This window comes from Deltaproteobacteria bacterium (assembly GCA_017302835.1).
GTDB lineage: Bacteria > Bdellovibrionota > Bdellovibrionia > Bdellovibrionales > Bdellovibrionaceae > UBA2316.
On record JAFLCC010000006.1, the window covers coordinates 1 to 115,343 of the forward strand.

Here is a 115,343-nt window from a genome sequence, read left to right on the forward strand (position 1 = left end):
TTGCATAAATTCAGTTACCTTTTCTAGATCGTTTTGATCTTGTTTGTTTTTAGCTAAACAAAAGGGTAACTGAGTTTTCCACATTCTCGCTATCCGAGATGTGTCAGATCAGATCTAAACTTCTACAAAGACAAACCTCTTCACTATGCCGTTCATTACAAAAAGCCCGATGGCTCGCCATACCCGATGGAAGAGTGTCCGATCGACAATGCGCAGGCAGAACTAAAGCCTTTGCAGAACCAAGAAGAAATCTTTACTGATAAATATGGAAGGCTCTTCCCTGTTTCATATTCAGTTGCGCCACTTGAGAGCAACGGTGAAGTCGTCGGATCGGTGCTCGAATTCCGTGATATTTCAGAGCAGAAAAAAATCGAGAACGATCTTGAAAAAGCACGCGTCGAAGCTGAACGCGCCAATGAACTTAAATCCGCATTCCTTGCAAATATGTCCCATGAAATTCGGACACCGCTCGGCGCGATGATGGGTTTTGCAGACCTACTTCGCGATCCAGAACTAGTTCCAGCTGAAAGAGCAAACTACCTTGATGTGATCACTCGAAACGGCGAAAACCTCGCAATCATTATTAACGACATTCTTGACCTTTCAAAAGTTGAAGCTGGGCACTTAACGCTCGAATTTGCCGATGTTTATCCGGCGAAGATTGCAGAAGAAGTCGTCACGCTACTTAGCATGAAAGCAAAAGAGAAAAACTTGATACTTGAATATACCTCTGGCGAAGATTCGCCAAAGAAAATTGTGACTGATCCATTCAGGGTGCGACAAATCTTAGTGAACCTCGTTGGCAATGCGATTAAATTTACTCAAGCCGGTTCTGTTAAAATCCGCTGCTATGGATGCAAGACAAAAAACGGTCGAAATGCAGTTTGCTACGAAATTGAGGATACAGGAATTGGCATACCTGAATCACAAAAAGAGAAGGTCTTTGAGGTATTTGTGCAGGCAGACGGTTCAATGACCAGACGCTTTGGTGGAACTGGCCTTGGCTTAGCTCTTTCAAAAAGACTGGCGAATGAAATGGGTGGCGACGTTTCGATTGTAGAAGCCCAAGAAGGTGTTGGCAGTACATTTAAAGTTGTGATTGAGGACAAGCCAAAAAAGAGAAGCCTTGTTGAAGGGAATCAACAAATAATTCCGCACGAGCAAGTGGTAAGAGATCAAGCGCTTAAAGGTCTTCATATCTTGGTTGTCGATGATGCTCCAGATAACCAATTGTACCTTTGGCTCTTTTTGAGGAAGCACGGAGCTATCGTTGAGTCTGCCGAAAATGGCTTGCTCGGATACAAATTTGCGCTCACTGATAAATTTGATCTTGTGTTGATGGATATACAGATGCCAGTGATGGATGGGTACACAGCTACGGAAAAACTTCGTGAGCAGGGGTACAGAAAGCCCATCATAGCTCTTTCGGCGCATGCTATGTCAGAGGTTCGGAAGAAGGCATTGAACGTCGGTTATACCGACTATCTTACTAAGCCAATCAACGTTAACGAGCTTATTGGTAAGATTGTTAGGTATACTTCCCATAAAGAAAATACGTAGAACTCAAGAAAATCATTTCAGAAGTTGGTGAGACTCTGAAAATCATGAAGCCCCTAAAGCCCCCAAAAAATTAAATAATAATGGATCTTAGTTTTGATTCGTTGGTCTTGGAACCCCGGGAAGGTTCTACACCGGAGAAATTGGCGTCCCCTACGAGATTCGAACTCGTGTCTGCTCCGTGAAAGGGTAGAGCAGGGGAAGATAAAAACTCACTTAAAATCATATAGATAAGACCTATTTTTGAAATACTTTGGTTGCTAGATTTAGCGCTATAATTAGCAGCAGTGAGCAGTAGTTACCATTTTCTGTACATAAAAAAAATTGGATTAAAATAATATCAATTTAATAGAAATTTTAAAATTAGAAGGAGAAATTAAAAATGGAAGTTTCAAAATTTATTGTCGGTGTTTTAACCATTGCATTAACACTTTTCTTTTTGGGAAAATTAACTCCCGGAATTTTATTTATGGCACAAAAAGCCAGCCAAGGATTTAGTGATAACGAAAGTTTTAAGTTGGGAAAGTTTAACCGTAGTTTGCAGAAGTGAGGGAAGTTTTTTTTGGTTTAAGAATTTAATTTGTTACTGAAGTTTCAAGTTCAGTTTATAGTTAATTAATTCTCTAAATAAGATCAGCTAGGCTTTGTTTGCCTTTACGTTGAAAGTATTTTTTTATAGTTGACTCGTCCCAATCGGGATCAATGAAACAAGTTTTATTATTTGTTAATTCTTCAAAATCGATAATTTCTTCGGAAGGACACAATCCAAAAGCTATTTCATCATATCGAAATGTAAAGTCTCCCACGTGCCTCCATTCTCTTTCCCAACGATAATCAGTGCTGCCGCCTTTCGCTGTATGCAGCTTTGGACCAAAGGATTCGTAAAGTGGTAAAAGCGGCTTACAGGTTTGTCTATTTACAGGATTCCCTTGAATATTAATTGCACTGACAATCGCTTTACTATTGGAATCAAAATAAATGACTGGATGACCTTCCTTTGATTGTACAAAAAGCTGAGAGAAGGCTAATCCGTATTTTTGATATTTATTTACTTTTTGGGTTACATTTTGTGTTGCCGTATAAAATGATTTAATTTCACTTAAAGGAGTTTCGGAAAAACAAACCGCCTTTAGCCATCCTATCGGCATATTACCTCGCGGTTTATAGCACATCGGAATTTCATATTTGAAATGACCAAAAGGCGCAAGTGCAGAAACTTTTGACCCACTTAAAATATCAATAAGTGATTTTTTAGCTGTAACGAACTTTGTTTTAGGAAAGTCGAAGTGACCTGGAACAGGCGCAAAAGGAATGTAGTCTTCATAACTGCCATTCTTAGTTAAATGGATTAAGAAGTTAGACATATCTGCTTTACTTTTTGTTATTGCTGAGGCACCTGACTTAATATTCATTTTAACCTTTGAAATGGTTGAATACGGCATGAATATCGCATATAAATTTGGTCATGTTAAGTCGTAAATTACTATATAATTTTATTTTAGAAGATGCTCATCAGCTAAGTCTACAAGATATCTTGGTTGAAGCACAATTATCTGCAGAACGCAGAGCTGAAATGATGGGTTGGGAAGGTGTCGAACTTGTTTACACCTCGGTAATTCCTACAAAAAATGGTGATTTGACAAGTTATTCTTTTGAAATATGGGGATCAGCAGAGTCTTTAATTCCAGCCTCAGATCAACAGAAAAATGATATCACTATTTCAACAAATCGGCAGGTAGCTAAAGATATAGAAATTTAGCAGTTAATTTCTTTTAATTGCGTGTCAAAAATTAATAGCAATGTGAAAATGCAAAAATTAATACAATTTATGACCCAATTGAAATTAGTTGTATCGCTATCGTTTTAGATTCCAAAAACTGGCACTTTAAGTTGTATTTAGATTTTGAACACTAAATATATTAAATTTACAAAAAGCATAACCTGACTTTTAAATTGTCCACGATTAATGATAGATTGAATCCGGGTCTAAGACTGTTTTATTAAACAAAGGCTTAAATTTAAATGAATAAAATAATTGAGTTTAAAACAAAAAATAATCAAATTTTTGAAATGATAACTGTTGAAAGAAATTTGATTGAAAATTATCTCAATGAAATTGCGCAGTTTAGGATTAAATATTTTAAAAGCTACCCCTATTTGTATGTTGGGAATTTGGAATACGAAAAAGAATATATTAATGGATATGCTAATAATTCAAAATCACTCTTAATACTAGCACTTTATAACGGTAAAATCATAGGTGTATCAACAGCACTACCATTAAATAGTAATGCTGACATTTTAGGTGAAGCGCCGGTCTTGTTTGCAAAAAAGGGTCTAAATATTAATGAATACTTCTATTATGGCGAAATCATAGTTAAAACAGAATTCCAAGGCATTGGTATTGCTGCAAAAATATATGATATGCAAGAATCCTATGCTAAAGCTGAAGGATTTAAAAAAATAATATTAGCAACTGTAAATAGACGTCCAAATGACCCAAGAAAACCTTCAGACTACTTTAATACTGATATTGTGTGGAACAAACTGGGGTTTAAGAAATGTAATATTCAAATTAACTACAACTGGCCTACAATAACTGAAAATGGCTCAATAAAAGATATTAATAATCCAATGGATTTTTGGACTAAGGAAATAAAATAAATATGTTAAAAAAAATAATTTTATTTTCATTTGTATATCTTATGTCACTTGCTTCTCAGAATATCAAACTACTTAATTGGTGGGATTTTATTGCCCCTAATGTTGTAAATGATATCAAAAAAAACAAGAACAATTTATTGCTTACAACTTACAAATCGAACGATGTTGCAATTTCTAAAATAATTACCTCTTCACACAATCTTGATATAGCAATACTTTCTAATCAAGTAATTCCGTCTTTAATTGAGGCAAATTTAATTCATAAAAACATTTTTAAAAATAAATATAATTTCGCAAAAATGTATTCTTTCTTATCTTCATTTAATGAAAGTTGCATCCCTTATTCTTGGAGCACAACATTGTTTATTTCAAACCGAGCAGAGAAAGTTAAAATCAAGCAGCTTACAGATTTTAATACTGACTCCTTTTCTTCAATAAATTTAGCAGTTATTGATGATAAAATGGAATTTTTAGCAAGACTGGTGGGGGATAATATTAAAACATGCCCCAAGCAACCTAATAATGTTATGGGATGTTCCCTTGATTATATTACCAAAATTCCTTTAAAAGTGAGCTCAAATAAATTTACTTCTTCAATTGCAGATATATTAAGTTTAAAAAATTCAGTTGTCTTTGGTTGGAGTGGTGAAGGTGCAGGGCTATTAAAAAATCATAATAGTATTGAATTTGTTATGCCACAAGGCTTACCAGTTATTGGTTATGATAGTATTTGTATTATTAAAAATAAGAACTCAAGAAAAAAGCAAGCAGATTTGGTTAAATTCGCAATTGAGCTTTCAAGTGAAAAAAATGCTCTAGAAAATTCAAAATATATGCAATATTTCTCGCCCTACAAAAATAATTTCGAAGTTTTGCATCCAAAAACAAAAGAACTATTAATTGATATTTTAAGAAAAATTGAAATTGAAACCCCTATCATTATTAGCGCACCCAATAGATCTAACCATGAAGTAATAAACTCCTGGTGGAAGAAAATTCGTTATGTCAAAAAATAATACAAGCTTAAGAAGTGAAGCAATTTTTATTCTACTTCTTGTAGGGCTTATACCTTTTTTGGTAATTTTTGGATTATCTCTATTTGCATTTTTTAGATTGAATTCGCAGATTCAATCATATAAAATTCAAGAATTAAATCAAGCGCAATTCACAATTTCCTCTCAGCTCAGACAAGTTGACCAGTTAATTGAAATTTTCTCTCAGAGTCAGGAAATTGCTAGTTTGCTTCATTCACCCGAGAGTTTAAGATCTTATTCAGAAAATTTATTTGATGAGAAAATTTCAATACAGCTTAAAAATTCAAACTTGATAAAAAATATTAAAGTTTTTGATGCTAAAATATCTGATTCTTTATATGTTTTCAGTGAAGATTCAAGCTTAAATGAAATTCCAGAGTCTCTTTTGAATGACAATAACAAAAGTTCAGTGTTAATTGATGAAAAGAGTAATTTAATAATTATAAAAAAAATGATTTTGTTTGATGATCAATATCAACTTGGTCCGAGTGCAAAAAAACGTGGGGAAATTTATACTTTCATTTCAATTGAGGAAATAGCTAAACCAATTCCGAATCTAAAATTTATAACATATATTCCTTCAGATTATAATCCAAACTTTATTAAGCTAAAAATATTTGAGTCTGAAAAATCATATTTTATATTCATTATTTCAATGACTGTAGTCATTATTTTTTTTGTAATAATACTAGCCTTGGGTAGCTTAAGAATTCATAAAAAAATGATATTGCCCATAATTAATCTTACAAACTATGTACGCGAAAGACATTGTCTATCTGATTATAAGAAAGAAGAAAATGAAATTGATGAACTAAAATCAACATTTAATTTATATTTGAAATTTATCGAAGAATCTAATTATAAATTATTACAGAATTCTAAAGATGCCGCAAAGGCAGAACAAGCTCGTCAAGTGGCGCATGACATTCGTTCACCTCTTTCAGCCTTGAGTTTAATATCCAGTCAATTATCTATTTTGCCGGAAGATACAAGAATCATTATTCAAAATGCAATTAGTAGAATAAATGATATTGCTAATAATTTATTAAATAAAGGTACTAATACAAATGATTCTGAAAGCCAGATCTTAAACTATTCTCAGCAAGATCAATTTTCTAAATACTTATTGTCACCATTAATCGACAGTATCGTTTCTGAAAAAAGAATTCAATATCGCGAGAACAGCAATATTTCAATTTCAGCAATGATTGATCAAAGTTATGGAATATTTGCGAATGCCAACTCTGTCGAGCTGAAGCGGGCCATATCCAATTTAGTTAATAATTCCGTTGAAGCTTTTCCAAATAATTCAGGCAGTGTAGTTATCTCAATTACTAAAAACGAAACCCATGCTTTAATTTCCATAGTTGATAATGGAATTGGTATTCCCGACCACATTCTTGATAAAATAGGTACCTTTGGGTTTTCTTTTGGCAAAGACAGCAGTACTAGTGGAAATGGTTTGGGAGTTTACCATGCAAAAAAAATGACAGAGGATTCTGGTGGAATATTTAAAATTCAATCCTCGGTTGATTCGGGAACTACAATCGTTCTTTCTTTCCCTCTTGCTCCGCCTCCAGTATGGTTTGTCGAAAGGCTTTTTTTAAAACCCAATTTCCAAATCATTTCCCTAGATGATGACATCACAATCCATCAAATATGGAGAGGTAGATTTAGTTCTTTTAATATTTCAGGCCACAACATTAATCATTTAATTTTTACTTCAGGGACAGATTTTAAAAGACATTTTGCTACAATCAATAATTCTGAAACTAATATGCAATTGTTTTTAATTGACTATGAATTGCTAAATCAAAACCAAACTGGATTAGATATAATCGAGGAACTAAATATTGCCCCTCATTCCATCCTAGTTACTTCAAGATTCGAGGAAAGCAAATTACTTGATAGATGTAATAAGTTAGATATCAAACTTATTCCTAAGGCTATGGCTGGCTATGTTCCTATTGAGATCAAATCACTTCCTATTCTATATGATTGGGTACTGATAGATGATGACATCTTAATACATCAAACATGGAGTTTTGCTTCTAAGGAAGCCAAAAAAGACTTCCTTTCATTTTTTGCAGAGTCTGATTTCATGGATGCATGTGATAATATCGATAAATCATCAAGCATTTACGTTGATGCCAATCTTGGAAATGGCAAAAAGGGCGAGGATCTTGCGAAGAAGTTACATACGATTGGATTTGTGAATATATTTATTGCCACAGGAAATGATCCTGAAGATGTAAAAGTAGGAGCCTTCATTAAAGGTATTATTGGAAAGCATCCGCCAACGTTAGTTTAATAGATTTAACAAATTCGATCTTATTCAGCATTAATTGGAAACATCGATTTTCCGTGAATTTTGGATCCGCTTGTTTTCTTCAATTAGTCGCTTAAACCGGATGTCAGGATCCATTTTGGGGCCAACCAAAGGATTAAGTATATTTGTCCTATCTCAGTAAAGCGGACCGATTTAGAGGGGTGTAAATCTCACTAATTCGGACCGGTCAATTGCTTAAACAATAAACGCCCATGATCGTCCAAATTTTAATAAGTTCTTCAAGTGTTACTTTAACAAAAACATTGGAGGTTTTATGATCAAAAAATTAGGGGAGAAAATCAGGTTGGGAAGAAAAATTATAGAGCAACTTATTACAGGGAAATCGGCAAATGAAATTTCAAAAAAATTTAATAAAAGTAAAGAGAGTATTTTAGTAATCCGAGATAAAGCGATTGAGTACAATTACCTTGAAGAAATTATACCTGGAGAAGAGAAATACAAAGTAGGAATGTACATCAACAATCCTCTCCAAATTTTGGTATTTAGTAAATTGTAGAATTGAGGAAATTCTTTTGCCGCTACCTTCGGCAATTCCGCAAATGACATTGACCACGCCTTTTCAAACCACTGACGAGCTTCGTCCCATTCTGAACCTTCACCCCAACCCGTATGGATCAATTGAACATCAGTGAAAGTATCTCTTTTTGCAAACGTCACCATGACGTTGGTGAATGGTCGGCGTGTATTCATAAATTGGTTGTATTGCTGAGGCCCCTTCCATTCGAAGTTGATGAATGAGCCGTCTTGTACAGCCAGAACTTTACAGCCAATGGTGCTATCATTTTCTCGGTCATCGGGTTTCCAAAATAATTCGTACTTGCCGCCAACAGTCGGCTCAACGTCCGCTGCTGCCGTTAGCCAAGATTCGAGGTATTTGTTTTGAGTAAAAAGTTGGAACGCCTCTGTTGGAGTGCATTTGAGGCTCACTTTTTGATTTATTATTTTATCCATATATAACTCCTTCGGTTAGTTCCCTATCCGTGGGAGTTTGAGCAGGATCAAAAGTTCAACAAAATTGTAATTGGCGTTCACAGGCAAATTTATATCGTACTTGGTTGCTTAGAGGCAATGTAATTAATGTCAATTTAATCAGGGCCTTGATGGCGGCTTAAAGCTGCTCATACCTGCGGTATTTGTACCCGAATTGTACCCAGAATGTACCCGCAATTTGTACCCAGCTTCGGGTACAAATTCATCCGCATCTAATCTTTCCTGCTCTTAATGGTTTTGATTTTCCTTTTTTCTGGCAAGTAATTCTCAGAAGAAGAGATTGGGCGGCCTAATTCTTTCTCAGTGTCTTTTCTAGCTTTACCAGCAACAGACCCACCACGGCTTGCAACTTTTTTGATTTTTTCAAAGGTATCTGGTTTTTCTTGCTATGCGAGTTCAGTGGTCACTCGTTCACCTAGCATTGTGAAAAGCAGTTCTAGATCATTCATGTAATCTCTTAAATTTTCTCACTTTAGACCTTTGAGCTGTTTATATTGACTGGGTGTCATTCAAAAAGTGGCTCTTGAGATTTCTGAAGTTAAAATCGCAAAATCTTTTGAGGCACTGATACCACGATCCTTCCACTCGTCGATTAAGTTTTGCCGAATGGCAATACCGCGAAGCCTTTTGTCAATCCAATCTTTCGGGTAACCCTTTTGTTCGTAGAGACTTTTCATCCGTTCTTGTGCCAACTCGGGATTTTCAATCTCGTCAAGGCGCTCGCTGCCAACTTGAGCCAGCCAACGCTTAAAGGGCTCTGCTTTGGGGGAGGGGATGGATTGAATGATACGAAGAATTGTGTCTGTCGCAGCACAATCAGTTTCATATTTTTTACCATCTGTGGATTCTAAGCTTCAGTTGTACGATTTTTTCGTACAACTCATAAAAGCCTTCTTTATCAGCTAGTTGTGACTTTAAGTCAGACCAGTATCGCCTTGGATTAGTGATTTCAGTTAGTTCGGCTACTATATCAATTACTGAAAAATACCACTTTTTTTCTGACTCAATCCATTTTGATCTAACCTGTTTTTTTTCAAAGAGTTTAATGTTGCTCATACAAAAATCCTATTTTGGTTCTGATTCGCAGATTGAGCTATCGGGAGTTCCACTGACATAGATATTTAAAACGTCTAGAACAGTAAATGGCTGGATGTATTTTTGAATATCAAATGCCCCAGCAAACAACAAACTAAACGGAACAGCTTCGTTATTTGGGAAAACTATTTTATCATATCTCTTGGGCCAGTCTGTGAGTGAGGCATAACTAACTTTAGGATCAGTTGTATTTAAGGTTTTCCAGGTTCCTGAAACTTTTATTCCAACAATATGGTGCCCACCTTCAGCCCATCGATCCATTACTTTTCCAGCTCGACCTTTACAGGCACTTTTAAATCCATTTTCACTCATTAGAAATACAAATTTCATGGAATCTGGCGAATAACCTGCGACAAGGGCCAATTCAATAAATGCTTTAGCAAAGTCGTCGCAGCCAAATATAATATTTTTTTCGATTATATGTTTACTAGAGCGACAAAATGGAAGGTCTTGGGGGAATTTATCACCACAAATTGAGACTCCATACTTAGCTTCTTCGAAGTGCCCTTCGTAATATTTTTCTTTGTAACGAGAGAAATCAGAACTCATTTGATCTTGGAGTTTGTTTTTTTGTTCTTCGACATATTCAGGTTTGCAGCTTTTGCAAAGGTTGGAATCATAAAAAACATATCGGAGCATGGTTGGGTTTATTCGACTTTGTTTTAAACGAGCAAATACCTGGTCAACTATAGTTTGAACTTCTTGATCTGAGGTAAATTCTTTTGCTTGTAAAAATTGGGCGAACAGAAAAGAAATGGCAGCGACTAATATCTTTAACTTCATAATGCTCCCTTGGGTTCGAATCCCCTTAGGCAGAAAAGGATGTCATTGAACTCGATAATCTCACATTATTATTTGATTTATTAAAATTGTAAAGAGTAAAACAAAATTGGCGTCCCCTACGAGATTCGAACTCGTGTCTGCTCCGTGAAAGGGAGCCGTCCTAGGCCTCTAGACGAAGGGGACCTTTGATCATCTAAAAGAAAGTCTAGAATAAAATTTCCTTTAGAAATCGAGTGGCATTTTGAGTTTCTGAAGAAAAATGGTGGCTCGCGATGGATTCGAACCATCGACCCCTTCATTAAAAGTGAAGTGCTCTACCAGCTGAGCTAGCGAACCATTGTGGGTCAGAAACACAAGAGGTCACAATTTGATTTAAAAGAACTTTTTAGTCAATAAGATTTTTTTAAAATGATGATTTTTTAAAAAAAATTTTGTTGCTTACGTATTAAACAAAGGTTTAACCCAAAGAGTTTGTTCTCTGCCTGGGCCGACAGAAATCACATCGATGGGTGAGCTTAAATTATTCGAAATAAAATCAATATAGCTTGTAGCATTTCGAGGCAAATCTTTAAGCTGAGTCACTTTTGAAATGTCTTCTTTCCAGCCTGGTAGATACTCGATAACGGGTTCAGCTTGCTCTAATTCATAGGGAGATGGTGGTAATTCCGTGATCGTTTCGTCACCTAATTTGTAAGCGGTGCATACTCCAATTCTATCGTGGCCAGATAAAATATCCAATTTCATCAAAGCCGTATTAGTGATTCCATTAACTCGGATGGCATATCGAAGGGCCACAAGATCTAACCACCCGCATCTTCTGGCGCGACCAGTGGTCGAACCAAATTCATGACCATCCGTTTGGATTTTTTGCCCAACTTCATTTTTTAATTCTGTAGGAAAAGGGCCCGAGCCCACTCGCGTGGTGTAAGCTTTAAAAACACCAATGACATTTTTGATTTGCGTTGGTCCAATACCTGCGCCAATGCATGCAGATCCAGAGATTGTTGAAGAAGAGGTCACAAAGGGGTAGGTACCATGTAAAATATCTAGCATGGTGCCTTGGGCTCCTTCAAAAAGGACTCGTTTGTTACTTTTCAACATTTTATTTACCATCAATGAGGTATCTTTTAGACGGTAGGGCTTTAAGTCTTCAGCAACTTGTAGTAACAGGGAGTAGAGTTCAGCAGCATTAAACTCAGTGCCTTGATATAAATTTTTAATTAGGAAATTTTTCTCTTTTAATACAAACTCTAACTTATCTAATAGAGTTTTTGGATTGTAAAGATCACCAAATAAAATGGCTCGTCTTGCAGCTCGGTCCTCATAGGCAGGACCTATTCCTTTACCTGTGGTGCCGATTTTATCATCAGAAAGAGCGGTTTCGCGGGATTGGTCTAGGGCTTTGTGGTAGGGAAGCAGGACTGTGGATAAATCTGAAATTGCCAATTGTTTTGGATTTTGCAGAAAGCCATTGCTCTTGAGTTTATTAATTTCATCTCGTAAGCCAAAAACATCAATAACAACTCCAGCCGTGATCACACATTGTGTTTCTGGTCTTAGGATCCCGGAGGGAATTAAATGCAATACGGTTTTAGTTCCTTTGACGACAAGGGTGTGGCCGGCATTAGCGCCACCCTGGTACCTCACGACCATGTCAGCGTTTTCAGAGAAGACGTCGATTAATTTACCTTTTCCTTCATCACCCCATTGAGCTCCAATAACAACAATTCCTGACATTTGATTTCCTTTTTTAAGAAAGAAAATTAATAGTATAAATCCAAAAATTAATCACTAAGTTTCTCGGGTTAATCAAATCTAAAATGAGAAGCTCCGTGCCATGGTGCTTTTGGAGGCAAGGTATCTTGGGTGGAGCCATCAATAAAAAACTGAAGGATCTTATGAGTAGCTTCCTGAGAGGCTTTAAAAAAGGCTTCTTCCGTAAAGGCTCCAATATGAGGAGTTAATAAAACATCAGTATAGTTTAATAACTTAGAGGATCGACTAAGAGGTTCCTTTTCAAAAACGTCAAGAGCAAGTCCCTTGATTATTTTTTTATCAAGAGCCCAAATGAGAGCCTCCTCATCAATCACGCTGCCCCTTGAAGTATTTATCAAAATCACTTCGCGATGAATGGACTGAAATTGATTTTTACCAAGCATTTTATAAGTTTCCTGAGTCTTGGGAACATGAAAACTGATAACATCAGAGAGCTTAAGCAATTCTTCAAAACTGACTCGGCGGGCACCATTGGAGGAAAAAACATCATCAGATAAAAAAGGATCATAGGAAATAACATTCATTTTAAAAGCCTGAGCCAGTTCACTCACTCTGGATCCAATTCTTCCAAGGCCAACGATTCCCCAGGTTTTTTGAGAGAGTTCAATGCCTAGGTGATTTTCTTGTCGCCAAGAGCCTTCTTTTAACGAACGATGAGCGCTATTTATTTTTTGAGCACAGCTTAAAAGCAAGCCCAGAGTTAGTTGGGCCGTGGATTCGCGGTTAGCATTGGGAGTGTGCATGACCGTAATACCCCATTTTTGGGTGGCGTCGAGATCGATATGATCAAAACCGCTAGTCGCCGTAATAATCACTTGAAGGTTCTTTGCTTTCTTTAGTATTTCTTCATTGATGGGCGTTGTTGATCGAATGAGAAGTCCATGTGTTTGGCCTAACAAATCTGAAGAAAATAAAGAATGTGGTTCCACTTTGTGTAGTTTTATCTGGGGTTGTCTTTCTAGGAACAAAAGACTTTCTAAAGAAAATCGATCGGTCACCACTATTTTTTTTTGACCCATTTTCTAATTTTCCTTTAACCATTGATTTAGTTTGTTGGAATATAATTTTTGATCGAAGGGAGCCTTATAATGGTGCTTAGAGAGGACTTCGTAAAGGGCCTCTGACAAATTCAGCAACTCATGATCTTGGATGTATCCCATATGACCAATACGCAGAATTTTTCCTTTAGCTTGATCTTGACCACCCATGACCGTGATTTGAAAGTCTTTCTCAAGTTCGGCTCGGACTAGTTGTCCATCAATCCCCGGCGGTAAGCACATGGCGGTGAGGGAGGGTGAAGGTGTTTGGGCATAGGATTTGAGACCAAGGAGTTGAATCATATATAAAGTAAATTCAGAACGTCTTTTGTTCTCATTAAACTGAGTTGTCAGACCCTTCTTCTCGATTTCTGTTAAAACAAAATTGAGGGCTTTGATCAGGCTGACATTGGAGCTAAAAAAAGTCTCACCGGTTTCATTGGCTTTTTTTTCTTTGCGAATATCAAAATAAAATCTAGGAATTTTAGCTGTATCAAATCGTTTTTGTGCTTTCTTTGAAAAAGCAATAAAGCTCATGCCCGTGGGAAGCATAAAAGCTTTTTGAGAGCCTCCCACGAGGCCATCAATATGCCACTCATCTAGGGGAAGGGGTAAGGCCCCCAATGCCGTGATGCCATCAACCAATAGAAGGGTGTCAGGATGCTCAGAAATGAGTTCCCCCAAACCTTGAATTGGATGCAAAACACCGGTAGAAGTTTCACAAGCCTGAGTCAGAACCGCCGCATATTTTTTTTGTGATAATTTTTCTTTTATGGAAGAGGTACGGAAAGCTTCTCCCCACGGAATAAGAAGTTCATCTGTTTTCAAGCCAAAGGAACTGGCCATTTGAGACCAGCGTTCACCAAATTTTCCAGAAACAATACATAAAACAGAATCTCCGGGAGACAAGGTATTTACAAGAAGAGCTTCCATTCCACCTGAGCCTGTAGAAGTGAGGAGGTAGGTCGGTTCTTGAGTTTGGAAAATGAATTTCATTTTTTTAAGAACTTGCGCTAGAATTTTATCAAATTCAGGAGTTCTGTGGTGTATCATTGGCTCGGAAAGAATCTTTCGAACTTCAGGATGAAGGTTTACAGGGCCTGGTGCCATCAGTGAGTAATCAAATTTTTTCATAGTTAGTTTCTGCTTGATATTGAAAGTTTATTAAGATTATCTTAGGCCAATGAGAGCTCAACTTCAACTTTGTCTTTGTCTATTGCTTTTCTTAACGGGCTGTGGCTATAAGGTGGGACAAAAATTCAGATCCCTTCCCGGCGGGTATCAAAAAATTTCCATCCCAGTCATAAAAAATAAATCCTTTGAGCCAGGGGCTGAGGCTATCTTTATTCAGGCCTTAAAAGAAGAGTTTTTGCGATCTACAGTTTTAAAAGTGGTTTCTGACTCAGAGGCACAGGTTCGGTTAGAAGGGGAGATTGAATCAATAAGAAATATCCCCTCAGAATCGGGAAAAAAAGCCGAAGAAAACACCAATGCCAATAGCACAAATTACTTACCACGGGGAACCGTATTGGCAACCTCCTATGATCTGACGATGGTTATTAATTTGAGATTAAAAAAGATTTCAAACCAAAAGATTTTATGGGAATCTCAATATACCTCAACTAGAACCTATAAAGCTTCTCAGGTCACCATTGCAGGAGTAAACTCTGTGAACCCCATTTATAATCAATCAGCAAAAAAAATGATTTTGGAAGTTCTTTCTTATGATTTGAGCAATCAAATTCATAATAATTTAACCGAGAATTTTTAATGGATCCTATCGTCTTTCAAAAGTTTTATTCTGAGGTTACCGATAAAAAATTTAGAAACTTTTATTTTCTTTACGGAGATGAAGAGTATTTAATCGAAAGATCTTATAAATATCTCAGTGACTCTTTGCTGCCATTGGAGTGTAGGGATTTCAATTTTCATGTCTATTACCCTGAAGAGGTCAAAGCTGAAAATATTTTAGATACCTATGAAATGTATCCCATGATGTCTGCACGAAGAGTGATGGTTTTTAAAAATGTGGGATTGTTCGGTGACACCCAAAATAGTGTCTTGCAAGAAATATTTGCGAAGCCAAATGAACTAGTCACAGCGATTTTTCTTGGCCCCTTTCTCGACAAAAAGAAAAAAGTATTTAAAATTTTAAATACTCAGGCCGAAGCTATTGAGTTTAAAAAACCCTACGACAACCAAGTTCCCTACTGGATAAAACATTTAGGAACGGAATTAGGATTGGAAATAGATCAGGAGGCTATCCATCAAATTCATGAATTCATGGGTGGCGATCTTCGAAATATTGCTAACGAGCTAGCTAAAATTAAAGACTTTGTTTTTCCGAAAAATCAAGTTTCCCTCAAAAACATTCTCGAACTTCTGACGATGTCGTCACAGGATAATAGTTTTTTGATGGTTGAAAAGTGGATTAACGGTGACGAAGCGACGAGACTCAAAATAACGGAAATGGTTATCGATAGCGGAGAAAGTGAGTTGGGATTTCTTCAGCTATTGGCGCGTCATTTAAGAATTCTCAATCAGATTAAGAGAGGGCAACAGTCTCAACTCAGCAAAGATCAACTGAGTAAAAAGAATGGGATTCCCATTTTTTTTGTTGATAAGTATGTCCTTCAGTCACGACATTGGTCTGACTCTAGCATTTCCAAAGTCCTGTCATCTTTGGCAAAGGTAGAGTTAGATTTAAAGAAGAACCCATCTCTTAAAAAGGCCATTTTAAATTTTTTTAGTTTCTTTTAGTTTTTTTCTATTTTGTCGATAAGAGTGACATGAATAACGCACAGGCCATTGAAGATCTCAGACGGTACCCAAGAAAGGAATTTACTCGCAAGGTAGGAATTTTGTTTGCCGGAGATTACCGAGTGGTTCAAGGTATAGAACTTTCCGAAGGAGGGCTTTCGTTTTCTTCTGAATTGGTATATTCAGTGAACAGAGAATGTGTGGTCACTTTTAAAATCCCCGCAGGTCCTTTTATCAGCCTTCGCGCTTTCACAAAACATATGAAGAAAATCGACGGTAAAATCGTTGTTGGGATTTCTTTTGTTATGGTGCCATTTTCAAACAGGAGACAAATCAGAAACTTTGTTGCAGACAGAAACAAAAAAAAATAAGAGTTTTTAGTTTAAAACCCTTATTTTTATTATATAGATACAAAATGAAACTTAAAAAAGTTTAGCTTTTTAATTAATATAACTATTTTGCAGTGAGAGCTTGATGGGCTTTAACGGATAGGCGGCTGATTTTTCTTGAAACAGTTTGTTTTTTGAAAGCTCCCTTGGTGACAGCCCTGGTTGCTTCACTCACAAAAGATTTCAATAATTCAGGAATTGTTTTTGTGTCTTTTTGAACGAGTGCTTTTAAAATTTTCTTTTCAGCAGTTCTTACACGGCTTTTTCTTGATGAATTGATAGCCGTTTTCTTAACAGTCTGTCTTGCTCTTTTTTCTGCAGATTTGTGAGTAGCCAATATAGCCTCCATTTAATACTTACAATTTAATACTTAAACAATATATTTGCAATTAAGCTAAAGACAATTAACATAATCACAAGGGACACGCAACTTTAAAATAGTGATTTTATTAAGGACATTTAAAATTGAATTCAGATGAAAAAAATGAAAAGAATCAAGTAGTTAAAAAAGCTCTCTCTATGGCCGCTGGAACCCTCTCAAGTCGTGTTTTGGGATTATTGAGGGAAACCTTGTTAACGGCCTATTTCAATCGAACGGTTACAGACGCGTGGACCGTGGCGTTTAGACTTCCGAATATTTTCAGAAGGCTTTTAGGAGAGGGATCCCTATCCGTGAGCTTTATTCCTGTCTTTGTGGATTGTCTCTATGGCCAAAAAAATGAAGTTAAAGCTAAAAATTTAGTTAATTCCCTCTATACCCTGCTCCTTTTAATTTTGTCTTGTTTGACGATTTTGGGAATTGTTTTTTCTAAAGAAATATTGATGGTTCTTTTGGATCAGAACTATGTTCAACAGGTGGATAAATTTCATATCACCTTGCTTATGTCGCAGGTGATGTTCGGATTTATTTTTTTAATGAGCTCCTATGCCTATTTTATGGGTATTTTAAATGCCTTTGGAAAATTTGGCTTAGCTGCCATGGCGCCCACCTTATTTAATATTTCCATGATTATCTCTACTCTTATTCCCGATAGGTATTTTCGATTTCACGGCGAGGGCCTAGCTTGGGGAGTGATTGTTGGTGGTTTTTTTCAGGCTGGTGTTCTGGTACCCAGCTTGATAAAAAAAGGGTATTTTCCAAAGCTTTTATTTGATTTTAAAAATAAAGAAATGCTTTTTGTTTTGCGAAATATGGTACCAGGTCTTTTTGGGATGGGATTGCTGCAGATCTCATTAATTGTGAATCAAAGGTTTGCAAGTTCCCTGGAAGAGGGCGTTATCACCTATATCTATTTAGCAGATAGACTTTTAGAGTTACCCTTGTCCTTAATTTCGGTGAGTTTGGGAACCGCCCTCTTGCCGACACTGGCGAAATTTTGGGCGGAAAAAAATAAAGAAATGATGACATCGACTTCAGAATTTTATTTGCGTTTGAATTTATATGTCGTTTTACCTGCAGCGACGGGTTTGTATTTTTTAAGTTATCCCATTATCGAAGTCTTATTTAAACGTGGAGAGTTCAGAGCTCATGATGTTCAAGTTACCTCGGAAGTATTAAGAATTTGGGCACTGATCATGATTCCTTCAAGTTGTGTTAAAATCATAGCACCTGCTTATTTTGCGGTAAAAAATACCTGGTTCCCAGCTTTTTCAAGCTTATTGGCATTAATAGCTCATATTATTTTGGCGCCATTAATGATGAAGGCCTGGGGATTGAGGGGCTTAAACCTCTCATCCTTGGTAAGTAACAGCTTAAATTTTTTGATTCTGTTTGTTTATTTTAAATTCTTCATTGTTAGTTTGCCACTAAACAATATTTTTAAATCTATTTTTAAAACTCTGATTATTTGTTTTATTTTGGCAGGAGTGAGCCAAAGTTATTTTATTTTTAAGGAGCTTCAACTCGTTTCAGTATCATTTGTGAATTCACTTTTCTCCCTTTCTCTCACGCTGATTCTTTGTGGTTTGACGATCGTCTTAATGAGTCATGTTTTAAAAATGGAAGAGTACGAATCAACATTCAAAAAAGTCTTAAAGCGTATTTGAGGAGTCATTGGCTTAACCCCTCTGCTATTCTTTCACCTCAGCCATATTTTTGTAGGTATCGTAAATCTTTTGCTGTTTATCGATTTCTTTATTCCATCGGGTGATTTCGCCCTCATAGCCACGTTTTTTATTTTTCCATTCTGAATCTTGAGTGGTGATGACTTTAAGCTTTTCTGACACTTGTTTTTCTTGGTCTTTAATAGCGTCTTGACGGGTCGTCCAAATTTTCTTTTCCTCTTGGATTTGAACGAGTTGAATTTCATATTCTTTAATGTTTTGTTCACGTTTTTTTTGATTTTCTTTGATTTTTAAAATCAGGTCTTCTAATTCTTTGCTCTTTTTTTCTTCCTGGGAAATTTTATTTTTTTCGTCAAGAATGAGCTTATTTAATTCTTTTTCATTTAAGTCTACTTTCTTAACTGAAGTTTGATTTTCCTTTAGTTGTGTAGAGACGGATTTTTTTTGGTCATCCACTTCTTTTTTTGCCTTTGCCACTTCTTGAATATTTTTTTCAACCAGAGTCAGATTCTTCTTATAGTCTTCTAAGTTTAATTTGGAGTTTTCAATATTGGATTTAAGTTTTAACAAAGTGGCTTCGGAGTTTGTTTTTGCTTCTGTCGCGGAACTGTTTAATGCCTGCAACCCATTTGAAATGGAATAGGTTATAGGGTAGGTCAGAAGTCCTATTAAAATAAACATGGTGTACATAAAATCTCCTATTCTTGATCTTTAGGGCAAACATTTTGAAGTGATGATCTAAAATGACCAATTTCATCTTCCCAAATTTCTCCCCTAAAATTCCATTTTACATTTTTGTCTTTTTCTTTTTGGATCTGGTTTAAGGCTAACTCTTTAGTCTTTTCATCAGTAGATTTAGTGTCTTGACTGACGCTTTGAAAACGCAAATGTTCTCCTGCCCCAGAATAAATTTCGTATTGTAGCAATTCATTTTGGTCTAAAAGTTCTTTAAGGTCTGCTTTGAGTTGAACCAATCGGTTTTTTAAAGCGACACCTGCCTTTTCTCTGGCAAGAGTTTTTTCTTTATCAATGCGTATAAAGGCAGTATCTCTGACATTTTTAACGATATCTCTAGCAGCTTTTAAGCCTTGTTGTTGGTATTTAAAACTAAGTAGTTTTTTTTGAATCGAGGTCTCTTGCTCTTTAAGGCTTGAATGATTTTTCTTAGGATCTAAAAGGCTCGTTCGGACCGTCGTCAATTCTTTGCTTAAATCGGATTGCTTTTGCAGAAGTTCTTTCTCTCTTTGAATCAGCTTGAGGGAGATTTGGTTGTAAGCAGAGATTTCATCTTCAAAGTTGTTAATTTCTTTTTGAATCACCACAAAGCTGGGATGACGGGCAAGTTCTAAAATAAAGGAACGGGGGAGGGTGTCGACCTCTTTGAGTTCTGGATTTCTAAGCCAGGTTTTTATGGTCGCATAATAGTCAGAACTTTTAGACTTATTTTGGGAATATTGTTCTATTCGTCCATAATAGGGTGCATATTTTTTTCCAAGGGCATTTAAAACTTGTAAGCCATCTCCAAATTGACAGAGATTTAAATAACTAATAGTTCTAACGACATAAGATTCCGGGTTGTAAGCATTTTTAAAAAAATCAGTATGTAAGGAAAACATATTTCCGGCTGCGCCGACATAGTCCTTTGTTAAAATCTGTGTCCAAGCCTGCTCAACCATGGCTTGAAGCCAAAGGGGATGATCTTTGTCGACTTTTAAATATAAATCAGAGGCTTCTTTGTAGAGTTGCTTTTGGAAATAAATTCGAGCTAGGGTTAGGTTGGCAAGTGTACGAAGAGAGCCTATCGTATTTTTACTTTTTAATAGCTCATCCATGGTGTCTTTTGCTTCATCAACTTTACCTTGACGATAAAAAGACAGGGCGTTGATAAATTTGGATTCTTCAAAATAGGGTGATTTGATGTTGATCATCAAAAGCGCATCTTCCACTTGGCCAAGTTGTCCCTTTTCAAGGTAGTACTTGGCTCTGTAGAAATTGTAAGAATCACGAGATTGGACATCGAATTCTTCTTTGACAACCAGTGGGTCTATTCTTTCAACATCTCCAATTTCAAATATCGAGATGTGTTTGGTCAATTGATCGATAGCAAGAGTTTTTAATTCTTTGTTTTTGGCGTGAGTGGCCACCTTTAGCATGGCTTCCTTAAACTCTGTTGTGAGCTTTAACTCTTTGGCAGCTAATCCAAAATAATAAGTCGCTTCAAAACTAAATTCTTTATCTTTTAACAAATCAGCAAATTGAGAAAAAGCCATCTCATAATTTTTAATAAGTTCAAAATAAATATGACCTTCAAGTAATTTATATTCTTGATTTTTAAAGATGATAAGTTCTTTTGTTTCAACCTGCGAATCATTTAACTTGGGTTGATAAGTCTCTTTTAAGGGCTCCACATTGGGTATTTGGGAAATATTTTTATTACTCGACAAAACTTTAAATGGTAAAATCAAACCAAGAACATTGGCTTTTTTATCAGCCTCCAGCACTTTAGGCGAAAGCAGGCGATTTACCGAGTTCTGCTTCTGGGGCTTTTCAGGGATAGTCAAAGGAGTGGATAAAAAGGCTAACTCAACCTCCTCGCCAATATCAAGACGGGGAATTTCTTTATTTATTTGAAAGTCATAAGAGGGCACTTTTGACTGTTTCATCTTTAATTTTTTAGAAGGGGAGCGTCCCAAAGAAGTTTTATTAAACTGGGAAAATCCCTGTCGCGAAAAAAGAAAAGTGATGAGAATCAAATTATAAATTAAAATTGATTTTGTGGTTTTCATAGATCCCCTATTTCCAATAAGTAATTCCAAATTGAAAGGCGGTATCATTTGTCATTTTCCCACCAATATCAGCTATGTTTGTAGAGTCGATACGCTCTTCATTCGTATAACGATTAATCAGATCAATTCTTAAGGCCCAATGCTCAGACAAAAAGAATTGTTGCATGATTGAAAATAGGTAATGAGGACTAGACTTACTTTCTTTAGCGATTTTATCGATTCCAGAACCTGCGGTGCAACCGGCAGCGAGAGTGCAGGAGTTTTGCTCATAGGTTGTTTGTCCAAATCCTAAACCCACACCCATGTCGAAATAAATAATTTTTTTATCCATAAGACTCATTTTGGCGTAGATGGGAACAAAATAGGCTGTTACAGAGTTGGACGATTTAAAGGTATTATGATTGGGAAGAACTCCATATCGATTTCGGAAATAGTCGACAGTATCATTCATTTTAAAATTTGCGGACAAGGTGCTGACTTCAATTCCCCAACGTTCATTTAAAAAATATCCAAAATTAAGCCCTTGGAGTGAGCCCACAGAGTTGGGATCATTAAAGGGGAGAGCATAGTTTCCAGAAAGAAAAAATCTTTTTTCCTTCTGGAAAGTTCGATTTTGAATGACAGAAAAGTCATCGTCCTTGGCAGACCAATATTTTTGCTCTAATTTTTGGATATCTAGTTTATCTGAGTCCGCCGTTTCTATTTTGGGCGCCTCTGCTTTTGGTGTTTCGGTGGACTTTGTTTGTGCGTTGATAGGGCCTGTCGATAGAAATAAAAAAAGAGATAACAAAATCAATAAAAGATTTTGAGGTTTCTCTGCTGTCTTCATGTTGCCTCCATAAAAAGATGTTAATTCGTGCTCTTAAAAAGGAAAGGATAGGTTACAATAACCTTGGTCCCTCCTTTAGGAACAGGAAATTTCCAACCAGCAATTTTTGTCAGCATACATCCCTCAACATTACTGTTTTTTAAAGTCGAATCATTTATAGCTTGTGTTTCTACCTTACCTGTTCCACTGATGGTAAACTTAACAGATACTTTACCAAATAAATCTTTATTGGCCGATAATTGTCTTTCGTAACAATACAAGATCTGTCCCAATTGACTTTTAATATAAGTGGCGATTTCTTCTCGATCCAGGCCACCTACAATTTCGGATTCATCTTCAATAAGCCCAACGCCCCCTTGGCCCACTTTGCCTCCATGGAGTTGACTTATTCCAGAGACAGAGTTCCCTCCACCAAGGCCTTTCGTAGATATTTTAACTCCTTTGGAGTTATTATCAGAGGACCAGTCTCCACTGCTTTTATCTATGTTTCCTAAGGATGCTAAGGCCCTGCCAGACTCTCCGGATCCAGCAGTTACTCCTGAAGAGATAATAATATTTTTTGATTTTTGTCCCTGGGCTGAAACCTTAGATAACAAGCTAGAAATTCTGCCAGTATTAACATTTTTAAGCATTCCGGCAACTTTGGAAATACCTTTGTCAGAGGGAAGATTTTCGTTAGTCGCCGCCGTTTTAACTGATTTGGGTGCCGACTCCAATTTAGGTTCAGCGATTTTTTCCACCTTCGGTTTTTCGGCTTTAGGCTTCTCATTCTTTACAAAGATCTGAGTCGGTGAGGAGCGCTTCGTTGAGCTTGGTAGGTATTTGTGATTTCGAGGCAGGGATAAAACGCCCGCACCAAAAATGAAACAGAAAAGAATAAGTATCAAGGCGCTTTTCCTTGATTCTTTTTCAATCAGGGTATCTAATTTGAAATGCCCAAATTCACGATAGCTTGCAGATGATATTGTTTTTTGCTTAATGGTGTAAGTTTCGAATTTTAGCGTGTGCCAATCTGGTGAGTAAATGGATTCAAATCCATTAGAATTTTTAAAAGATTCTGGATAGAATTTTTTTCTCTGGGGTAAAAGCTTAATTTCAATGAGGCGGTCATTTAAATAGACTTGAAAAACTTGAAAATTAGACTTGGAATCTGCTGTCGTGGTGGGAAATTGAAATTCGTTCAGAGAAACATTTTTTTCAACGACTTTTAAAAGAAGCTTGCAATTTTCTCTATGAATTGTCTGTTCGCCTTCAACAGCCAGAGTGGGATAAATATTTTTGTTAAAATTATTAATATTAAAGTCGACAAATTTCCAATTATTTTCAGCAAACTCAAAAACGCATTCCCATAAAGAAACAGTTGGATCGATCGATAACAGATCCGCCGTTCTAGAAGATCCGAAAGTAAAATAGCCTTTTCCTGGCTTTAGTTTCCAAACTTTGGTGTGACCACTGGGTAAATGTTGTTCAACAATTAAAATTTTCATTTTTATCTCACATAGAAGCTTGCTTCTCTGATTTTTTTATCCATATTTTTTTGGACATCAATAAGAGGCATAAACTTAATCCCTTTTTTCTGAACGAGAAAAGCTCCATCAGGGTTTCTGACCGTTCCCTTGATACTCATTTCAGCGAAGTTGACTTCTTGAACCTTGCGAACCACTCGTTTTTTTGATTGGCCAAATAGATCACTCGAAAAAGTGAACAAGATGGAAATAGCTAAATAAAATTTTACTCCAACAAGAGAATATTGTTTATTCATAATGTCCTTCCATAAACCTTTAAAGTAGAAATAGGACTATTGCTTTCCTTGTTTAAGATATTCTACCTTCTTGGCTATCCATGACTTCATATCGGTAGAACTCGACTCTTTATGAGCTAATTCGTAAAATTTTATTGAGGATTCTGAAGATTTTTTGTACATATCGTGAATTCTGGCGACAGAAAGATAATAGAATTCCTTATTTTTCCAGTCTTTTGTCGATAAAGAGCTCAATATCTTTTCTGCATTTTCATAATCTCCTTGATGGGCAAAGGAGTCAGAGCAAATTGGCAGAAGGTATTCAAGAAGACTTTTTGAATTCAGTAGGTTTTTAAAAGTGAGAATGAATTTGCAATTTTCTGTAGTTGAAAAATAATTCATATTTTTGTAATCACGGAAGAGTTGAAAAAACTGAAAGTCTAGAGAGTTGGATTTAAGAAAGGCTGAAGACGACCCCTCTTTTTCTTCCCAACGGGGTTCACTCGAAGGATGATTTAAGTTTCTGAAAAGGGAATAGTTATAAATATTTAAATTGTCTTTATCATTGGTTCGTAATTTTTCAATTATCCAGGAAGTTTTTAATGGTTTGTTTTCGGTTTCACTGAAAAGGGAAAGGGCATAGAGTCCTTGGTTACGAGTCGTTGAGTTATTTAGTAAGATCTTTATGGCAGGTAGGGATATGTTTTGCTCTTTGCTGCTGTTTAATGGGTTTTTATTTGGAGGCCAAGTATCAAAAAAAAGAGGTTGAAAATTATGAATCAATTTTTTTTGCAAATTAACAGGAGGGATATCTTTTTCAGTCAGCCCGCTCCAAGTTGAAGTGGGGGAACTGAAGCCCTCTCGGATTTGTGAGAGTTCTTTTAAATAATCCATCCGTTTTTGCGTCAAGGGAGAGATGAGCTTGGCTAACTCTTTTTTTAACTCTAATTGGTCGTTAGCAGATAGTGATAACGGTGGTGTTAACTCATTTAGACTTTGAATGTAGTTATTGAGGCAGCGATCAATACCTTCAAGGGATTTTATCAATAAGTTTTTATCTGTAGTCATTTTGCTCACACTTAAATAGGCGGTTTGGGCTTTATCAAGTCTTTCTGTTTTAAGTTGAATGATCAGGCCTAACTTTTCTTCGTTGCTGGTTTTGACGCTCTGATTGAAAAGTTCTTTTTCAAATATTAAACCCTGTAAATACCTTGCCATGGCTCTATGGGATGATTCGGTTTCACGTTTGAGGATTTTTAAAGTTAAATCATAACATTCTGGATACTTTTTTTCATCGTAGAGAGTTTGCGCCTTTTTGGTTAATTGAGCTGTCGCAAACGGCTCCACATTTTGTTCCAAAATAATTTTATCAATCTTATCAATTTCAGTTTTGTCATCTGCAGGATTGAGAGAGTTTTTAATTTTTAAAAATATTTCAGGTCTGTTCTCTTTTGATGTGGACAAAAGCAATTGATTATATAATTTTCTGGCTTGGGCATTTTTATTTTCGATGATCAAAAGATCCGCCGCATTTTGAAGATGGTTTTGTTTTTTATTGGGATCTTGAGTGCTTAAATCAATTAAGAGCTCAGAGGCTTTTTCAAGAGAACCGATCTCTATTAACGAGGCAATAATTTCTTTTTCTAAATCCATTTTTTTATCGTATTTTGGAAAATAACTTAAAAACTCAATTCCTTTTTCTGTCGCATCAACAAAATATTGTTCCTTAAAAAAAATTGTCAGGGAATCTAAAAAGGCTTTTTTCCCTAATTCTGAAGCTGGATGAGATTTAAAATAACTATATAATCTATAAGCTGCGGAAATCTTGTCGCCTTGCTTGTTCTCTTCTTGTATTTCAAAAAAATGAGATTCTTCATTAATCTTCAATAATAACTTCTTTCGCTGCAAATCCGGTGTAGCATCAGCATAAACTTTCGATAAGGTTTTGACCTCTGAATATTTTTTTTCAATATTTTTTATGTCCAGAATAAGGTCTTCTGATTTGTTTTTGATTTCAAGATTATTTTTATTTTGAGATAAAGGAATGAGTGTTTTTAAAGATTCCTCAAAATTTTTTTCTTCATAGAAAATGACAGCTAATTTAAATCCCACAGAGTTAGCATATTCACCCTGAGGGAATAATTTAAGATACCGTTGAACCAGCTCCTTGCGCTGAGCTAACTTCAGATCTGATTTAGTTTTTTCTAAACTTTTTTCTTTGGAGAAAAGGGCACTATAAGTAGCCTCATGCTGAACCGCTTTATCTTTGGTTTTAAGAGCTACGATGTTGAAGTTTTCCGAGGCATCTTCAAAATCTTCATTTTGAAAGAGCAATTCAGCTAAGGCCATCCGTGTTTTAAGATCTGGTTCTTCATAGTTTTCATTCGCTAGAACCAGTCTGAGGATTTTTTCGGTTAAGGTTGAAAACTCCTTATGAGTTTTATTTTTTTGCCAAATCTCCCACCATTTTCTTGCGATTTCTAGAGAGTTTTTTCGGAACTCAGTATGACAAGAGATTTTAATCTCTTCTTCTGTTTGATGGGCTCTCCAAGAGGAACCAACTTGACATAGATTGGCAGCTTTAGAAAAATGTTCAATAACCAGATCTCTTTTTTTGAGAGTCTCATAGGTGTCTGCAAGTATTAAATGACATTTGACTATAAATTCATTTTTCTCTTCTTTTTCGATAAATTCAGTTAAAAAGATTTGAATGTCTTTTGGTTTAGAATAGGCATTGTAAAGGTTGGCCATTTCATACATGGCTTGGCCTAACTCTCCATCGGAAGTCACTTTCTTAAATTGGGAGTATAACTCATTAGCCTGATAGGTTTCACCTATAAATAAAACCAAATCTCTTAAGGCTTCTTTCCTTAAGTAATAGCCCTTTTTATTAATAGCTTCGTCAGTTGCCGGGTTTTTGCTAATCACCGCTTTTAATTTTAAAATGGCTTGATCTGATTTTTTTAAATTGTAGTAGGTCCAGGCCAACTTATAGATTCCATAGGAAAAAACTTTGGAGTCTGGATAATTTTCAATTTTTTGAAAATAGATTTGTGCTTGTGAGAAATTTCCTTGCTCGTAAAGAAGCTCTCCTAACGCGAGCAAGGTATCCGTGATTAATTTAGAATTTGGATATTTTTCAATAAGTCTTTTGTAATTATTTTCTGAAAGTTTTTTTTGATTTAGTTGTTGTAGAGCAAAGGCTGAATTAAATAAAACAGAATCAAATTCCTCAAATGACGGGAAATTATTGATGATTTGATTGTAAATACTTAAAGCTTTCTTTATCGCCTCAAAGCCTTTTTCTTCGGGAAGGGGAAAAGAGCTTAATGTTTTGTTTTTAGTATCTCTTTGTAAGTCAAAGAATCTTCCAGATTTCGATTTTCTCATATAGAGTTCGGCTAATCGATTTAAATAATCAGCTTCTTGGGGGGTGCCTTTTTTTTTCTTCAGAATATTTTGTAGGGCTTCGATGGCTTTGGTCTCGGTTCTTGAAATTAAAACTTCTGATTTTAAATTTTTATTTTCACTCTCTTGGTCATTTTGTTCGGTGTGCAATTCAGGAATGAGTCCTCGTTCATCCTTTTTTTGATTCTGCGCTAGCGCCATCGATAGAATTAAATGAAGTGAAATAAATATTTTAATTGAAGTCCACATTTTTTTAAACCCTCATTGGTTTTTACTCGTTGTAATTAATTTTATTTGAGGGAATCCAGCCATGGACGCTGTGTACATTACTTTTTTTAAAGCGGAATAGGGTAAGTCCCTTTCAACTAAAAGTAAAAGCTTTCCTTCTTTAATAGTTTTATCTGTTGTTTCTTTCATTAATTTGTCAAGATAAGAAAAAAGTGGCTTGATAAAGTTAGGGTCTTTTGATTCTTTATCCTTATCTTCAAAGTCTTTATCTTTTAAGTTGGCAATGACTTCATTCCCAGTTTTTAGTGCCTGCAGTGATAAAGTCAATTGGTGGCCTTGAGTGAGAACAGCTTCTGATTTTGAAGAGGGAAGTCTTAAATCTTTAGGAGCCTCTATTTGAACTTCAGACGTATTATAGGTTTGCAATAAAAAAACTAACATCACGGTAAACATATCGGTCAATGAAGTGATGTTTATTGAGAACGATGATTTTCTTTTGGTATCAAAATGAAATCGTTGCCTTCTTGTCATCGCAGCCTCTTGCTTTGGTTCTAGTTAAAAACATTTCCAAATACTATTTCTGGAAACATGAAATCCGTTTTAATCTGGTTACCCGTTTTGGTGTCAAGAAAAGTAAACTCAATGTTATCTTTAGCTTTTCTGGATTCATCCATTATCTTGACAATTTCAGAGTAAGGAATGTTTTCATCTGGAGAAAGCACCAGTTTAAAAATTTCGGGATAAGTCTTTTTAACTGCAATGAGCTTTTCATTATATTTGCTTAAATCCAATTCTTTATTTACAGCGGGGACAGAGTAGCTTTCCACTTTATCTTTATTAACAATTTGAATATCTATATTATTCTCCTTACTCAAACTGACATTTATATGAACAGGATTCTCTTTATTGTTTTCTTGATTTTGGATGGCTTCTTTAACGACTTGAGGAAGATCTGTATCAATTTGGGTTAATTGTAAAAAGGAAGAGGTGATGATCAACACGGGTACGAGCTTCATGATGATCGCCAGCAGGGGAGCTAAATCCAACTCGAAGTCTTCATAATGAGTTTTGTATTTTTTAGCTGCCATAATATAAATTTACCTTTTTATGAAACTTTCACATTGGATCCAGGGGGCACTGGCGTGTCTGGAAATACATTTTGTCTTGTGAGTTGTGGAAGGTGCGACGAAGTTAAAAGTTCTGTTAATTTGCCGCATTTTTCAGTGGTTTCCTCAATGAGTTGATTTTGTCTACCCGTCAATATTGAAAAAAACACCATTGCAGGGATGGCGACAACCAGACCGAGCAGCGTGGTATTCAGAGATTCCGCAATCCCTCGTGATAAGAGCTGTTGCTTCATTGCCGCATCGGCATTGGCAACGGCTTTAAAGGAAGTGATTAATCCTGAAATCGTTCCCAAGAGTCCGATCATAGTGGCGACATTGGCTAACATACTTAGGTAATGAAGACGTTTGGTGTACATTGGAATGATTTCACTCATGGCATTATCATGGGCTTGAAAAATAGTTTCATCATCGCGATCTGCTTTTTCAAGAATCGTTTTAAATGCTTTTGCAAGGGGTTTTCTTTCCAACTGGGAACTAAGAACCAAAGCTTCATCTAGCTTTTTGGCAATAATTAAATTCTGAGTCCTTTGTGTAAACTCTTTTACATCCATGCCAAAATCGAAATACAGGGATTTGATCCGATCCGAAATAAAATAAACAGAAACAAATCCAGTGATAATAATGATGCCGCCCCAAACTCCAGACTCTCTTAAAAATTCCAATACGCTACTGAACATCTCCTGTTCCCTCCTCATTGACTTCCTGATACAACGTTACCAAATGCTTCAATTGCGCTTCTCCCCACTCTTGAATTTGTAAAAACTTAACAGCGTAGTGAATGCCAGATTTTACATTTAATCGTTGTCTACTAAAATTCTTTCGGACGATTTGAACAGAAACATTAAAAGATTTTGGATTTTGTTCACATTCTTTAAAATGCAGCATGAGCTTTTGTCCAGGAAGGAGAAGTGGATTATTTAAAAGCACCAAGCTTCCATTGACGCTGATAGAGGTGGTATATCCATCAAAAAAATAGTCTTCATTATGACAAAAGACCGGTATTTGCACATCGGCACGGTGTGAGCCACGGGAATGAAAGGCCAGGCTTAAGGGATCTTGGGTTTTGATAAGTAGAGACAATCTATCTTTAGAAAACTCTGGAACTTCACCCAGTGGCATCCATCCTTCCAGATGGGATGACCAGATGTAATTATAATCAAACAGTTCACCATTTTGGATCATTCCCAAAACGCTCATGTATTCAAAAGGGCCAAATTTATTTTCACCACGTAAAATGAACCATTTGGATTCTTGTTTTTTTAAGGCCTGTACTAGTTTCTGATTCATAAGTTCGGTCTCCTTATTTCACATTAACGGGATCAAAAGCGATACTGATTTGGCTGTCGGCAGAGGGAATACTTTTGCCATGGAAGTTAATGGTTAAATTGCTTGCGTCGTAGGTCCATCCATTGCTTGAATCATTTAAGATCGTGTTTCCGTCGACGATCACCTTGATAGTTGCGGGGTCAGGTTCTCTATCCAGTTTAAATGACGAGCTTAGGGTTAAAACCATATCTGAAATGAGTTGAAGCGAGCCACCAAAGTCATCACAAAGCGAGGCTTTAGCTCCACCTGTTTGATCGGCAATTTCCATATATCTTTTTCCTATTTTTCTGCCGGCAAAACCCGTGAGTAATTGGGTTTTGCAAGCCTCATCAAGTATGGAAATGGTATTGACAGCATAGTTGCGGACACCGGGAGTTGAGTTGGTTAGAGTGTCGAGGTAACTCACGTAATCAGAGACTTTATGAATCCGACTGTCTGTTAAGTACCCGTTGTTAGGAAGTGTTTCAAGCAAAGGTGTAAGAGCCGAGTGAGAAAAATCATCTTCATCGCTCACAATGATAATGGCTAAAAAGGAATCAGATCTTAAAAAGCCTGAATTGAGAGGATTTTGTAATGTTGTTTTTAGACTCAAAAAAGCTCGTTCATCACCGTAGCCTTGTATTCCTTGCAGGGCATTCAAGTTAAACACGGAAGTGAGATTAGAAATGCTTCTATCTAAAACAGAAATTCCACTATGCTTGGATGGAGTAGCATCTTTCCCCGGCCCATCTCTGAGAACGGAACATTTTTTATCAAAAGCTGGACAGTAAAAATTTTTATAAGAACCGACTGTGTCTAGGGCATCCAAATAGGCATCAGTTGTAGTGAATGCCATGTGAAAATCATAATTCAACGTTTGAAACTTTTGAATAAAGGAATTAAAATTTTCAATAAGGTTTTGTTGAGATGATTGCATGCTTCCAGAATTATCAATCACCCAAAGAATATCAATTTTTCGCGGTTGAAAGGAAGATGATTGTTGAAAGGTCGTTTGTTCTGTTAACAAGGAAAAAGAATCATTTGTCTTTTGGCATGCTAAATGGATTGTCGCTACAAAAAAAATTCCAACTAGTTTGATTTTATTTACTTTATTTAAGGTCATCTTGACCTCCTTATTTGTATAGCTTAGTACAGAAAAAACAAATAACCAGCGGGAGTTTTATCTATTTGATAAGATGAAGGAATTCAAAATAAATACTAAAATGATACGTAGCTAACTTGTTGAAATAACTTGATATTAAAAAAAACAAGCGATTATAATAAAAAAAAGTGAAGCATTGGTTTACATTTTTTAATAATTTTTCTGGCAAAAACATAGATGGGTGTTTGAAACTTGAACAAAAACTTAAAATTAAATAAATTAAATAAGTTAAACAAATTGAAATGAAAAAAAAGGAGAATTATGAATAGTCAAAAAAAGCATCTTGTGTTGGGGTTGTTAGGAGTATTTGTTTTAACAACTGGTTGCTCTTCGATGGAAGAAAATAAAAATACAACTAAAGGCGCTGGTATTGGTGCCGTTGCTGGTGCTGTTCTTGGGGGTGTTATTGGGCATCAAACAGGAAAGCGAAATGAAGGGGCGTTGATTGGAGCGGCATTGGGGGCAACTATTGGTGGAGTTGCAGGAAAGAGGATGGACAAACAGGCCAAGGAACTAGAAAAAATAGCAGAAACTAAAAGAACGGAGCAAGGTTTGGTCTCTAAACTTAAGAGTGATATTTTATTTGATACGGGGAAATCAGATTTAAAACCTGAAGCTAAAAAAAATCTAAAGGAGATGGCCGAAATTATGAAAAAGTATCCTGAAAATATACTAACGATTAAAGGCTATACGGATAGTACAGGCTCTATGAAAACAAACGAAGAGCATTCTGCCAAGAGGGCTCAAGCCGTCAAAATGGAGCTGGTCACTTCTGGATTATCTTCTGAATTGGTAGGAACCAAAGGAATGGGACCTTTGAACCCCGTGGCTGATAACAAAACGACGGATGGACGAAAGCAAAATCGAAGAGTTGAAATTGAAGTTACCGTCGATCAGTCTAAAATTCCTGCAGAAGAAAAGAAATAATCACTTCATGTTTCAATAGTTATGGAATTACTTTCTAGCTTAGTCGCGTTTAAAAAATCAAGTGGGCCTATAGCTCTTGCTATAGGCAACTTTGATGGGGTGCATTTGGGGCATCAACGAATTATAGAAGAAATCGTGAAAAATCCCGATCTGAAATCAGTGGTGATGAGTTTTGAGCCTCATCCTATTATCTTTTTAAATCCACAGTTATCTTTTAAAAAACTATTTCCTTTGTCTGATCAAGAACAAGTTTTTACAAAGATGAAGGTTCAATACTTTGTTCGTCTAAAATTTAACGCCGAATTGGCAGAGATGACCTATAAGGAGTTTTTAAGTTTGATACACTCCCATTTGGATATTAAAAAAATAGTTGTAGGGTATGATTTTAGATTTGGAAAAAACAAAGAGGGTACCATAGATAAATTAAGTCAATGGTGTCAAAAAAATAATATTGAATTTAAGAAGATCGAAGAAGTGAAAATGGGAGCTGTCACGATTTCAACCTCAGATATCAAGCGGAGACTCATCAGCCATGATTTGAAAGAAGTAAATAAAATGCTGGGAAGAAATTATTATTTGTCCGGAGTCGTTGTTCGTGGTGATCAAAGAGGTCGCCTCCTTGGTTTTCCAACGGCTAATATGCTCATTGAGGAGGACTTGCAGGTTCCTGCCTTAGGTGTTTATGTAACTCAGGTGACTCTCGGGCAAAAAAATTATTTAGGGGTTACTAATATTGGAAAAACGCCTACCTTTAAAAATGATGAAAGAATAAAAATAGAAACTCATATTTTAGATTTTAATCAAGATATCTACGATCAAACCATCGCAATTGAATTTTTAAGATTTCTTAGAGATGAAAAGAAATTTAGTTCCATTGATGAAATAAAATTTCAAATAGCAAAAGATATTGAAGAGTCTCAGAAATGAAAAAACTGGGTTGTTATTCTGACGGGTATAACCTTTTTCCTGGACTTCATATTATCGAGAGGTATTTTCTTGAAAAAGAATCTCCCTTGGCGGTAAGCCATCTGACCTTACAAGAATTAACTCAAATGTTGACCCATCCCAGTCCAGACTGTCACTATGTCCGTTGCTCTGCAAATTACAGTCGCCAGTTATTAAATACTTTATCCATCCAACCAGAAAATGTCAGTTTTTTGGGAATTTTTGATTGTCTCATTTACGAGGGGAACCAGTGGCTTCCTAGACTTAATTATTTTTCTTATTTGAGGGCTTTATTTGTAAAAAAATTTAAATATCACAAAATTAATAATGCTGTGGCCTTGATTTGTAAAGCCAATGAGTTGCCAGCGCTGATTTCTTTTGTTGTTGGTCTAGGTCATCAGCAAATATTAATTTTCAATGAGAGTGGAACCTTGGATGATTTCTCTCATGTTCTAAAACACAGTATAGGTACGGATCTTAAGATTTATAAATATTCAGATTTGACACAGGTAAATATAAATACGAATTTGATGATTAATACCATTGATCTAGAAAGTCATACCAATCTTTTAGGAGATTTGGCTTATTTTAACTTTATGGTTCAAGGTGGAGTGGTGATGGATTTATATTCAAGCACACCAGTGAACCCATTTTTATTTGAAGCTGAGAAAGCCGATTTGTCTACTATGAATCGAAGGGAAGTCGTTTCCTATTATGATTATGGCACTTTACTTAAGTTGGGTTTGATCAGTTCCTTTGAGAGGGAAAAATATTTTCAGCTGTACAGTGAAATTGCGACTATTGACTAGTAACAAATCACAGCGAATCTTTTACAATATTTATCTATGAGTGAAATGCTATGAGTGAAATTAAACCATGGGATAAAAAGGTTTGTGATATTTTGTATAAGCAGGGTCTTCTTAAGCCTGAACAATACGAAAAATCCTTTGAAGAGAAAAAAAAATCTAATTCATCATTGATTCAAATTTGCGTGAATATGGGGGCTATTGATGAACCTCAAATTCAAAAAGCCCTTGAAAAGTATTATCAAATTCAAGGAGTTAATTTAGCGCAGTTTCAAATTGATTCGACGGTTATAGATATTCTACCTAAGGAAATTTGTGCTAAACACAATATTATTCCGGTACAAAAAATTTCAGATAATCAAAATAAGTTATCTACCCTGGTGGTTGCCTTCTCTGATCCCAGTCAGTTGCTGGTCAAGGAAGATATTAGAATCATTTCAAAGGCAAAAGTCGTTCAGCCCATTTTAGCGAGCCCTATAGCGATTCAGCAAGCTATTGAAAAATATTACGGAGTCAGTGTTGATAGAGTTTTGGATAATTTGGATTCAGACGATGTCATGGATGTTAATGAGTCTGATAATAAAGTCGTTGAAACTGTTGACAATATCACTGATAAGGATTCACCTGTTGTGAAGTTTGTGAATGCCATTTTGAATGAAGCCATTAAGAAAAGAGCTAGTGATATTCATTTTGAACCCTATGAAAAAGTATACCGGGTTAGATATCGTATTGATGGAATATTAATTGAATCTAAAGCTCCACCGAAAGAGTGGTCACCATCTATTGCGGCTCGAATTAAGATCTTATCTCGATTAGACATTGCCGAGAAAAGACGGCCTCAAGATGGTCGTCTTAAAGTAAGAACAAGGGACTCAGACATGGATTTTCGTGTAAGTATGATGCCCATGTTGTGGGGGGAGAAAATCGTTCTGCGGTTATTAGATAAGTCAAATTTACAACTGGATATGACTAAATTAGGTTTCGAGGAAGATGATTTAAAGCTCTTTAAGTCATGTATTAACTTACCACAGGGCATGGTTTTAATTACCGGACCTACGGGGTCAGGAAAAACGACCACCATTTACTCGGCGTTGTCTGAGTTAAATAAAATAGATGTGAATATTTCGACAGCAGAAGATCCTGTTGAATTTAATTTGGAAGGCATCAATCAGGTCCAAATGAATCCAGATATCGATTTGAATTTTTCTAGCGCCTTAAGATCGTTTTTGCGTCAAGACCCCGATATTATAATGGTGGGTGAGATACGGGACTTAGAAACTGCAGAAATTTCATTCAAAGCAGCTTCTACAGGCCATTTGGTTGTTTCTACTTTGCATACAAATGATGCCGCTTCAACGATTATCAGGTTGACTGAAATTGGGATTCAATCCTATGTCATCACCTCAACGATTAATTTAATTGTGGCTCAAAGATTGGTTGGAAAGATTTGTGAAAATTGTAAAGTTCCAGTGGAGGTGACGGCGCAAACGCTCATCAATCTTGGGATAGCTCAAAATGAAGTGAGCGAGTACAAAATATTTAAAGGGAAAGGTTGCAATACTTGCAATGGGACCGGAGTTAAAGGCAGGTTGGCTATTTATGAATTGTTGCCTATGACTGAAAAAATAAAAGACGCCATTTTAAAAGGTGCCAATCAAGCCCAAATCAGATTTTTGGCAAGAGAACTAGGATTGAAAACACTCAGACGGAGTGCTTTAATGAAATTAAAAAAAGGCATTTGTTCTATCGATGAAGTTATTAATTCTTCAATTAAGGATACTTAATGATTTCAGCAACAGAGCCATTTAATATTCCGCCTGTACTGCTTGAGAGTTTAAAGAGATCTCATGGAATCGTCTTATTTTGTGGGAACAGAAACTCTGGTTATGAAAAAACATTCAAAGTAATCTCAGACAAAATTAAATCCTTGTACCCAAGCTCAGTAGGAACCATTGTTTTAAAGGATAATGCCAATTATAAAGATCCATTTTGGAATTCAATTTCCTATGATGACTTAATTTTACGACCATTAAATGAAAAAAGTAGGAATTCTGATTTCTTTATTTTTGAGAACATCGCAAAACCTATTGAGTTTGAAGCGGCCCTTGAGATTGCTGAAGATGGCAGATACGTCTTTATGCATTGTTCGTGTTTAAGTATTTCCAGCGCTTTACATCGAGTTTTTGGTTTTTACCAAGGGACGCAAAAAAAACACTATCTGTATCGGTTTTTAAATGAAGCCTTTTTGTTTTATTCTCAAGTTGAGATTCTCGATGAGAGTCATCTTTCAAATATGGCTGGAGAAATTATTTTGCTAACTTCAGAATTGAAGAAGAACTTACTGGAAAAGGGAATTTTCTCTTTTGAGGAAAGTTTAAAATTATTGAATCAGGAATCTGGAGTTGTGACTTTAAATCAAAGTATTTTACAGCTTATTATAAGAAGAAAAATATCAATTCAAAAAGGATTTGAAACGTCTCGTGATCCATCAGAGTTAGATTTTTTATTAAAAAAGGTAGGGATATAAATGGCAAAGTTTTCATATCAAGCAAAAAATGCCAGTGGGCAATTAACAGCTGGAGAGATTGAAGGATTTAATGAAACCGAAGTCAGAACAAAACTTCGTCAAATGAATATAAATGTGGTTCAAATTTCGGCCAAGGCTGGAGTTGGTCAATCTTTTGGATCAAGTTTTGGCAAGAATGCAAAAGTTAAAGTCAAAGATTTACAAATATTTACGAGACAGTTTGCTACTTTGATAAATGCAGGTATCCCCGTTGTTGATGCCTTGAAAGTATTGTCGGATGGACAAAGACCAGGAGTCTTAAAAGAAGGAGTCATTAAAGTTAAGAAAAGTATTGAGTCTGGGAGGAAATTGTCAGATTCCATGGCTCAAATTCCAAATGTTTTTGATAAATTTTATTCAAATATGATTCACGCAGGAGAAGAAGCTGGTATCCTAGATAACATTTTGGGAAGACTTGCTACCTATATGGAAAAAAACGAGAAAATCAAGTCTCAGGTCAAGGGAGCTTTGGCATATCCTACCGTTATCGTTATTGTGGCAATCATTGTTATCGCCTGTATTTTGGTATTTATTATACCTAAATTTACAAGCTTTTTCTTGTCGGCGGGTAAACAACCTCCGTGGTTAACAATGATGGTTGTTAACGTATCCGACAGTATGATTAAATACTGGTATCTTCTTTTAGGAACATTCATATTAGGACCTTATTTTTTCAAACAGTGGATTAACACGCCAGCAGGCAGAGTGGCCTTTGAATCTTTTCTGTTTAGAGCTCCCTTATTTGGTGATTTGGTTCAAAAAGGTTCTATCGCCAGAGTGACCCGTACCTTATCAACCCTTTTATCTTCCGGTGTGGGCTTGATAGATGCCATTGAAATAGCTGGTAGAACCGCTGGAAATATTGTTATCGAAAAAGCACTCATTAAGTGTAAGGATGCCGTGATGCAAGGGAAGCCTTTTGCTTTTCCCCTTTCGAAAGATAAGGTTTTTCCAGATATGGTGGTGCAGATGATTAGCGTCGGAGAACAGTCTGGAACTCTGGATACCATGTTATCTAAGATTGCTGATTTTTATGATGACGAAGTCGAAACTGCAGTGAAAGCTCTTTCTTCCCTGGTTGAGCCATTATTGATGGTCATTCTTGGAGGTATTATTGCTGTTTTAGTTGTGGCAATGTATTTACCAATTTTCTCGATGGCGGGCAATGTTGGGGCGGAATGATGGAAGAAAGTTCAACTAAATACAGAGTTGAATCAGTCCGTGTTCTTATTTATTTTGTTTGTCTTGTCGTTCTCTTATTTTCTTTTTTCTTGCAAAGTCCATTTATTTCTTGGGACTTACTGGGTCCCTCTTTTATTTCCCTGGGTTTAGGTTTCATCCTTCACTTGGTCCTCTTTTTGAGAATAGATAAATGGAAGGAAGATTCTTTATGGATTTTTATTTCCTTTATTTTTGATTCGATTATCTTGTCTTATTTTATTTATAAATCAGGGTCCTATCAAAGTCTCTTCTTGTTTTTCCAGATTATACATATTGTATTGTCCAGTTTTTTATTCAAAGGAAAAGGGGCTTTAGCTCTGGCCTTATTGGCGAGTATCTTGTTTAGTTGCGTTCAACTCATGGGGCCTGATTTTAAAAGCTTATCATTTTTGATAGTTTTGGGAATTAATAATTTATCTTTTTTTGCTGTTGCTAGCTTGTCAGGGTACTTATCTGAAAGACTTTTAACTGCAGAAAAGACAGTGCAAGAAAAACAAGTCCAAATAAAATCACTCGAAGAACTTAATGAACTGATTATCGAAAAATCTCCTGTGGGAATGATTACTTTTGATAATTTATTTAATATTTATCAAATGAATCTTAGAGCCTTGTCGATGTTTCCTTTTGTAAAAACAGAAGATAAAATTACGGATTTCCTACTCCCTTTAAAAGAATTTTGGAACGATATTTTAAATATAGAATTAAATCAGGAATGGATAAAAGAGTTTACATTAGCAAAAGAAGCGGACTATCAGTTTTTCAGAGTGATTATTACTAAAATTTCAAAGAGCAACTCTCTTTTTTTGCTCTTAATAGAAGACTTTACAAAAATCAAAAAATTGGAATTTAATTTAAAACAAAGCGAGAAGTTAGCAGCCGTTGGCGGCCTTGCGGCGGGAGTGGCTCATGAGATTCGCAATCCCTTAGCTGGCATTAGTGGGAGTATTGAACTGCTATCTCAAACAACTAATAACGATGATGATAAGAAACTAATGAAAATTATTTTAAGAGAAATTGACAGATTGAATAATCTTATTACGGAATTTTTGGATTATGCTAAACCAGAAAAACCACCAGAGGACCCTTGTGATTTAGTATTTATTCTCAAAGAAGTCCTTGAAAATATAAAAAATAATTCGAAGTTAAATCAGAGTGTCGTTTTAAAGATAAATCTTCCTCCCAATGCAATGGTGAAGGGTTATAAAGATAAACTCAAACAAGCTTTTTTAAATATTATCATTAATGCTTATCAAGCCATGGAGAAAAAACAAGAAGCATTCTTAGAGATTTCGCTGATTCAGTCTAGTGATCGATGGAATCTTTTAATTAAAGACTCAGGAGATGGGATGAAGAAGGAAACTTTAAAGAGACTTTTCGAGCCTTTCTACACCACAAAGTCTAAGGGTACCGGCCTTGGTCTAGCTGTAGCCTACAAAATATTTGAATCACACCAAGCTCTTGTTTTTGTAAGAAGTGAGCTAGGTCAAGGAACTGAGTTTGAATTTAATTTTCCTTGCTTAGGATCTTAGAACTATAGAAAATATTTTTAAGGGGAATTTTCAAAATGAAAGCAAAAATATTAGTTGTTGATGATGAAGAGTCAATTCGCGAGTTTTTGGAAATCATGCTAAAAAAAGAGGGATACGAAATCACCCTGGCTGAGGATGGTCAAAAAGCGAAAGAATTGGTTCAAAAAAAATCATTTGATTTGATTATATCTGATTTGCAAATGCCAAATATGACAGGGATCGAGCTATTAAAGTACATGCGGCAAAATTATCCAGAAGTGTTGTTTATGATGATCACGGCCTTTGGGACCACAGAAACAGCTGTGGAAGCTATGAAAATGGGTGCTTATGATTATCTAACAAAGCCGTTTAAAATTGATGAAGTAAGAATAAATATCGCAAATGCTTTAAAAAGTAAGAATTTAGAATTTGAAAATAGATCCTTGAAAAAAGAGTTAAATAAAGAGTTTTCTTTTCAAAATATTATTGGAAATTCACCAGCGATGCATCATGTTTTTGATCTGATTAAGAGGGTTTCTCAAGCTCCTACTAATATTTTAATTACGGGGGAATCTGGAACGGGCAAGGAGGTCATTGCCAAGGCAATACATTATAATGGTCCTTTAAAAGACAAGCCCTTTGTAACGATCAACTGTGGTGCGATTCCAGAAAACCTAATGGAATCAGAAATGTTTGGTCATAAAAAGGGATCCTTTACCGGTGCCATTGCGGATAAACAGGGATTGTTTGAAGTGGCTGACGGTGGGACCTTGTTTTTAGATGAAGTTGGAGAGTTACCTTTATCCATTCAAGTGAAAATGTTAAGAGCCTTGCAAGAACGAATTGTCAGACGAGTTGGTTCTACAGAGGATACCAAGGTGGACGTCAGAATCATTGCTGCAACAAATAGAAATCTGGAAGACATGGTTCAAAAAGGAACTTTTAGACAGGATTTATATTATCGTTTAAACGTGATCCATATAAAAACGCCAGCTCTCAGAGAAAGAAAAGAAGATATCCCCACCTTGGCCTTTCATTTCTTGAAAAAATTTAACGACAAGTTACATAAAAACATCAACTCAATTAGTGATGATGCCATGGAGATGATGAAAAAGTATGATTATCCAGGGAATGTCAGAGAGTTAGAAAACATGATAGAAAGAACAGTGGCTCTAGAAGCAGGGGCAACAGTTTTGCCAGAAAGCTTACCTCCTTTAGTCATGACATCATCAGGAAGAAAAATGGCCTCTTCTAATGAAATAGAGGTCACTGACGATGGTTTAGAGCTAGACAAAATTATAGGCCAAATTGAAAAGGAATTGATCATTAAAGCCATTCATCAAGCTGGTGGAGTTAAAAAAAGAGCCGCAAAGCTTTTAAAAATCACTTTTCGTTCTATGAGATACCGTATCGAAAAATACAATTTAGGAACTGTCAATGACGATGAACTGGCAGAGGAATAAGACTCGATAAGGCCTGTGAAAATGACACTCTTAGTGTTTTAGCTGATTTTCTAAAACACTATTTTCAATGAGATGAAAATAGGCCTTGATAACAAGGTTGAGAGTGGGAATATCAAGACTTTGAATATAGGCAATTTTTTGGAAATAATTTTTTCGTGCAATCAACTCGGTGAGAATGTCTTGAACCTTCTTCATTTTTTCAACTTCGTAAAAATCTTTATTGTCTTTATCATTTTTTAAGGCATCAGCGATGACTCTATGGTCAAAAAGTAAATGAATTCCTATTGCTGCTTGAGATAAAATGGCTTCCATATTTCGTAAACATTGTTCTTGAGACAAGTTCGCCTCCTTGCGATACCTAGTTGAACTTTTACTCTGTTTATATGCTGAAGTTTTTTATAGGTAATTTCAATGAATAATTTTTGCAAATGACAATTCTAGTCATTTGCAGTGAATTGGAGTAAATATTGAATCTGATGTTTAAATCAGAGATCGTAAAGAGATGAAGAAAAGTAAAAATAGAAGCAAAAAAAAAATTCAAGAGTTGTATGTCATCGATGAAGAAAAAAAATTAGTTTTTGATTCTGAGGAAAAAGTTTTTGTTTTTTTTGAAGAGCCCATTGAGCGTATTGAAGCCATTTATCAAGAAATTAGAAAAAGAGAAGATTTTACAGATGATGAACAAATTCCTATGGAGTCTTATTTAGAAAGTACACTTTCTGAACCCGATGAGATTTGGTTGTGGAGCCGTTTTTTTGAAAAGGTTCCGCTGCATGTTTTTATTAAAAACTTTATTAAAGACAGTTTGGTTTTTGACTATGTGGCCATTGTTTTTTTATCTAGTAAAGAAAGAAATCCCACTTTTGTGCTGTCTCATTTTCCAACAAAGCATAAAGAAACAGCAGATGCTTTTCGCCAGGAAGAACTTATTTTTAGCAAAGATATGGAAGTCAAATTTTATGCGGGTCTTGAAGGGGACTCGTTATCTGAAAACGATGAGTTCTCTTTTGGACTTATCAATTCGATGATGAGGATCCGGTCTGAAAAAGATATTCCCATTAAGGAATTCAAAAACTTTTTACAATTAAGAGAAGAAACCATTGAAAATCCTGATGAGATTTGGAAAAAGGTGGATCACGAAGGTCACATTTTAGTTACCTTTATTAAGGAAAATCCAGATGCTGAAATGGGGGCTCCCTACTATATCGTGGTTACTTTGGAAGAGGAGAACTCAGAAGTTCACACCCTTCTTTTTTCCTTCCCCACGAATGATGAAAATCTAGTCGATAGGTACCGGCAGGGTGAAAATCTACATGCTGAAGAGGTTTTTCAAGAGTCATCTCACTAGGGTCTTATTCCGCTTTATAGATGATATTACAAAATTCATTCGCTTTTGTTTGAAAAGTTGAATTGGTCCAGCCTTGATTTATATAGCTCTTGAAGGGGTGCAGGTCTTTAAGTTTTTGATGGCGTGCGGAGCCATCTTTTTCAGCAGCATAGAGTTCTGGATTAGCATCAAAAACGGGTATGAGTGTGGCCAAGTCACTTAATTGTGTATTGTCTGATTGTTTAAAATATTTGGTAGATAAAACATCGTATTCAGCATCATAGTCTTCAAGTTCAATTACCAAGCGTACCTTTTTGAAGAACTGTTCTGGTGTGGAGGCTCCTACTTGTTGTGCTTCGTTTTGTAAATCGGCCCAATAAAGTACTTGTTTGTTTTCTGATAAGAGGGCGCCCGTCGAGATACTAAATATATGAAAATACATTCGTGATGAACCCCAAATTTGTGACCCGCTTGAATTCATCATCCATTTATGAAACTCAATATAATTTTGGCTTTGTGAAAAATAAGTGGGAATTTTAATAACCTTTAAATTAATTCTATTATTTGCGATGACTTCACCTGATGTATAGATAGAAGTGGCAACACCCACTTGATCATTTGATCCCTGATTGCATTTGGCTAGGGGCCTATTCACATTATTTTGGTTTGTATTGACAGTGCCAGTGTCCAGACGACTTGAGTTGTTTGAATCACTGTTAACTGACTTGGAGGCCCCACAGGCTGTCAGAAGTAGAGCCAGACCTAATAAGAAAAAAAGTTTAAATTTATTTGAATATGTTTTCATAGTTACCTCTTACAAGGGTATAGGAGCAATTCCATTGCCATATATCATTCTGGGGCAATTCTAACTTATTGAAATTATTAATTAAAATCTATATCATTATGAGAATTTTAAAAAAACTCAATCCCAACCTGTTTTGTTTGTCAATGTGACTAATAAAGGACGACAGATAATGTCGTCGTCCTAGGCGAATCTTTATTTAAGATAACTCAGAAGGCTCACTATTTCTCATTCCAATACACAATTCGTGGAGAGCCCTTACTTATCGCCGAATCAGAATCATTCTTTTTAGTAGTTCCAGCTGTTGCAGAAGGAGTTCCATCTTTTCTTTCTTCAGCTTTAGATGAATCCTTTGCGGCTTGAGGATTGTTCTTCTCGTCTTCTTTAGCTTGAATTTTACCGACGCGTTCGGCGACTTTTTTCAAATCCAAAGTGATCACTTCTATTTCTCTTTTTGAAGAGTTAAACTCGCCGATGGATTGAATTTTAAAGCTGGATAGAGTGTCGGTTACAATGGGAAACTCTTCTTTATTAATAGTTAAATGGGCGCCTTTTTGTTCAACAAAGGCAAAAAAATCATTTCCATCTTTAAAGGGCCCTTCTTGGGGGTCTTGACGGCGCTTGATAACGGCCTCAACGACTTCCTTAGTGATGGTGGGGTCAATGGACATCAACACTTCTTTGGTCGCTGTATTGGGGTTTATACCTCTATTCCCGTAAATAGTTACATGGGACTCTAGGGTTTGGAAAAAATCATCATTCATATCTGCGACCAATCTCAGTTCTTGAAGGGTACGAAAATTTCGATTCGGCGGAAAGTTATCAGTACCACGGTCACGATAGGGAGATTTTTTATCCCCTCCGTTAAGGCTTTCATTTTTAAGGCTCATCCAATCGGCTATATTATTAATGAGATGATCAAATTTATATCCAGAATAGCTTTTACCAAACTCTTCATTATTTGTAACTTTATTTTCAAAAAGTGTTATCAGCTGTTTTTTTGTTATTTCTCTAAGTGGTTCAGAGGGGGAAACTAAATTGCTAAGATCTATTTTGGATCCTTCATCCGTAATTGTTGTAATGAAATTGGCATCCAAAAGGGATTCTTTTGTTTTATCCTTCATCATATCTTTATCTACAGCATTTAATCCTTCTGGGAGAACTAAAGGCCACATTAAGGGAAACTGCCAAATCTGTTCGATCATCCCGTTTGCAGGAAGATTTTTTCCTAATTTTTGCTGAATGGATTGATAGATTTTAATACGGAGCAGAGAAATATCAATTCCACTTCTAGCAGCGTAGTAGGCCTTGATTCTATTTAAATGTTGGGCATTTACAATATATTCCACCTGGGTGTCATAGGTGACCTCCATAGCGATATAAGTCATTAAAGTGAGTGCTGTGATGGCAGTTAATAGGGCAATTCCTTTAGTGTTTTTAACTGATTTTTTAAGAAAGGGGAGTGCATCGAAAATATTTTTAGGCCATCGAGGCGTTTTGCTCTCCTCCAGGTAAGGGGTTAAAAAAATAAAGGTAAGAATTCTTTTAATTTTTTTCATTCGAATCAAAGTCTTCCTTGTTGTTTGGAAAGTGGATGGGAACCACGAGCTGCATGGAGTATTTTTTAGCTTTATTTTTTTGACTGTCATCGTTTTTCTGAGAAGTAATAGAGATCTCAACAGACCAAGGAAAATTTCCCTTGGTAGCCCCATCGCCCCCCTCATCAGATCTCCAGTCTTTGACCCAGTCTTGTTTTCCTTTTCCCATATATCTGAGATTAAATTCAGTAAGATTTTCAAGCAGCAGAATTTCAGATCCCCCTTTGGTCACATCTTTGTCCACCCAGGGGGAAGTTCGTCGGTAGAGGCACTTCGATTGGTTTTTTCCATCAATACTCGTGCAATCTTTTAACGTGTAACCAACCTCTACAAAATCGGCCTGAGCGGTGTTTTTGAGAATTCTTCCAGTGTTCATGGTGACAAAATGAATTTCATTTTCTCGACCAATAAATTGAGTGGTGGGATCTTGCCTTTTAGCTTCGCCTAAGGGAATTTCCTGTGTGTCCGTATCAAGAATGGGGTACCCATTGGCATCAAATTGGGGGACTTGGGTGGCTGATTGCTTTGCAGAATTCGTTTTATTTTTATTTTTTTTTACCAGAGCTTGAATTTCTTTTTCCCAATCACGAAAATGGTAAGCCAATTGAATGTCTTTTTCTAAAATTTTCATAGAATCTCTGAGTCGAGAAGTTTCATTGACCTGTTCTTGGATGATTTTTTTTTGCGATATGGCTTGCCTTATCGATTGGGCTGTTAACAAACTTAAAGTTGAAAGAATAGCTACGGAAATCAATACTTCAATCAGAGTAAAACCATAGGTCTTTGAATCGTGTTTCTTGTGACTCATGGCCCTCCTCCTGGAAGTGAAGGTAAAGGTAGTTGTTTGTCAAAGTCTACAAACATAACCGTTGCTGAGTATTCATATTCTTTGTTTTTAATTTTTCGTATGACACTGATTTTGACTTCTTTAATCGACTTAGATAGATGCTCGGAAAACTGTTTCATTAATCCCATCAGCATTTGATCGGCTCCACCTTCGCGACCAATAAGGATGGATGTTAAGTCGGGCATTTCAAATTTTTTCGAAGTCATTTTCCATGAGTATTCTGGAAAACCTTCAAATTCGTCTCCTTCTTCTTCAGCGATGGAATCAATGGGCTTTCCCCGGTACTTCATATCTATTTCTGCTATTTTCCTTTCGAGCAAAGCGGCGATCTCTACATTGCTTTGAGTTTTACGTAGTCTATTGTAGGAAGAACTCCAAGATTGAGAAAGAAGTAAAATACCTGCAGCCATAATCATCATAGCAATCAAAACTTCAAGTAAGGTAAATCCATTGGTTTTTTTTGTTGGGTCATTTGTCAAAACACTGAATTTTCTAAAGACACTCATGCTATTCTCACCTAAGTTTTACTGTTTGATAAAGTCTTTTAAGCTCTTGGCTTCTTCTGAAATATCCACAAACCCAGTCAGCGGGTTAAAGACCAAGGACCAAGTATTTTTATCATTACCTATTTGCAAGACGCTGGCCTCTACGTATCCATCAGCAGAGTAATAGATGGCACTTAATCCCGTGGTCACCGGTTCCATATTTAAGACCTCAAGGGATTTAAAGCTCACGCCCTTATTTAAACTTTTCTGTTTTTTAGTTAATTTCTTGTAAAGCGAAAAGGGAGGTTTCTTTTTGTTATCCGAATCTACGGCCTTTTCGTCTTCTGTTGGGAATGATTCCTTTGGATCTCGTAGTTCTATGGCATTTCCTTTTTCAACCCAGTATCTTGATTTATCCTCAGAGATTTCAATCATCAAGCGCATAGTGGATTGGGTGAGCCGAGCATGATTTCTGATTTCTCTAGATAAGACAGAAATTTCACGCAAGGTGGATTTCACATTATTTTCATTTTTACGAATGCGGTTAATCCCCAAAGTAATGACAGCAGCGAGGATACCAAGAACAATTAATATTTCAATGAGGGTAAAACCAGAAATAGAAGTAGAATCAGAATAAGAACTAGAATGAGTCTTAGTTCTTTGCAGGAGCCTCTTCTTCTTCAGCACCCCAAATAATGTCTTTATCAAAACCAGAACCACCTTCTTTTTTGTCTTTCCCTAAGGATTTTAACACAAACTCAGCTCCAGAATTATCATAAACATAGGGATTATTCCATGGATCTAATAATTTACCTTGGTAGTAAGGAGGGGGGCCCCAGCTTTTGCAGTCATCAGCTTTTTTCAAACCTTCTAAGTTGGCAGGGTACTTGGTGCAATCCAGATTGTACTGAGATAAGGCATTAGCAATTTGCCCCATTTGGATATTGGCTTCCTTTACCTTAGCTTTGTCCCTGGCTCCAGTAAATCTTCCTGCCAGTAACGCGAATATCGAGCCAAGAATGGCCAAGACAATCATGATTTCAACAAGAGTAAAACCTTTTTTTGATTTCAAATTTCTCATTTTAAACTCCTCATTTTAAGTTCTTCAATTTAAGTTCCTCATTTTGAAATTTCTTTCATTTCTTTCTACAGAGTGAAAATTATTAAACTTTATTGCCCGAGATTTGTCATCTCAAACATAGGGATAACAATAGATAATACAATAATCATGACAACTCCTCCCATAATGATGGTGATAACAGGAGTGATAAGGGCCGTCATGCCCTCAATTTTATTTTGGACAGTGAAGTCATAAGCATCAGAAACTTGAGTGAGCATGTTTTCAAGATCTCCCGTTTTTTCACCGATGCGAACCATATGAATCACGATGGGTGGAAATTGTCCTGATTTCCCTAAGGGACCAGCGATGCTTTCTCCTTCGGAAATATTATTGCGAGCTTCATCAATGGCACTGGCAATGACTGAATTATTCACAACATTGCGAACGATATCTAAGGCAAAGAGCATGGGAACTCCACCTGTAAGCAAGGTAGCCAAGGTTCGAGTGAAACGACTAACAGCAACGATTCGGATAATAGGTCCAAAAACAGGCATTCTTAGAGAGAGGGCGTCCCATTGTGGTTTTCCTGTAGGTGAATTTTTCCAGTTGATAAAAAGTAAAAAAGTCCCAACTAAAAATCCAATAATAAGGTACCAATAGTTAGACATGAATGTCGAAATATCGATGATGACTTGAGTGTACCAAGGAAGCTGAAGTTCCGGTGCTGACTCAAAAATGGTAACCATTTTTGGTATTACAAAAGTAAAAAGTCCCATCATAATGATAAAAACAACAACAAGCATGATAATGGGATAGGTCATGGCGCTGGTCACTTTTTGTCGGAGTTTGGCTGAGGATTCCGTAAATTCTGCGAGTCTCATTAAGATGACATCCAAACTTCCAGACATTTCTCCGGCCTCGCACAAAGAAATAAAAATATTATCAAATATATGTGGGTACTTGGCTAAGGATTTGTAAAAAGAACTTCCTTCGTTAACCATATTTTTTGCGTCAGCTAGGGCCATGGCGAGGATCTGGTTTTCCACTTGTTCGCTGACAGCGGCGAGGGCATCGACTAAGGGAATTTGTGATTTAATGAGCACCGCTAATTGCCTTGTCATTAAGGCCAAATCCTTAATAGGCACACCTTTTTGAAATAAGGGTGAGGCATTTTTTTTGGAAGAAGCTTTGATTTTATTCTTTATATCGGTGACAAAAACACCCTCTTTTTTAAGCTTAGAGCGGGCCATTTTTATGTTTTCAGAATCAATCACGCCTGATTTATTTTTTCCAGTTTGGGTGAGGCCTTTGTATTCAAATAGTGGCATTTCAAAATGGTAATATTATCTCATTGAAATGTAAAGACTTGGTCGTTTAAAGACCAAAGCCAAAGCCCACCTTTAGACTTATCACGCTGGCGCTGACGGTGGAGGACGATGGGAACAAAGAGTACTCAAATGAAATGGGAATCAATTGATTTGCGCTCATGCCTACATCCACACCAAAGGATAAAGTTAAAACCTGATTAGAGGTGATGAGGCCTGTATCTAAAACCGTTGATGATTTAGACATCGCCATTAGATAGCCCATCCCAGCTCCCACCCAGGTTTTATTGTTACCTTTGGTTAGTAGGTACTTACCAATTCCATAGAAAGAGAGGTAGGAGATACTCACATTGCACTCAGTAGTAGCGCCCTTTTCACACACGGCAGTATCCATTTTCTTTTTTGCAGAGAACTGTTCTAAACCTGAAGCCGCTCTGAGCTGCAGGTCTTTATTAAAGCTATAATCATAATAGCCAAGAACTCCAAAACCTGACCCTGACATAGCTGCCGATTGATTAGTCCCAGAATATGAAAATTTCGCATTCATGCTGTTCATCATGTAGGATCCTAGAACTCCCCACGAGTTTCTTGTTTTGCTTATTTTTGTTGTTGATTCAGTCATTGTTGTTTCGCCGACACTGGCCAAAGCTCTTTCAGAGAGCTTCATCCCCACCTTAATCTCTTGAACCTTGCCCTTGATTATTTTTGCCTTGGCCTGTTTTGAATTGACCGCTGAGATTTTGATCTGAGCTTTTTTCTTGCCCTGGCCATCAACAATGTAAAACTCTTGATCATTTTCGAGGGTTTTTCCTTCTAGATTTAAAAGAACTTCTGTCTTGCCAATTTTCACAACAGACTGAGAAAGGGAAACCACAGGTAAAAAAAATATAATTAAATTTAAAAATGACTTCATATACTCTATTATCGACGAGTCATAAAATTACTCAAGGCCAGGTATTAAATTATTAAGAATTTTCTCCTTATTGTGTACATATTCTGACTTTGATAGGGCTGGTGTAAGACAATAGTCAGAGGAGGCTGAATCTTCACTAACGAGAACAAGGTGATCAGGATAATCTTTGAGTTCTATGGCTTTAACAGTGAGGGTGTCTGAGGTCGTTTTCACAGAGGTTTCGTCAAAAATGACAGGGTCTTCTATTGGATTTTGCGAGTAGCAGGTTAACTCTTCCATGACGGGAACTCTTTGTGGTGTCTCTGTTTCAAATTTTTTTCGGCCTTCTGACTTGTAAACAGAGCAGCTCGCACACAGAGAAAATAAACCCATGATTAAAAGAAAACGATTAGTGTGCTTCATTCTCAATCACACTAATCGAAGAATTTAAAGTTGTTAAGTAATTGCTAAATAATTGCTAAATATAAATGCGAACTAGCGTCATAAAAAGATTCATTTAAAATTAAAATGGAATTTCATCATTTGCATCAAATTTAGGTTCTGGGCCAAAATCTTGAGCTTCAAAACCTTCATTTTGTGATGAGCTTGTTGTTGTTGCATTTTCAGAAGTGCTACCAAGGAATTGAACATTTTGAGCAACGACTTCTGTGGAGTATTTCTTTTGACCTTGTTGATCTTCCCATTGTCGAGTTTGAAGTTTTCCTTCAACGTAAACCTGACGGCCTTTGCTTAAGTATTTGGCGCAATTTTCTGCTTGTTTGCCCCAAACAACCACACGGTGCCATTCAGTGCGTTCTTGTTTTTGTCCATCCTTTACCCATGACTCACTGGTAGCCACACTAAAAGTGGTGACCATATTACCTGGGGATAAAGTTTTTAGCTCAGGGTTATTGCCTAAACGTCCAACAATGATAACTTTATTAATTCCTGCCATTTTTTCTCCTTAATAGTGTCACTTAGGTGACTTGGTTAAATAGGATTAGTGAATGTCTTTGAATCTTGCAAGTTCAAAACCTAAGGAAGAAAAACTATTATCCACAGGAGCACAATAATTAAGCTGAAATCGGACTAATGCGATGGATTATTTGTAAGCATCAAATCTAGGAATAGTGTAGGGACCAGCACCAGATATTTTGGTTTTAAACTGAAACCCACCAGAAATAGGTCTAAAAAAGGGCCCGGCATTAAAAACAGAAAGAGTGAGGTAAATTTTATCATAAAAAGATTTTTTCATTTTTAGATCTAAATTGATGTCATATTTATTTACCATAGGGAATGCATTGTTTCTGCCTATAGAGGTAAAATTAACATTTCCATTTAAAGTTCCTAAGACCTCGTCACTGTCTTTACCTATTTTCATTTCACTTATAAGAAGCTTATTGTCAGAAAATCGGCCCTTTATGATCACTTCCGAAAGTTTAATTCCAGGTATATCAATGGGAATTCCGCCAGGTTGCTCCATAGTTGTTTGCGCTAACTCAAAATTTTTAATATTGAGAAGTAATTCCTGAATTTCTGGAGGTTCTTGAATTTCTAAATTAGCAATGATTTTGGAAGATAAATCTAACCTGCCAGAGAAGTTTACGGGAAGAAACAAAAATCTTTTTAATTCCTTGAGGTCCATTCTTGCCGCCTCAACGGAAATTAGATGTCGTTCTATTTTTTTCTCAGATGAGTTGTCTTCTTTGTGCTTCGTAATTTCAATTTCAACGTCTCCCTTTAATAAACCTTTAAGCTTCATTCTTCCCTGGGGTTTTTTGTACAAAATAGATGAAAAACTAGGCAAGGCCAAAAGTTCGGTGATAGTTTGAGGAGAGGTGTGGGGAGTTTCAAAATAGATATTTCCAAGCTGAATTCCAAAATCAGAGAAGAGATTCAATTTTAGAGTCTCAAACTCAACGTGAAATTGATTTTGCGTTAATTTCGAAATATTTTGAGAGGCTAAATCACTGAGCTCATTAAGTGGAAAAAGAAAAAAAATAAATAAAATGGACAAAAAAAGAACAAAAAATATCTTTCCAATATTTCGAAAAAAAGCTCTGAGAAGATTTCGAATTAAACCAATAAATAGTTGCATTATTCAGCTTCCTCTTTGTTGGTTTGATTGTTGGTCTTGTTTTTTTTGATGGGTTCTGGTTCTGGCAAGGGTTGAATATATTTAGGAATATTCAGAGCTATAAGTTTAAAGGTTCCATCTTGATATCGACTATCTTCTTTATTCATGGTGATGAGCAAATCTTTTAATTTTAAGGCAGGATGTATCGATTGCAGTTTAGACCCAATATTTGTTATTTGTCTTACATTGACTTTGCTGAGGCTCAGTTCTAAACCGTACTGAATTTTATTCAGAGGAATAAGCGAAGAAGAGCCTGAAGTGATATTTAAATATTTTATTTGTTCAGGTAAAAAATTCATTTCTTTTAAATAACCTTGAATAAGAGATTTCATGTTTTCTGATGTTTGGGGAACAGGAAAGTCAGATAAGTTATTTACTTCTCGGTGTGATTTTATCAAGTTTTTAGTCAGTAATCTTTTGGATTCAAACTGTTCAGTATTCTCATTAGATAACAAATAGTGATCAAGAGGAAAATAGAGGACAACAAAGAGGAAAAAGACAGAGAGGCCGGTAAGGCTCAGCTTTTGTTGTAAAGGGTTCAGATTTTGATAACGTTCTTGCATGGATTGAAACAAGGAAGATTCTGTAATTTTTTCCTTTAGACTGTTCCCAGCTGATTTTAAATTTTCAACAACTTCTTCAAATGCCATGGGATTTATCTTTCCTTTGTTATACCTCTGTCAATATTAAAAATAAAATTAAAGGTCACTCTGTTTTGTATTGGAGGCAGAGTTGAATTTAAAGATTGGATCTTTTCATCAGTAGAAAGGACTTTTAGATATTCCTTTATCAGCGACTGTTCTACTGGAGAATTCACATATCCTTCAAGTGTCACCGCTTGATCGTTGACTTCAAATTTTTTAACATCTAATTTTATTTGAGTTTTAGTTGGTAAATTATCAGAAATTTTTTTTAAGACTTCCAAAGCAGAGTTCATCTGGTAAAAAGTTTCAGAAGATTTTAAATCTGAAATAGTTTTTTTATTGTCATTCAGGTATTTTTCAATATTTTTTTTTGTCGCATTTTTTGCTGAGACGCCCATGGTTTTTTTTGCTATTGTCTTTAAATTTTTTTGTGCCTGAACGGCGAGGGCTTCAGAAAAATCAATTCTTAAAAATGACCAAACATAAAAGACGACGATAAGGGCAATGCTGAGTTTAATGGTGGGCCCCCAAGAGGACCAGAAAATTTTTACCCGATGATCTTCTTTGGCAAATTCTTTCTTAAGGAAATTAATTGGTGGATTTCTTGGTTTCTTTAGACCTTCGATCGCAAGTCCAATGGCTATTCCAAGACAAGCTTCATTTTGGTCATTTTTTTCAAAATAGACTTGGGAAAAATGATCAAGCGTTCTTAGTTTGTTACAAGGCATTTCTAACAATTGAGTGATATAGGGACCAATGCCTTTAATGAGACTCATTCCCCCGGTGATTTCAATTCTGGAGACCTCCGCATTAAGCTCAGACTTGGTATCTAAAATAGAAATCTGTACATCTTGAATCAGATTTTTTACCGCTTTTGATATGATCTCTGAAAAAGTTTTAGCTTCGGCAGAGATGACTTCTTTTTTAGTTAAGATAAAACCCTTTAACTCAAGTTCTTTGTGGGCTTCCGATAGGGGAAGATTAAATTTTTTGGCAATTTCCTCGCCGACGAGCTTTCCACCCCAGAGAATGGTACGAACTGCGACTAATTTATTTTCGTGATAAAAGGTCAATAGGGTTTGAGAGTGTCCAATGTTTAAAACAAGGTCCAATTTTTTATTTGTGTATTTCGTTTGTTCATCGTTAAATGGTTCCGGAATCGGCGATCCAGGACCAGAAATTTTAGACGATAGCGGAATAATTGGCTGGTCCCATTTTTCAAGTAAGTTAGAGTAGGCACTCCCTTCGCAGGAAAGAATATCTATATTGATACCACATTCTTTTAAAAGTTGGATGCATTTTTCAACGGCCTCTTTTTTAACGATAAAGGCTAGGATTTCTGCAGAGGGAGGAACTATTTTATTGATCTTAAAATCAAAAATCGCATTATCAATATTAAATGGGATTTCTTCTTCCAAATCTAAGGGCAAGGTTTTTGCAATTTTATTTCGATCTGAAAAAGGAAAAACTTTCGTTCGGATGGCTACCTTGTCTTGGCGTAAGCCTAAAATATATTTTGTATTTAGAGGGTCATACTTTAAGGTGAGGCCCCTTAAAAACTCAATAATTTCAAAATGAATATCACTGTTTGGCTTTAGTGAAAACGGATGGGTGTAAAATTGGACAAGCTGAAATCCTTTGGCTGTTGAATTGATTTCAACAACTTTGATTGAATAGCTGCCAATATCAATTCCAATACTTTTCATGAATAAGAACTCCCAATAAGGAGATATTATAGTTTTTAAATTACAGAAGGTAGTTGAAATCTATCGCAGAAATAAGTCCTAGACTAAAAGTCGTCACAGGTATAGGCTGCAGCCTTAATTTTGCCCTTAAGGTCTGGGGTGACGCCGTTAAAGTTTTCACATCTAGGATTTGCATTATCGTAGTAAATAGAGATTTTATAGTTCTTATGAATCCAGTTTAGTAAGATCAATTCAAAATCTTTAGTATACTCGCCTTCGATTTTTTCCCAAAAACAACTATTTAAAGGAATGGCCTGACCTGGAACATAGGGGTTTTTAAGGGAACTCAGAACGGTTTCTTGCAGTTCTCCACGAAATGAATTTGCGTTAATATAAGTTGAAGTTTCTTTGCAATTTGAGGTCGATGAATTGTACAAGCAGTTGATATATCCCTCAGACTGCAAAGGAAGGTAGGCATTTAAATTAAAGCTTCCCGTTGTGGTTTGAAAGCAAAATAGCGATTTAGCCTCAAAGGTGGAGATACCAAAATAGGTTTCAAAATCATTGGAATAAGGAGGCTGGTACCACAATCCACCAAATAGTTTTTGGTATATTTCAGAATTATTATCTTCTAAACTCGTCAAAAGTTGAGTCTGTGTAGTTGTTTCGGAGGTGTCGGGATATCTTTCGGGAGTTCCTTGGCTTAAAAGTTTGATTATAGTTTCCTTGGGGGCTCCGATTTTGTTTAGGGGGTCGGACGTGTTTTTAATTTGGCAGGCTTGTGACATGATATTTAATAAACGGAGTGCCTTTTTAGATAAATTTGGAACTGGCTCTTTGGTTTTTATTTTACAGTTGAGACAAGAAAGAGGAGAAACTCCTTCAGGAGAACAGGCACCATTGGAATAAGTTAATTTATGATTATCATCAGAAGGTGGATTTGGATTGGGGTCCTTAAGAGGATTATTGCTGCCATCTGGAGATTTGGAATCTGGATTGGCATTTGTATTTGGAGTTTCATTAGGTTCATTATTTTTTGATTGAAAACGATAGGACCCAGAGCAAGAAACTAAAAAAACAGATATTAAAGAAAGAAAAAATAAAAATTTCATACCGACCCCTTCAATTGTATCAAAGGCCCTATCGACGGAAAGTCTAAATAAAATAACTGGTTGTACGACTAGAAAAGAGTGAGAGCTTGTTGCTTGTCGGGCCCTTAGCTAGGCTTTATTTATTTCTATCCTCGAAAATTGCTTTTTTAAAGGAAGTGGCAACTTCGTAAGGTTTCAGGGATTTATCTTTTTCTGAATAGCTATATAAACCATATTTTTCTTGATATCCAGAAGACCATTCAAAATTATCAACCAAACTCCAATAAAAATATCCAATGAGATTTACTTCTGTTCTCATTTTATTGACTATTTTAATGTGAGAAGCAAAATAGTCGTTTTTAATTTTTCCAATTCCATCAGGCCATCCATTTTCAGTAAGTAACAACGGTTTATGGTATTTCGAGGCAAGGGAACGAATGATATTTTCAAGTCCGTTGGGGTCGATAACTCTTGGATTGTTAAACGGTGAGGCATTTAAACTGTAATAATAATTAAATCCCAAAATATCTATATGATCTTGGATAAGATCCAAGTGTTTAAAATTAAATTCATTTCCTAATTTATAGAAATAACCAAAAATATCCCACCAAGTTTTTTTCCAATGAATCATATTTTGAATAGAAATTACTTTTATCTTTGGAGCAAGCTCCTTAATTATTTTCGAGGAAACAATAAATGCGTTGGCAGCTTCGTCTATGTAGGTTCGATAAAGAGAAAGAGAGTGCTTTTCTCCTGGAGGAAAAATTCCCAGAAAAAAACCTGCTAGACCTTGAGCATTGGGCTCATTTTGTGGAGCTATGTATTCGACATCATCCATAAACGCATTTACAATTAATCTTACAAACTTGGGCCATCTTTCTTTAATTTTAGGATTCATCCAGCCAAAGCTATTTGAATTATCGATGGGGTAGCCCCAGCTGGGGAAGGTCCAATGCCACAAACAAATAATGGGAGTGATGTGGTTTTTTTTTAGTTCAGTCACTATTTTTTTGTAATGTTCGAGAGCTTTTTTATTGTAAACTCCAGGTGAAGGCTCGATTCGAGCCCATTCAATTCCAAATCGATAATGACTCACTCCTAGCTCTTTGATTTTTTCAATATCTCGTTGGTATTCTGTATAGCTAAACACCCCATTTTTTTTAGGGTACTTTAGTTTTCCTAAATCATAAAAAACATCCCAATCTGTTTTAAAATAAAATTCATTGTCGCTTTCAAGAGCCACATCTTCTGTTTGATACGGAGAAGTCGAGACTCCCCACCAGAAAGTTTCTGTAGCCGCACTTTTTGAGCTAAAACTCATAATTAAACCGATAAATAGAATCAATTGAAAAAATTTTAAATTATAATAATACAACCTACTGAATTGATCTGAATTTTTGAATGGAACTATAAACACCAGATAGAAAATTTTCTCCATAACTTGAGCCATAAAACGAATTGCAAGATTCATATCCACCCCTTTGAAATTCTTTTTGGGTTAGAATATAACCATAATATGAGTTTGCCAAGGTGAAGAGAATTGGGTTGCTTAAATTATTTTCGAGGCTCTTGCTTTCAATTAATTTTCCAATTTCAGTAATGGGTTCTCCTGGAATTAAGTAAAAATGTAAGTTGTTCCATTTCATTATAGATAGTTCCATGGGTTTGTTAAGGTCTGGAGGCATGGAAACATTAAAAAATAGTTTTGAAATCCATTGAAATTTTTTCGGTAAGACAAATTCAAGACAGTGTGAAAGATTCACATTTGCCTTTGGTAAATCTATTTTGAAAGTTTGATGAGATATAGTTTTTAGCTCTGAACTATCTGTTTGGTTCCACTTGGAAATTACCTGTCCAACAATATTCTCGACGAGAGTTTCCATTAAGACAAAATCGCCGGCGGAATCTAATTCAAAATATTTATATTTATCTAGTTTAGGCCCGATATCCCCAGCCGCACCGGAGATAAACATAAAGGGGTGTTGAAATGATTTTTGGAGTTTAACTTCTAATAAATTAGGTAAATCACCACTTAAGTATAAATTTTTAGGACCTAAAACTGTTCCATGTATTGGAAAATTAAATAAAGATACAATTTTTTTATTATCATTATCCAAAAACGTAATGAGATTTGCTTTAGGATTAAGAAACAAGCTCCTTCTTCTATTATATGTAACATCATCAATAGCAATTTGTTGAAAACTCATTTTTGCTTTCTTAAGATTGGATATAGCTTGAGTGGAGCTATCAATAATGGAATTTAAAAATAAATCAAATATTTGATTGTTAAATTTATCTATAGCTAAGTGTTGCCATAGCTCAAATTTAGAAAAACCTCCAGGACCCGAATGTGTATGAGTAGCGATTAAATATAAATTAATTTTTTCCTTAAATTTGCTTTGAATGAGAGTTTCTGCCTGTTTTCTCATTTCGGGGTCAATGGCAATCACATCTATAGTGGCTATCAAGATAATTTGGGAATGATTTTTTAAGGCTATAACTTTGGTTCTTGGTAAGTTTGAAAATCCAACAGATGATTTAAAATAAGACGCATAGGGACTATCAAAATTTCTAAAGACTCTCCTGGGTAAATATCCAGCCAAGGAGGTCCCTTCCGGAATCAAAATTTTCTCTTCTGAAAAACCAACCTCAGATTGAGTATGAGAGTTTAACGAATACAATCCTAAAAAAAAGAACAAAACAATGGATAAGTACTTTCTTTGATGATTCATTTTAAAATGATCACATAAAAAAAAAACTTGTCACTAAAAAAATAGAGTTTTAAATCTAAAAATTGAGTCTAGTTTGGTAAAGTAAACAAACTAGACTATCTTAAAAATTCTTCGAGTGGTTTCCAATAGGCTTTGGTCTGTATTCCTATTTTGCCATCTTATAGAATGTACCGCAGCTTCTTGCATTAGAAGTTGTTGTTGATAGTTTTAATTGAGGTTGTAAATCCCTTACATTGATTTTAAATTCCCGTTCAAACTGTTTCTTTAATTCATCAGACCTGAGCACTCCGCTAATTGATTTTGAATTATTACCTAGGTCTTTTAGCCAAGACTGTCTTATATAAAGATCTAACAATTCCATTCTTCCGCTTCTGTTTAGAGCGTCAATAATCTCAAATGGAATCGGTCTATTAATTTGTGCAGTTAAGGTAGCGCCTTGTCCCGTTTGAATTATATCTTTAAAAAATCCAGAAATTGAACTTTTGTTTAACAACTTAGGTGATTTGGTATAGGACACGGGAACAATATTAACTTGATATCCCTCAGCCATTAGCTTTTTTATCAGCTCATTTGAAAATTTCGGATTAATGGTTCTCGTCTCTCGGAATCCTTTAGAGGCGCTTCCTTCTGGATAAATGACAACATTTCTTACGAAACCTTTTTTGAGTTCATTAACAACATTGTCTATTGGGGTGCTTGATTCTTGTCCCAAATTAATTATGTTTCCGTTCTCTAACACTTTTCTAGAAACAAATTTATTCAACGAGCTTTGCTCAGCACCAAGGACTAATAAATGATTAGGCAAATTTAAAGAGCTTAACAGCATGGCGTCATGGATTGGGTGGCTTTGATTAGGTGTGAAGATATTAATGACCTTAGCATTTTTTTGGACGCTTTCAGCTACCACATCTAATATGTGTTTATTTCTTAAATCGATTTTAAACTTAAACACTTTAGCAAATTTTTGAAAAAGGCTCTCAGAAGAAGCAAGTAATGAGTTTTTTGAATTTTTGTCGGTTTCCGAAGGGAAAATTATTTTAAAAAGCACCTTCAATGCCTCAGGGGAGAGCTTTATCATTGAATTCAAGAAGCCTAAAAATCTTTTAGATTTTGCAAATATCCTCTTAAGATAAATATGGTTATTTGCCGCTGTGCTAGTTTCTTCTTGATAAGAAGAAATGAAATACTTTGCAGTTCTAAAATAGTTTTTATAGAAGTCACTAGCTAGCATATTTTCATCGAAGGATCTATCCTTGCTGAATAATTTATAAAAACTCTCAAATTGTCCTTCCAGTGTTTCATAGGTCTCATAAATGGATGCACTCTTATTTTTTGGAAGTCTTAGCTTAAAATCGTTGAGTAGGACTCGAATTGTTGATTGGGTTGCGATAACAAGGTAAGTCATTTCCTGTCTGGTAAAATTATCAATTGAGGCTTGGTACTCAGTTTGTAAATTTTCCCAGGTTTTAAATCCTTTATATAAGGCCAAAGCGTTTTCTCGATGTGCAAGATCGGGAAAGGTTTCATTAGTTATGTTATTATTGATAACATGAGACAATTCGTCAGCTGTGTATTCCTTAGAAACTATTTGCAATTTATCTTCAAACTCATTTAGTTGATATCCTAACTTATCAGTTTCTTCTTTAAGAGAATCTAATTTTTGCTCCAGCTTGCCAAAATAGTCAGTTGTTTGATTCAAAAACGCTTGATCTCTTTTCATATTCTCAGCATCTCTTGCTTTTGAAACCTCATTGAGAATATCAAGATAAGCTTTAGGATCAGAAGTTCCAACATCGATTCTCTTTCCCACTTCTTGTTCTAATTTGGATGTATAATCCGAATCAAAAATAGACGAGATCAAACCTCTAAGTTTTAAAGGGGAAATAGGAAAACCTGCGGATTTCATTTCACTTTTAGAACTTCGGGCACGAGAATATAATATAACTTCAGAAGTATGTTGCTTACTTTCTTCGAAATAATCCTTGTACTCAGTAAAAACATCTAATGGAATAGCTACTGGAAAACTAGAAATGTCATTATAGCCAGCTTTTTCAAGAGCTTCTTTTATCAAAGTTGCAGAGTTAAACTTTAAAGTACTGTACTCAACTTCACCCTTTTCAAATTTCTGATTTACATTTGAAAAATAGCTCAGCATCGATTGTTGTTGTTCCGGGGTAATTCCATTGATTCTGATTGAGAGATTGTCTACAGCATAGGAAGAACCGATACCATCAGTATGAATTAAACCCCTTTTCTTTGCATCGACTCCATAAAGATAATCATTAAGAGATATTGAATGAACGATCTCCTTGTCTATTCCTTTCTTTGCGTTTTTATTAAGAATAAACACCTTTTCACCTATTCTGAGTGCTAGCTGTCCGAAAGGGTTACTATTATCAGAAAACCTTTTGCCGTCTTTTGATTTCCCATAGCTTAAGAAAAGCTCAACATCGGCTGGAGAATCTTTTGACAGCCGAGCCAGAGTGTCTGCAGACCCTTTGACATTAGTACCACCTTCGATACCAAAATCTTTTGGAAAATAATTAGACATCACAGGAGTGCCAAGAGCAAAGCTCGTAATTGCCTTTAAATTAAAAGCCGCCCTAAATTCTTTCTGTTTATCCAATAAGGATTGTTGTAAATTCGGATCATAAAGAAGCGCATGAACATCGGTACCAATTTCACTTTGCTCTTTCCTAACGATGGCTAAGCCGATCTTTTCAAATAACTCTGCGTTTTTTCTTTCATGTCCTCCGTAGACATCTAATAAGACAATAGGTTTATTAATTGCAAAACCTTCAGTTGGAGACAAACCGCCGCTCTTGGTAATGTACACATCAGATGATTTAATCATATTCATCATGACATCATTCTCTACGAATCCATCAACAATTCGAAGATCCATGTTTTTAGGGAGAGATGGTTTAAGAGCCGTTAAATCAACAAAGTGTTGTTTGTTTTTTGAACAATAAACGACCATTTGAATAGGCTCTTTAATTTTCTCAGAAATGCTTTTGACAATAGTTGGGAAGTCACCAACACCTTCACCACCGCTAGCAAGAACAATTGTTTTGATTTCAGGATTCAAGTTCTGAGACCTTAGGAATTCAATTCGATCAACAGGCTCAAAGGCCATTGGATTTATGGGTAGGCCTGTTGTGGTCACTTTTGAATTGTCGACACCTCTATCCGCCCATCGCTCTGTTAGAGCCTCGAGTCCAAGAAAGGTATGTTCTATTTCTCTCGAAATTCGAGGGAAGTAACCTTCAAAATAATCAGTATGAAGCCAACCAATGGGAGTTTCTTGTAACTGTCCTTGTTGTCTGAGTTTAATTAAGGTTTCAGCTGACCCGTAATGAGTAGCAATAATATGGGTCGGTTTTTTTGACTGTAAGTATGAAAGCACATCCTTTTCAGAATATCCGTTTTTTATGTGTTCAAGAAACTTGTGATCCTTATTTGTTCTATCCATCCGATCTAAAAACATTTTATTGAATCGGTCTGGCATCTTTTTAACCACAAACCAGAACAATTTTTCGTCTAATATATTTCTCCAATTGGGCATAAAGTCTCTAATATTTTTTAACTCGACAATGGCATTTGGATCTTCAGCCTTTATATTTTTTTCAATGGCTTTTGCTGCACTAATGTGTCCCATACCAATTGACGAATAAAAGATGACAATATTTTTTTGTTCTGAAAACGCCAAAGAATTCGAGAATAGGAATAGAATAAACAGTAGGTTTTTAAATGATTTCATAATGACCTCATTGGTGTGGATACCGTTGCAAAGTTGTTGGGATTAATTTCCCATGAATTCCAACTGACGGATTCTTCGTATAGAATATAAAGTAAAGTTTTACGTTTTTCACCTGTAGAGATTTGAACATTTAAGCAATAAACGTCACTTGCTGAAAAGCTCTCGTGTTTTCAGTGATTTAATTTTGATTTTTTCGAAGAAAATATTTTTTTTCTCTGTTTTTTTGCTTTATGTACTTGTTGGGTTTACTTACCTTGATAAAATCTTAATAGATCGACTTTTTCCACCTTCTTTCCACAATAGTCTTGTCAAGGATCCAAATGGGATTACAACGCCATTCTTGTTATAGCCAAGCATGATCCTCATGCCACAACCTTGGAAAATAAAAATTAAATCGCTGAAAACACGAGAGCTTTTCAGCAAGTGACGTTTATTGCTTAAATGTTCAAATCTCTACAGGTGAAAAACGTAAAACTTTACTTTATATTCTATACGAAGAATCCGTCAGTTGGAATTCATGGGAAATTAATCCCAACAATTTTGCAGCGGTATTAATTCATGGGAAAATTAGCCCAACAACTTTGCATCGGTATCATTTAATGATTGGAAAGTTTTTATGAATAATTTTAGTTTTATTGGACTGTTTGAAAAAATGGCCAAATTTATTTTATGTATCTTAAGTCAACTGGTGTTAGTTGATAAAATCATTTTATTTGCGCTAATCACTTCAAACTCAATTGCTTTACTGGCTGAAACAAAGTTAGTACCAAAAAAGATTGTCATTCTTTATAGTTCTTTTGGGTCAGGAAATTTAAATGCTGCAAATTTGATAGAAGTGTCAATTAAAGAAAAAGATCCAACTGTCATCACTATTAAGAAAGACATACTTGAGTTTTCAAAACAAAAGGCAAAAAATCAATTTTTGTCTAATTTACTTGGTAGTCGTTTTGCTTTTGATAAATTGATGGAGGAAGGTAGACAATTAAATGATTTTGCCTTGATGCCTTCCTCTCTTGACAAACAAGCATTTAGAAATTGGATTAATCTAGAGGGGCCAACTTCCATAGTTGCAACTCATTTCGGAGGTGCAGAACTACTTTCCTCGTTAAGAGCAGAGGGCTTATTAAAGACAACTTCAATTTCATGGTTACATACAGATTATTTTACAGGTTACCTTCCTAGAGTTGCAAGTAGTCTGGATAGAACTTTTGTAGGATCAAATTTTTTAAGGCAATCTTTTACATCCTCCGGGGCAGACAATAGCAAAATATTTACTTCTGGAATTCCTTTAAATTCAGAGGCATTTTTAGATTTTGATAAAAATAAATTTTTAGTTTCGGAAGGTTTAAACACCAATCTTAGAACAATTCTTATCTCAACTAATCAATCTGGAGAAGGTGAATTTTCAAAAATAATCAAGTCAATTTACGAACAGTTTTCTGACTCCATACAGATTGTTGCCGTTTGTGGAAGTAGTCAAAAAAATCTGAAGGATTTATTAGAACTAAAATCAAAATTTGGTGACAAACTTAATCTTAAAATACTAGGACTTATTCCGAATTCAGAACTGATGAAGTATATAAAATCATCTGACTATTATATAACTAAAAGTGGTGGATTTTCTGCTAGCGAAGCTTTCATCATGGGTAAACCAACTATTCTACTAAATCATAATGCTGGTTATGAAAATGAAAATGCTTCGAATTTTGAAAAAGAAAAATTAGCGATAGTAAATAACAGTATTGATGATATTGGAGTTCAATTAAAAGAACTTTCTGATAATAATGAACTCTTAGAAGAAATGAGATTGGCGCAAACTGCATTTAGAAATTCCTATAATATTGATCAAATATCTGAATTCGCTTTGAAACCCAAAAAAAACAATCACTTGGATAGACTTTTTGTGTTAGGCATTGAGGGTGGAGTTAAGGCTGAAGGAACTGTTGAGATGATTTCTAAATTAGATAAAATCAGTCCTTCAGATGTTGAAATAGTGTTAAGTTATCCTCAATCATTTAGAGGAAAATATATTGATGGGCCAGGGTCTAACCCATTTGGGCATTTAGCAGTTAGAGTGGAAGATAAACTTTATACTGCAAATCATATAGCCCGACCAGAAACAGAATCAGAATTAATGTACACCACTTCTCTTGATAATTATTTATATGGAATTGATCGAGAAAACATCAATGGTGAGCATACTTCTTCCTTTGGATTGTCCTATGGACGAGATAGTATTTCATTGCGAGTTTCTGGTTTACCTCAAGAAAAAGTTCAGGCTATGCACAAGGAAGCTCAAAAAATTAATCAAGATTATTTAGCCGGTAAAGTGAGTTGGATTGATAAAAAAAGTAATTGTGCAAATTTTGTAGCTCAAATTCTTATAGCAGGAGGTTTAAGCCCTAAGGATCTAGAAAAGTCACTAGGAAAAAGGATTGCCATGCCTCTCGATGTATTTGATGCCTATCTTCAGAGCATTCAATCTGATACCTCATTAAGATCTGAGCTTGTTTCTTATACTCGTGTTGCAAACTCCCAAAATATGTATAAAACGGCTCGATTTCCTCTCTCAATTTATAAGATTAAAAGATCCTTAGTGAATTATTTTTCAAAGGGAACTGATGAAATTGAAAAAAGAGTTTCTAAAAGAGTCACTTTTTATCCAGGTAGTATCAATGCTCATCTAGAAGATTTAAATTCTGAACTTAGTTATTTTAAAAGGGAAGGAAGCTCGAGTTCAGTCCTCGATTTAAATGAATTAGCAAGCATTGAAATGGATTTGGAAAAATCTTATGAAAAATTGAAGTCTCAAAATTTAAACTATGTTCACCTTGAAAAAATTCTCATGGAAGACTTGGCCAAACTAAATGACGAAACTAAATTAGCCATTTTTTCAGGAAAGCTAGGAAGTATGCCTGATAGCATTGAAAAAGCTAAAGCCAATATCTTGTTGAAAAAAATTAAAGAATTAGATTCTATTCAACAAACTTATCAAAATGAATATGATAATTTAGTAAAGTCAGAATTGGATTATTTTTTAAGGGAAATATACATAACCGTCGAAGATTATCATTTAAGAATGGTCAAAGGAAGAAGTGATAAAACGGCTTCCCGATTGAACGCTAAGTTCAAAGAAATCAAAGAAGACTATGTAAAATATCTAGGTTTTAGAAAAAATTATGGAGGTCCAAAGGATGGGCCAACGAGAACATCAGTTACCAGAATATTTTTTGATCATAGTAAGGAGTATTTTGATATTGTTGAAAATCGCAAAGGTCCTTCAGAATACATGGAATCTGGATTGTTAAAAAAACTTAAAATGAAAGCTAAATATTTTGGTTCTATAGTGAGAATCTTATTTAAAATGATTCCCCAGTTTACTAAGGTTATTTTTAATGTTTATGCAAAACCTATTTCCCCAGCAGGAACTTCACCTGTTTCTGAAAACATACATAAAACATTAGCTAATCTAAGTGATGAGTTGGGAATTCAAATTGAAGTATTAAATAAAGAAAAAATTCCGAAAGTGACTTCATTAGGAGAAGACAAGATTGTCAATATAATTACGCCGACTCATCGTGATTCTACTTTGGATGCTTTTGTGATGTCAAAACTAGGGCTTGAAAAAGCCTTGCTTGTAATGGCCCCTGATCAGTTTTTGCCGAAAATCTTGGCGAACAAAGTCGATAAGGTTGATTCGATTATCGGAGTTGGAAGGGGGGCCAATTTGCCAATTCTTAAAATAAGTGAACAGCTCGCTCGTTCTAAATCAAATACAATAATTTTATATCCTGAGGGGTCAATTAATGCTGGATTGGAAGAGCTCAGGCCTCCAAGAGAAAAATTTTCCTATGGGCTAATCAAAAAATTAATATCAGAAGGCTACAAAGTGAATATCATTCCTATAACCTATCATGGTACGGCAAAATTCGCTCATGAAGGAAGAAATGCAAATCCGCTCCAATATCTAGATAAAAACGTGAGGCTTAAAGCTATCGTTCATAACCCTATCAACTATGAAGTTGTAGAAATGATGATGAACAATTTTGATCCCCAGAGCGTTGCAAGAATGATTCGTGGACGTTGGATTGAGGAACTTGGCATTTCAAATATTTCAACTCATGGGCTTGTAAAAGTAAAAGAAGCCATTAAAAGGTTAAATAATTTGGGAATTCCTGTAAAGAGCGAAACAAAAAAAGTTCCAACGTATTGTCTCAAATTTTATGGGGCCTAGTTTAAAAAAGCGAAGTTGAGATTAATTTGGATTGATCATTCAAGTAGTCTTTATATTTTTTTAAGAAGGTATGGTAGTTGTCATCACTGTTGGAATTTTTAGTTAGCGACATCTCTTTCTCTACGGTATCAAGAGCAGAGTCATACTCAAATCGAGCAAGTTTAACCTGATTCAATGGATTGTTTTTCGGAGTTTCATTTAAGTAAGTATCAAATCTTTTTTTAGAGCTAAACCAATTCCAAGTGATATCTAAAAATGTAATTTTCAAATCTCCATTGAATAGTTGATTTGGCTTTATTAAGTCCCTTTTTTCGATTTCAAAAAAAGGTTGAATTGGCAGCCAATTCATTTCATTGAAAACTTCTAAAAGTTGAGGATTTTTAAAAATTTTCTTTGGTTCCGAGAGCTTAATTTTATATCCACTCACTTGATCAACGGCAGCTAAAAACTCATTACCTGGAATAGAGATATTAAAAAGTTTTCGATAGAACGGCACTCGAACGTCGATGGGACTTTCGAACCCAATTTCAGATAGGGTATTGTGGACAAGATGAGCGCAATTATCATTAAAAAAATCATAGTTAAAAGTTTCATGATTTTCTATTATTTTTTTATTTTGCTTATTTAAAAAACCGATAACTCGGTTTAACACTAAGTTATTAATAGGAATTTTAGCACACCAGGTTTCTCTTCCAAAATTCATTGCCGAATCGTAACCTAGAACAGTTTTTGCGAAATCAAGTTTGCTGTTTAATGTTTTTTCATATTTTGTTTGATGAAATTCTACTCCTTTAAATGGAGATGAGTTTGCCATTTTTTCGAAAGTGAGTTTAAAATTTTCATCATTCAAAGTTTGATTTGGCGACAAGTGGCCATTAAAAATTTTTTCAAATCCCTCAGTGGCTAGCCAGTTAACATTTTTTATAAATGGATTTACACTCACTAGGACGTGCTGATTTTGATTTTGTTTTTTATCGCATTCCTTTAGTTGCGGAAAGGCGTAGTTAGGATCTAAGCAAGCTCCCTTTATTAAAAGAGCGATATGTCCTGAGGGGAGTTCTGTGGGGGCGCCAACTCGATTGACCTGTGTTGCTAAACAAACCCCAATATATTTCGAGTTAATTTTTTCGAAAAATGTAAATGGATAAGCTGAAACCGAGAACATAAAAAAAACAAAAAAGAAAAACATTTTATTAAGCTTCTTCATATGTAACTCTAAGTCTGAATATAAACCTTATCCGCTATGCTCTGGCTATATTATTACGCATTTTTTGTTTTGAGTCAAAAACCATTCGATAAGAGGGTAGGCCAGTATGGATTTGGGGAATGATCCACAAGATCTGTTATGAAAATCTTTCCAAAGTACCTGATTTTCATAACAGACGGAATGAGTTAAAATACTAAGACATCATACTAAGACAAGGAATTCGTGAATAACATTTCTCTGTACTTTGGTAAAGGCCAGAAGTCATCAGAGACCAATCTTTCCGCAGCATCACAAGCGTCTCTCAACTTAAAGCTCAATGGTTGAACTTCAGAAGCTAAACGCTTCATTTTAGCGGTTTCGTCATGACCTTCTCTGACAGAATCAGTAAGTCTGATCAATTCATCCTGCAAAGACAAAATAGAATCAAAAACTTGTTCTAACTTGTTGGTTCTAGATTGATGATGCTTCTTCAAAGAAGTTAAGTTCAATGACTGCTGAGTATGAGCCAATGCGGTGATCTGTTTTTCAACAGATGGGATTACCAAAGTTTGAACCATTTCAAGAAGCGTATCGATTTCAATATCAATGGTTTTCACATATCGTTCCACACTGATATGATAACGGCTCATAATTTCTTCTGTGGATAAAACATTTGTTTTGGTTAAAAAGCTAGAGGCTTTTTCATCTTTAAAAACTTCGAGTGCTTCAGCTGTTGAATTTAATATAGGCAGACCACGTCGTTTAGCTTCTTCTTTCCATTCTTGAGAATAACCATTTCCATCAAATCGAACTTTATTAGACTCTTTTAAATACTGACGAGTTAACTCCATCACAGCTTCGTCTCGAGATCCCTTAGTTTTTAGTAAAGTCTTTAACTTTTCAGTGGCTTCTCTGAAAGTATGAGAGACAGCTGAGTTTAAAATCGTCATGGGAATTGAAACGATGGCAGAAGATCCTACGGCTCGGAATTCAAATTTATTTCCAGTAAACGCAAATGGAGACGTCCTATTTCTATCCGTATAATCCTTAGAAATATTTGGAATTTTACCAACGCCCAAGTCAATAATTTGTTGGTCTGTGGCCTGTGCTGATTTGCCTTGTTCAATTTCAGTACAAATTTTTTCTAACATGCTTCCCAAAAACACAGAGATAATAGCCGGAGGGGCTTCATTGGCGCCCAATCTGTGATCATTTCCGGGAGAGGCGATAGAAGCTCTTAGCAGAGCGGCATGGTCGTGGACTGCTTTTAAAACAACAGATAATACAGTTAAAAATCTGAGGTTTTGGTGAGGTGTTGTTCCGGGTTCTAAAAGGTTCTCGCCTTTATCATTTGAAAGACTCCAGTTGTTATGTTTTCCGCTTCCGTTAATTCCAGCAAAAGGTTTTTCATGAAGCAAACAAACAAAATTATGTTTTAAAGCCACTCGTTTTAAAACATCCATAGAGAGGGTATTGTGATCGGCAGAAATATTTACATCTTCAAAAATAGGAGCTAATTCAAACTGACTTGGAGCCACTTCATTGTGTCTTGTTTTTGCTGGTATTCCTAATTTAAATAATTCAAACTCAACGTCCTGCATGTATTTTTGAACTCGTGAAGGGATTGAACCAAAATAATGGTCTTCAAGTTGTTGACCTCTTGGAGAAGAAGCACCTAGGAGAGTTCGGCCTGTCATGATAAGATCAGGACGTAAAGAGACAAAATTTCGATCTACAAGGAAATATTCTTGTTCTGCGCCCAAGGTGGCATTGATTCGCTTCACATCCACATCGCCAATCAGTTTTAAAAACTCACAAGCTTCGTGACTTAAAGATTCTAAAGATCTTAGAAGAGGGGTTTTGCAATCAAGAGCTTGGCCATGATAACCAAAAAACACCGTAGGGATGCAAAGTGTTTTGCCACCTTCGTCTTCAACAATAAAGATAGGTGAAGAAGGGTCCCAAGTCGTGTAACCACGGGCTTCAAAGGTAGATCTCATCCCGCCAGAAGGAAAGCTAGAGGCATCAGGCTCACCTTGAATTAATTGTCCTTCAGTAAAGCGTTCGATAACTCGTAATTCAGAGTGGTAAGAGGTTTGAATCGTAATGAAGGCATCATGTTTTTCAGCGGTTAAACCCGTCATCGGTTGAAACCAGTGACAAAAGTGAGTAACCCCTTTGGCAACAGCCCATTCTTTAACCGCAGAAGCAATGGATTCGGCTGTTTCTTTAGGAAGTTTTTTTCCATGCTCAAGGGTTTTAAGTAAGTTCTGATAGGCATCTTTAGGGAGTTTTTCACGCATTTGCGCTAATCCAAAGGTCATCGAACCAAAAAACTCAGAAACGGGACTAGTGGAAGAAATGGGTCGTTCAACATTGATTCTAGGAAAGTTGAGGGCTGAAATCAAAGCTTGTGAACGTGGACTGGCGTTGGTTGAATTAACCGAAGACATGAATACTCCTTTTGTGTTCTGTAAGAACAAAAAATCTCTTACAAAGGTTTAAGTTATGAACCCTAAGAATCAATCAGACAAGACCTGACTCATTAGGATCTTCGTCCAGGATAACTCAAAATGATCAGATTTTTCAAGTTATTTCTAGACAGGCTCTAAGGGTTTAACCGAAATGGTAATTTCGAAGGTCATGAAAACTAAATCTGGAGATTTTTCGCTGTAGGCTTTGCCTTTGAAGCTTCGATGCCGTCTTTTATGTGTTAATTCGCATTCAGTTAAGAGGTCTAAAATGTCTTTGACATCCTCAAACTCAAAAATAACGTGATCCTCGGCTCTTTTGATAAATTCAGCTTTAAAATCCTTAAAGATAAAGTTAAATTTTCTCTTGTTAATAAAAAGTTCATTTAACAAAGGTAAAGCCACAGAAAGTTCTGCCCCCATACACAGAGCACCGAAGTACATACTGCGGTAATGGTTTTTACTCATCCATTGAAGGGGGAGTTTAACCTTTGCTGTAGGGGATAGGCTCAGCACTTTTGGACAGCAAAAAAACAATAATGGAATTCTAAAAAAGCTAGTAGCTTGAATATAAAAGTTTAATTTAAAAAGATTCAACTTTAATTGTTGAATCTTTAATTTAAAAAAACTAGGAGACATGTTCCTCTTCGCGGTACTTTTCTCCGCGCGGTGGTTTGCCAGTAGTTTGCTCATGAACAACCGTTTCTCTGACAACAACCACCTTTATTTGGCCTGGATAATTACATTCAGCTTCAATACGGTTGGCTATTTTTTGACTCATTGATAGAGCCTCATGGTCATTCACTTTTTTGTTATTTACATAGACTCGACATTCTCTGCCGCCGTTAAGAACAAAGCAATCGGTAACACCTTCAAAGCTATTGGCGATATCTTGAAGTTCAGAGATTTTTTGGGCGTAGGACTCAAGCGTTGATCGGCGAGCGCCTGGCCTGGCACCACTGATGGCGTCAGCAGCGATAACTAAGAAGGCATGAATAGAACTTGGTTGTTCATCATAGTGATGGGCTTTGACATTATGAACGATTTCCGCAGATTCACCTCTTTGGGAAATAAAATGAGCACCAATGACAGCGTGACCACCATCAAGAGCGTGATCCATAGATTTTCCAATATCATGAAGCATGCCACTACGACGTCCTGCTTTGATTTCGACATTGAGCTCGCTCGATAATAACCCACAGAGCCAGCCGACTTCCGCACAGTGAAAAAATTGGTTTTGGGTAAAAGAGTATCGAAAGCGAAGGCTTCCCATCATTTGTTTGATTTCGGGATGAACATTTTCTAGGCGTAACTCTTTCACGATAGCTTCGCCATCTTGCTTGATTTGTTTGAATAGGTCTCTTTTCTGGATCTCAACTGTTTTTTTAATATACTCTTCTGAATAAGGTTTTCTTTCCTTAACGAGTCTTTCCAATACCCTTCGAGTTAACTCTCTTCTCACAGGGTCAAAGCCAGCGATTCCAACAAGCTCATTGTTATCTTCGATAATCACGTCGCATCCACATAGGTCTTGAATGAGCTTTACGAAAGCCCCCTTGGGATCAGCTAAAAAATTCCTTGACTGGGGGTCTGGGAAATAGACAGGGGCTAGGCCCCTCTCAGGGCAATAACTTCGAGCAAAACGGTCCAAAGCAGTGTCTAAGATTTTTTTAGCAATTTCTTCCTGTTTTTCTTTGATATCATTTTCAAAAATTTCTTGCTCTTTAGTTATCTGTCGAGAAATTTCCAGCACAAAGTCTTCTTTAATTCGATTTTTAACCTCATCGATAGTTGAATTTGTTTTGAGCGTTAAACTTTCAATAAAAAGTTTCTTTTCTTTATTAAGAAGAAATTTTTTATCTTGAACAATCATATTGGCTTTTTTATTTTCAATTTCTTTGTTTCTTAGGAGTTGATGTTTAGATTCATTTTCAGATTTTTTTTGATTCCACTTAACTTCGAAAGCCTCTTTTTTTTCTTCCAACTTTTCTTCTAAATCACTCAGTTTATTTTCTAGTTTCAAAAGTTCAGGCTCGGCTTTGGTCCACATCTCCATCTCGATTTCATTTGCCTTTTCAGTTTGGTCAATGAGTTTAAGCTCAAGGGCTTCTTTAATTTCATCAATGATTTCGTCAGCCTCTGCTTTTGCATTTTTAATCATCGATTTAATCCAGTAACGATAAGCGATCCATCCAACAACAGAACCAATTACAAGACCTAAAAAAAGAAAAATTATTACTTCAATCATTGGATCATTGTAGTTCCAAGCCAAACAAAAAGTCCATTTTAATATCGGGCCTGAAAGATAATATGTTTGTTTAAATTCAAAATATCGTTTAGAGTTCAAGTAGTTATAGACTACATTGTGTTTTTTTTGACGCAGGATAAGTCATGGAGGTCAGGTTGACGTCTGAAGAATCAGTCGGAATATCTCAAGAAGATAAAAAGATATTAGCCAGGGAGGTCCTATTTAAAACTTTTATCATTAGTGGTCCTGGTGGACAAAATCTCCATAAAAGTTCAACTGGAGCTGAGATGACTTGGGATTTAGAAGGTTCTTTTATTTCAGAAGCTTTAAGAAAAAAGATTTTAGAAGGTATAGACAGAAATCAGTTGTCTTTAAAATTTCAGTTTAAGTCTCAAGGGAGCCGGTCCTTAGGTCAGAATAAAAAAGATGCCTTTTCAAAGTTCATGAATTTTCTGGAAAAAATTATATTTGTTCCCAAAAAGAGACGGCTCACTAAACCAACCTATTCATCAAAAATCAAAAAAATTGAAGGCAAAAAAAAGAGGGGTGAAGTTAAAAAAAATCGTCGAAAAATTAACTTTGAATGAAGTTAAATTAGTCATATTTCGAAACATTCATAAAGTGTTCATTGGTGTAAAAAAAAATTAAATAGTTTTTGTTGAGTTAATAGTTTAGCTTTAATTTAGGGAATGAAATTAGCTAAGGAACGAAACAGCTAATGAATGAAAGCGTAAAATTGTAATTTTATAGATGGGTTGTTGTTTTAATGGGAAAATTAATGAGGTTTTTACTAAAGGGTTTGAAGTATATTTCGTTTTTAGCAGTCTTGTTTATCATTTTAGTCAGTTATGTGGTTTACTTTCCCTACATACACAAAAAAACTATTTTTGGATCAGTCAAAGGGGTTAAGCAAATTTTTGAAACCTCTTCTATTGTTTCAATGGGAAATTCAGATCCTTCAACGAAACTCACTTCATTTGCCGTTGCGGTACAAGATAAAAGCAGTTTAGAAATTTTCACTGGTTCTACAGAAGATAGACAATGGGGCGTTGTAAAAGAAGGGCAATGCGTGGAGGCCTACTATTATCCTTACCCTCCATGGAATTTACAAAAAGCAGGCACCTATTACAATGTGAGACTAAAAAGACTCTTTGAAAATTGTGAGCAAATGGATATGGCAAAATAAATTTTATAATTAAGGCAACAAAGGCGAAAAATGTTTAATAAAGTGTTTATTGATATTGATAAAGAGCTTTACCATGATATTTCTAGTTCTACGCTTACCCCTGAAGAAATTAAAGCTACGTATAAAAACCTTGTAGACTTTCAACCTTTTTTTGATTTGAATCAGTTTCTACGAAAAAATAGCACGGTCCCAGACTGGGTTATTTCTCTCTCAATTCAAAGTACAGATAGGATATATGTTTTCACCTATTTCTGTAAGCAAGCACCTACTTTTATGCTGAACGAAGTTTTTAATGTCATCACTCAAAGCTCAATTCAACACCAGGGGAATAAGCATCTTATGAACCAGATACTTAACCAGAATGGCTTTAAAAATTTTGAACAAATTGTAAAAGATGTTTTCTTGCAAGAAATGCAAAATCAACTGACGGAAGATAGGATATCTGACCCAAGTGATCTGTACAAAGATTACATGTTTTTATTTCAAAAAACCTTGAATTATGTAAGAAAAATTCAAAACTCTTATTCCGGTGATCACTTAGAATTTAAAGATCTTTATTATGACATTCAAAATGTAGAAAAATCATTAGCTGATTTAAATTCTGATTTTTTGACCTTGTATTTTCTCAAAATGAAAGAACAGGGCTTGCAAGCTCAATCAGAATGGCGAGAAGGTTTAAAGTCGTTCATGCCTTTTTTTGAAAAGAAGGTTAATTATCATCTAGAATTACTATCAAGTTATTTTGATAATTATTGCAATAAAAATTTGGCCCAGGATCAAAATCCTTCTCTGAAGTTACAGGATGATTTTCAGATTGTACTCGTTTATGTTGAAAATTTAAAAGATTGTTTTAAGGGAATAGTCTCGTAAACGCGACTTTGGCTCAAACAGGCACTTGGAAAGATTTTCAAGGTTTTTCTAATATTATTTTATATTTTTTATGATTTCTGCTAACAGTTGAATATGATTTAGGGGATGAGTCCCCACTCGCTCGATCATCAATTTTTTGGGTGCTTCCAGTTTAGGAACGGATTCGAAGGTGATAAGCCGATCAAGGGTGTTGGCGCTAGAGACAATAATGGATAGGGGATCCAATTGTTTTTCCTTTAATTTATTGGGGAAACCACTTCCATCAATATGTTCTTCGTGCTCATTGATAATCGTTGTCACCAATTGATCAAAATGGTTTTTGTCCTTGACTCGCTCTGCCCCTTTTTTGGGGTGCTGTTTGTAGATAGCTAATTCCTCTGGAGTCAAGAGGTTGAGTGGTTGGGCGACATTAATATTCGATTCGTGATGTCCAATATCATGTAAAAGTCCACCCAACGTAAGAAGTTGGGTTTTTTGTGGATCTGTGATCTTTAATTTTTGCGCCAAAGAAATAGCATAAGTGGCGACAGCGACTCCGTGATGAGCCAGGTTTTTATCACTGTTTTCTATATTTAAAACAGCGTTTGCCGCTGCTGAATTTTTCATCATAAATTCTACGTATTTTCCAGCAGCATCTTTAGTTTCAAAATAAGCTTCTTTGTTTTCTGGTCGCTCAAAGACTTCTTCGACATTGGATTGCTGTTGTCCCTGAATGATTTCAGCACGGGTGCTGATATCTTTTTTTGAGTTGGAATCATAGGCAGACTCGATATTTGTTTTTAAATATTCACGGTAATTGGATTCATCTTCACTAAGAATAAACATTTTTTTTAATTTTTTATCTTTTAGCCGTTTAAGTCGCTGCCCCTCAAAACTATCTCCTCGACGAAGATAGAGAACAAACTTGTCGTTAATTTTCACATAAGCATCGAAGCTTATTTTCTGATCTCCTCTGAGGGTACCGACTCTAATTGAAACATGGTTCATAGTTATAAATCCCTTACAATATCCTTGTTCAAGGATATGAATATGTTAGAATCATTTTATGACATTAGATATTGAAATCTTAAATGATTTTATTTCAGAATCCAAATCTTTAATTGAAATCAGTCTAGAAACATTGTCCGAAATTGAAGAGGATCCAAGCCTTCGAAAGAAACTGGCTGAGTATGGAAATAGTATTGATAGAATCATGGGTGGAGCCAAAAATTTAGCCCTCATGGCAGATGGAAATCATCCATTGAATTTTGTCGCCGACTATGCCGCCTTATGCAAAGCCGTAGGGTATAAGGCATCCCAGCTAGACAATAACCCTCAATTTTATTTTGTTTGTGTTGCTTTATTATTAGATGCAACCGAAACAATGTTAGAAATGCTGAATCATTTGCATGATGAAACTCATTCCTTTAAAAACTATATTTCAGAGACGTTTTTAGAAAGGTTGAAATGGGTGTCTGAACAGTTTGGTAAGGAATATCGGGAGACCGTTGGTGATAAAGGCTTGGCACAGAATGAAATTGATGACCTGTTAAAAAAACTTGGACTTGGAGTCTAGTGGAAAAAGATCTGACTCCCTTTTTGAAAGGGGGAGAGTCCTACAACTTGGCCAATGAAATAATTCAAACTTTGATCCTACGGGGATATAAATCGTATTTTGCTGGCGGTTGTGTTCGGGATGCTATTATTGGAAAAAGTTACCATGACTTAGACATCGTGACCGAAGCCCTTCCTGAGCAGATTGAAAAATTATTTTTTGGAAGAACCATTCCCGTAGGAAAAAAGTTTGGGATTATCATTGTTCATCAAAAGGGAATAAATGTAGAAGTGGCCACCTTTCGTAAAGATGGAAACTATATTGATGGAAGACGCCCAGATCATATTGACTATGGCAATGAAAGTGAAGATGCCAGGCGAAGAGACTTTACTATCAATGCCCTTTTTTATGATCCGATTCGACATCAAATTATTGATCATGTAGGCGGCTTAAAGGATATAGAGAGAAAAGTCATCCAAACAGTAGGGAAGCCAGAAATAAGATTTCAAGAAGATTATTTGAGAGTTTTAAGATTATTTAGACTCGCTGAAAATTTGCATTTTAGTATTGAGCCTAAGACGCTTAGCTCTGCTCAAAATTTATTTTATCAACTAGATAAGCTTTCTTCAGAAAGAAAAAGGGATGAGCTTTTCAAATCTTTTTTCAGGGTGAAAAATCAATATCAAGTGGTGTTAAATTATCAAAAATACGGGCTTTGGAAGGTCTACTTTAATCAGACAGAATTATTTGTACCCGAAGTTTTCTTTATACATCCTTGCAATGAAGAAATCTCATTATTGTGCTCGCTGTTATGGAATATTGATGACTATAAAAAGGTGCTTAAAAGTTTAAAATTAAGTTCTAAGCAAGAAACTTTTATCACTAAAGTTTTAAAAATGAAATCACAGATTCATAAAATTCTTGAAAATGAAGAAGGCGAAAAACGATTTTTATGTCTTACCAAAGAATTTAGATTGCTTATGAAAATGATGATGACTATTGATCCTGGAAATTTAGAAGTGGCAAGGTTATGGAGTTGGTGTCAAGTCTACGATAAAAATCCCCCGAAACCATTATTGGCAGGTTCAGACCTTGTTGACTTTTTCCAAGGTAAAGAGTTGGGATTTGCATTAGATCTTGTCTTTAAGGAGCAATTGATTCAGAATTGGCGGGAAAAAGAGCTGGCCTTGAGCTGGTTGCTGAAACAAAAAAAATAGAGGTATCATGTATTATTTCCCTTCTACCTGGAAAAGACTTTTGGCTCGATTCATCGATAGTGGTGTCATTTTCATTTTACAATTACCTGTGATATATCTTTTTTTTATAGATTTCCTTCGAACCGAAGAGGTGAAAATTCATTGGGCTCATGTTGTTTATTTTTTTGCTGTTCGAATTTCCTATGAGACCTTTTCTGTCGCTTTTTTTTCTGCAACTATTGGAAAAAAACAGATGGGATTGACCGTCATTAGCAGAAATAACTTCGTTGGAGACAAGCAGGTTCATTTGGATCAAGCTTTTTTAAGATCCTTGGTCAGCCAATTGAGTTTGATTTTTGGTTGGTCGCTATTTGTAACCGCTTTTTTAAAATATAATCGAACTCATATTGCTGACTGGGTTGCAGACACCCAAGTTTTAAGCAAGACACCACAAAGTGTCCGTCCCAAAATCAGATGGGTATTGGCATTTGGATTTATTTTCATTTTCTTATCGAGCTCTGTAAAAAACACAGTAATGACGCTGGATTATTTAGAATGGAAAAATCCCTATCTCTATGTTCAAAAAAACTATGTTAAAAAATTGATAAATCAATTCAATCTCGATATCGAAGTGAGTGAAGACTTTTGAAACGCGCTCACAGAGCCCATTTAAAGCTTCTCAAGAGCGCTCAGAAGGCCCTTTGGCACACTTGGCTAGTGCCAAAATGGTGTTCAAATCAATAGGTAATTTGTTAGACATGGCTTTTTCTTTCATTTCCTCAACAACCAAGGCTGGATTCTTATTGATTTGCTCTTGTTGATAACAGGTAAGAGCTTGAAACTCATAGGCGACCCGGATAATTTTACTCAAAGATTGAACTTTTTCTCCAATTTTTTTCTTTGGAAAACCAGAGCCATCAAGATTAACTCGGTGTTCAAGGATGGTGTCGGAAACATCAGGAGGAAGCGGAACTTTTTTTCCCTTGATCATTAAAACGGATTTATCTGGATAGGTATAATAAATAGACTCATCAGAGCTTGAGAGTTCACTTGGACTCATATTGACATCAATATTATCAATATAAGAGAGACCAATATTATGGAGAAGTCCGGCAAGGGCTAAGGATTCAATTTTTTCTTTATTAAAGCCAACAATATTTCCAATGTGGGCAGAATATATACAAAGGTTGATGGCATCGCTATAAAATGTTCTGACTTCACCAGTGAACTTGACCATTTCTAAATAGGATTCTCTGGGGGAGTAATCATCCAATAAACGATATTCTTGCAAAATTTCCTTGCATCGGTCAAAAATATTTCTTCCAGCTTTAAAATCGTTGACTTCCTGATTGAAGAATTCGCCCATAATTAAAAAAATCAATTTTTTGGTTTTTAAACTTTTTTCGGTGAGGGCGACGGGGCGTTCGATATTTGAAAAAGTTTGGGCCGTTCGAGCGTATTCAAAAAAGTCCTTTTTTTCAGTCTTTTTAAAATATATTTTTTGATGAGTCTCTTCTAGCTTTTTAATCTTTGCCTCATCAAGGCGAGTCCCTTTTTTTCTATAAAGTATTGTTTTATGATTGTTAGGTAAGTGAAAAAAAACATCAAAATTAAGATCTAATTCAGGGCTAATATCCTTATAAGAAATCACATTTAAAGCGACTATCGGAATGTTGTTTCCTTGAAAATCATAGGGAATTACTTCTAATAATAAATCAATGACAAATTCTTTATCGTAATTAATATGAATAATGTGATTAGTCCCATTTTTTTTAAGAATTTCGAAATTTAAAGGAACCTTGTTTGTGTGGAAAACAATTAAGGGGATTTTTGGGAAGCTCATTTTTAAGGTTTGTGCCCATTCGGCAACGGCGGGTTGTCCAAGGTTTCCATCCACTAGGAACAAATAGGGTATGATTTTATCTTGAGACAATTCTACAAACTTTGAAATATCATTTTGAATATTGTACTCAAAATCATTAAAGTCTTCTAGGAACTTTTTCATTTTATCAATAAAATAGGTTTCTTTAGAGACAATTAAAACACTCTTCTTGGTTTTTTCAATATTTTCATTTTCAAAAAGAGTGTCGTCGTTATTTTCCATTTCTTCATTATATGTATTAGGAAATAGATATTTCAATAAAGAATTCAGATTCGTTGGCAAGCTTGAACGGAATAATTAAAGTAGCTGACTTTGTATGATGTAACATAACAAACTGACCTTTGATAACTGTAGGGATCGCCATTTCAAAGCTATAACCCATTTCATTAAGAGAGGCCTTCGCGCTTCCATAAATCATGTTCGTTAACTCTCCGACAGCATCGTGAACCTCATCAGTAATGTCAGGATACTTTTCACCGAGCATATTTTCTAATATCAGAAGAATTGATGCTTTAGGGAAACTAAGAGTGAGTGTTGCTTTCCAATCATTAGAGACCAGCCCAACGACCCCAGCAATTTCTCCCCTGGCAGCAAATTTAGGTTCTACAAAAGGTTTCCCTAAAGTCACCGTGGTATTTGCCATCGTTTGTAAAGTTTTTGAAACTCCGTCAACAAATGAATTGATTAAACGTTTATCTAAAAGTGGATTTTGTAATTTAGGTGCTGCAGACATAGAATCTCCTTAGTTATGAAGCTTTTGCAGCTTGGTTAGTTTTTTCAAAAACTCGTTCCAGTTTTTGTTTTAAAATGGCTGCATTGAAAGGCTTGACAACATAGTCAGATACTCCGGCCTTGGCGGCCTCTAAGATCTGTTTTTGTTCACTTTCTGCAGTGACAAGCATAAATGGGAGATTCGCAAACCGAGCATCTGCTTTGCATGTTTTGAGCAAGTCGATACCCAGCATTTTTGGCATGTTCCAATCAGAAATTACAAATTGAAATGGCTGACCTTGTCCATGGGCCTGTTGAATCAATGGCCACGCTGTCGCGCCATCATCAGCTTCTTCAACTTGGGTGTAACCCAGTTCTGAAAGGATTTTGCGAATAATCTTTCTCATCGTTGCAAAATCATCAATAACTAAAAATTTTGTATTTGGGGGGAACATACCTACACTCCTATTATGTTTTATGTTAATTCATATGGATTTAATTTCCTATCGGTCTAGTTTTTAAAAACTGGAGTCCTGTATCCTTGCATCAAAAAAAAAAGTTAGGCAGACTTAGACTCAGGTGGTGTGTTCCAAAACAAAAATCGTGAAGATCTAAGACGAAAATCTTAATTGATTTTGACACCAAACAGAGAGATGCTCATCCAGGACGGGTGTTGTGTTTAAATGTTGGACAAAAAAAATAAGATCAAAGGCTTAATAAGATTAACCGATAGTTTTGGGGCAAAGGTCTAATGAATAACAACAATTTAGCGGGAGGGAGCAAGGATGCTCAGAGATACATTAATACAAAAGGGACTTTCTAATAGGGAAGCCGAAGTTGGCGAACTCGTTTCAAAGGGTTTATCAAACAAGGAAGTAGCCAACCAATTATTCGTTACTGAAAAAACAGTAAAGTTTCATTTAACAAACATTTATAAGAAGATGTCTGTTAAATCAAGAGCTCAGCTGATCGTATGGTGCTTACCACACCTTGGTTATATTGAGGCAGAAAATAGAGTTGAAAACAATGCGGCTATTCAAACGCAAAATGTTTCTTCTCAGTTTAATGTTCAGGCGACTCAGACCATTCCAGCTGGAAATTCAACGGTAGCTGCTCCGACGCTTCCAGCATCTCCGAGTCAGCTAAATAGGAACTCTGGGAACTCTGATATCGGTGCCATGGGAATTTAATTTGCTACTTGGGTTGTAGTGTTGAAAAAATCATTATGACCCAATTCCTCTTCTAAGGAAGAAGTTTAATCTTAATTTCGTCAACTTTATCTTCGGGTTTGTTTTTTAATTTAAGAAATAAATGGTCCCCTTTGAGCGGGGTTGTGGTTGTAAAATAATCGCTTTTTCTTTGTAAGGTGAGTTTTTTCTCGTTTTCGCCAATAAATAAAGAGGCTTCAATGCTGAGATTATCAATTTTAATTCTTGCAGCCTCTTTACCCAAAATATAAAATTTTGATGATTTATCTCCTGGAACAATCGTAACTGTAAATAAATTTCCAGACTGTTTTAAATGGTTTATATCCTTTGGGTCAGGGCTACTTGTGGCATTTGGATCCATTGGATTTTGCGACCAAGCAAAAGTACCAAGGCCGATAAACCCAGTAATTAGAAAAAGAAAAATTATTTTTTTTAACATAAAAAACTCCTTTGAATCTACTTTCTAAAGAATAAACTCTTTTTTAAGACTTTTTAATAAAACTTCTATTTTACTTATATTTGAAGGAGCCACAAAGACGGTGTCGTCGCCAGCGAGGCTTCCAAGTATGTCATCTCTTTTTAAGAGGTCTAATTGTCTTGCCACCAAGGAGGCAGAGCCTGGTGAGGTGCGAATGACAATCAAGTGTCCATTGTGTTGAATACCAGTTATGAGACTTTGTATTCCTTCTTTACTTGTTGGTAAGGCCGTGGGGTCTGAAGGAAGCAGTTGATAAGTGGCTCGTCCCGAAGGGTCCGTGGCTCTGATGGCGCCTAGCTTTTTCAAATCTCTAGAGATTGTGCTTTGAGTGACTTCGAAACTCTTTTTTTTAAGAGCAAGGACCAGTTCTTCATGGGTTGACAGTCCTCCATTTTCTAGAAGCTGTCTTAATAGTTTTAATCTCTGTTTGGAATTACCGACTGTCATCTACAAGTATTAAAGACATCGATTGGCGATTTGTCATTCATTTTTATAAAGTCTTCCTGGAATAAGTCATTTTGCCGACTTGCTCTTTGTTGAAACTCAGAGTAGGTTCACTCGATGAAAAATCTAGAAATTGAAGATATTAAAGACCCACAGAGTATTGAGTTATTAAAAGCCTTACATATCCTCACCATGGAAGGAAAAATAAATCAGGACAGTCGCAGAAAACTTAAGCAGGTTTACCATTTATTTAATTTTATCGAACCATTATTACTTGAGTTGGAAGCTCAAGATTCTGAAATGACCTTGGTAGACCATGGTGCTGGAAAATCCTATTTAGGTTTTATCATTTATGATTTGTTCTATAAAAAAAAGGAAAAAGGACATATTTACGGTGTTGAATCCAGAGAAAAATTAGTACAAAATTCATTGGCTTTGCAAAAAAAAATTAAATTTGAGCGCATGACTTTTATGAAGATGACAGTGAAAGAGGCTTCAGCTTCTGATTTAATTCCTAAAAAAATCGATTTAGTGACAGCCTTACATGCATGTGACACCGCTACTGACGAGGCTATTGATTTTGCATTAAATAAAGAGGCGAAATACCTGGTTCTTGTTCCTTGTTGTCAGGCAGAAGTCGCACAATATTTAAGAAAAAACAAAGCCAAGCAGCTTGCTGATCCCTTAGCTGAACTATGGCGACATGCGATCCATACCAGAGAGTTTGGTAGTCATGTCACTAATGTTTTGAGATGTCTAAAGCTAGAGGCTCATGGATATCAAGTCTCCGTGACGGAGTTGGTGGGTCTAGAGCACTCAATGAAGAATGAATTAATCCTTGCTCATAAAATTGAAGGTCCGCGACAAAGAACTTCAGATCGAATAAAGTCCTTACTTTTTGATTTAGGCCTTCAAGAGTTAGAAAATCGATTTTTAAATTGATTCAAACATGTTCTTAGGCGACGGAGGGGGCGGATATTTTCGCATTCAATTGCGGAGTGTTATGACCTTCGCGACAGCGGTAATCTAGATAGCCTTCTTCGGTTCTTATGAGACTCATCCCTTCGCCGCAGCTGGCGCAGACAAGGGAGTTATAAGATACCGAACGTGGAGAAACATGAACTGCAGAAATGGGGTAATCAAAACCCTTGATGGCCTTATGCACATGATGTTCAAAGTGCCAACCAAGGAGGAGGGGTTTAATGCTGTGCCAGACGCGACTGCTTAAAACAATTTGGTTTGAGCTCGCAATTGAACACAATCGTGAAGCCAAATTGACGTCAGGACCAATTGCAGTGAAGTAGCTTTGACTTTTTCCTAAAAAGCCAACAACAACGGGACCAGAACTCACACCAAATTTGACTCCTGTTTCAATGGATAATGAATTTAAGTTCAGGTCCTTAACGATGAGTTTAAAATCTGAAACAATACCTTCATAAAAAGAAATAATATTGTAATACCACTGAGAGCTTTCGTTGTAATTAGCTAAAAACAAGAAACCATCACCTAGATGAGTCAACACGACCATATCTGATTGAATGGCTCTATTTGTTGCAGCTTCTAAAAACTTTTCTTTTAGTTCCCAATCAATAATGAGTGGAACTTCATTGGAAATAACTGAAGATGAAACGATATCAGCAAACCCTACAACGGCATTGGGAAATATTTTTCTTTGGGTAATCAGATGAGGATTTTTTTCAAAACTTTCTCGAATGATTTTTGGAAAATGATTTTTAAGGATTTCTGTTTTTCTGAGTTGATCTATTTCTATCTTGGCAAGTAATTTAAATTTTAACCAGAGGGTATCCACTTTTTCTTCACTATTTCCATAAAGATAGCTAAGAACTACCATGCCAACAAGAAATCCAGATTGAATAAGAGCTAAATGGAAGTCTTGACGAGGGGCTGTGAAAATATATATGGGAATGGCTGGGAGAAAAGAAAAAGTTAAACTAATCAAGGCAAGTTTTTTTCTCATCCTGAAAACCTGTAGGCCTGTGGTGCCGCAAAGAATTAATCCCGTGGCGTAAAGTGACAGGTAACCGCCTGTCTGAAAAATCATCCACTCTATGGGCCAGCAGGCCAAACAAAGAGTCAGGCCAGCGATCACGTACATTCTTTTTCTAAAGAATTTCACTTTTTTAACAAGAAAAAATAAACTGAAAACACTTACAACAAAAGCGATTCTGAGTGCAAACCAAAGATTAAAATGAACTGGGGAATAAAAATAATCGTTAATTCCAAAAAGAATATAAACAATGCTTGCACCCCATCTAATGTGGGTTCTGTACCGACTAAAGATATGTCGATTTAATCTTCTTTGCTCTGTTCTTTCTTTAACATCTGTTCTAATCACTTCATGGTCACTTCCAAAAACAAATCAATTTCTTGATCGTCTTTATGTAGTCTATATTCTTTAAAGTTAAGCAGTTGAGTTAATTGTATCATTTCATCTTCAGATCTATGAATGAGTCGCCAATCCGCGACAAGTTCAGAAATGGTTTTGGTTGGGTTGTTGGGATGAAAGTTTCCGATGATCATGGTGCCCTCTTGTTTGAGTGAGAGGGAAAGATGATAAGTTAAAATCTGAGCCACAGGCTGAGTTAAATAGTCATAAAGTCCTGCGCTATAAAGGAGATCAAATTTAAATTCCTTGAAGAGTTGGGTTTCTTCAGTGCTTTCAAGAATATGTTTAACGGAAATAGGAAGAAAAAAAGTTTTGCACTTTAAATTTCTACTTATTATTTTATCATAAATACTTCTTTTTGAATTTAAAAGAGCTTCCACATCTTGGTCAACAAGCACTATCCTATATTTTTCAGACTCGTTAACAGGAACTTGATCCAAGAATTGCAAGATTTCATGAGCTGGCCCAGAAGCGATGGATCCAAAAGTAAACTGTGATTTCTCTTTAGAAAGACTTAAGATTTTGTCGGATAAGTATTTTTTTCGAAACTTCACAGAAAGGGATGAGCTTTCGTTAATGCCATAACGGTGCATTAAGATTTCGAAAAAGGAATTACCTTCATAGGAATCTCGGTATATTTGATTCATCATTTCAAAGTCACCTGCGTACCCAAGCGGCTTTCTAAGGGCTCTGCCGATAAAGGGGTTTTGCGTGTAGTAAGCGCCGACTTCATTGCGAAAAAAATGTATATAATTCTTTCTTAACTCTTTTTCAGTAACTTGTGAAAAAATTAAATCTAATCTTTTGGAAAACTTTTTAAGTGTGCTTACAAAATCAGGTTCTAATTTAGCCTTAAGAACTTCTTTGTAGGAGTTTCTCGTACCTTCACTACAAACTCGAATTTCTGACTCCAATTGATCTAAGGTTTGCTTTATCGATCCTAGAAAATTTTTTATTTCAAAAGTTAAGATCTTAAAATCATTAGAAACTAAATCGTAAGATTTTAAGTCTTGATTTAGTTTTTCTTTAACAAAATCAAGTTTGTCAATAGCTTCTAAGAAACCTTCAGGAAGATACTGGCTATTAAAATGAAAACCATAAAGAAATCCTTGGTCTTCTTTTCTCTTCCATAAAATGCGCCCTTTTAATTCCAGAGGAGATTCTTCAGACAACGAAAGGCTAAAAACGGTTTCAAGCTGTTCATGAAAATCCTGCTTACACCAAAAAGCGGCTCCCGAATCAGAAATATTATGAATACGACAATCACTATTCTGAACGGTTAAACGAATATTAGAAGTGGCCAAGGAGTTAAATCTTTTTTCTTTTACATTTTGGAATAAGGGAATCTTTTTAAGGGCATGGGTCATGGCGTCCTCACAGGTTGGTTTCCACTCTCATTTCGGTTTAATAAAAAAAAACTAAAATCACCCAGTCTAGACCATGCCAAAGTATTGAGAGCCTATCTAAAAAAAAGAGCGAACTTTCTAAGTTCGCTCTTTGGGGGGGAGGTGTTCCAAATTCACAATTTATCTATGGCGGATGAATTTTAATGACTATCCTCTTTTTTGCCGATCAGTTTTTCCATGAAGCTCTTTGGACCTGAGCCCGCAGTGATACTTATGGACTTAGAACTTTTTGGTGCCGCCTTTGGCAGATAGACATGCAAGACTCCATGATTGTAATTCGCCTCAATTTTGTTCTCCTCGACATTTTCTGGTAGTCTAAAAGTCCTCTCAAATTTTCCGTAAACCTTCTCAGTGCGGAAATATCCATCTTTCTCAACCTTATTTTCATCTTTTCTTTCGCCTGAGATTTTTAGCACACGGTCGCTAAATTCGATCTTTACATCCTCTTCTTTGACTCCGGGCACATCAAAACTCATCAAATAGCCCGCATTTGTCTCTTTCACCTCTGACTTTGGTTGGAAGTAGGCCTGATACTCATTTGCAGGAGTTGTCGGCAAAGGAAACTCCTTAAAAGCGTCATCAAACTCCTTCATCAACTCCCATGCTGATACGTAAGGCATACTGTTCGCAATTAATGATCTTCTCATAAATTCTCCCTTCTCTTTTCCACTATTATTTTGTTTCTTTGGTTTTTTTCGGCCCTCTTTTTTCGTGGGCCTTTCGCAATTAAGTTGTGTTGGAATTTTGATTAGTCAAGTGAGAAAAAAATAATGATTAAATTTTTTCTTAAGATATTTTAAGGATTAGTTATGTTAAGGAGATAGCAAAATTCATTTCAGAACCAGGGGTTTCTTGTATGGCTAAAGCAAAGCACCGTTTGGAGCACCTATTGTTTCAATCGTCTGGGTTTATTAAAAATGCACCTATTGTCATTGCGGTCTCAGGAGGACGTGACAGCATGGCTCTTCTCCATGCGATGGTCCAGGTTTTTTCTAAGGAAAAATTGGTGCTTTGTCACTTTCATCATGGAGATGGCAATAACGAGAAGTTTAGGAATGAAGCTCAAGTTTTATTACGTAAAAAAGCTATTGAGTATGGATTGGTCTATGAAACTCAAAAGTCTCCAGTTCTCTTAGTGAGTGAGCTGGAGTGCCGTAACGCAAGAAACCAATTTTATTTAGAAACGGCGAAGAAACATAATACTTCTATCGTGGCCTTAGCCCATCACTTAGATGATTGGGTTGAAACTCAGTTGATCAAGCTCATTCGAGGTTGTTCCTTTGAAAGTCTTAATCAAAATCTGGAGCTGTCAAAATACAAAGAAATAGTGAAATGGAGACCATGGATTCGAACGGAGCAGAAAGAAATTCTTGCCTATTTAAAACAGTTTAGAATCAGCTATGTGGAGGATCCTAGCAATAAAGAGAACAGCTTTCTAAGGAATTGGATCCGAAATTGTTGGTTAGAATCCTTAGAGAGTTTTCGACCAGGTTCTAAAAAATCATTGGCATTTTCTTTAATTCATAGTCTTGAAAAAAATCAGTCTCGGTCTTATTCTCGTTCTCAGAACAGATTCCCTTGGAATTATAAGGACTCGAGTATTTCTCGACTTTTTATAGAAAGCCTTGCGGTGAAGGAAAAGAAACAATGTTTTGCTTATTTCTTTTATAGAAAGAAATTTACCTTTGTAAAGAGATCTCAAATTGAAGAAATAATTAAGCAACTGGACAATATTAAGAATGAACACATAATCTCATTCAAGACCTTTGATGTGATTGTTAACGCAGAGCGGGTTTTAATCCTGCAAAAAAATCAGTTTTAATACTGTCTTAGCATTAAAGAAAATGATATTCTGGCAGAGATTTTATAAAATCTCCTCAGAGAAAGGGAATTCATGAAACCGCAAACGAAAGTGGCCGCATTTTGGTTTTTTATAGTTATCATTTCCATCATGTTTTTACAGTTTTACCAACAAAAACATCAGAAAACCATAGCTCAATTTAACTACAAAAAATTTATGACGGCTGTAGATGAAGGAAAAATAAATCCTGATAAATTAACAATCCACATAGACACCGGTGAGTTTAATGGCGAAGTGAAGCCCGAATTTGAAAAAGAGTTTGATGGAATTCAATTTTCTTTTACAGGCAATCCGGGTGATCGGGCTTATGAAGAGTTAAGACAAAAAGGAATTACTCCTAAGTACGAAAGAGGCGATTCAAATAATTTATTTATGAGTTTTGTTTCTAATTGGTTGCCACTTATTTTGATTGGCGGTTTATTCTTCTTTATCATGAGACAAATCCAAGCTGGTGGAGGAAAAGCCATGAGTTTTGGAAAAAGCCGAGCTCGATTGCTAACTGAAAATAAAAATAAAGTTTTATTTAAAGATGTTGCAGGCGTTGATGAAGCCAAAGAAGAGCTTCAAGAGGTAGTGTACTTTCTTAAAGAGCCAAAAAAGTTTTCTCGTTTAGGTGGGCGTATTCCAAAAGGTGTTTTACTTGTTGGATCTCCTGGTACCGGAAAAACTCTTCTCGCAAGGGCTGTCGCCGGCGAGGCAGGAGTTCCGTTTTTTTCGATTTCTGGATCTGACTTTGTTGAAATGTTTGTCGGAGTGGGAGCTTCGCGGGTGAGAGATCTTTTTGAGCAGGGGAAGAAGCATGCTCCTTGTTTGATATTTATTGATGAAATTGATGCCGTAGGTAGACATCGTGGGGCCGGTATGGGTGGAGGGCATGATGAGCGTGAACAGACCCTTAATCAGCTGCTCGTAGAGATGGATGGCTTTGAATCAACTCAAGGTGTGATCTTGATTGCTGCCACCAACAGGCCAGATGTTTTAGATCCAGCCTTATTAAGACCTGGAAGGTTTGATCGAAGAGTTGTTGTGAACAAGCCAGATCTCAAAGGGCGTGAGCAAATTTTGGGAGTCCATATGAAAAAGACACCTTTGGGGCCCGATGTGGAGCCTGCAAAGATTGCTCGAGGGACTCCAGGTTTTAGCGGTGCTGATTTAGAAAATTTAGTTAATGAAGCGGCATTAATCGCGGCTCGTGGGAATAAAAATTATTTAGAGATGAATGATTTTGAGAAGGCCAAGGATAAAGTGATCATGGGCAGTGAACGCAAATCCATGGTTATCAGCGATGAGGATAAAGAGATCACGGCTTACCACGAGGCAGGTCACACTTTGGTGGGAAAAAAACTTGCAGGAATTGATCCGATCCATAAGGTGACTATTATTCCAAGAGGGATGGCTTTGGGAGTGACTCAAACCTTGCCAGAAAAAGAAAGCTTGAATTTAACAAAAAACAAAGCAGAGAATATGATTTCCTTTTTGTTTGGTGGCAGAGCTGCCGAGGAATTTATTTTTAAGGATATCACTACGGGTGCAGGAAATGATATTGAACGGGCCACTGAAATTGCTAGAAAAATGGTATGTGAGTGGGGAATGAGCTCTCGGCTGGGACCCCAGGCCTATGAAAAGCATGAGGGGCCTGTTTTCCTGGGTTTACAATATGGTCAAAAATCAAAAGATTATTCGGATGCCAAAGCTCAAGAGATTGATGATGAAGTCTCACGGATAATTAGTGAGGGTTACAAAAAAGCCGTCGAGATTTTACATGAAAATAAAGATTCTTTAGATAAAATTGCCAAGGCCCTGCTTGAGTACGAAACCATTGATGGGGCTGAAGTGGAATTGCTTGTTAATGGAGGCGAGGTCAAAGAAATTGAAAAACTTAGAGGCATAAAAATTGAGGGTATCAGTAGAACCATCGCAGCGGCTACCGACTTGAAAAAAAGCACTCAGGGTGGAGAAGGCTCAGATCCTGTCGGTAATCCAGGTCCTGTCTCTATTTAGATTTTTTGGAGAGCCCGTTGAACTTTAATTACTGGTTTGAAAGCTTATCGCTTATTTTTTCCCAATTAAGATATCAAGACCTCATTGATATGTTTTTGGTGTGGCTTATCGTCTATCGGATTTTAATTTTGATTAAAAAAACCGGTACTATCCAAATGCTTTCAGGCTTAGGTATACTAGCTATCGGTTATATTCTGAGCATATGGCTTGAGTTGTACACTTTCAATTGGATTCTTGAAAAATTTTTTAGCAATCTGTTTGTTATCGTCGTTATTTTATTTCAGGCAGAGATTCGCAGAGCTTTGGCATTGATAGGATCTAATCCCTTTTTTTCAGGAGTGACGACGGCACAGGAAACTCATATTATTGAAGAGATTGCAAAAGGACTTCAGTTATCTGCCCAAAAGGGCTATGGGGCCTTAGTGGTCATTGAGCGTGAAATCACTGTTGATTACCACATTGATGTGGGAACAGAAATTGATTCGAAAGTGTCTTCGGAATTAATTGTTTCGATATTTCATCCTCAAGCTCCCATGCATGATGGAGCGGTGATCATTCGAACGGGAAAAATTTTTTCTGCAGGGAGTTTTTTACCTCTGAGTAAAAATCCAGCTTTGGATAAGAATTTGGGCACGAGGCATCGGGCTGCTATCGGTTTAACAGAGGAAACAGATGCTGTCGTACTTGTTGTGAGTGAAGAGAGCAAGTCCATTGGCATTGTTCAAGGTGGAATTTTAAAACCCAATGTAGATCAAAATGAAATACGTCAAACTTTATACGAAGTTTTTGGAATCAATTACAAAAACTTCCAACCAGAGGTTTCAACGTGAAATCAAAGGATTCTTTCTGGGATTATTTTTTTGACAATATAACATACAAACTGGTGGCCTTATTTATTTCCCTCATTCTATGGGTTACGATTTTAGGCCGTAGAGATTTTGTTTACAGTAAAAATATTGAAATCGAAGTGCAAACCTCTTCTCAATTGGCGGTCATTGAACAGTCCGATGCCAGTGTGAGAGTCCGCATCACTGGGCCGAGAGCCTCGCTGAAAAAGTTTATGGAGTCACAGGCAAATCAAGTTATTTTGGTAGACGTCTCTTCTTTAGGAGAAGGAAAAATAGAAATACCTATTTCAGAAAAAAAATTTAGTTTGCCGTTAGGAGTGCGTGTCGTGAGTATTAAACCATCGAAAATTGATGTCACAGTGGTTTCTAGAAAAGTTTTTTCTGGTGAAGAGTTAAAAACCGAAGATAAAGAAAACAAAAAAACATTACAAGACGTTGAAGAACAAAAATAGTAAGGCATTGGGAAAAAACTATGGCTGAAAAAATCAAAAAATTATTTGGAACGGATGGAATCAGAGGAAAGGCTAATCACTTTCCTATAACTGCGGATGTGGTCGTAAAAATTGGTCAGGCCATAGGGGTGATTTTACAAAAACAAAAAAAAGTGGGTTTATCTCCACTTAAAAAAGTGGTTATCGGTAAGGACACACGCCTCTCTGGATACATGATTGAACAAGCGCTTTCGAGTGGTCTGAATTCGATGGGGATTCATGTTCATTTGGTAGGGCCTTTACCAACCCCAGGAATTGGTTATTTAACTCGAACCATGCGAGCACATGCGGGTATTGTGATCAGTGCTTCTCATAATCATTACCAGGACAATGGAATCAAAATTTTTGGCCCCGATGGATTCAAGATCCCAGATGAATTAGAAAAAGAAATTGAAAAGCTTGTTGCTGAAAAAGATCTATATAGTTATTTACCGGATTCTCCGCAAATTGGCAGAACCAAAAGAATTGAAGATGCTCAAGGACGCTACATTGTTTATGCTAAGTCCACATTTCCCTTAGAGTACACCTTGGATGGATTGAGAATTGTTCTGGATACCGCTCATGGTGCTAGTTACAAGGTGGCTCCTGCTATTTTTGAGGAGTTGGGTGCCGAAGTGATTCAAATAGGAAATCAGCCTAATGGAATTAATATAAATGATGAAGTGGGGGCTTTATTTCCGTCAAAGCTAGCGGAAGAAGTATTGAGTTACCGGGCCGATATAGGTATTTCTTTAGATGGAGATGCGGATCGAGTTATTCTGGTGGATGAGCTAGGAAGAATCATGAATGGGGATCATATTCTTGGTCTATGTGCTCTATTTATGAAAAAAAGAGGCGAGCTTAAGAAGAATACTTTGGTGGTGACACAAATGAGTAATTTTGGACTTGAAAAAGCAATGAAGGAGAATGGCATTGCCGTTATCAAAACCAATGTGGGTGATAAGTATGTTGTCGAGGAAATGAAAAAAAATGGGTATAACTTAGGGGGAGAGCAGTCAGGGCATATTATTTTCTTGGACCATACCACTACGGGAGATGGCTGTGTTGCGGCTTTGAATGTGCTTGCCGTGATGAAACAAATGGGACAAAAAGTTTCAGAACTAAATGACTTAATACAGGATGTTCCTCAGGTCTTAATTAATTGTCGAGTCAAAGTGAGAAAAGAATTGGAATCCTTAAAAGGTTTCAATGAATTGATCACTGAAGCGGAAAAGGAACTCAAGGGCAATGGCCGCATTTTTGTCAGATTTTCGGGAACAGAGCCTGTGATCAGAGTCTTAGTAGAAGGTCCTAATAAAGCAAAAATATCAGAACTTGCAGATAAAGTCGCAAGCTTTTTGGATAGAGAGTTATCTTAAGAAAATGAAAATGCGAAAAGAAAAAATAAGATTAGGTGTGAACATAGATCATGTGGCAACCCTCAGAAAGGTCAGGGGGAATACCACTTCCTACCCAGATCTTTTGCATTTATCACAGCTGGCAGCCAAGGGTGGAGCCGATCAAATCACAATCCATTTGAGAGAAGATCGAAGACATATTCAGGATATGGATGTGAAAAAAATCTGCTCTCATTCTTTGATAGATGTGAATCTAGAAATGGCGTGTACGGAAGAGATGACACGTATCGCTCTTAAAAATAAACCACAATGGGTTTGCCTCGTCCCTGAAAATAGAGCTGAACTCACCACCGAAGGTGGACTCGATGTGGAAGCAGCAAAAAATAAAATAAAAAAGGTCATTGATAAAATCCAAAATAAAGGAATAGAAGTCTCTCTATTTATAGAGCCGAATCTAAGACATGTCCAATTAGCTTTTGATCTGGGGGCTGATGCCATTGAATTTCATACCGGGAAATGGGTTCGCCTCGTCCAAAAAAATCAAAAGAGAAGTGAATTTAATAAATTAAAGAAAGCAGCTCAACGTTGTCATCAATTGGGGATGCGTGTTCATGCTGGTCACGGTTTAGATTTGGAACACACACAGCTTATTAAGAACCTCCCCTATTTAAAAGAGTTGAACATTGGCCATTCCATAATCTGTTTTTCTTTAGAGCAGGGGATTGAAAAAACAGTCAGAAAATTCAAATCTATTTTGAAGTAAGAGCTTTCAAATAGAATTTCTCATATTGAGAAACTCTATTTGAAAATAGAAATTTTTGTTTTAAGACTTTACCTATTGTCAGTCACTTGCTACAATATGAAAATGGGCGCTAATAGAAAACTCGTCTATTTGGCTTTTTACTTCTTGTTATCACTGGCTCTTTTGGTTGCACCAACGTCTTGCTCAAATAATAAAAATGAGGATACGGTTACTGATTGCAGCTCTGCGGATGACAGCTTAAAAGATCCAAAAACAATGGGTGAAATAGTCAATTTAATAAATGCACTTCCTAAACCAGTCAGTTTAACTTGTTTTTTGAATGCTTTGAAGCCTCCTTTAAAAGTCTTTGCGGTTAATAGCACTAGCAGCGCCCAGTCAGCAGTTGGCAATGCCAGCCCACGGATTTTTATTCTGAAGGATAAATTATCTTTAAGTGTTGTGCCCGCGGGAATTGGGAAAGATTTACTAGAACTTGGTGAGCTCTACGCGAGTCAAAGTTTTAAGGCTGAGATCAGGTTCCCGGTTGAAGGGAATATAAACATGGCAGGACTTAACAGTTATCTTTCTGGTGGGGCAGGTACTTCAACCTGTTCTGGCTGTCACCTTCATGAATCTAAAATGTCCTATCAAAATACAAGCGGAACTTTTATTTCAGATATTTTTAGACCTGACGAAAGTAAACGGGTTGGAAAAGCTTTTATGAAAATTGAAACGGATATTTGTAAATCAGACGTGAATAAATTTCGCTGTGACATGCTCAAGGCTATTTATGTCAATGGGCAAGCCACTGATGATATTTTCCCCTATTAACGTGAACTCGCACTAGAGCCTCATTTTGCTGGCTTTGGAGCCATTGGTTGCACGGAAGATTCTCCTGAAACAACGGTATTTGTTGTATCAATAATTAGTTTCTTTGGAATCACCATCATAAAAATACATCCACTTCCTGGTGTGTTTGTCACAGAAATTTTTCCATGAAGGAGGGAGACGGCTCGTTTCACAATGGTTAATCCAAGCCCTAGTCCACTCAATTCTTCGCCTCCGGTATTAAATGGCTTAAAAAGAGAATCAATTATTTTAGATGGAATTCCCCCACATTCGTCTTCAACTTCAATGACAACATTTTCTGATGAGGAAGCCGCTTGTAAAGTGATTGAGCCATTTACTTTTGAGTATTTAAGTGCATTTTGCAAAAGATTAGCAATGGCCGATAATAATAATTGCCGATCTGTTTCTATATAAAGTTCTTCTTGTATATTGGTTTTAATTGTTTGATTTTTCGTTTTTGCTTCACTTAGGGAGGTAACTAGTAATTGATCAATGAGAAAGTTTAATTGAAATTTTTCGACGTGAATTGTGGGATCTGATCTCATGCGTACTTCGGATAGGGAGCTATCCATGAGTTTTCGCATTCTCGTAAGGCTTTCTTCTAGAACTCTTGCGGTGCTACCTCTGGATCCGACGATTCCATTCTTGATCATTTCCTGAGCCATGGTCGCGCTCGAAAGGGCATTTCTGAGCTCGTGAACAAGAAAACCTAAGTGTTGAACTTCCTTTTCTTCTTTAATCTTTACATTTTGATATTGAAATTCAGAGACAGATGAGGCGATGGCAATATCAAGACATAAATTGAGATCATTAAACTCTTGAGTGGAAATATTAGAATTATTCCGCTGAGCGTATTCGGTAATTGCCTGGCACATGGCTCCATAGGCATGAACCACGTGGGAAATGGTATAATTTAATTTGAGCAATTCCTTTCCATGAATAGCAGCTTGAGTCAAAATATTTTTTTCAGAATTCCCTAAGTGAGGACTTTTTAGATATTCAATCAAATGATCAAAAAACAATGGGAGCCCTGCCCTTAGTTGGGCCGAAGAAGGCAAGCTTCCTGCCAGTTTGATCGTTTTCTCTTCGGTGAGAGCCAGAATTTCTATTCTATTTTTTTCCAAAAATTCATAGAGCATATTCCTCCAAACTTTATTTAAATAATAAATAAAAAGGCATCATTGAAATAAGTATGATATAAATCATACTTATGGTTACAAAAAAGTCTGTTCTGGTTGTTGATGATTCAACTGAAAATCAAGAGTTGCTTAAAATCATATTTCAAAAATACAGCATCGACGTTCACTGTACATCTAACGGTGAAGAAGCGCTATCATTATTAAATAAAATATCCATTTTACCCGACTTGATTATTTTAGATCTTCAAATGCCCATTATGAATGGGTATCTGTTTAGAAAAGAACAGTTAAAAAATAAAAAGTTCACAGATATTCCTGTTATCGTCATGTCCGCAGATGATGTTCCTGACTTAAATGAAAAAATGGAGTTTCCTCAAGGAGTCTTAATAAAGCCAGTTCAGTTTGATTCTCTTATTAAAACTGTTATCTCTGTCGCCCCCCTCCTGCGGCCACGATTTAAGACTTTTCAATAGGGCTCCTAGTGCCCTAAAGGGCCTTGTTAACTTTTGTTCTCAAAACAAGACTAAAAAATAGAGGTAAAATCAAGACGATACCATACATTAAAATACATTAATTTGATTTTAATTTTGAATTTATTGGCCACAGCTAAGCTATTCTTATAGCCAAGAAATTAACAAGCTTGAGCTTAAACAAAAGGAGTTTCAAATGAAAAAGGTACTATTAGTTTCGTCAATATTAGTGATGGGGTTAGTTACAACTTCTATGGCTGAGGAATCTTCAAAGCCATCTGAAAACCCATCTGAAAAGCGAGAAGAAGTCGTAAAAAATCGTCTCGAAAAACAAGAGAAAAGGATTGAAGAAGGTGTGAAATCAGGGACCATCAATACCGAAGAAGCAAAAAAACTAGAAGCGCAACAAAATAGAATTGAAAAAGTGGAAAAAAAGGCAATGAGTGATGGAAAGATGACTCAGAAAGAATTTCATAAAATTGAAAAAATGCAAAGTGCTGCTAGTAAAAATATAAAAGTTAAAAAACATAATCAAAAATAATAAGTGTAAGCATTAAGGAACTGTCGATAAAATAGCTGGCGCGATAAATATCGCCAGCTATTTTATTTCGTGTCCAGTTCCATATTTTTGTGGAGCTTGAAGATAAATTCTCTGAGATTCTGGCAGCCATTGATTGAGCTGTTCGCGACGATGGACATCAGATGGATGCGTGGACATCCATTCTGGTGGCGTGGCCCCCCCTTTGAGAGCTCCCATTCTTTCCCAAAGTTTTATAGATTCGGATGGATCATAACCGGCTTTTGCCATATAATTTTGACCAAACTGATCGGCCTCAGATTCATCGCCTCGAGAAAATTTTCTATTGAAGAAAGTGAGGGCAATGCCGGCGGCAGCCCCTCCTAGACCCGTAAGAAGTCGACAATTTTCCGTTTTGCAAAGTAATTGACCGCCAACCGCCGTGGCCACGCCAATCAAGGCACCTGTTTGTTGTTCTTCAATAGCTCTGGCATAACCTTTTAGTCCATGTCTGCGAGTGGCATGGGCGACTTCGTGTCCTAGGACGGCAGCCAGGGCTCCTTCTGTTTTAAGAACTGGCATGATTCCTGTGTAAACAGCTATTTTCCCACCAGGCATGCACCAAGCATTTGGTTCTGGAGATTCAATGAGAATGGCTTCCCATTGAAAGTTTTCACCAGAAGCGGCGGCAATCCGTTTGGCCACACGCTGAACCATGGCATTCCAATCTTGTCGGTTTGAGATTTTAGATTTTGCTTTAATATCAGAATAGGCTTTAGCTGCTTCCGTATTAATTTCGCCTTCACTTGGAGTTTGACCATTGGTAAGGGTTGAGCAGTTGACACTGCTAAAGAGAATTAAAAATGACAAAGCAATAAGAAAAATAATTTTTATCAAATTCACGGAACCTCCATTTTGGGCCCAGTCTAGCACTAACAATCTACGGAGTGAAATTATTACTGTCTAAATTATGAGTCTTGATTTCTTTTTTTTACGTAGGTAGAAGCAGTCCTGAGTTATGTTTTTTTGGATTTAAATAAATTCAATAAAAATAAACTAGAAATATTTATTAAATTTAAACTAAATATAAACTAAACCTAAATTAAATAAGGATTATCAAATGAAAAATATTTTAATGTTTATGATGTTATCTGGCTCTGTATTATTTGCTCAAACTCCCGTCTTTACCCAGATGGTGTACCTTCAGTCTAAAAATGGGGTTAAAATTGATGTGGAACTCAGAAGATATTGCTATGAAAAAGACTGCCCCATTAAAGATATCACCGTAAGACTTCCAGGAGCAGGGTATTCAGATAATCGGTATGATGGGACAGTTCATGTGGTTTCTGTCGTACGCTGTCCAAACTCTCAGGAGTCGACACAGGTTCTCAAAGGCCAACGTTCTGGATCTTACCCTGTTTTTGGGGAATTTGTGTTTTATACAAATTATGTTAATTCAAAATGCGTTAGTGAGTTAGCCGTTTATTCTGGGAATCAATGGATTGTTGATCCTATGACGGGAAAAAATAATTTTAATATTAATTATTAAGCCGCTGATCCCTCATTACTTTTGTCCGTGGCCAAAGGTAGGTTGATCGAGAAAATGGTGCTTCCAGGAAGAGAAGCACATTGAATATCCCCTTTATGGGCCCGAATAATCCCTAGAGACACGCTCAGGCCAAGCCCTGTTCCTTGGCCAACATCTTTGGTTGTAAAAAATGGAAAAAACATTTGTTCTTTGACCTCTTCGGTGAGGCCGCGTCCATTATCTATAATCTGTATAAGAATTTGCGTTCCTTCCACCTTACTGTTGATGATAATCTTCGGTTCTGCCATACCTTGAACGGCTTCAATCGCATTTTCAACAATGTTAAATAAGGCTCTGGAAAGCTGATTTTTTTGCCCATCAAGTGAAACATTTGGGACAGTTTCTAATTCAAATTGAATCCCACACATTTTCATTTTTTCTTTAAAAAAGGAAGCGGTGAAATCCATCAACTCATTTAAAGAAAAAACCTTGTTATCTTCGTTCGTTGATTCTCGAGCAAAATACTGTAGCCCCCTGACAACATTTTGAATTCTTAAATTCACATTTGAAATCTTTTGAGCGCAGGAATTGATAAAACCTGACGGATCCATCTGGGGGTTTTTGCTAAGGTAACTTTGAATTTTGAAGACCTGTCCACCCGAAATTGCGAGTGGATTATTGATCTCATGGGCGATTCCGGAAGCCATGCTTCCAAGGAAGGCTAATCGTTGAGAATTAAGCGCATTGGCTCGCTCTGTTAAAAGTTTGTCTTGGGTTTCCCGTAGTTTTTTGAGAGCGGATTCTAGGTTCTCTCTGCCAATTTGAAGATTCAAATTATTTTCAACCCCTCGAACCATCATCTTGGAGAGTCTTCGACTGATTGAAAGAAGGTAGAAGAAAAGTATCAACAAAAAACCAGGAATAGCAACAGCCTGGGCAGGGAGGGATCCTTCGAAAAACCGGTAAATATAAATTGAAGAAGGAAAAAGAAGACAGACGACGTAGAAAAAAACCTGAATTCGTGGAATGGTAACGAGTGCCACTGGAGCCACGGAGGTAAATCCAAACATTAAGGAAAGGGCCACGAGTCTTTCGATTCCGTCGATTTTTGAAAACCAAGCATCAAAACAAAAACCAAGTCCCCATAAGAAAGAGTTAACAATGACTGCGGCTTTTAAGTATTTTTCATTATTGTAAACATTTATTTTTTTTTGATGCCGAGGTAAGACAAAACCGCTCTAAATGTGGTTGCCAGGCCAATCCCTACTCCTAAAATAAAAATAGGTCCCGTAAGAACTCTATAGCCAAACTGATAAAGAATTCCAACAAAGCTTAATACGAAAATAGATCCAATAGAGGACGCCATGCTCCTCTCAAAATGCTCAACGACCAGGATATCCTTCACTCGTTGCTTTAAATTCACCTTTGAATTCGACTCCAAATTTAAATCGAAATCCCAATCGACTTTCTTTAATTCCATGTCTCCTCGTCGGAGGATTTTAGAAAAGAATAAGCCAGACTCAAGACTGGTCTAAGCGGTCGAAGAAGTTGTTGGGGTAGCTGGGCCAGATTAAAGGTAATCGATGCGCATTCACAAAAAACATTTGAATGCTTATTTTATTCCCATTTATGATTGATTTGTTATGATGGACGAGATGACTAGTTTTTTTTTAAGATCAAAGGTTGAAAGATTTAATCAAAAAATGGCTTACTTTGCAAAAGTAAGATTGATTTTGGGCGGTACCATTTTGTTTTTTTGGATTGTTCCCATCTTTAAGGAAAATTTAATTTATCCCTTTTATCAGCTAAGCTTCTTAGGGGTAGGGGTTTTTTTATTAGCCATCTATTTTCAGATGAGGCAAAAAGACTTTTTAATTTATCTAAATGGAAGATTGAATCTTGAAAAAAGAAGCTTATTTTTTCAAAGAAAAATATCAGGAATGGAATATAAAAAAGAGGATAAAGTTGATATTTCTGGCTATCATATCCCTCGAAATTCATTGTGGGAAGATTTGGATATTTTGAAAGAAAAAAATCTATTTCATTTTTTGAATATAACTAAAAACTTAAATGCGGGACAGAAAATAATTAATTTGCTAAGCCAAGAAAAGGTGTCGGAAAACGAGGTTGTCAGCAATCAACGTAAAGTAAAATTTCTAACTCAAACGAAGGGAACACGAAAAATTCTGTTAACCATTTTATCTGAAATTTCAGACAAAATGTCCTTAGAAAATGTAACTATTTTGATGCAAAAGAAACTGGTTTTTAAGGAATCATTAAAATATATAATTTATGTATATTATTTATTTCTTTGGTTTTTGTATTTGGGAGCTGCCTTTTTTGAGTTTAAACCATTTTATATTCTGGGTTGGATAGGTCTTCTTATTCTTTATGCGTTGGTTGGTTTAAAAATAAAAATTTTAGAAAGCTATCCTTGGGTCGTCAGCTTTGATTCTCAAATCAAACGTCTAAAAAATACTTACAAGTATTTAAATAGATTGTCCCAGCAATCCTATCAAGAAGGTGTCCCCTTACTTTTAAATTTTCAAAATAGGGAAAAAGGTTCTGAAATTAATAGAGGGAATTTTTCAAGCATGATTCAACAGCTGGATTTAATTTCATCTTGTTTGGGAATCCGACAAAATTTTATTGTTTATGCATTTGTACACGCTTTTTTACCATGGGATTTTTTTTGGACTCTGCGACTGGAGGTTTTAAAAAATCAGTTAACTCAACTGTTCCCTCAATGGATAGAGGACTTGTCTGAGCTGGAATGTTATGCCCAAATTGCCGAATTTAGTCAGAACTTACAGCATTCTTGCTGGCCAAGCTGGCACACAGAACCTGTTTCTTTAAAAGCTAAGCAGGTCGTTCATCCTTTGATGGATCCCAAGATTGCCGTTCCTAATTCTATCGATTTAGAATTTCAAAAAAATCAACTACTATTAATTACGGGCTCCAACATGGCAGGGAAAAGCACTTTTCTGAGAACCTTGGCCGTGAACCAAATACTCGCCAACATGGGATCTAGGGTGACGGCCAGTGAATTTGTGTCCTCCCCCCTGCAGGTGCTGACGTCTATCAAAAGAACGGATTCCTTAGAGGACGCTTTTTCCACTTTCTATGCAGAGGTAAAAAATTTAAAATGGATTTTAGATCAGTGTCAGGCTCAACCTAGTATTTATTTTATCGATGAAATTTTTAGAGGGACGAATAACAAAGAAAGATTGCTTGGCTCACAAAAATATATTGAAAAGATTTTAGGAACAAAATCAATCGGGATGGTGACCTCCCATGATTTAGAATTATCCCAAATGGCCAAGGAAAACACGGCCATTATTAACGAACATTTTGCAGACAGAGTTGAAAATGGTCGCATGTATTTCGATTATTTAAAAAAAGAAGGCCCTTGCCCCAGCACCAATGCCCTCAAAGTGATGGAGTTGGAAGGGTTGTTTTAAACTCATCTTAACAAACTTGCCCAGCTTGCTAAAGTTAGTTTGAGCGATCAGATTCGTCCCATGAGGACGAGAACAAGAATGATCACTACAACCAAGCCTAAGCCACCGCTGGGACCGTAACCCCAATTTCTGCTATGAGGCCAAGTTGGAATGACACCCACTAACATTAGGACCAGAAGAATTAACAAAATTGTTCCAAAACTCATTGAGGCCTCCTTTAATTATGACTCGGATTAAGTCTATTATTTAATTTGTTCAGATTTGTCTTTGATATCATCAGTAGCATTCTCTATTTTGTGTTTCATTTTTTTACCAAGGCACTGTATTTTTCCATTGATCATTTCACATGTCTTGTCTTGAATGGCTCTGGCGCCCTTCTTGACTCCAGTTTTTGTGTTGCGGGCCGCTTTATGGAGATCTTCAGTTATCGTAGTTTCTTCAGCAAGGGTTGCGAACGCCGGTAATGAAAAAGAAAGAAAAATTAAAAATTTTAACATTTTGAAACTCCTATCTGAAAACATGACTTTGCTTTCAAGTCCCAATAAATAACTATCTTTTGGCTGAATGAGTTGGTTGGCTTGTTTGACTTTTTTATTTCTTCTACGATGTAGAGATTGCAACTTAAGGCCCTACTTTAGATCAACTTGTAGTCGAATTGAGAAAAAGGCACGGGAAAAAAAGCCCCGCTCAAGGCCAATTTTTTACCGAAACGTCTCAATTGCTATCTGCAACCTTGAAAAGCCGCCCAAGAAAGTAAACTCATAAGTCTATGCTAGCGATTGAGCGAAATATAATTAAATACAACTTTTGCCCCTTCGTAAAGTTTATGGTAGAGTCATCCATAAAAAATGGGTTAATGAAGGTAATTGTAAAAATATGAAACTTGAGAAAAATTTATTCGATGTATTGCGGCTTCAAACAGGTGAAATTCTTTTAAAAGCTTTCCAGAGCTGGGAAGAATATAAAAATTTAGAAATGAGCCAGCGCTTAACTCTCCAGCAAGTATATGGATTCCTGGTGGAGCCTCCCCAGAAGGAGTTTGGTGACTTGGCATTTGGGGCTTTTGCCTTGGCGAAAGTATTTAAAAAAGCTCCTCCTCTGGTGGCACAAAATCTCTGTGAAAAGATAATTTCTCTTCCAGAATATGACCCTCAGTTTGCCCAAGTGATCGTTCAAGGGCCCTATATTAATTTTAAGTTTTCTTCACGTGCCCTAAGTGAGAATATTCTCACTCCCATATTAAATGGAAGTTATTTTAAAAGAATCATCTATAAGACGGCTCCAAAAACCATGGTCGAGTTCTCTCAACCGAACACTCACAAGGAACTTCATGTGGGTCACATGAGGAACATGTGTTTGGGTGATTCTATTGTCAAATTGATGAAAGCCGCTGGGATTCCGGTGATCACTTCCACTTTTCCTGGAGATGTAGGGGCTCACGTAGCTAAGTGTCTTTGGTATTTAAAATACCACCATCAACAGCCACTTCCCACAACTCAAAAAGGGGAGTGGATTGGGAAGATATACTCCATTGCCCATAATAAGTTAGAGGATGAAATCGGAACAGATAAAGAAGCGCAGAACAGAGAACAATTGACCGAGATTTTGAAACAATTGGAGCGAAAAAAAGGAGACTTTTTTGATCTCTGGAAAGAAACCAGAAACTGGTCTATTGAGCTCATGAAAGAAATTTATCAATGGGCAGGTATTAGTTTCGATTACTGGTACTGGGAATCTGATGTGGATTCTGACTCTGTTCAGTTGGTTAAAAAATATTTTCATGAGGGAAAATTAAAAGAATCGCAAGGTGCCATAGGCATGGATTTTACCGAAGAAGGTCTTGGGTTCTGCATGCTTTTGAAATCGGATGGTACCGGACTCTATGCCACCAAAGACTTAGAATTGGCCCGAAGGAAATTTCAAGATCATCAAATTGAAAAATCAATTTATGTTGTGGATGTCCGACAAGCCCTTCACTTTAAACAAGTCTTTCGTGTGTTAGATGTGCTTGGTTTTGAGCAGGCTAAAAATTGTTTTCATCTACAGTATAATTTTGTTGAGCTGCCTGATGGCGCTATGAGCTCGCGCAAAGGAAATATCGTTCCTTTGGTGAAGTTGATCAAAGAGATGGAAGCGAAAATTGTAAAAAATTATCTTTCTCGCTATGAAAGTGAATGGTCTCAAGGGGAAATCAATTCAACGGCTCAGATTGTGGCCCAAGGTTCGATTAAGTATGGAATGCTTCGACAAGATCCAGCTAAAAAAATTGTTTTTGAGATGGAAGAATGGCTCCGCTTAGATGGAGAAAGTGGTCCTTTTATTCAGTACTCTTTTGCCAGGATTAACAGTCTCATTACCAAATTATCACTGGATGTGTTTCAACAGCAAATGGATGTTTTCAATTATTCATACCAAAATTTGTCGATGGACTGGTCTTTACTAAAAGAAAAAGCAGAGATTGAGTTGATTCAAATTCTCATGTATTACCATCACCAAATCATGCTTTCGGTGGAAAGTTATAAACCCGCGACCCTTTGTACTTATCTTTATGATGTGGCAAAACGATTTAATTTCTTTTATCATGAAAGCCCCATTTCTCAAATTGAAAATAGAGACTTGAAAAAAGCGCGATTGGGATTAGCCTTGGGTGCGGGTTTGGTTTTGAAAAATGGTTTAGAGCTTTTAGGAATTCCTGTTCCAAAAAGAATGTAGAAGGTGTGATTTGACCAGAATGGTGTAAACAAAAAATTACAAAAAACTGTAGAAATAAAAAATAATTTTCTCAAATTGTAATTGACTTGAAACTAGGGCTAGATATCTTCGACGATACTATGAATAAAATAAAAAAGTCTGATTCAATTCATCCTGTTGTTTGGCTAATTCTTTATATTCCTTTTGGAGCGCTCTCTGGATTTGTCGGTGTCGCGTTGACTTTTCTTGCCACTCGCAGTGGACTTTCGGTTACGGAAGGATCACTTATCATTGGATCACAAATGTTGATTTCATGGCTTAAATGGTTGTGGGCTCCCATGGTGGACATCACGCTGTCGCCAAAGAAGTGGTATGTGATTTCGACAGTTTTATCTGGTGTTGGCGTCATGGCCATGGCGATCATTCCTTTGGGAAAAGACACATTGGGCCTCATACTCCTGATCATTGCCTTGGCAAATATTATTAATTCTGTCGTAGGCATGGCAGTGGAAGCGATGATTGCAAAACTAACCCCTCAAGATCAAATTGGCAGGGTGAGCGCCTGGTTTCAAGCCGGCAATTTAGGTGGGGCAGGTCTAGGGGGAGCCTTTGGGTTGTTCCTTCTTCAGAAATTGCCTGAGCCTTGGATGGCGGGTGTTATCATGGGTTTACTTTTTATTTTATGTTGTGTCGCTTTGTTGCCTCTTCCAAACGTGAACGCACATGTCAGCCACCAGCGTCCCGCAGAAGCCGTAAAAACTGTGGTTATTGGTTTTTGGGAGATGATTAAGGATCGGGTCGGAGTTCTCACCGCTACCATGTGTATCCTCCCGATTGCCACGGGGGCAGCTTCGGGAGTTCTCACTCAAGCCACGGTGGCGGGTTATTGGGGGGCTGGTGCTGAGCAAGTAGGTTTGGTTCAAGGGCTTTTGTCAGGATTAATAACGGCTGTTGGTTGTTTTTTGGGGGGGTGGGTTTGTAATCGGATGAGTGCCCACAAAGCCTACGGCATTTTCGGTATTGCTTTGGCCTTTATTGCTGCTGCCATGGCGGTTTCTCCGGCGACAGTAAGCATGTATGTGGTGTGGAATATGATTTACGCCTTAGGAGTGGGGTTGTCCTATGCGGCTTTCACAGCCATGGCTCTATCCGCTATCGGAAAAGGAGCAGCAGCTACGGGATACAATGTTTTCGCCTCTCTTTCGAACTTCCCTATTTGGTGGCTTGGGCTTCTTTTGGGATGGGTCGCTGATATGAAAGGGCCTCGTGCGATGCTTATTACCGAAGCCATCTTGGGCTTGCTTGGGGTCTTGGTATTTACCCTGGTTGATTACCGTATTAAGGGAAAAATAAAATAAAAATCTTTTAGAATGAAGGGGTTATGAATGATTAAAAAAAATGGTTTTAGTCTTACAGGAGTTCTTATTGCCACCGGTATTGGGGCCCTCATTTTTGGATTTATTGCAGATATGGTTATTTACCAGTATAAAGATCAGAAACATCTTTCACAAAAATTAGAAATGACAGATTTTGCAAATACACTGATAGCTACCTTTGCAAAACCTGGAAACTGTACTTGTCAATTTATCAACAATGCAACAAATCCAAATTTGGCAAATTTTGGAGCCCTTCATTTTGATAGCACCAACGTTTCAGGAACTGAGAGTATCTCGGTGAATAAACTATTTTCTGGATGTTTGGGTGGTGCTAATCCGCCAATTTTACTAGCGGCCAACAATCAACCTCTGCATGGATCGCAAGACCTTATTGTGGACACGGTTAAATTGATCAATCTGAAACCAAGTGGAGGTGGAGCTAATCCTAATGATTGGCAAGGACAATGGCAGGTCATCTTCAAAGTGGCCTCAGGATCGTTAAATAAGCCAAGTCCTCCGGTAATGGTAACTCAAAAATTTACCATTGATCCAACAGTTCCTACGGTGGCATTAATTAGCTCTTGTAATGGAATTTCATCGGGGACAGGAACAACCAATTTTTTAGCTAAATGGAGTGGGATCACAGGAATGCTTATGGATTCAGGAGTGTATGAGGATCCCTTGTTAAAGAAAATAGGGATTGGAACCACCACCCCTACCAATCAGCTTGAAATAGTTACAGAAGGGCCACCCTTTCAAACTCGAAGTACGATCTCTACTTATTATTCTGGCGCAGGTCCACATTATGGGGGGTCCTTTTTGACAAGAGAAGCAAGGGGAACTATGGCTGCCCCAACAGCTGTTCAAACAACAGACCAGCTAGGCTATTATGCTTTTCAAGGTTATGACGGCACTGGTTTTTTCCCGAACACTAATGTCACTGGGATAACATCCTATGCAACTGAAAATTGGACACCCGCCTCACGCGGTAGTAATTTGGCCTTTTTAACAACTGCAAACGGTTCTTCGATAGCAAATATTAACATGACGATCGCTAGCAATGGTAACGTCGGGATTGGAACTAGGACCCCAGATGATACTTTGGAGGTAGTTTTTGGTTCAGGCAGAGGAATCACGGCTACTAAATTTGGTCAAGTTGGTGCGAGGGGAGGCGCTGTCCAAGTGCGAGGATCTCGCGGTACCCAAGCGGCGCCATCAGCCCTATTAGCAAATGATTACCTTGGCTGGGTTTATGGAGAGGGTTATTCCGGTGCTGGGTTCACGTCCCATGCGACGCCTACAGGTATGGCTATAGAAACAACTGAAAATTGGAATGCAACAAACAATGGATCAAGGCTTTCTTTTTTCACGATTCCCAATGGAACAGCAAATGGGCTCGAACGCATGACAGTGCAAGAAAATGGCAACGTCGGTATTGGCACAACCACCCCTCAACAGAAATTGGATGTCAATGGAACCATTCGATTTGGACCTGGAGGCGGAATGCTTCAATCTGTTCCTGTTGGAAATTTTGGCGGAAAGGAAGCTGTATTGACCGTTGCAGATGGACTTGGTGGAGCCAATGATGAAATTTGGATCGGCCCCAATACGGGGGGATACATTGGACATGTCCAAATTAATGCTTCAACCATTCACATGAATAACTCTAATGCTGGCGGCGGTTTTATTTTAACTGGCGATAAGGTTGGAATTGGCACAGCCGCACCAGGCTTTAAACTTGAGGTGAATGGAACGGCTTATGCGGCAGGAGCGGCTGGGGCCTTGTCAGACTCAAGACACAAACAAGGGATATTGCCACTGTCTGACGATGTCCTTGATCAGGTTTTAAAGCTGAATCCCGTAAAATTTGAATGGATTAATCCAAAAGATAAAGGGATGCAGGGCACACAAATGGGCTTTGTGGCTCAAGAGGTGCAGCAACTATTTCCATCAATGATTCTTACAAGTAGCAATGAGGAAAAAACTTTGGGAATAAAATATAACGAAATGACAGCTTTATTTGTAAAGGCCTTTCAACAGTTCTTTCAGTTGTGGATGAATGATGTTGAGAAAAAAACAGATGATATTTTGAGGTTTGATACGGCTCTTGAAAACATGAGGACTGAACTTGAACAGGCAAAACAGGACAATTTGATTTTAAAAAACTATATTTGCAATAAAGATCCAAAAGCAATTTTTTGTAGTGGCCATTAAAGACTCGTGTAAAAATGACGACGATAACGTCATTTTTACTATAAATTTGACAATACTGTCGTCATTTTAAATACTCATAGAAATTCTATCAAGGGACTCTTGTGCCAAGTGGTGGCAGAGTCTGATCTGAGGAGTTATATTGCTCTTTATCTGGATCAAGAAGTTGCGAGAGAAGGCTTGGTTCGAAACTTACCTTCTTTTTCTCGATTTCTTGAAGTAGCTTCGCTTTGTAACGCTGAACAAGTTGATTTTACAGCTATGGCAAATGATTCTCAGGTTAAAAGGACAACGGTTCATGAATACTTTCAAATCTTGAAAGACACCCTAATCATTCATGAGCTTTGTGCCTGGCAAGTGGCAAAAAAAAGAAAACCCGTGGCGAACTTAGCAACAACAGGAGGTTGATTTCATTTTAGATGGGAAGTATTCCATCGAAATCAAATCGGGTCCTCACCTGTCTAGCAAAGATATTTCTAGTTTGGTTATTTTATCTAAAGAGAAAATTATTAAAAAATTTTTCATAATTTATACGGGAGAGTCAGAGCAAAGACTTGGACCAAAGGGTATGATTCAAGCGGTTCCTTACCAGAAATTTTTAACTGAAATCTTGCCTCGGCTTTAGTTTAATATTTTGCGGTCCCTGAGTTTACAACTATGACCAAGATGGTATGGGATTGACGGTTCTTCGTTCAGTGGTTTACTCTTTAACAGCGGGGTGTTTATGGGCGAATTTAGTATTCTTCATTGGGCAGTGGTTCTGATTATTCTCTTACTTTTCTTTGGGCCTTCGAAGCTTCCGTCCTTAGGTAAGTCTTTGGGAGAAGCTATTCGTGGTTTCAAAAAGGGAATCAATGAGGTTGAGGATGTAAAATCAGAAGTTAAAACGGTGGCTGAACAAAAGCCAGACCAGCTGAAGTCAGCGGAACAACTCAAATCAATCGAATCTGCTAAGGTCGCGGAAAAGAAAGATAGTTAACACTCTCTCAGCAGTTCCCAGTCAAAAATAGTGTTGAATTGGAGAGTTTTAGGCTTGCTTGATTAAGAACTAATAAATCTTTTCCTGGGAGAAATCTTTTTTTCGAGACTGGTACTTATGTTCCTGGGAGAGATTTCCGTCGCTGAGGCCATAGCTTTCCTGGGTTTTTAAATGGAGTAATGTTTTTTCTGCAGTTTGCAACCCATGTAAGAAGTAAAGATAATTTTGAAGTTTAAAAATGAGTTCCGAACCGGATTCATTTAAAGCCTCGTACCTCAAATTTCCAAGTCCCAGTTTCCTCCACGAAGAAACATATTTTATGGCTGATTGCGCTTTTGCATGGAACATGGTGTTTCGGCACTCATGATCTGGCTTGATCCAATGAAGATGATTAAATTGATCTTTCAATTGGACAAGATGTTTTTCGCAGGGCTTGCCGCAGTCTTTATAGCTGGAGCCATTACTTAAAAAGGCAGCAAAAACACAATGCTCCATATGAAAGCTTGGCATGTATTGATGAACGGTGATTTCTAGTTTTTCCGCCGGTGATTTTTTTAATATATTTTCTACTTGAAGTTGGTTGAGGTCGTAGGAAAGACAAAGGCGGGAAAGTCCCTTTGACAAAAGGTAGGCAACAGTGAAGTGATTGGTGACATTTAAACTGAAATCCCCAATTAATTCTCCTTGAAAAGGTTGACTGTGTTGAAAGTAATAAAGGGCTCCCAAATTCCGTATCAAAATCACATCAGGATTTAAAGAAGCGATCGTTTTGAGGTTTGTATATTCTTGTGGTTTTAAAATTCTCGTGGTGGCGATTCCCACTTTGATTTTTTTATTTCGCAAGCTTTCCATGGAAGGTCGATAGTCTCGGCCAAATTCAAAATCCAGAAGTATGAAATTAAAATCAGAAGCTTGAAATTTATTTTCATCTAGGGCTAAAATAAAATCTTCAACCTGTTGGCGATTTCTCAGTAAAACATTGAAGTTAATTTGTCGCAGGTCTGATATGTTTTCTAACTTTGTAGAATCGATAAAATTTGGATTCAAATCCTTACAAGAAAAAGATTTAAAATGAAAATCCTTTTCCGAATGGAAATCGATTCGATGAGTTTTTCTTTTTTCACTGAGCTCTTGAATTAAAGATTGTCTCAGATTTTTTAGTTCTTTGGCATTTAAAAAGATATCTTCATTTGTCGTTCGATGGATATTTAATTTTCGCAATTTAAACACACTACCACCCAGAGAAGAAAATTCATTTTGAATAGCTTCATCTGTGAGGGGGTGTTTTTCTGCGGGCACCCCATTTGACAAGGTTTCTTTAGTGAGTGAAAAACGGCCGTCAGAAATCTGAGCAAGTAAGGGTTTATGGAGCGAAAGAGTGATGGAAATATCAATAGGGATACGTTTAAAGAAATTCTTATCTTGAAAAGATTTGAGAAGGTCTTTTTTTTGCTCTTTTTGATGATTTAAATAAAGCTTAGCATTTTTGAATTCTCTCTCCACTCCATTCCCTGGCGTGAAATCTTTTGAAATGCCAATCCGGTACAAATTATCTTTTTCTTTTTTAACAGAAAAAATAAAACTTCCCCATTCCTTTTTTTCAGATGAAACATCTAGGATCCAAAGTAGACCATCTCCCGAAGTTAAGTGGATGTCTTTTTCCAACTCCACCAAAAGTACAGGAGCCTTCAATTGAGAATCGTATTCGAATTGTAGGACCTTTCCAATTAAATTGCCTCGATGAGAGCTGTAGGTTCCATCAACTAATTTTTGGTGTTGGACGCCATGGAGCCACCCAGAAAAAAAACCGCGGGAATATTGTACTGCCATATTGTTTTTAGCAATTTGAATTTCTTCAGAGTTTAATGATCTTCCATTTAAATATTGATCCATGGCCTTTCGAAACTCTCTGGCGCAACTGGCAACATACTCAGGTGTTTTGAGGCGACCTTCTACCTTAAAACTCGTAACTCCTATTTTCATCAATTCAGGAATTTCTTGAATGCCGCACAGATCTTGGGGAGAAACAAGGAATTCTTTTTCCAAGTTTGTTTTCTTTTCACCATCCACTATCAATTCATAGCTAAAACGACAACTTTGCGCACATTGACCTCTGTTGGCTGATCTTCCCCCTAGGGACTCTGACGTGAAACACTGTCCTGAATAGGAAACGCAAAGGGCCCCGTGGACAAAAACCTCAAGCTCTTTGTGGGTTCTTTCTTTAATACTTTTAATTTCAGACAAGGAATTTTCCCTGCCAAGAACAAAGCGTTTAAAGTTTAAATCTTCAAGAAGTTGGATAGCCAGATCATTAGTGATGGTCATTTGGGTGGAGGCATGAAGTGGTTGATGGGGCGAGAGGCTTCGTAGGATTTGGGCTAACCCCAGATCTTGAATAATAAAGGCGTCTGGTTTTAGGGGCAGAACTTGGCAGACAGCTTCAATAACTTTTTCAAGTTCTTCTTCGAAGATCACAATATTTAAAGCAAGATTGACTTTGACACCAAAGAGGTGGGCGGTCTCAATAATATCTTTCAGTTCTTCTAATTCAAAATCATAGCTTCTTCCCCTAGCATTGAATCCAGGAAAACCCACATAAATGGCATCGGCTCCATTATGAATGGCTGCCAAAGCCATTTCTTTTTGCCCCACGGGCAGCAATAATTCAAAAGGGTTCGTTAATTCTTTCATTGAGAGTTAGGTCTTACTAAAGATTCCACGAATTTCCTATAGCTAACACGTTTTTGAATAAGCTACATGAACTGTCTAATTCTGAGACAGTTTTTGATTTTTCTGAGCTATTAAATGCAATTGATCAGACTTAGACCCCATTTTATTGGGTATGAAACGTGCAATTGAAATACTCGATGATAAAGGGTGCTGTCATATTCATATTTTTACTTATATTAGGTTGTGGAAAAGGGTTTAAGACCAAAGAAAATCCCTACTTAGAAAAAGTTATTGAAATCGAAGATGCCAAGCAAAAAGAAAATCGAGGAGCTAATAACGAAGATAATCAAGGAACGGCTCAGGAAAATCCAGACAAGCCATTGATCGCTGACTCTGGCGAAGTTATTCGTAAAGAAAAATGGACCCAGGACTTGCCTCAAAAGTATGATGATGTGGGTGACTTTTATCGTGTTAAAGAAATTCCTGGAATGTCTGAAAATGAAGTTTTAGATTCTGTTCAGACCCTAAATCCCGAACAAGTTCAGGGATCAAAGACGGTTCAGTTGTATCGAGGAAAATTAATATTAAGCCAAGTGAAACACCGATTTATAGTGAGTTCAAATAAAAATGAAGAGGCAAGAGAGCTCGAGGTAACCGGGGATGTGACTTTTAGCAACCAGAGCACCTTTCCATTTGTTTTAAAAGGAAAAGCAACTGATTTCGAGTTCCCGTTAGAGATTGCTGACAAAAACTCTAATTTAAAGAATGTATTTAAGGCAAAGGCCATTTGTTTGAAAGAACCAGCTGAAAATTCCTCAGTCGGTGATTCAAATGCTTCAAATATAAGTGACGAGTGTGATAAATTAGCTATCGATTTTTATTACAAAAATAAGGATGTTTTTTACACCGATCAGTTAATTTCGAAATCTTTTATTACTGCTGAAATTCAACATCCTGTTGAGGAGTTTGTAGTTCCTAATGAGTATTTTAATGGGATCCCCGAGGAAGAGTTAACTGATTACGATAAAAAACAAAAAAAGGGAAAGCACGAAGAGCCTCCCAGCACTGAGGATATCGCTAATCCCGAATTGCCATCCTATTTTATTAATCCAAATTTAGAAGATGTTTCTGCACTTTACCCTGAGGTTAAAAAAACTATAGATGAAGCTAAAATAGAAAAAATTAAAGTTCCTAAGAAATTAAAGGTCCTGCCAGAACTGACTGGAGATGAAAAAATTCCAGAAGGTCCTGATTTGATAGGTCCACCTCCAGCCATGGATCTTAATCCTGGGTTACCGAAATCCCCACCTCTTGTGAAATCACCAAAGCCAAAGAAAGAAGAGGCAATTCCTAAGGTGGAGAGCCCTATCGCAGAGAACCCTAAGAAAGAGACAACTTTGCCTAACATAAAACCTGTTAAGCCGATCACGCCTGAATCCAAACCAGATGCCAAACCTGAATCCAAACCTGAATCCAAACCTGAAGCCAAACCTGAAGCCAAACCAAAGCAGCCTGTTGTCGATGGTCCTCCTGCTCATCGTCCACCTGCAAACCCTGCAAACCCTGCAAGTCCAGCAAGTCCAGCAAGTCCAGCTAAGCCTGGTGCTGCGGTTGTTGAGGTGACTGCCAATAATCAACGCCCTAAGGATCAGGCCTGGGGAAAGCCTCACACTGGGAGATATATCAAGAGCCAGCAAAGAACTATTTTCTTAACTCAGTCTAATAGTTTGCTAGAGGCTTTTCAAAAAATAGGACCCGATTCTGGATTTTCGATATGGAGCCCAAAAAAGTTAAGACATTACGGCACCTATGATATTGTCGAATCCATTGTCAATATAGGAGAATGGATCAAAGACAATATTCCTAGCTTCACCTTAAAAGTGAATGACATGTCAGGAAAAAATGGCGGAAACATAGGTCATTCTAGCCATAAAACAGGGATGGATGTGGATTTGTCCTATGTGACAAAGAATCCAAAAATGGCATTTATGGATATGGATCGAGTCAAAGGGGCCTTGCCACACCCTGAATTTCAGGGGGCTGAGCAGTGGAAACTTTTCAAAGCCGCTTTTGATTTGGCTCCTGTAGAGGTTATTTATGTGAATCGGAAGATTAAAAATGAAATGTGCCGGCAGGCCTTATTATCCAAGGATTTGCCGTCAAATACCGATACGAAATCAGAGGCAGCTAGAATGTTGACTCGCCTAGTGGTTATTGATAACAACCACGGTGACCATTGGCATTTAAGAATGGATTGTAAAACTCTTAATTTTATGAAAGTACAAAGAAATTGTATCTCTCAGCCCCAACCGTTTGTGGGGCCAGAATGTCAAAAAATCAGCCTGAAATAATACTTGCCATTGTGTATTATTTTGTTTAAATCATGTCTCAACCAATCAGGCTCAAAAAGTGTTTATAAATTTTTATAATCCGCCTCGTTTGAGAAAGGCATAGTATGAAACAGAAAACCCATTCGGGGGCAAAAAAACGCATGCGTTTGTTGCCAAGTGGTAAAGTGAAAAGAAAGCAAACTAAAATGCGTCACTTAAACTCTCACATGAAATCAAAAACCAAGAGACATTTAGGTCAAACAGCTTATGTTGACGATGCTAACATGTACCAAACAAGCCGAACGCTTGTATTCTAAGGAGAAAAAATGCCACGCGTAAAATCAGGTAAAACAAATCATGCACGTCATAAAAAAGTATTAAAAAGAGCTAAGGGTTTTTACTCAGCCGGCTCCAGAGCTTTCATCCATGCAACTGAAAAAGTGGATAGAGCTATGGCCTATATGTTCAAAGGTCGTAAGATGCGAAAAAGAGAATTTCGCGCTCTTTGGAATCAAAGGATCAATGCCGCAGCCAGATTGAATGGGACTTCCTATTCAAGACTTATTGGTGGGCTTATCAAAGCGGGTGTTGAGGTGAATAGAAAGAATTTATCAGAATTAGCTATTAATGATCCAACAGCTTTTACAAAAATGTGCGGTTACGCCCTTAAATAAGATAGTGAATTAAATCATCAGATTAAAGCAAATTAATAAAGGGCTTTCCCAAAGAAAGCCCTTTTCTTTTGGAAAAAAAATATGGGATCAGAGCTTCAAGAGTTTAAAAAAAGAAAAAAAGATCATATTCAAATGGCTCTTAATAAAGAATCACAGTATTTGAAAACAAATCCATTAGAAAAAATAAAATTAAAGCATACCGCGTTTCCAGAGTTAGATTGGTCAGAATTAGATTCTACATGTTATTATTTAGAGCATCAATTAGGAGCTCCTTTTTTTATAAGCTCTATGACCGCAGGACATGATAAGGGAATGGAAATTAATTTAGCACTTGCTGAATTAAGTGCTGAAAAAAAAATATTGATGGGAGTAGGGTCCCAACGGCGTGAGCTTTTTGATGATTCGGCAAAAAAAGAATGGAAAAAGCTCAGAAAAAAAAATCCTAAAGCTTTATTGTTATCAAATATCGGCTTAAGTCAGTTGATTCAAACTCCCGCAGATAAAATTCTTCAAATTATAGATAATTTAGAATCTATAGGCTTAATCATTCACACAAATCCCCTGCAGGAGTGCATCCAAAAAGAAGGAACTCCTCAATTTAAAATGGGGCTAAGTTCTATTGAAAGGTTAGTAAGAGCGGTTCCAGTTCCAGTGATTGTGAAAGAAGTGGGAAATGGTTTTTCAGAAGAAGACAGAAGACGCTTAAAAAATACAGGGATATACGCTTTAGATCTATCGGCGAAGGGAGGAACCGATTGGTCCAGAGTAGAAGCTCTTCGCTTTCCCAGGAATTCCAAAGAACGAGCCTCTGGATTTATTTTTTCGGAATGGGGTTATAGTCTTCCTGAAATGATGCTAGATAGTGAAAAATTAAATCTTTCATATGAAACCTGGGGCAGTGGTGGTATAAGATCGGGATTAGATATTGCGAAGGTTCTGGCTTTGGGCTGTCAAAAAGTGGGTCTGGCTCAACCCTGGTTAGAGGCTTTGTTAAAACCTGCGGCGAAAAATGGCAGGATTAGTGAGTGCAAACTAAATAAAAAAGCATTGTATGATTTTTACACTCAGATAGAGAAAGAAATGAAAGTAGCTCTTTTTTGTACGGGATCAAAAAATATTAAAGAGTTACAAAACAAAAAGGTTATGTATGTCGCGGATTAAAAACTTAAGTGATATATTCAAAGGTTTTTCAAAATTAAATTTAAATCAAAGAATTCAAAAAATTTTTGAAGCTGGGTCCATCAATGAAGAGGATTTAAAGTTTTTAAAGTCAGGTGGCCTCAAAGATACTCAATTAGGAGAAAAATTTATTGAAAATACAATTGGGTATTTTCAGATGCCTATGGGGGTAGCCACCCAATTTTGTATTGATGGCAAAGAGCTTTTTATTCCCATGGCCGTGGAGGAAACTTCCATCATAGCTGCTGCAAGTAAAACCGCAAAATGGATTAAAGAAACGGGAACTATCACTACCGAAGTTATGGGGACCGATATTATAGGGCAAATACAAATTGGAAAAGTTCGTCATCTTTCAAATCTTAAAAATGTAATTCACAAAAATAAAAACTTTCTTATTAATTTAGCTAATACAGAGGTCGTTCCTAATTTGGTTCAACGGGGTGGAGGCGTCCGCGATATACAGCTAAGGGAATTGAAAAGGGATGATGGTCAGGACATGGCGGTGATTCACATTTTGATGAATCCTTGTGATGCAATGGGGGCTAATCTCATCAACCAAGTTTGTGAGTTCTTAAAATCTCCAATTCAGGAACTGAGTAACGAAACGGTAACCATGTGTATCCTGTCCAATTTGGCAGATTCTAAAATAACAAGGGCCGTAGTTGAAATGCTCGTGGATGAGGAACTTGGAATAAAAATCCAAGAAGCCAGTTTATTTGCAGAACTGGATTCCTATAGAGCGGCTACCAATAATAAAGGCGTTCTTAACGGTATTGATCCGATTCTTATTGCCACGGGAAATGATTGGAGAGCCGTTGAAGCGGGGATCCATGCCTACGCTGCCAGATCAGGACACTACACTTCTATTACCAAATGGAGATTTGATAAAGACACAGGGATCCTGAAGGGAGTATTTGAAGCTCCTCTCATTGTTGGAACGGTGGGTGGAGTTACCAATTTGCATCCCATGGCAAAAATGTCACTTCGTATGTTAGGTGTACAGTCTTCCAATGACTTATCTAGAATAGCAGCAGCAGTTGGACTGGTCCAGAATCTGGGAGCTTTAAGAGCCTTGACCACTGTAGGAATTATTGAAGGACATATGAAACTTCATATAAAAAATTTAAGCCTAGGAGTTGGTGCCACTGAAACAGAAATTCCTCTGCTAGAAACCAAACTTGAAGAAATTTTAACACTTACCAAAAGAATCACCTTAAGTCATGCTATGGAAGTTCTTAAAGAGATCCGAACCAGTCAGCGAATGTGAAAACAGAATACTTTTCGTTAAAAATTCCAGGAAAAACTTTTATCTCCGGGGAGTACTTGGCTTTACGTGGAGGAAGCAGCTTGTTGGCCTCTACTCTTCCCGGGTTTGAAGTTTTTTTTATTCCTAAAAAGAAACAAACCAAAAAATTGGATTTGATTCCTCAACTTGCCGAAAAACATCAATTAAGTGTTGAAAAGTTTGATGTTTCCTTCTTAGGAAAAATTCAATCACCTGCGGAGATTTATTTTCAGAGACATCTAGAAGTGTTCAATGATTGGGAGATCCTTTTTTATGATGGCTATCAACAAAAAGGTGGGTTTGGGGCCAGCACCGCTCAATTTTTAGCACTTTATCA

106 protein-coding genes, 2 tRNA genes and 1 pseudogene (1 of these 109 running past the window's edge) are annotated in these 115,343 nt (G+C 36.6%); 50 read left to right on the forward strand and 59 right to left on the reverse strand.

Annotation, left to right across the window (positions count from 1 at the left end):
• The first annotated feature begins 186 nt into the window (after positions 1 to 186).
• Together J0M15_07985 and J0M15_07990 are read left to right on the forward strand one after the other, a co-directional pair.
• On the forward strand, positions 187 to 1,560 hold the full coding sequence (locus J0M15_07985) for a response regulator (protein MBN8536980.1): 1,374 nt from the start codon (positions 187 to 189) through the stop codon (positions 1,558 to 1,560).
• Positions 1,561 to 1,939: 379 nt separating this feature from the next.
• Positions 1,940 to 2,107, forward strand: coding sequence for a hypothetical protein (locus J0M15_07990; GenBank protein ID MBN8536981.1), 168 nt, complete (start codon positions 1,940 to 1,942; stop codon positions 2,105 to 2,107).
• Between the two features lie 73 nt (positions 2,108 to 2,180).
• Here the strand turns inward: J0M15_07990 and J0M15_07995 are convergent, their stop codons facing one another.
• Positions 2,181 to 2,969 (reverse strand): hypothetical protein, encoded by a 789-nt coding sequence (locus J0M15_07995; protein MBN8536982.1) that lies wholly within the window; start codon positions 2,967 to 2,969, stop codon positions 2,181 to 2,183.
• Between the two features lie 53 nt (positions 2,970 to 3,022).
• Here J0M15_07995 and J0M15_08000 point away from each other — a divergent pair, with 53 nt between their 5' ends.
• The 4 genes from J0M15_08000 (at position 3,023) to J0M15_08015 (ending at position 7,566) form a co-directional block, all read left to right on the forward strand.
• Positions 3,023 to 3,316 carry a hypothetical protein gene (locus J0M15_08000; GenBank protein ID MBN8536983.1) on the forward strand — a complete coding sequence of 98 codons (294 nt, stop codon included), beginning with the start codon at positions 3,023 to 3,025 and terminating at the stop codon, positions 3,314 to 3,316.
• Between the two features lie 263 nt (positions 3,317 to 3,579).
• Entirely contained in the window at positions 3,580 to 4,221 is a 642-nt protein-coding gene (locus J0M15_08005) for a GNAT family N-acetyltransferase (GenBank protein ID MBN8536984.1), read from the forward strand.
• Positions 4,222 to 4,223: 2 nt separating this feature from the next.
• Positions 4,224 to 5,237 carry a hypothetical protein gene (locus tag J0M15_08010; GenBank protein MBN8536985.1) on the forward strand — a complete coding sequence of 338 codons (1,014 nt, stop codon included), beginning with the start codon at positions 4,224 to 4,226 and terminating at the stop codon, positions 5,235 to 5,237.
• A 307-nt stretch (positions 5,238 to 5,544) separates the two neighbouring features.
• A complete protein-coding gene (locus J0M15_08015; protein ID MBN8536986.1) occupies positions 5,545 to 7,566 on the forward strand; it encodes a HAMP domain-containing histidine kinase in 2,022 nt (673 codons plus the stop codon).
• 441 nt (positions 7,567 to 8,007) lie between these two features.
• Here the strand turns inward: J0M15_08015 and J0M15_08020 are convergent, their stop codons facing one another.
• From J0M15_08020 to J0M15_08055, 8 genes and pseudogenes are all read right to left on the reverse strand, one after another.
• On the reverse strand, positions 8,008 to 8,556 hold the full coding sequence (locus J0M15_08020; protein MBN8536987.1) for an SRPBCC domain-containing protein: 549 nt from the start codon (positions 8,554 to 8,556) through the stop codon (positions 8,008 to 8,010).
• A gap of 251 nt (positions 8,557 to 8,807) precedes the next feature.
• Positions 8,808 to 9,651 (reverse strand): annotated as a pseudogene (locus J0M15_08025) (Bro-N domain-containing protein).
• Between the two features lie 9 nt (positions 9,652 to 9,660).
• On the reverse strand, positions 9,661 to 10,473 hold the full coding sequence (locus J0M15_08030) for a hypothetical protein (protein ID MBN8536988.1): 813 nt from the start codon (positions 10,471 to 10,473) through the stop codon (positions 9,661 to 9,663).
• A 107-nt stretch (positions 10,474 to 10,580) separates the two neighbouring features.
• Positions 10,581 to 10,656: transfer RNA gene (locus tag J0M15_08035), tRNA-Glu, on the reverse strand.
• Positions 10,657 to 10,733: 77 nt separating this feature from the next.
• Positions 10,734 to 10,809, reverse strand: a tRNA-Lys gene (locus tag J0M15_08040).
• 102 nt (positions 10,810 to 10,911) lie between these two features.
• Positions 10,912 to 12,210, reverse strand: a complete 1,299-nt coding sequence (locus J0M15_08045) for an adenylosuccinate synthase (GenBank protein ID MBN8536989.1) — start codon at positions 12,208 to 12,210, stop codon at positions 10,912 to 10,914.
• A 68-nt stretch (positions 12,211 to 12,278) separates the two neighbouring features.
• Positions 12,279 to 13,268, reverse strand: coding sequence for a phosphoglycerate dehydrogenase (locus tag J0M15_08050; protein MBN8536990.1), 990 nt, complete (start codon positions 13,266 to 13,268; stop codon positions 12,279 to 12,281).
• Between the two features lie 3 nt (positions 13,269 to 13,271).
• Complete coding sequence (locus J0M15_08055; GenBank protein ID MBN8536991.1) at positions 13,272 to 14,420, reverse strand: alanine--glyoxylate aminotransferase family protein; 1,149 nt, start codon at positions 14,418 to 14,420, stop codon at positions 13,272 to 13,274.
• Between the two features lie 49 nt (positions 14,421 to 14,469).
• On the opposite strand from J0M15_08055, the gene J0M15_08060 reads away from it, so the two are divergent.
• From J0M15_08060 to J0M15_08070, 3 genes are read left to right on the forward strand one after another with little or no spacing between them, the layout of a single operon-like run.
• Positions 14,470 to 15,057, forward strand: coding sequence for a hypothetical protein (locus J0M15_08060; GenBank protein ID MBN8536992.1), 588 nt, complete (start codon positions 14,470 to 14,472; stop codon positions 15,055 to 15,057).
• Complete coding sequence (holA, locus tag J0M15_08065) at positions 15,057 to 16,046, forward strand: DNA polymerase III subunit delta (GenBank protein ID MBN8536993.1); 990 nt, start codon at positions 15,057 to 15,059, stop codon at positions 16,044 to 16,046. Before J0M15_08060 ends, holA begins: the two co-directional genes overlap by 1 nt.
• A 29-nt stretch (positions 16,047 to 16,075) precedes the next feature.
• On the forward strand, positions 16,076 to 16,417 hold the full coding sequence (locus J0M15_08070; GenBank protein ID MBN8536994.1) for a PilZ domain-containing protein: 342 nt from the start codon (positions 16,076 to 16,078) through the stop codon (positions 16,415 to 16,417).
• Positions 16,418 to 16,499: 82 nt separating this feature from the next.
• On the opposite strand, the gene rpsT is transcribed toward J0M15_08070, so the two are convergent.
• Positions 16,500 to 16,772: a 30S ribosomal protein S20 gene (rpsT, locus tag J0M15_08075; protein ID MBN8536995.1), complete on the reverse strand. Its 273-nt coding sequence runs from the start codon at positions 16,770 to 16,772 to the stop codon at positions 16,500 to 16,502.
• Positions 16,773 to 16,900: 128 nt separating this feature from the next.
• On the opposite strand from rpsT, the gene murJ reads away from it, so the two are divergent.
• Complete coding sequence (gene murJ, locus J0M15_08080) at positions 16,901 to 18,481, forward strand: murein biosynthesis integral membrane protein MurJ (protein MBN8536996.1); 1,581 nt, start codon at positions 16,901 to 16,903, stop codon at positions 18,479 to 18,481.
• 24 nt (positions 18,482 to 18,505) lie between these two features.
• Here murJ and J0M15_08085 read toward each other — a convergent pair whose 3' ends face one another.
• The 11 genes from J0M15_08085 to J0M15_08135 all read right to left on the reverse strand — a co-directional run bounded on the left by J0M15_08085 (position 18,506) and on the right by J0M15_08135 (position 31,007).
• Positions 18,506 to 19,135: a hypothetical protein gene (locus J0M15_08085; GenBank protein MBN8536997.1), complete on the reverse strand. Its 630-nt coding sequence runs from the start codon at positions 19,133 to 19,135 to the stop codon at positions 18,506 to 18,508.
• Positions 19,136 to 19,197: 62 nt separating this feature from the next.
• The gene (locus J0M15_08090; protein MBN8536998.1) at positions 19,198 to 21,285 is read right to left on the reverse strand and encodes a hypothetical protein; all 2,088 of its coding nucleotides are present in this window, start codon (positions 21,283 to 21,285) and stop codon (positions 19,198 to 19,200) included.
• A gap of 7 nt (positions 21,286 to 21,292) precedes the next feature.
• Complete coding sequence (locus J0M15_08095) at positions 21,293 to 22,114, reverse strand: outer membrane beta-barrel domain-containing protein (GenBank protein MBN8536999.1); 822 nt, start codon at positions 22,112 to 22,114, stop codon at positions 21,293 to 21,295.
• 20 nt (positions 22,115 to 22,134) lie between these two features.
• Positions 22,135 to 23,601: an AgmX/PglI C-terminal domain-containing protein gene (locus tag J0M15_08100; protein MBN8537000.1), complete on the reverse strand. Its 1,467-nt coding sequence runs from the start codon at positions 23,599 to 23,601 to the stop codon at positions 22,135 to 22,137.
• A gap of 2 nt (positions 23,602 to 23,603) precedes the next feature.
• Positions 23,604 to 23,876: a hypothetical protein gene (locus J0M15_08105; protein MBN8537001.1), complete on the reverse strand. Its 273-nt coding sequence runs from the start codon at positions 23,874 to 23,876 to the stop codon at positions 23,604 to 23,606.
• Between the two features lie 36 nt (positions 23,877 to 23,912).
• Positions 23,913 to 27,512 (reverse strand): tetratricopeptide repeat protein, encoded by a 3,600-nt coding sequence (locus J0M15_08110; GenBank protein ID MBN8537002.1) that lies wholly within the window; start codon positions 27,510 to 27,512, stop codon positions 23,913 to 23,915.
• A gap of 12 nt (positions 27,513 to 27,524) precedes the next feature.
• A complete protein-coding gene (locus tag J0M15_08115) occupies positions 27,525 to 28,022 on the reverse strand; it encodes a biopolymer transporter ExbD (GenBank protein ID MBN8537003.1) in 498 nt (165 codons plus the stop codon).
• A gap of 20 nt (positions 28,023 to 28,042) precedes the next feature.
• Complete coding sequence (locus J0M15_08120) at positions 28,043 to 28,579, reverse strand: biopolymer transporter ExbD (protein MBN8537004.1); 537 nt, start codon at positions 28,577 to 28,579, stop codon at positions 28,043 to 28,045.
• A 17-nt stretch (positions 28,580 to 28,596) separates the two neighbouring features.
• On the reverse strand, positions 28,597 to 29,235 hold the full coding sequence (locus tag J0M15_08125) for a MotA/TolQ/ExbB proton channel family protein (GenBank protein ID MBN8537005.1): 639 nt from the start codon (positions 29,233 to 29,235) through the stop codon (positions 28,597 to 28,599).
• 49 nt (positions 29,236 to 29,284) lie between these two features.
• Entirely contained in the window at positions 29,285 to 29,905 is a 621-nt protein-coding gene (locus tag J0M15_08130) for a PilZ domain-containing protein (protein ID MBN8537006.1), read from the reverse strand.
• A 13-nt stretch (positions 29,906 to 29,918) separates the two neighbouring features.
• The gene (locus J0M15_08135; GenBank protein ID MBN8537007.1) at positions 29,919 to 31,007 is read right to left on the reverse strand and encodes a hypothetical protein; all 1,089 of its coding nucleotides are present in this window, start codon (positions 31,005 to 31,007) and stop codon (positions 29,919 to 29,921) included.
• A 339-nt stretch (positions 31,008 to 31,346) separates the two neighbouring features.
• Between J0M15_08135 and J0M15_08140 the strand changes: the two genes are divergently transcribed.
• The 8 genes from J0M15_08140 to J0M15_08175 are packed head-to-tail and all read left to right on the forward strand — an operon-like array spanning position 31,347 to position 40,521.
• Positions 31,347 to 32,012: an OmpA family protein gene (locus tag J0M15_08140; protein MBN8537008.1), complete on the forward strand. Its 666-nt coding sequence runs from the start codon at positions 31,347 to 31,349 to the stop codon at positions 32,010 to 32,012.
• A 21-nt stretch (positions 32,013 to 32,033) separates the two neighbouring features.
• Positions 32,034 to 32,939, forward strand: coding sequence for a bifunctional riboflavin kinase/FAD synthetase (locus J0M15_08145; protein ID MBN8537009.1), 906 nt, complete (start codon positions 32,034 to 32,036; stop codon positions 32,937 to 32,939).
• A complete protein-coding gene (locus tag J0M15_08150; protein MBN8537010.1) occupies positions 32,936 to 33,766 on the forward strand; it encodes a hypothetical protein in 831 nt (276 codons plus the stop codon). Before J0M15_08145 ends, J0M15_08150 begins: the two co-directional genes overlap by 4 nt.
• Positions 33,767 to 33,816: 50 nt before the next feature.
• On the forward strand, positions 33,817 to 35,547 hold the full coding sequence (gene pilB / locus J0M15_08155) for a type IV-A pilus assembly ATPase PilB (GenBank protein MBN8537011.1): 1,731 nt from the start codon (positions 33,817 to 33,819) through the stop codon (positions 35,545 to 35,547).
• Positions 35,547 to 36,290 carry a hypothetical protein gene (locus J0M15_08160; GenBank protein MBN8537012.1) on the forward strand — a complete coding sequence of 248 codons (744 nt, stop codon included), beginning with the start codon at positions 35,547 to 35,549 and terminating at the stop codon, positions 36,288 to 36,290. Before pilB ends, J0M15_08160 begins: the two co-directional genes overlap by 1 nt.
• A complete protein-coding gene (locus J0M15_08165; protein ID MBN8537013.1) occupies positions 36,291 to 37,511 on the forward strand; it encodes a type II secretion system F family protein in 1,221 nt (406 codons plus the stop codon). It begins immediately after the preceding gene.
• Positions 37,511 to 39,079, forward strand: coding sequence for a PAS domain-containing sensor histidine kinase (locus tag J0M15_08170; protein MBN8537014.1), 1,569 nt, complete (start codon positions 37,511 to 37,513; stop codon positions 39,077 to 39,079). The genes J0M15_08165 and J0M15_08170 overlap by 1 nt, the downstream gene beginning before the upstream one ends.
• A gap of 35 nt (positions 39,080 to 39,114) precedes the next feature.
• Positions 39,115 to 40,521 (forward strand): sigma-54-dependent Fis family transcriptional regulator, encoded by a 1,407-nt coding sequence (locus J0M15_08175; GenBank protein MBN8537015.1) that lies wholly within the window; start codon positions 39,115 to 39,117, stop codon positions 40,519 to 40,521.
• A 30-nt stretch (positions 40,522 to 40,551) separates the two neighbouring features.
• Here J0M15_08175 and J0M15_08180 read toward each other — a convergent pair whose 3' ends face one another.
• Positions 40,552 to 40,833 carry a hypothetical protein gene (locus J0M15_08180; GenBank protein ID MBN8537016.1) on the reverse strand — a complete coding sequence of 94 codons (282 nt, stop codon included), beginning with the start codon at positions 40,831 to 40,833 and terminating at the stop codon, positions 40,552 to 40,554.
• A 190-nt stretch (positions 40,834 to 41,023) separates the two neighbouring features.
• On the opposite strand from J0M15_08180, the gene J0M15_08185 reads away from it, so the two are divergent.
• The gene (locus J0M15_08185) at positions 41,024 to 41,869 is read left to right on the forward strand and encodes a peptidase (protein MBN8537017.1); all 846 of its coding nucleotides are present in this window, start codon (positions 41,024 to 41,026) and stop codon (positions 41,867 to 41,869) included.
• A 4-nt stretch (positions 41,870 to 41,873) separates the two neighbouring features.
• Here J0M15_08185 and J0M15_08190 read toward each other — a convergent pair whose 3' ends face one another.
• From J0M15_08190 to J0M15_08270, 17 genes are all read right to left on the reverse strand, one after another.
• A complete protein-coding gene (locus tag J0M15_08190; GenBank protein ID MBN8537018.1) occupies positions 41,874 to 42,653 on the reverse strand; it encodes a hypothetical protein in 780 nt (259 codons plus the stop codon).
• Between the two features lie 218 nt (positions 42,654 to 42,871).
• Complete coding sequence (locus J0M15_08195; protein MBN8537019.1) at positions 42,872 to 44,038, reverse strand: general secretion pathway protein GspK; 1,167 nt, start codon at positions 44,036 to 44,038, stop codon at positions 42,872 to 42,874.
• Between the two features lie 157 nt (positions 44,039 to 44,195).
• The gene (locus J0M15_08200; protein ID MBN8537020.1) at positions 44,196 to 45,056 is read right to left on the reverse strand and encodes a prepilin-type N-terminal cleavage/methylation domain-containing protein; all 861 of its coding nucleotides are present in this window, start codon (positions 45,054 to 45,056) and stop codon (positions 44,196 to 44,198) included.
• Positions 45,053 to 45,601, reverse strand: a complete 549-nt coding sequence (locus J0M15_08205; protein ID MBN8537021.1) for a type II secretion system protein — start codon at positions 45,599 to 45,601, stop codon at positions 45,053 to 45,055. Before J0M15_08205 ends, J0M15_08200 begins: the two co-directional genes overlap by 4 nt.
• 18 nt (positions 45,602 to 45,619) lie before the next feature.
• Positions 45,620 to 46,288 carry a type II secretion system protein gene (locus J0M15_08210; protein ID MBN8537022.1) on the reverse strand — a complete coding sequence of 223 codons (669 nt, stop codon included), beginning with the start codon at positions 46,286 to 46,288 and terminating at the stop codon, positions 45,620 to 45,622.
• Positions 46,233 to 46,661 (reverse strand): type II secretion system major pseudopilin GspG, encoded by a 429-nt coding sequence (gene gspG / locus J0M15_08215; GenBank protein ID MBN8537023.1) that lies wholly within the window; start codon positions 46,659 to 46,661, stop codon positions 46,233 to 46,235. Before gspG ends, J0M15_08210 begins: the two co-directional genes overlap by 56 nt.
• An 89-nt stretch (positions 46,662 to 46,750) precedes the next feature.
• Positions 46,751 to 47,968, reverse strand: a complete 1,218-nt coding sequence (gspF, locus tag J0M15_08220; GenBank protein ID MBN8537024.1) for a type II secretion system inner membrane protein GspF — start codon at positions 47,966 to 47,968, stop codon at positions 46,751 to 46,753.
• Between the two features lie 46 nt (positions 47,969 to 48,014).
• A complete protein-coding gene (locus J0M15_08225) occupies positions 48,015 to 48,878 on the reverse strand; it encodes a hypothetical protein (protein MBN8537025.1) in 864 nt (287 codons plus the stop codon).
• Positions 48,879 to 48,905: 27 nt separating this feature from the next.
• Positions 48,906 to 49,280, reverse strand: coding sequence for a hypothetical protein (locus J0M15_08230; protein MBN8537026.1), 375 nt, complete (start codon positions 49,278 to 49,280; stop codon positions 48,906 to 48,908).
• Positions 49,281 to 49,380: 100 nt separating this feature from the next.
• Positions 49,381 to 49,812, reverse strand: coding sequence for a single-stranded DNA-binding protein (locus J0M15_08235; GenBank protein ID MBN8537027.1), 432 nt, complete (start codon positions 49,810 to 49,812; stop codon positions 49,381 to 49,383).
• Positions 49,813 to 49,959: 147 nt separating this feature from the next.
• Entirely contained in the window at positions 49,960 to 50,955 is a 996-nt protein-coding gene (locus tag J0M15_08240; GenBank protein ID MBN8537028.1) for a hypothetical protein, read from the reverse strand.
• Complete coding sequence (locus J0M15_08245; protein ID MBN8537029.1) at positions 50,955 to 51,644, reverse strand: hypothetical protein; 690 nt, start codon at positions 51,642 to 51,644, stop codon at positions 50,955 to 50,957. Before J0M15_08245 ends, J0M15_08240 begins: the two co-directional genes overlap by 1 nt.
• A gap of 5 nt (positions 51,645 to 51,649) precedes the next feature.
• On the reverse strand, positions 51,650 to 53,344 hold the full coding sequence (gene pilM / locus J0M15_08250; GenBank protein MBN8537030.1) for a pilus assembly protein PilM: 1,695 nt from the start codon (positions 53,342 to 53,344) through the stop codon (positions 51,650 to 51,652).
• An 83-nt stretch (positions 53,345 to 53,427) separates the two neighbouring features.
• The gene (locus J0M15_08255; GenBank protein ID MBN8537031.1) at positions 53,428 to 54,435 is read right to left on the reverse strand and encodes a hypothetical protein; all 1,008 of its coding nucleotides are present in this window, start codon (positions 54,433 to 54,435) and stop codon (positions 53,428 to 53,430) included.
• Between the two features lie 115 nt (positions 54,436 to 54,550).
• Positions 54,551 to 55,885: a glycoside hydrolase family 1 protein gene (locus J0M15_08260; protein MBN8537032.1), complete on the reverse strand. Its 1,335-nt coding sequence runs from the start codon at positions 55,883 to 55,885 to the stop codon at positions 54,551 to 54,553.
• Positions 55,791 to 57,146 (reverse strand): neutral/alkaline non-lysosomal ceramidase N-terminal domain-containing protein, encoded by a 1,356-nt coding sequence (locus J0M15_08265; GenBank protein MBN8537033.1) that lies wholly within the window; start codon positions 57,144 to 57,146, stop codon positions 55,791 to 55,793. Before J0M15_08265 ends, J0M15_08260 begins: the two co-directional genes overlap by 95 nt.
• Before the next feature lie 145 nt (positions 57,147 to 57,291).
• Positions 57,292 to 60,906, reverse strand: a complete 3,615-nt coding sequence (locus tag J0M15_08270) for a hypothetical protein (GenBank protein MBN8537034.1) — start codon at positions 60,904 to 60,906, stop codon at positions 57,292 to 57,294.
• A gap of 616 nt (positions 60,907 to 61,522) precedes the next feature.
• Here J0M15_08270 and J0M15_08275 point away from each other — a divergent pair.
• A complete protein-coding gene (locus J0M15_08275) occupies positions 61,523 to 65,140 on the forward strand; it encodes a hypothetical protein (GenBank protein MBN8537035.1) in 3,618 nt (1,205 codons plus the stop codon).
• Between the two features lies 1 nt (position 65,141).
• On the opposite strand, the gene J0M15_08280 is transcribed toward J0M15_08275, so the two are convergent.
• The 4 genes from J0M15_08280 to J0M15_08295 form a co-directional block, all read right to left on the reverse strand.
• Complete coding sequence (locus J0M15_08280; protein ID MBN8537036.1) at positions 65,142 to 66,347, reverse strand: hypothetical protein; 1,206 nt, start codon at positions 66,345 to 66,347, stop codon at positions 65,142 to 65,144.
• Between the two features lie 206 nt (positions 66,348 to 66,553).
• Complete coding sequence (locus tag J0M15_08285; protein MBN8537037.1) at positions 66,554 to 68,779, reverse strand: glutamine synthetase III; 2,226 nt, start codon at positions 68,777 to 68,779, stop codon at positions 66,554 to 66,556.
• Between the two features lie 144 nt (positions 68,780 to 68,923).
• On the reverse strand, positions 68,924 to 69,436 hold the full coding sequence (locus tag J0M15_08290; GenBank protein MBN8537038.1) for a hypothetical protein: 513 nt from the start codon (positions 69,434 to 69,436) through the stop codon (positions 68,924 to 68,926).
• Positions 69,426 to 71,045: a DUF3552 domain-containing protein gene (locus tag J0M15_08295; protein ID MBN8537039.1), complete on the reverse strand. Its 1,620-nt coding sequence runs from the start codon at positions 71,043 to 71,045 to the stop codon at positions 69,426 to 69,428. Before J0M15_08295 ends, J0M15_08290 begins: the two co-directional genes overlap by 11 nt.
• A gap of 143 nt (positions 71,046 to 71,188) precedes the next feature.
• On the opposite strand from J0M15_08295, the gene J0M15_08300 reads away from it, so the two are divergent.
• From J0M15_08300 to J0M15_08310, 3 genes are all read left to right on the forward strand, one after another.
• Positions 71,189 to 71,632 carry a hypothetical protein gene (locus tag J0M15_08300; GenBank protein MBN8537040.1) on the forward strand — a complete coding sequence of 148 codons (444 nt, stop codon included), beginning with the start codon at positions 71,189 to 71,191 and terminating at the stop codon, positions 71,630 to 71,632.
• 191 nt (positions 71,633 to 71,823) lie between these two features.
• Entirely contained in the window at positions 71,824 to 72,231 is a 408-nt protein-coding gene (locus J0M15_08305; protein ID MBN8537041.1) for a hypothetical protein, read from the forward strand.
• A 30-nt stretch (positions 72,232 to 72,261) separates the two neighbouring features.
• Complete coding sequence (locus J0M15_08310) at positions 72,262 to 73,101, forward strand: hypothetical protein (protein MBN8537042.1); 840 nt, start codon at positions 72,262 to 72,264, stop codon at positions 73,099 to 73,101.
• Positions 73,102 to 73,155: 54 nt separating this feature from the next.
• On the opposite strand, the gene J0M15_08315 is transcribed toward J0M15_08310, so the two are convergent.
• The gene (locus tag J0M15_08315; protein MBN8537043.1) at positions 73,156 to 74,088 is read right to left on the reverse strand and encodes an HD domain-containing protein; all 933 of its coding nucleotides are present in this window, start codon (positions 74,086 to 74,088) and stop codon (positions 73,156 to 73,158) included.
• A gap of 58 nt (positions 74,089 to 74,146) precedes the next feature.
• Here J0M15_08315 and J0M15_08320 point away from each other — a divergent pair, with 58 nt between their 5' ends.
• From J0M15_08320 to J0M15_08330, 3 genes are read left to right on the forward strand one after another with little or no spacing between them, the layout of a single operon-like run.
• The gene (locus J0M15_08320) at positions 74,147 to 74,656 is read left to right on the forward strand and encodes a hypothetical protein (GenBank protein ID MBN8537044.1); all 510 of its coding nucleotides are present in this window, start codon (positions 74,147 to 74,149) and stop codon (positions 74,654 to 74,656) included.
• The gene (locus J0M15_08325) at positions 74,656 to 75,852 is read left to right on the forward strand and encodes a CCA tRNA nucleotidyltransferase (protein ID MBN8537045.1); all 1,197 of its coding nucleotides are present in this window, start codon (positions 74,656 to 74,658) and stop codon (positions 75,850 to 75,852) included. Before J0M15_08320 ends, J0M15_08325 begins: the two co-directional genes overlap by 1 nt.
• Positions 75,853 to 75,859: 7 nt before the next feature.
• The gene (locus tag J0M15_08330) at positions 75,860 to 76,480 is read left to right on the forward strand and encodes an RDD family protein (GenBank protein ID MBN8537046.1); all 621 of its coding nucleotides are present in this window, start codon (positions 75,860 to 75,862) and stop codon (positions 76,478 to 76,480) included.
• A 30-nt stretch (positions 76,481 to 76,510) separates the two neighbouring features.
• Here the strand turns inward: J0M15_08330 and J0M15_08335 are convergent, their stop codons facing one another.
• Genes J0M15_08335 through J0M15_08345 form a run of 3 tightly spaced genes read right to left on the reverse strand, consistent with a single transcriptional unit; the run spans position 76,511 to position 78,879 of the window.
• Positions 76,511 to 77,971 (reverse strand): hypothetical protein, encoded by a 1,461-nt coding sequence (locus J0M15_08335; GenBank protein MBN8537047.1) that lies wholly within the window; start codon positions 77,969 to 77,971, stop codon positions 76,511 to 76,513.
• Positions 77,952 to 78,446: a chemotaxis protein CheX gene (locus J0M15_08340; GenBank protein ID MBN8537048.1), complete on the reverse strand. Its 495-nt coding sequence runs from the start codon at positions 78,444 to 78,446 to the stop codon at positions 77,952 to 77,954. Before J0M15_08340 ends, J0M15_08335 begins: the two co-directional genes overlap by 20 nt.
• Positions 78,447 to 78,459: 13 nt before the next feature.
• On the reverse strand, positions 78,460 to 78,879 hold the full coding sequence (locus J0M15_08345) for a response regulator (protein ID MBN8537049.1): 420 nt from the start codon (positions 78,877 to 78,879) through the stop codon (positions 78,460 to 78,462).
• 330 nt (positions 78,880 to 79,209) lie between these two features.
• Between J0M15_08345 and J0M15_08350 the strand changes: the two genes are divergently transcribed.
• A complete protein-coding gene (locus tag J0M15_08350; protein ID MBN8537050.1) occupies positions 79,210 to 79,614 on the forward strand; it encodes a helix-turn-helix transcriptional regulator in 405 nt (134 codons plus the stop codon).
• A gap of 52 nt (positions 79,615 to 79,666) precedes the next feature.
• Here J0M15_08350 and J0M15_08355 read toward each other — a convergent pair whose 3' ends face one another.
• Positions 79,667 to 80,071, reverse strand: coding sequence for a hypothetical protein (locus J0M15_08355; GenBank protein MBN8537051.1), 405 nt, complete (start codon positions 80,069 to 80,071; stop codon positions 79,667 to 79,669).
• A 24-nt stretch (positions 80,072 to 80,095) separates the two neighbouring features.
• A complete protein-coding gene (argR, locus tag J0M15_08360; GenBank protein MBN8537052.1) occupies positions 80,096 to 80,557 on the reverse strand; it encodes an arginine repressor in 462 nt (153 codons plus the stop codon).
• Positions 80,558 to 80,671: 114 nt separating this feature from the next.
• Here argR and J0M15_08365 point away from each other — a divergent pair, with 114 nt between their 5' ends.
• The gene (locus tag J0M15_08365) at positions 80,672 to 81,496 is read left to right on the forward strand and encodes an SAM-dependent methyltransferase (protein ID MBN8537053.1); all 825 of its coding nucleotides are present in this window, start codon (positions 80,672 to 80,674) and stop codon (positions 81,494 to 81,496) included.
• A gap of 13 nt (positions 81,497 to 81,509) precedes the next feature.
• On the opposite strand, the gene J0M15_08370 is transcribed toward J0M15_08365, so the two are convergent.
• From J0M15_08370 to J0M15_08380, 3 genes are all read right to left on the reverse strand, one after another.
• Positions 81,510 to 82,910 (reverse strand): adenylate/guanylate cyclase domain-containing protein, encoded by a 1,401-nt coding sequence (locus J0M15_08370; protein MBN8537054.1) that lies wholly within the window; start codon positions 82,908 to 82,910, stop codon positions 81,510 to 81,512.
• On the reverse strand, positions 82,907 to 84,328 hold the full coding sequence (locus J0M15_08375; protein ID MBN8537055.1) for a PilZ domain-containing protein: 1,422 nt from the start codon (positions 84,326 to 84,328) through the stop codon (positions 82,907 to 82,909). Before J0M15_08375 ends, J0M15_08370 begins: the two co-directional genes overlap by 4 nt.
• A 179-nt stretch (positions 84,329 to 84,507) precedes the next feature.
• Positions 84,508 to 85,014, reverse strand: a complete 507-nt coding sequence (locus J0M15_08380; GenBank protein MBN8537056.1) for an Hsp20/alpha crystallin family protein — start codon at positions 85,012 to 85,014, stop codon at positions 84,508 to 84,510.
• A 209-nt stretch (positions 85,015 to 85,223) separates the two neighbouring features.
• Between J0M15_08380 and tilS the strand changes: the two genes are divergently transcribed.
• The 7 genes from tilS to J0M15_08415 all read left to right on the forward strand — a co-directional run bounded on the left by tilS (position 85,224) and on the right by J0M15_08415 (position 92,478).
• Entirely contained in the window at positions 85,224 to 86,189 is a 966-nt protein-coding gene (gene tilS / locus J0M15_08385; protein MBN8537057.1) for a tRNA lysidine(34) synthetase TilS, read from the forward strand.
• Between the two features lie 72 nt (positions 86,190 to 86,261).
• On the forward strand, positions 86,262 to 88,229 hold the full coding sequence (ftsH, locus tag J0M15_08390; protein MBN8537058.1) for an ATP-dependent zinc metalloprotease FtsH: 1,968 nt from the start codon (positions 86,262 to 86,264) through the stop codon (positions 88,227 to 88,229).
• Between the two features lie 89 nt (positions 88,230 to 88,318).
• A complete protein-coding gene (gene cdaA / locus J0M15_08395) occupies positions 88,319 to 89,059 on the forward strand; it encodes a diadenylate cyclase CdaA (protein ID MBN8537059.1) in 741 nt (246 codons plus the stop codon).
• A complete protein-coding gene (locus tag J0M15_08400) occupies positions 89,056 to 89,529 on the forward strand; it encodes a hypothetical protein (protein MBN8537060.1) in 474 nt (157 codons plus the stop codon). The genes cdaA and J0M15_08400 overlap by 4 nt, the downstream gene beginning before the upstream one ends.
• A 20-nt stretch (positions 89,530 to 89,549) precedes the next feature.
• Positions 89,550 to 90,926: a phosphoglucosamine mutase gene (locus tag J0M15_08405; GenBank protein MBN8537061.1), complete on the forward strand. Its 1,377-nt coding sequence runs from the start codon at positions 89,550 to 89,552 to the stop codon at positions 90,924 to 90,926.
• Positions 90,927 to 90,936: 10 nt separating this feature from the next.
• On the forward strand, positions 90,937 to 91,668 hold the full coding sequence (locus J0M15_08410) for a pyridoxine 5'-phosphate synthase (protein ID MBN8537062.1): 732 nt from the start codon (positions 90,937 to 90,939) through the stop codon (positions 91,666 to 91,668).
• A 39-nt stretch (positions 91,669 to 91,707) separates the two neighbouring features.
• Positions 91,708 to 92,478: a hypothetical protein gene (locus J0M15_08415; protein MBN8537063.1), complete on the forward strand. Its 771-nt coding sequence runs from the start codon at positions 91,708 to 91,710 to the stop codon at positions 92,476 to 92,478.
• 20 nt (positions 92,479 to 92,498) lie between these two features.
• On the opposite strand, the gene J0M15_08420 is transcribed toward J0M15_08415, so the two are convergent.
• Positions 92,499 to 93,635, reverse strand: coding sequence for a HAMP domain-containing histidine kinase (locus J0M15_08420; GenBank protein ID MBN8537064.1), 1,137 nt, complete (start codon positions 93,633 to 93,635; stop codon positions 92,499 to 92,501).
• Positions 93,636 to 93,706: 71 nt separating this feature from the next.
• On the opposite strand from J0M15_08420, the gene J0M15_08425 reads away from it, so the two are divergent.
• Together J0M15_08425 and J0M15_08430 are read left to right on the forward strand one after the other, a co-directional pair.
• The gene (locus J0M15_08425; protein MBN8537065.1) at positions 93,707 to 94,108 is read left to right on the forward strand and encodes a response regulator; all 402 of its coding nucleotides are present in this window, start codon (positions 93,707 to 93,709) and stop codon (positions 94,106 to 94,108) included.
• Between the two features lie 193 nt (positions 94,109 to 94,301).
• Positions 94,302 to 94,646 carry a hypothetical protein gene (locus tag J0M15_08430; GenBank protein MBN8537066.1) on the forward strand — a complete coding sequence of 115 codons (345 nt, stop codon included), beginning with the start codon at positions 94,302 to 94,304 and terminating at the stop codon, positions 94,644 to 94,646.
• A 57-nt stretch (positions 94,647 to 94,703) separates the two neighbouring features.
• Here the strand turns inward: J0M15_08430 and J0M15_08435 are convergent, their stop codons facing one another.
• Positions 94,704 to 95,525: a M48 family metalloprotease gene (locus J0M15_08435; protein ID MBN8537067.1), complete on the reverse strand. Its 822-nt coding sequence runs from the start codon at positions 95,523 to 95,525 to the stop codon at positions 94,704 to 94,706.
• Positions 95,526 to 95,742: 217 nt separating this feature from the next.
• On the opposite strand from J0M15_08435, the gene J0M15_08440 reads away from it, so the two are divergent.
• Positions 95,743 to 96,171, forward strand: coding sequence for a hypothetical protein (locus J0M15_08440; protein ID MBN8537068.1), 429 nt, complete (start codon positions 95,743 to 95,745; stop codon positions 96,169 to 96,171).
• Here J0M15_08440 and J0M15_08445 read toward each other — a convergent pair.
• Positions 96,168 to 97,235 carry a GHKL domain-containing protein gene (locus J0M15_08445; GenBank protein ID MBN8537069.1) on the reverse strand — a complete coding sequence of 356 codons (1,068 nt, stop codon included), beginning with the start codon at positions 97,233 to 97,235 and terminating at the stop codon, positions 96,168 to 96,170. The two genes, J0M15_08440 and J0M15_08445, sit on opposite strands and share 4 nt — an antisense overlap.
• Before the next feature lie 116 nt (positions 97,236 to 97,351).
• Positions 97,352 to 97,630, reverse strand: a complete 279-nt coding sequence (locus J0M15_08450) for a hypothetical protein (GenBank protein ID MBN8537070.1) — start codon at positions 97,628 to 97,630, stop codon at positions 97,352 to 97,354.
• 175 nt (positions 97,631 to 97,805) lie between these two features.
• Between J0M15_08450 and J0M15_08455 the strand changes: the two genes are divergently transcribed.
• Positions 97,806 to 99,611 (forward strand): hypothetical protein, encoded by a 1,806-nt coding sequence (locus tag J0M15_08455; protein MBN8537071.1) that lies wholly within the window; start codon positions 97,806 to 97,808, stop codon positions 99,609 to 99,611.
• A gap of 47 nt (positions 99,612 to 99,658) precedes the next feature.
• On the opposite strand, the gene J0M15_08460 is transcribed toward J0M15_08455, so the two are convergent.
• Together J0M15_08460 and J0M15_08465 are read right to left on the reverse strand one after the other, a co-directional pair.
• Positions 99,659 to 99,817: a DUF3309 domain-containing protein gene (locus J0M15_08460; protein MBN8537072.1), complete on the reverse strand. Its 159-nt coding sequence runs from the start codon at positions 99,815 to 99,817 to the stop codon at positions 99,659 to 99,661.
• A gap of 36 nt (positions 99,818 to 99,853) precedes the next feature.
• Entirely contained in the window at positions 99,854 to 100,108 is a 255-nt protein-coding gene (locus J0M15_08465; protein ID MBN8537073.1) for a hypothetical protein, read from the reverse strand.
• A gap of 379 nt (positions 100,109 to 100,487) precedes the next feature.
• Here J0M15_08465 and argS point away from each other — a divergent pair, with 379 nt between their 5' ends.
• The 5 genes from argS to J0M15_08490 all read left to right on the forward strand — a co-directional run bounded on the left by argS (position 100,488) and on the right by J0M15_08490 (position 106,868).
• Positions 100,488 to 102,323 (forward strand): arginine--tRNA ligase, encoded by a 1,836-nt coding sequence (gene argS, locus J0M15_08470; GenBank protein ID MBN8537074.1) that lies wholly within the window; start codon positions 100,488 to 100,490, stop codon positions 102,321 to 102,323.
• 119 nt (positions 102,324 to 102,442) lie between these two features.
• Positions 102,443 to 103,660: an MFS transporter gene (locus J0M15_08475; protein MBN8537075.1), complete on the forward strand. Its 1,218-nt coding sequence runs from the start codon at positions 102,443 to 102,445 to the stop codon at positions 103,658 to 103,660.
• A 27-nt stretch (positions 103,661 to 103,687) separates the two neighbouring features.
• Positions 103,688 to 105,892: a tail fiber domain-containing protein gene (locus J0M15_08480; protein ID MBN8537076.1), complete on the forward strand. Its 2,205-nt coding sequence runs from the start codon at positions 103,688 to 103,690 to the stop codon at positions 105,890 to 105,892.
• 108 nt (positions 105,893 to 106,000) lie between these two features.
• Entirely contained in the window at positions 106,001 to 106,297 is a 297-nt protein-coding gene (locus J0M15_08485; GenBank protein MBN8537077.1) for a hypothetical protein, read from the forward strand.
• Positions 106,298 to 106,613: 316 nt separating this feature from the next.
• Positions 106,614 to 106,868 (forward strand): twin-arginine translocase TatA/TatE family subunit, encoded by a 255-nt coding sequence (locus tag J0M15_08490; GenBank protein MBN8537078.1) that lies wholly within the window; start codon positions 106,614 to 106,616, stop codon positions 106,866 to 106,868.
• A gap of 69 nt (positions 106,869 to 106,937) precedes the next feature.
• On the opposite strand, the gene J0M15_08495 is transcribed toward J0M15_08490, so the two are convergent.
• Entirely contained in the window at positions 106,938 to 109,559 is a 2,622-nt protein-coding gene (locus tag J0M15_08495; protein MBN8537079.1) for a U32 family peptidase, read from the reverse strand.
• A 158-nt stretch (positions 109,560 to 109,717) separates the two neighbouring features.
• Here J0M15_08495 and J0M15_08500 point away from each other — a divergent pair, with 158 nt between their 5' ends.
• From J0M15_08500 to J0M15_08525, 6 genes are all read left to right on the forward strand, one after another.
• Positions 109,718 to 111,889, forward strand: a complete 2,172-nt coding sequence (locus J0M15_08500) for a penicillin-insensitive murein endopeptidase (GenBank protein ID MBN8537080.1) — start codon at positions 109,718 to 109,720, stop codon at positions 111,887 to 111,889.
• A 104-nt stretch (positions 111,890 to 111,993) separates the two neighbouring features.
• Entirely contained in the window at positions 111,994 to 112,185 is a 192-nt protein-coding gene (gene rpmI / locus J0M15_08505; GenBank protein MBN8537081.1) for a 50S ribosomal protein L35, read from the forward strand.
• Positions 112,186 to 112,194: 9 nt separating this feature from the next.
• Positions 112,195 to 112,542, forward strand: coding sequence for a 50S ribosomal protein L20 (rplT, locus tag J0M15_08510; protein ID MBN8537082.1), 348 nt, complete (start codon positions 112,195 to 112,197; stop codon positions 112,540 to 112,542).
• Positions 112,543 to 112,623: 81 nt separating this feature from the next.
• A complete protein-coding gene (locus tag J0M15_08515) occupies positions 112,624 to 113,703 on the forward strand; it encodes a type 2 isopentenyl-diphosphate Delta-isomerase (GenBank protein ID MBN8537083.1) in 1,080 nt (359 codons plus the stop codon).
• Positions 113,690 to 114,988 (forward strand): hydroxymethylglutaryl-CoA reductase, degradative, encoded by a 1,299-nt coding sequence (locus J0M15_08520; GenBank protein MBN8537084.1) that lies wholly within the window; start codon positions 113,690 to 113,692, stop codon positions 114,986 to 114,988. The genes J0M15_08515 and J0M15_08520 overlap by 14 nt, the downstream gene beginning before the upstream one ends.
• A protein-coding gene (locus J0M15_08525) for a hypothetical protein (protein MBN8537085.1) crosses the window boundary here: on the forward strand, positions 114,985 to 115,343 show its beginning. Its footprint extends 688 nt past the window's final position; 359 of the gene's 1,047 nt are visible here — the first part of the coding sequence; the start codon lies at positions 114,985 to 114,987; the stop codon falls past the right edge of the window. Before J0M15_08520 ends, J0M15_08525 begins: the two co-directional genes overlap by 4 nt.

Coding starts and splice junctions, on each gene's coding strand:
- J0M15_07985 (MBN8536980.1), top strand. CDS start 187: ATGGAAGAGTGTCCGATCGACAATGCGCAGGCAGAACTAAAGCCTTTG.
- J0M15_07990 (MBN8536981.1), top strand. CDS start 1,940: ATGGAAGTTTCAAAATTTATTGTCGGTGTTTTAACCATTGCATTAACA.
- J0M15_07995 (MBN8536982.1), bottom strand. CDS start 2,969: ATGAATATTAAGTCAGGTGCCTCAGCAATAACAAAAAGTAAAGCAGAT.
- J0M15_08000 (MBN8536983.1), top strand. CDS start 3,023: ATGTTAAGTCGTAAATTACTATATAATTTTATTTTAGAAGATGCTCAT.
- J0M15_08005 (MBN8536984.1), top strand. CDS start 3,580: ATGAATAAAATAATTGAGTTTAAAACAAAAAATAATCAAATTTTTGAA.
- J0M15_08010 (MBN8536985.1), top strand. CDS start 4,224: ATGTTAAAAAAAATAATTTTATTTTCATTTGTATATCTTATGTCACTT.
- J0M15_08020 (MBN8536987.1), bottom strand. CDS start 8,556: ATGGATAAAATAATAAATCAAAAAGTGAGCCTCAAATGCACTCCAACA.
- J0M15_08030 (MBN8536988.1), bottom strand. CDS start 10,473: ATGAAGTTAAAGATATTAGTCGCTGCCATTTCTTTTCTGTTCGCCCAA.
- J0M15_08045 (MBN8536989.1), bottom strand. CDS start 12,210: ATGTCAGGAATTGTTGTTATTGGAGCTCAATGGGGTGATGAAGGAAAA.
- J0M15_08050 (MBN8536990.1), bottom strand. CDS start 13,268: ATGGGTCAAAAAAAAATAGTGGTGACCGATCGATTTTCTTTAGAAAGT.
- J0M15_08055 (MBN8536991.1), bottom strand. CDS start 14,420: ATGAAAAAATTTGATTACTCACTGATGGCACCAGGCCCTGTAAACCTT.
- J0M15_08060 (MBN8536992.1), top strand. CDS start 14,470: ATGAGAGCTCAACTTCAACTTTGTCTTTGTCTATTGCTTTTCTTAACG.
- holA (MBN8536993.1), top strand. CDS start 15,057: ATGGATCCTATCGTCTTTCAAAAGTTTTATTCTGAGGTTACCGATAAA.
- J0M15_08070 (MBN8536994.1), top strand. CDS start 16,076: ATGAATAACGCACAGGCCATTGAAGATCTCAGACGGTACCCAAGAAAG.
- J0M15_08090 (MBN8536998.1), bottom strand. CDS start 21,285: ATGAAAACCACAAAATCAATTTTAATTTATAATTTGATTCTCATCACT.
- J0M15_08095 (MBN8536999.1), bottom strand. CDS start 22,114: ATGAAGACAGCAGAGAAACCTCAAAATCTTTTATTGATTTTGTTATCT.
- J0M15_08100 (MBN8537000.1), bottom strand. CDS start 23,601: ATGAAAATTTTAATTGTTGAACAACATTTACCCAGTGGTCACACCAAA.
- J0M15_08105 (MBN8537001.1), bottom strand. CDS start 23,876: ATGAATAAACAATATTCTCTTGTTGGAGTAAAATTTTATTTAGCTATT.
- J0M15_08110 (MBN8537002.1), bottom strand. CDS start 27,512: ATGTGGACTTCAATTAAAATATTTATTTCACTTCATTTAATTCTATCG.
- J0M15_08115 (MBN8537003.1), bottom strand. CDS start 28,022: ATGACAAGAAGGCAACGATTTCATTTTGATACCAAAAGAAAATCATCG.
- J0M15_08120 (MBN8537004.1), bottom strand. CDS start 28,579: ATGGCAGCTAAAAAATACAAAACTCATTATGAAGACTTCGAGTTGGAT.
- J0M15_08130 (MBN8537006.1), bottom strand. CDS start 29,905: ATGAATCAGAAACTAGTACAGGCCTTAAAAAAACAAGAATCCAAATGG.
- J0M15_08140 (MBN8537008.1), top strand. CDS start 31,347: ATGAATAGTCAAAAAAAGCATCTTGTGTTGGGGTTGTTAGGAGTATTT.
- J0M15_08145 (MBN8537009.1), top strand. CDS start 32,034: ATGGAATTACTTTCTAGCTTAGTCGCGTTTAAAAAATCAAGTGGGCCT.
- J0M15_08150 (MBN8537010.1), top strand. CDS start 32,936: ATGAAAAAACTGGGTTGTTATTCTGACGGGTATAACCTTTTTCCTGGA.
- pilB (MBN8537011.1), top strand. CDS start 33,817: ATGAGTGAAATTAAACCATGGGATAAAAAGGTTTGTGATATTTTGTAT.
- J0M15_08160 (MBN8537012.1), top strand. CDS start 35,547: ATGATTTCAGCAACAGAGCCATTTAATATTCCGCCTGTACTGCTTGAG.
- J0M15_08165 (MBN8537013.1), top strand. CDS start 36,291: ATGGCAAAGTTTTCATATCAAGCAAAAAATGCCAGTGGGCAATTAACA.
- J0M15_08170 (MBN8537014.1), top strand. CDS start 37,511: ATGGAAGAAAGTTCAACTAAATACAGAGTTGAATCAGTCCGTGTTCTT.
- J0M15_08175 (MBN8537015.1), top strand. CDS start 39,115: ATGAAAGCAAAAATATTAGTTGTTGATGATGAAGAGTCAATTCGCGAG.
- J0M15_08180 (MBN8537016.1), bottom strand. CDS start 40,833: ATGGAAGCCATTTTATCTCAAGCAGCAATAGGAATTCATTTACTTTTT.
- J0M15_08185 (MBN8537017.1), top strand. CDS start 41,024: ATGAAGAAAAGTAAAAATAGAAGCAAAAAAAAAATTCAAGAGTTGTAT.
- J0M15_08190 (MBN8537018.1), bottom strand. CDS start 42,653: ATGAAAACATATTCAAATAAATTTAAACTTTTTTTCTTATTAGGTCTG.
- J0M15_08195 (MBN8537019.1), bottom strand. CDS start 44,038: ATGACTTATATCGCTATGGAGGTCACCTATGACACCCAGGTGGAATAT.
- J0M15_08200 (MBN8537020.1), bottom strand. CDS start 45,056: ATGAGTCACAAGAAACACGATTCAAAGACCTATGGTTTTACTCTGATT.
- J0M15_08205 (MBN8537021.1), bottom strand. CDS start 45,601: ATGAGTGTCTTTAGAAAATTCAGTGTTTTGACAAATGACCCAACAAAA.
- gspG (MBN8537023.1), bottom strand. CDS start 46,661: ATGAGAAATTTGAAATCAAAAAAAGGTTTTACTCTTGTTGAAATCATG.
- gspF (MBN8537024.1), bottom strand. CDS start 47,968: ATGCCACTATTTGAATACAAAGGCCTCACCCAAACTGGAAAAAATAAA.
- J0M15_08225 (MBN8537025.1), bottom strand. CDS start 48,878: ATGAAGTCATTTTTAAATTTAATTATATTTTTTTTACCTGTGGTTTCC.
- J0M15_08230 (MBN8537026.1), bottom strand. CDS start 49,280: ATGAAGCACACTAATCGTTTTCTTTTAATCATGGGTTTATTTTCTCTG.
- J0M15_08235 (MBN8537027.1), bottom strand. CDS start 49,812: ATGGCAGGAATTAATAAAGTTATCATTGTTGGACGTTTAGGCAATAAC.
- J0M15_08240 (MBN8537028.1), bottom strand. CDS start 50,955: ATGCAACTATTTATTGGTTTAATTCGAAATCTTCTCAGAGCTTTTTTT.
- J0M15_08245 (MBN8537029.1), bottom strand. CDS start 51,644: ATGGCATTTGAAGAAGTTGTTGAAAATTTAAAATCAGCTGGGAACAGT.
- pilM (MBN8537030.1), bottom strand. CDS start 53,344: ATGAAAAGTATTGGAATTGATATTGGCAGCTATTCAATCAAAGTTGTT.
- J0M15_08255 (MBN8537031.1), bottom strand. CDS start 54,435: ATGAAATTTTTATTTTTTCTTTCTTTAATATCTGTTTTTTTAGTTTCT.
- J0M15_08260 (MBN8537032.1), bottom strand. CDS start 55,885: ATGAATCTTGCAATTCGTTTTATGGCTCAAGTTATGGAGAAAATTTTC.
- J0M15_08265 (MBN8537033.1), bottom strand. CDS start 57,146: ATGAATCATCAAAGAAAGTACTTATCCATTGTTTTGTTCTTTTTTTTA.
- J0M15_08270 (MBN8537034.1), bottom strand. CDS start 60,906: ATGAAATCATTTAAAAACCTACTGTTTATTCTATTCCTATTCTCGAAT.
- J0M15_08275 (MBN8537035.1), top strand. CDS start 61,523: ATGAATAATTTTAGTTTTATTGGACTGTTTGAAAAAATGGCCAAATTT.
- J0M15_08280 (MBN8537036.1), bottom strand. CDS start 66,347: ATGAAGAAGCTTAATAAAATGTTTTTCTTTTTTGTTTTTTTTATGTTC.
- J0M15_08285 (MBN8537037.1), bottom strand. CDS start 68,779: ATGTCTTCGGTTAATTCAACCAACGCCAGTCCACGTTCACAAGCTTTG.
- J0M15_08290 (MBN8537038.1), bottom strand. CDS start 69,436: ATGTCTCCTAGTTTTTTTAAATTAAAGATTCAACAATTAAAGTTGAAT.
- J0M15_08295 (MBN8537039.1), bottom strand. CDS start 71,045: ATGATTGAAGTAATAATTTTTCTTTTTTTAGGTCTTGTAATTGGTTCT.
- J0M15_08300 (MBN8537040.1), top strand. CDS start 71,189: ATGGAGGTCAGGTTGACGTCTGAAGAATCAGTCGGAATATCTCAAGAA.
- J0M15_08305 (MBN8537041.1), top strand. CDS start 71,824: ATGAGGTTTTTACTAAAGGGTTTGAAGTATATTTCGTTTTTAGCAGTC.
- J0M15_08310 (MBN8537042.1), top strand. CDS start 72,262: ATGTTTAATAAAGTGTTTATTGATATTGATAAAGAGCTTTACCATGAT.
- J0M15_08315 (MBN8537043.1), bottom strand. CDS start 74,088: ATGAACCATGTTTCAATTAGAGTCGGTACCCTCAGAGGAGATCAGAAA.
- J0M15_08320 (MBN8537044.1), top strand. CDS start 74,147: ATGACATTAGATATTGAAATCTTAAATGATTTTATTTCAGAATCCAAA.
- J0M15_08330 (MBN8537046.1), top strand. CDS start 75,860: ATGTATTATTTCCCTTCTACCTGGAAAAGACTTTTGGCTCGATTCATC.
- J0M15_08340 (MBN8537048.1), bottom strand. CDS start 78,446: ATGTCTGCAGCACCTAAATTACAAAATCCACTTTTAGATAAACGTTTA.
- J0M15_08345 (MBN8537049.1), bottom strand. CDS start 78,879: ATGTTCCCCCCAAATACAAAATTTTTAGTTATTGATGATTTTGCAACG.
- J0M15_08350 (MBN8537050.1), top strand. CDS start 79,210: ATGCTCAGAGATACATTAATACAAAAGGGACTTTCTAATAGGGAAGCC.
- J0M15_08355 (MBN8537051.1), bottom strand. CDS start 80,071: ATGTTAAAAAAAATAATTTTTCTTTTTCTAATTACTGGGTTTATCGGC.
- argR (MBN8537052.1), bottom strand. CDS start 80,557: ATGACAGTCGGTAATTCCAAACAGAGATTAAAACTATTAAGACAGCTT.
- J0M15_08365 (MBN8537053.1), top strand. CDS start 80,672: ATGAAAAATCTAGAAATTGAAGATATTAAAGACCCACAGAGTATTGAG.
- J0M15_08375 (MBN8537055.1), bottom strand. CDS start 84,328: ATGACCCATGCCCTTAAAAAGATTCCCTTATTCCAAAATGTAAAAGAA.
- J0M15_08380 (MBN8537056.1), bottom strand. CDS start 85,014: ATGAGAAGATCATTAATTGCGAACAGTATGCCTTACGTATCAGCATGG.
- tilS (MBN8537057.1), top strand. CDS start 85,224: ATGGCTAAAGCAAAGCACCGTTTGGAGCACCTATTGTTTCAATCGTCT.
- ftsH (MBN8537058.1), top strand. CDS start 86,262: ATGAAACCGCAAACGAAAGTGGCCGCATTTTGGTTTTTTATAGTTATC.
- cdaA (MBN8537059.1), top strand. CDS start 88,319: ATGTTTTTGGTGTGGCTTATCGTCTATCGGATTTTAATTTTGATTAAA.
- J0M15_08405 (MBN8537061.1), top strand. CDS start 89,550: ATGGCTGAAAAAATCAAAAAATTATTTGGAACGGATGGAATCAGAGGA.
- J0M15_08410 (MBN8537062.1), top strand. CDS start 90,937: ATGCGAAAAGAAAAAATAAGATTAGGTGTGAACATAGATCATGTGGCA.
- J0M15_08420 (MBN8537064.1), bottom strand. CDS start 93,635: ATGCTCTATGAATTTTTGGAAAAAAATAGAATAGAAATTCTGGCTCTC.
- J0M15_08425 (MBN8537065.1), top strand. CDS start 93,707: ATGGTTACAAAAAAGTCTGTTCTGGTTGTTGATGATTCAACTGAAAAT.
- J0M15_08430 (MBN8537066.1), top strand. CDS start 94,302: ATGAAAAAGGTACTATTAGTTTCGTCAATATTAGTGATGGGGTTAGTT.
- J0M15_08440 (MBN8537068.1), top strand. CDS start 95,743: ATGAAAAATATTTTAATGTTTATGATGTTATCTGGCTCTGTATTATTT.
- J0M15_08450 (MBN8537070.1), bottom strand. CDS start 97,630: ATGGAATTAAAGAAAGTCGATTGGGATTTCGATTTAAATTTGGAGTCG.
- J0M15_08455 (MBN8537071.1), top strand. CDS start 97,806: ATGACTAGTTTTTTTTTAAGATCAAAGGTTGAAAGATTTAATCAAAAA.
- J0M15_08460 (MBN8537072.1), bottom strand. CDS start 99,817: ATGAGTTTTGGAACAATTTTGTTAATTCTTCTGGTCCTAATGTTAGTG.
- J0M15_08465 (MBN8537073.1), bottom strand. CDS start 100,108: ATGTTAAAATTTTTAATTTTTCTTTCTTTTTCATTACCGGCGTTCGCA.
- argS (MBN8537074.1), top strand. CDS start 100,488: ATGAAACTTGAGAAAAATTTATTCGATGTATTGCGGCTTCAAACAGGT.
- J0M15_08475 (MBN8537075.1), top strand. CDS start 102,443: ATGAATAAAATAAAAAAGTCTGATTCAATTCATCCTGTTGTTTGGCTA.
- J0M15_08480 (MBN8537076.1), top strand. CDS start 103,688: ATGATTAAAAAAAATGGTTTTAGTCTTACAGGAGTTCTTATTGCCACC.
- J0M15_08490 (MBN8537078.1), top strand. CDS start 106,614: ATGGGCGAATTTAGTATTCTTCATTGGGCAGTGGTTCTGATTATTCTC.
- J0M15_08495 (MBN8537079.1), bottom strand. CDS start 109,559: ATGAAAGAATTAACGAACCCTTTTGAATTATTGCTGCCCGTGGGGCAA.
- rpmI (MBN8537081.1), top strand. CDS start 111,994: ATGAAACAGAAAACCCATTCGGGGGCAAAAAAACGCATGCGTTTGTTG.
- rplT (MBN8537082.1), top strand. CDS start 112,195: ATGCCACGCGTAAAATCAGGTAAAACAAATCATGCACGTCATAAAAAA.
- J0M15_08515 (MBN8537083.1), top strand. CDS start 112,624: ATGGGATCAGAGCTTCAAGAGTTTAAAAAAAGAAAAAAAGATCATATT.
- J0M15_08520 (MBN8537084.1), top strand. CDS start 113,690: ATGTCGCGGATTAAAAACTTAAGTGATATATTCAAAGGTTTTTCAAAA.